At 63.5% G+C, this 115,343-nt stretch carries 107 protein-coding genes (1 of these 107 running past the window's edge); 38 read left to right on the top strand and 69 right to left on the bottom strand.

What is annotated here, in order from left to right; all coding sequences use genetic code 11:
* From JQ627_RS29725 to JQ627_RS29685, 9 genes are all read right to left on the bottom strand, one after another.
* Positions 1-100, bottom strand: partial view of an ABC transporter substrate-binding protein gene (locus JQ627_RS29725; protein WP_212487954.1) — the 5' end (the start) only. It extends 1,643 nt beyond the left edge of the window; only the first 100 of its 1,743 coding nucleotides appear in the window; the start codon lies at positions 98-100; its stop codon lies off the left edge, out of view.
* Positions 101-230: 130 nt separating this feature from the next.
* Entirely contained in the window at positions 231-560 is a 330-nt protein-coding gene (locus JQ627_RS29720) for a DUF2160 domain-containing protein (protein WP_212487926.1), read from the bottom strand.
* Between the two features lie 10 nt (positions 561-570).
* On the bottom strand, positions 571-1,377 hold the full coding sequence (locus JQ627_RS29715; protein WP_212487925.1) for a carbohydrate ABC transporter permease: 807 nt from the start codon (positions 1,375-1,377) through the stop codon (positions 571-573).
* The gene (locus JQ627_RS29710) at positions 1,377-2,351 is read right to left on the bottom strand and encodes a carbohydrate ABC transporter permease (protein WP_212487924.1); all 975 of its coding nucleotides are present in this window, start codon (positions 2,349-2,351) and stop codon (positions 1,377-1,379) included. Before JQ627_RS29710 ends, JQ627_RS29715 begins: the two co-directional genes overlap by 1 nt.
* Positions 2,351-3,436 (bottom strand): ABC transporter ATP-binding protein, encoded by a 1,086-nt coding sequence (locus JQ627_RS29705; RefSeq protein WP_212487923.1) that lies wholly within the window; start codon positions 3,434-3,436, stop codon positions 2,351-2,353. Before JQ627_RS29705 ends, JQ627_RS29710 begins: the two co-directional genes overlap by 1 nt.
* Positions 3,437-3,448: 12 nt before the next feature.
* The gene (locus JQ627_RS29700) at positions 3,449-4,525 is read right to left on the bottom strand and encodes an ABC transporter ATP-binding protein (protein ID WP_212487922.1); all 1,077 of its coding nucleotides are present in this window, start codon (positions 4,523-4,525) and stop codon (positions 3,449-3,451) included.
* Complete coding sequence (gene glpD, locus JQ627_RS29695) at positions 4,522-6,072, bottom strand: glycerol-3-phosphate dehydrogenase (protein WP_212487921.1); 1,551 nt, start codon at positions 6,070-6,072, stop codon at positions 4,522-4,524. The genes JQ627_RS29700 and glpD overlap by 4 nt, the downstream gene beginning before the upstream one ends.
* Positions 6,073-6,426: 354 nt before the next feature.
* Positions 6,427-7,275 (bottom strand): DeoR/GlpR family DNA-binding transcription regulator, encoded by an 849-nt coding sequence (locus tag JQ627_RS29690; RefSeq protein WP_212487920.1) that lies wholly within the window; start codon positions 7,273-7,275, stop codon positions 6,427-6,429.
* Positions 7,276-7,366: 91 nt separating this feature from the next.
* Positions 7,367-8,065 carry an HAD family phosphatase gene (locus JQ627_RS29685; RefSeq protein WP_212487919.1) on the bottom strand — a complete coding sequence of 233 codons (699 nt, stop codon included), beginning with the start codon at positions 8,063-8,065 and terminating at the stop codon, positions 7,367-7,369.
* Between the two features lie 154 nt (positions 8,066-8,219).
* Here JQ627_RS29685 and JQ627_RS29680 point away from each other — a divergent pair, with 154 nt between their 5' ends.
* Both JQ627_RS29680 and JQ627_RS29675 read left to right on the top strand, forming a co-directional pair.
* Positions 8,220-8,672 (top strand): nuclear transport factor 2 family protein, encoded by a 453-nt coding sequence (locus JQ627_RS29680; protein ID WP_212487918.1) that lies wholly within the window; start codon positions 8,220-8,222, stop codon positions 8,670-8,672.
* 455 nt (positions 8,673-9,127) lie between these two features.
* A complete protein-coding gene (locus JQ627_RS29675; RefSeq protein ID WP_212487917.1) occupies positions 9,128-9,520 on the top strand; it encodes a nuclear transport factor 2 family protein in 393 nt (130 codons plus the stop codon).
* Positions 9,521-9,787: 267 nt separating this feature from the next.
* Here the strand turns inward: JQ627_RS29675 and JQ627_RS29670 are convergent, their stop codons facing one another.
* From JQ627_RS29670 to JQ627_RS29625, 10 genes are all read right to left on the bottom strand, one after another.
* On the bottom strand, positions 9,788-9,979 hold the full coding sequence (locus JQ627_RS29670; protein WP_212487916.1) for a hypothetical protein: 192 nt from the start codon (positions 9,977-9,979) through the stop codon (positions 9,788-9,790).
* 221 nt (positions 9,980-10,200) lie between these two features.
* A complete protein-coding gene (locus tag JQ627_RS29665; protein WP_212487915.1) occupies positions 10,201-10,611 on the bottom strand; it encodes an acyl-CoA thioesterase in 411 nt (136 codons plus the stop codon).
* Between the two features lie 7 nt (positions 10,612-10,618).
* Entirely contained in the window at positions 10,619-12,715 is a 2,097-nt protein-coding gene (locus JQ627_RS29660; RefSeq protein WP_212487914.1) for a 3-hydroxyacyl-CoA dehydrogenase NAD-binding domain-containing protein, read from the bottom strand.
* Between the two features lie 2 nt (positions 12,716-12,717).
* Positions 12,718-14,001: an acetyl-CoA C-acetyltransferase gene (locus JQ627_RS29655; RefSeq protein WP_212487913.1), complete on the bottom strand. Its 1,284-nt coding sequence runs from the start codon at positions 13,999-14,001 to the stop codon at positions 12,718-12,720.
* The gene (locus JQ627_RS29650; RefSeq protein ID WP_212487912.1) at positions 14,001-16,268 is read right to left on the bottom strand and encodes an acyl-CoA dehydrogenase; all 2,268 of its coding nucleotides are present in this window, start codon (positions 16,266-16,268) and stop codon (positions 14,001-14,003) included. Before JQ627_RS29650 ends, JQ627_RS29655 begins: the two co-directional genes overlap by 1 nt.
* A 290-nt stretch (positions 16,269-16,558) precedes the next feature.
* The gene (locus JQ627_RS29645; protein ID WP_212487911.1) at positions 16,559-17,182 is read right to left on the bottom strand and encodes a flavin reductase family protein; all 624 of its coding nucleotides are present in this window, start codon (positions 17,180-17,182) and stop codon (positions 16,559-16,561) included.
* Positions 17,183-17,252: 70 nt separating this feature from the next.
* Entirely contained in the window at positions 17,253-17,852 is a 600-nt protein-coding gene (locus JQ627_RS29640) for a TetR/AcrR family transcriptional regulator (protein ID WP_028160320.1), read from the bottom strand.
* A 33-nt stretch (positions 17,853-17,885) separates the two neighbouring features.
* Positions 17,886-21,023 carry an efflux RND transporter permease subunit gene (locus JQ627_RS29635; RefSeq protein WP_212487910.1) on the bottom strand — a complete coding sequence of 1,046 codons (3,138 nt, stop codon included), beginning with the start codon at positions 21,021-21,023 and terminating at the stop codon, positions 17,886-17,888.
* Between the two features lie 168 nt (positions 21,024-21,191).
* The gene (locus JQ627_RS29630) at positions 21,192-22,298 is read right to left on the bottom strand and encodes an efflux RND transporter periplasmic adaptor subunit (protein WP_212487909.1); all 1,107 of its coding nucleotides are present in this window, start codon (positions 22,296-22,298) and stop codon (positions 21,192-21,194) included.
* Positions 22,299-22,537: 239 nt separating this feature from the next.
* Positions 22,538-23,869, bottom strand: a complete 1,332-nt coding sequence (locus JQ627_RS29625) for an MFS transporter (protein WP_212487908.1) — start codon at positions 23,867-23,869, stop codon at positions 22,538-22,540.
* An 81-nt stretch (positions 23,870-23,950) separates the two neighbouring features.
* Between JQ627_RS29625 and JQ627_RS29620 the strand changes: the two genes are divergently transcribed.
* Positions 23,951-24,379, top strand: coding sequence for a DUF2809 domain-containing protein (locus tag JQ627_RS29620; RefSeq protein ID WP_212487953.1), 429 nt, complete (start codon positions 23,951-23,953; stop codon positions 24,377-24,379).
* 90 nt (positions 24,380-24,469) lie between these two features.
* Here the strand turns inward: JQ627_RS29620 and JQ627_RS29615 are convergent, their stop codons facing one another.
* The 4 genes from JQ627_RS29615 to JQ627_RS29600 form a co-directional block, all read right to left on the bottom strand.
* The gene (locus JQ627_RS29615; RefSeq protein WP_212487907.1) at positions 24,470-25,633 is read right to left on the bottom strand and encodes a winged helix-turn-helix domain-containing protein; all 1,164 of its coding nucleotides are present in this window, start codon (positions 25,631-25,633) and stop codon (positions 24,470-24,472) included.
* A 120-nt stretch (positions 25,634-25,753) separates the two neighbouring features.
* A complete protein-coding gene (locus JQ627_RS29610) occupies positions 25,754-26,002 on the bottom strand; it encodes a hypothetical protein (protein ID WP_212487906.1) in 249 nt (82 codons plus the stop codon).
* Between the two features lie 120 nt (positions 26,003-26,122).
* Entirely contained in the window at positions 26,123-26,368 is a 246-nt protein-coding gene (locus JQ627_RS29605; RefSeq protein WP_212487905.1) for a hypothetical protein, read from the bottom strand.
* 251 nt (positions 26,369-26,619) lie between these two features.
* Entirely contained in the window at positions 26,620-28,035 is a 1,416-nt protein-coding gene (locus JQ627_RS29600; RefSeq protein ID WP_212487904.1) for a caspase family protein, read from the bottom strand.
* 495 nt (positions 28,036-28,530) lie between these two features.
* Here JQ627_RS29600 and JQ627_RS29595 point away from each other — a divergent pair, with 495 nt between their 5' ends.
* The gene (locus JQ627_RS29595) at positions 28,531-29,175 is read left to right on the top strand and encodes an OmpA family protein (RefSeq protein WP_212487903.1); all 645 of its coding nucleotides are present in this window, start codon (positions 28,531-28,533) and stop codon (positions 29,173-29,175) included.
* A 57-nt stretch (positions 29,176-29,232) separates the two neighbouring features.
* On the opposite strand, the gene JQ627_RS29590 is transcribed toward JQ627_RS29595, so the two are convergent.
* Positions 29,233-30,663, bottom strand: a complete 1,431-nt coding sequence (locus JQ627_RS29590) for a phospholipid carrier-dependent glycosyltransferase (RefSeq protein ID WP_212487902.1) — start codon at positions 30,661-30,663, stop codon at positions 29,233-29,235.
* Positions 30,664-30,714: 51 nt separating this feature from the next.
* Here JQ627_RS29590 and JQ627_RS29585 point away from each other — a divergent pair, with 51 nt between their 5' ends.
* Together JQ627_RS29585 and JQ627_RS29580 are read left to right on the top strand one after the other, a co-directional pair.
* Positions 30,715-31,416 carry a FecR domain-containing protein gene (locus JQ627_RS29585; protein ID WP_212487901.1) on the top strand — a complete coding sequence of 234 codons (702 nt, stop codon included), beginning with the start codon at positions 30,715-30,717 and terminating at the stop codon, positions 31,414-31,416.
* A 2-nt stretch (positions 31,417-31,418) separates the two neighbouring features.
* Positions 31,419-32,579 (top strand): hypothetical protein, encoded by a 1,161-nt coding sequence (locus tag JQ627_RS29580; RefSeq protein ID WP_212487900.1) that lies wholly within the window; start codon positions 31,419-31,421, stop codon positions 32,577-32,579.
* A gap of 134 nt (positions 32,580-32,713) precedes the next feature.
* On the opposite strand, the gene JQ627_RS29575 is transcribed toward JQ627_RS29580, so the two are convergent.
* The 3 genes from JQ627_RS29575 to JQ627_RS29565 form a co-directional block, all read right to left on the bottom strand.
* The gene (locus JQ627_RS29575) at positions 32,714-33,202 is read right to left on the bottom strand and encodes a VOC family protein (RefSeq protein ID WP_212487899.1); all 489 of its coding nucleotides are present in this window, start codon (positions 33,200-33,202) and stop codon (positions 32,714-32,716) included.
* 41 nt (positions 33,203-33,243) lie between these two features.
* The gene (locus JQ627_RS29570; RefSeq protein WP_212487898.1) at positions 33,244-33,672 is read right to left on the bottom strand and encodes a VOC family protein; all 429 of its coding nucleotides are present in this window, start codon (positions 33,670-33,672) and stop codon (positions 33,244-33,246) included.
* Positions 33,673-33,827: 155 nt separating this feature from the next.
* Positions 33,828-34,340: a cupin domain-containing protein gene (locus JQ627_RS29565; RefSeq protein ID WP_212487897.1), complete on the bottom strand. Its 513-nt coding sequence runs from the start codon at positions 34,338-34,340 to the stop codon at positions 33,828-33,830.
* Between the two features lie 127 nt (positions 34,341-34,467).
* Between JQ627_RS29565 and JQ627_RS29560 the strand changes: the two genes are divergently transcribed.
* Entirely contained in the window at positions 34,468-34,686 is a 219-nt protein-coding gene (locus JQ627_RS29560; protein WP_212487896.1) for a CsbD family protein, read from the top strand.
* Between the two features lie 154 nt (positions 34,687-34,840).
* On the opposite strand, the gene JQ627_RS29555 is transcribed toward JQ627_RS29560, so the two are convergent.
* The 5 genes from JQ627_RS29555 to ggt form a co-directional block, all read right to left on the bottom strand.
* A complete protein-coding gene (locus JQ627_RS29555; protein ID WP_212487895.1) occupies positions 34,841-35,305 on the bottom strand; it encodes an FKBP-type peptidyl-prolyl cis-trans isomerase in 465 nt (154 codons plus the stop codon).
* A gap of 60 nt (positions 35,306-35,365) precedes the next feature.
* The gene (locus tag JQ627_RS29550; protein ID WP_212487894.1) at positions 35,366-37,657 is read right to left on the bottom strand and encodes a xanthine dehydrogenase family protein molybdopterin-binding subunit; all 2,292 of its coding nucleotides are present in this window, start codon (positions 37,655-37,657) and stop codon (positions 35,366-35,368) included.
* Complete coding sequence (locus tag JQ627_RS29545; RefSeq protein WP_212487893.1) at positions 37,654-38,676, bottom strand: xanthine dehydrogenase family protein subunit M; 1,023 nt, start codon at positions 38,674-38,676, stop codon at positions 37,654-37,656. The genes JQ627_RS29550 and JQ627_RS29545 overlap by 4 nt, the downstream gene beginning before the upstream one ends.
* Before the next feature lie 4 nt (positions 38,677-38,680).
* On the bottom strand, positions 38,681-39,295 hold the full coding sequence (locus JQ627_RS29540) for a (2Fe-2S)-binding protein (protein WP_212487892.1): 615 nt from the start codon (positions 39,293-39,295) through the stop codon (positions 38,681-38,683).
* Between the two features lie 173 nt (positions 39,296-39,468).
* The gene (gene ggt / locus JQ627_RS29535) at positions 39,469-41,055 is read right to left on the bottom strand and encodes a gamma-glutamyltransferase (protein WP_028160332.1); all 1,587 of its coding nucleotides are present in this window, start codon (positions 41,053-41,055) and stop codon (positions 39,469-39,471) included.
* A 198-nt stretch (positions 41,056-41,253) separates the two neighbouring features.
* Between ggt and JQ627_RS29530 the strand changes: the two genes are divergently transcribed.
* Together JQ627_RS29530 and JQ627_RS29525 are read left to right on the top strand one after the other, a co-directional pair.
* Positions 41,254-42,021: a rhodanese-related sulfurtransferase gene (locus tag JQ627_RS29530; protein WP_212487891.1), complete on the top strand. Its 768-nt coding sequence runs from the start codon at positions 41,254-41,256 to the stop codon at positions 42,019-42,021.
* Entirely contained in the window at positions 42,011-42,229 is a 219-nt protein-coding gene (locus JQ627_RS29525) for a SlyX family protein (RefSeq protein ID WP_212487890.1), read from the top strand. Before JQ627_RS29530 ends, JQ627_RS29525 begins: the two co-directional genes overlap by 11 nt.
* A gap of 6 nt (positions 42,230-42,235) precedes the next feature.
* On the opposite strand, the gene JQ627_RS29520 is transcribed toward JQ627_RS29525, so the two are convergent.
* A complete protein-coding gene (locus JQ627_RS29520) occupies positions 42,236-44,140 on the bottom strand; it encodes a diguanylate cyclase domain-containing protein (RefSeq protein ID WP_212487889.1) in 1,905 nt (634 codons plus the stop codon).
* A gap of 182 nt (positions 44,141-44,322) precedes the next feature.
* Entirely contained in the window at positions 44,323-44,538 is a 216-nt protein-coding gene (locus JQ627_RS29515; protein ID WP_212487888.1) for a hypothetical protein, read from the bottom strand.
* Between the two features lie 110 nt (positions 44,539-44,648).
* Here JQ627_RS29515 and hemE point away from each other — a divergent pair, with 110 nt between their 5' ends.
* Entirely contained in the window at positions 44,649-45,683 is a 1,035-nt protein-coding gene (gene hemE / locus JQ627_RS29510; RefSeq protein WP_212487887.1) for a uroporphyrinogen decarboxylase, read from the top strand.
* 118 nt (positions 45,684-45,801) lie between these two features.
* Here hemE and hemC read toward each other — a convergent pair whose 3' ends face one another.
* The 3 genes from hemC to JQ627_RS29495 all read right to left on the bottom strand — a co-directional run bounded on the left by hemC (position 45,802) and on the right by JQ627_RS29495 (position 49,134).
* Positions 45,802-46,782: a hydroxymethylbilane synthase gene (gene hemC / locus JQ627_RS29505; protein ID WP_212487886.1), complete on the bottom strand. Its 981-nt coding sequence runs from the start codon at positions 46,780-46,782 to the stop codon at positions 45,802-45,804.
* An 81-nt stretch (positions 46,783-46,863) separates the two neighbouring features.
* A complete protein-coding gene (locus JQ627_RS29500; RefSeq protein ID WP_212487885.1) occupies positions 46,864-48,489 on the bottom strand; it encodes a GMC family oxidoreductase in 1,626 nt (541 codons plus the stop codon).
* A gap of 54 nt (positions 48,490-48,543) precedes the next feature.
* On the bottom strand, positions 48,544-49,134 hold the full coding sequence (locus JQ627_RS29495; protein ID WP_212487884.1) for a TetR/AcrR family transcriptional regulator: 591 nt from the start codon (positions 49,132-49,134) through the stop codon (positions 48,544-48,546).
* A 100-nt stretch (positions 49,135-49,234) separates the two neighbouring features.
* Here JQ627_RS29495 and JQ627_RS29490 point away from each other — a divergent pair, with 100 nt between their 5' ends.
* The 3 genes from JQ627_RS29490 (at position 49,235) to JQ627_RS29480 (ending at position 52,317) form a co-directional block, all read left to right on the top strand.
* Entirely contained in the window at positions 49,235-49,600 is a 366-nt protein-coding gene (locus tag JQ627_RS29490; protein ID WP_212487883.1) for a nuclear transport factor 2 family protein, read from the top strand.
* Positions 49,601-49,915: 315 nt separating this feature from the next.
* Positions 49,916-51,877 (top strand): bifunctional diguanylate cyclase/phosphodiesterase, encoded by a 1,962-nt coding sequence (locus JQ627_RS29485; protein WP_212487882.1) that lies wholly within the window; start codon positions 49,916-49,918, stop codon positions 51,875-51,877.
* A gap of 290 nt (positions 51,878-52,167) precedes the next feature.
* A complete protein-coding gene (locus tag JQ627_RS29480; RefSeq protein ID WP_167541712.1) occupies positions 52,168-52,317 on the top strand; it encodes a hypothetical protein in 150 nt (49 codons plus the stop codon).
* A 6-nt stretch (positions 52,318-52,323) separates the two neighbouring features.
* On the opposite strand, the gene JQ627_RS29475 is transcribed toward JQ627_RS29480, so the two are convergent.
* From JQ627_RS29475 to pgm, 5 genes are all read right to left on the bottom strand, one after another.
* Entirely contained in the window at positions 52,324-52,767 is a 444-nt protein-coding gene (locus JQ627_RS29475) for a DoxX family protein (RefSeq protein WP_014497487.1), read from the bottom strand.
* Between the two features lie 243 nt (positions 52,768-53,010).
* Entirely contained in the window at positions 53,011-53,991 is a 981-nt protein-coding gene (locus tag JQ627_RS29470) for a PDR/VanB family oxidoreductase (protein ID WP_212487881.1), read from the bottom strand.
* 10 nt (positions 53,992-54,001) lie between these two features.
* Positions 54,002-54,763, bottom strand: coding sequence for a GntR family transcriptional regulator (locus JQ627_RS29465; protein WP_212487880.1), 762 nt, complete (start codon positions 54,761-54,763; stop codon positions 54,002-54,004).
* A gap of 5 nt (positions 54,764-54,768) precedes the next feature.
* Positions 54,769-55,818: an aromatic ring-hydroxylating dioxygenase subunit alpha gene (locus JQ627_RS29460; protein ID WP_212487879.1), complete on the bottom strand. Its 1,050-nt coding sequence runs from the start codon at positions 55,816-55,818 to the stop codon at positions 54,769-54,771.
* Between the two features lie 337 nt (positions 55,819-56,155).
* Complete coding sequence (gene pgm, locus JQ627_RS29455) at positions 56,156-57,802, bottom strand: phosphoglucomutase (alpha-D-glucose-1,6-bisphosphate-dependent) (RefSeq protein WP_212487878.1); 1,647 nt, start codon at positions 57,800-57,802, stop codon at positions 56,156-56,158.
* Positions 57,803-57,948: 146 nt separating this feature from the next.
* Between pgm and JQ627_RS29450 the strand changes: the two genes are divergently transcribed.
* Positions 57,949-59,091, top strand: coding sequence for a S9 family peptidase (locus tag JQ627_RS29450; protein WP_212487877.1), 1,143 nt, complete (start codon positions 57,949-57,951; stop codon positions 59,089-59,091).
* 29 nt (positions 59,092-59,120) lie between these two features.
* Here JQ627_RS29450 and JQ627_RS29445 read toward each other — a convergent pair whose 3' ends face one another.
* The gene (locus tag JQ627_RS29445) at positions 59,121-59,936 is read right to left on the bottom strand and encodes a response regulator transcription factor (RefSeq protein ID WP_212487876.1); all 816 of its coding nucleotides are present in this window, start codon (positions 59,934-59,936) and stop codon (positions 59,121-59,123) included.
* Positions 59,937-60,211: 275 nt separating this feature from the next.
* On the opposite strand from JQ627_RS29445, the gene JQ627_RS29440 reads away from it, so the two are divergent.
* Both JQ627_RS29440 and JQ627_RS29435 read left to right on the top strand, forming a co-directional pair.
* The gene (locus JQ627_RS29440) at positions 60,212-61,369 is read left to right on the top strand and encodes an acyltransferase (RefSeq protein ID WP_212487875.1); all 1,158 of its coding nucleotides are present in this window, start codon (positions 60,212-60,214) and stop codon (positions 61,367-61,369) included.
* Positions 61,370-61,446: 77 nt separating this feature from the next.
* On the top strand, positions 61,447-62,295 hold the full coding sequence (locus JQ627_RS29435) for an MBL fold metallo-hydrolase (protein WP_212487874.1): 849 nt from the start codon (positions 61,447-61,449) through the stop codon (positions 62,293-62,295).
* A 26-nt stretch (positions 62,296-62,321) separates the two neighbouring features.
* Here JQ627_RS29435 and JQ627_RS29430 read toward each other — a convergent pair whose 3' ends face one another.
* From JQ627_RS29430 to JQ627_RS29410, 5 genes are all read right to left on the bottom strand, one after another.
* On the bottom strand, positions 62,322-63,203 hold the full coding sequence (locus JQ627_RS29430) for an aldose 1-epimerase family protein (RefSeq protein ID WP_212487873.1): 882 nt from the start codon (positions 63,201-63,203) through the stop codon (positions 62,322-62,324).
* 101 nt (positions 63,204-63,304) lie between these two features.
* Complete coding sequence (locus JQ627_RS29425) at positions 63,305-64,618, bottom strand: UDP-glucose/GDP-mannose dehydrogenase family protein (protein ID WP_212487872.1); 1,314 nt, start codon at positions 64,616-64,618, stop codon at positions 63,305-63,307.
* 176 nt (positions 64,619-64,794) lie between these two features.
* Entirely contained in the window at positions 64,795-65,736 is a 942-nt protein-coding gene (locus JQ627_RS29420; protein WP_312015818.1) for a GDP-L-fucose synthase, read from the bottom strand.
* The gene (gmd, locus tag JQ627_RS29415) at positions 65,717-66,787 is read right to left on the bottom strand and encodes a GDP-mannose 4,6-dehydratase (protein ID WP_212487871.1); all 1,071 of its coding nucleotides are present in this window, start codon (positions 66,785-66,787) and stop codon (positions 65,717-65,719) included. The genes JQ627_RS29420 and gmd overlap by 20 nt, the downstream gene beginning before the upstream one ends.
* A 150-nt stretch (positions 66,788-66,937) precedes the next feature.
* Entirely contained in the window at positions 66,938-67,957 is a 1,020-nt protein-coding gene (locus JQ627_RS29410) for an NAD-dependent epimerase (protein ID WP_212487951.1), read from the bottom strand.
* A gap of 269 nt (positions 67,958-68,226) precedes the next feature.
* Between JQ627_RS29410 and JQ627_RS29405 the strand changes: the two genes are divergently transcribed.
* Both JQ627_RS29405 and JQ627_RS29400 read left to right on the top strand, forming a co-directional pair.
* The gene (locus JQ627_RS29405; RefSeq protein ID WP_212487870.1) at positions 68,227-69,342 is read left to right on the top strand and encodes a glycosyltransferase family 1 protein; all 1,116 of its coding nucleotides are present in this window, start codon (positions 68,227-68,229) and stop codon (positions 69,340-69,342) included.
* Positions 69,343-69,440: 98 nt separating this feature from the next.
* Complete coding sequence (locus JQ627_RS29400) at positions 69,441-70,601, top strand: glycosyltransferase (RefSeq protein ID WP_212487869.1); 1,161 nt, start codon at positions 69,441-69,443, stop codon at positions 70,599-70,601.
* Positions 70,602-70,612: 11 nt separating this feature from the next.
* On the opposite strand, the gene JQ627_RS29395 is transcribed toward JQ627_RS29400, so the two are convergent.
* A complete protein-coding gene (locus tag JQ627_RS29395; RefSeq protein WP_212487868.1) occupies positions 70,613-70,756 on the bottom strand; it encodes a hypothetical protein in 144 nt (47 codons plus the stop codon).
* A gap of 538 nt (positions 70,757-71,294) precedes the next feature.
* On the opposite strand from JQ627_RS29395, the gene JQ627_RS29390 reads away from it, so the two are divergent.
* The 5 genes from JQ627_RS29390 to JQ627_RS29370 all read left to right on the top strand — a co-directional run bounded on the left by JQ627_RS29390 (position 71,295) and on the right by JQ627_RS29370 (position 77,939).
* The gene (locus tag JQ627_RS29390; RefSeq protein WP_212487950.1) at positions 71,295-72,524 is read left to right on the top strand and encodes a polysaccharide biosynthesis/export family protein; all 1,230 of its coding nucleotides are present in this window, start codon (positions 71,295-71,297) and stop codon (positions 72,522-72,524) included.
* A gap of 160 nt (positions 72,525-72,684) precedes the next feature.
* Complete coding sequence (locus JQ627_RS29385) at positions 72,685-73,977, top strand: hypothetical protein (RefSeq protein ID WP_212487949.1); 1,293 nt, start codon at positions 72,685-72,687, stop codon at positions 73,975-73,977.
* A gap of 32 nt (positions 73,978-74,009) precedes the next feature.
* Positions 74,010-75,206 carry a glycosyltransferase family 4 protein gene (locus JQ627_RS29380; RefSeq protein ID WP_212487867.1) on the top strand — a complete coding sequence of 399 codons (1,197 nt, stop codon included), beginning with the start codon at positions 74,010-74,012 and terminating at the stop codon, positions 75,204-75,206.
* Between the two features lie 58 nt (positions 75,207-75,264).
* Positions 75,265-76,476 carry a glycosyltransferase family 4 protein gene (locus tag JQ627_RS29375; protein ID WP_212487866.1) on the top strand — a complete coding sequence of 404 codons (1,212 nt, stop codon included), beginning with the start codon at positions 75,265-75,267 and terminating at the stop codon, positions 76,474-76,476.
* A 71-nt stretch (positions 76,477-76,547) separates the two neighbouring features.
* The gene (locus JQ627_RS29370; protein WP_212487865.1) at positions 76,548-77,939 is read left to right on the top strand and encodes a hypothetical protein; all 1,392 of its coding nucleotides are present in this window, start codon (positions 76,548-76,550) and stop codon (positions 77,937-77,939) included.
* A gap of 2 nt (positions 77,940-77,941) precedes the next feature.
* Here the strand turns inward: JQ627_RS29370 and JQ627_RS29365 are convergent, their stop codons facing one another.
* Positions 77,942-79,165: a glycosyltransferase family 4 protein gene (locus tag JQ627_RS29365; protein WP_212487864.1), complete on the bottom strand. Its 1,224-nt coding sequence runs from the start codon at positions 79,163-79,165 to the stop codon at positions 77,942-77,944.
* A gap of 979 nt (positions 79,166-80,144) precedes the next feature.
* Between JQ627_RS29365 and JQ627_RS29360 the strand changes: the two genes are divergently transcribed.
* A complete protein-coding gene (locus JQ627_RS29360) occupies positions 80,145-84,503 on the top strand; it encodes an RHS repeat protein (RefSeq protein ID WP_212487863.1) in 4,359 nt (1,452 codons plus the stop codon).
* A gap of 58 nt (positions 84,504-84,561) precedes the next feature.
* Here JQ627_RS29360 and JQ627_RS29355 read toward each other — a convergent pair whose 3' ends face one another.
* From JQ627_RS29355 to JQ627_RS29330, 6 genes are all read right to left on the bottom strand, one after another.
* Positions 84,562-85,299 (bottom strand): bifunctional 2-polyprenyl-6-hydroxyphenol methylase/3-demethylubiquinol 3-O-methyltransferase UbiG, encoded by a 738-nt coding sequence (locus JQ627_RS29355; RefSeq protein ID WP_212487862.1) that lies wholly within the window; start codon positions 85,297-85,299, stop codon positions 84,562-84,564.
* A 128-nt stretch (positions 85,300-85,427) separates the two neighbouring features.
* A complete protein-coding gene (locus tag JQ627_RS29350; protein WP_249143478.1) occupies positions 85,428-85,934 on the bottom strand; it encodes a serine O-acetyltransferase in 507 nt (168 codons plus the stop codon).
* Between the two features lie 76 nt (positions 85,935-86,010).
* Entirely contained in the window at positions 86,011-87,465 is a 1,455-nt protein-coding gene (locus tag JQ627_RS29345) for a lipopolysaccharide biosynthesis protein (RefSeq protein WP_212487860.1), read from the bottom strand.
* Positions 87,466-87,513: 48 nt separating this feature from the next.
* Positions 87,514-88,566: an acyltransferase gene (locus JQ627_RS29340; protein WP_212487859.1), complete on the bottom strand. Its 1,053-nt coding sequence runs from the start codon at positions 88,564-88,566 to the stop codon at positions 87,514-87,516.
* Positions 88,567-88,654: 88 nt separating this feature from the next.
* A complete protein-coding gene (locus JQ627_RS29335; protein ID WP_212487858.1) occupies positions 88,655-90,007 on the bottom strand; it encodes a hypothetical protein in 1,353 nt (450 codons plus the stop codon).
* Between the two features lie 5 nt (positions 90,008-90,012).
* Entirely contained in the window at positions 90,013-91,203 is a 1,191-nt protein-coding gene (locus JQ627_RS29330; RefSeq protein ID WP_212487857.1) for an acyltransferase, read from the bottom strand.
* A 365-nt stretch (positions 91,204-91,568) separates the two neighbouring features.
* Here JQ627_RS29330 and JQ627_RS29325 point away from each other — a divergent pair, with 365 nt between their 5' ends.
* From JQ627_RS29325 to JQ627_RS29300, 6 genes are all read left to right on the top strand, one after another.
* Complete coding sequence (locus JQ627_RS29325) at positions 91,569-92,954, top strand: O-antigen ligase (protein WP_212487856.1); 1,386 nt, start codon at positions 91,569-91,571, stop codon at positions 92,952-92,954.
* A 102-nt stretch (positions 92,955-93,056) separates the two neighbouring features.
* A complete protein-coding gene (locus JQ627_RS29320) occupies positions 93,057-93,638 on the top strand; it encodes a hypothetical protein (RefSeq protein ID WP_249143477.1) in 582 nt (193 codons plus the stop codon).
* Between the two features lie 159 nt (positions 93,639-93,797).
* A complete protein-coding gene (locus JQ627_RS29315) occupies positions 93,798-94,439 on the top strand; it encodes a transglutaminase-like cysteine peptidase (RefSeq protein WP_212487855.1) in 642 nt (213 codons plus the stop codon).
* A gap of 321 nt (positions 94,440-94,760) precedes the next feature.
* The gene (locus JQ627_RS29310) at positions 94,761-95,357 is read left to right on the top strand and encodes a hypothetical protein (protein ID WP_212487854.1); all 597 of its coding nucleotides are present in this window, start codon (positions 94,761-94,763) and stop codon (positions 95,355-95,357) included.
* Between the two features lie 18 nt (positions 95,358-95,375).
* Entirely contained in the window at positions 95,376-97,586 is a 2,211-nt protein-coding gene (locus JQ627_RS29305) for a GNVR domain-containing protein (protein WP_212487853.1), read from the top strand.
* Positions 97,570-98,370: a hypothetical protein gene (locus JQ627_RS29300; RefSeq protein ID WP_212487852.1), complete on the top strand. Its 801-nt coding sequence runs from the start codon at positions 97,570-97,572 to the stop codon at positions 98,368-98,370. The genes JQ627_RS29305 and JQ627_RS29300 overlap by 17 nt, the downstream gene beginning before the upstream one ends.
* 1 nt (position 98,371) lies before the next feature.
* Here JQ627_RS29300 and JQ627_RS29295 read toward each other — a convergent pair whose 3' ends face one another.
* The 3 genes from JQ627_RS29295 to JQ627_RS29285 all read right to left on the bottom strand — a co-directional run bounded on the left by JQ627_RS29295 (position 98,372) and on the right by JQ627_RS29285 (position 102,241).
* The gene (locus tag JQ627_RS29295; protein ID WP_212487851.1) at positions 98,372-99,532 is read right to left on the bottom strand and encodes an acyltransferase; all 1,161 of its coding nucleotides are present in this window, start codon (positions 99,530-99,532) and stop codon (positions 98,372-98,374) included.
* Positions 99,533-99,565: 33 nt separating this feature from the next.
* Entirely contained in the window at positions 99,566-100,675 is a 1,110-nt protein-coding gene (locus tag JQ627_RS29290; RefSeq protein WP_212487850.1) for a glycosyl hydrolase 53 family protein, read from the bottom strand.
* Positions 100,676-100,816: 141 nt separating this feature from the next.
* On the bottom strand, positions 100,817-102,241 hold the full coding sequence (locus JQ627_RS29285; protein ID WP_249143476.1) for an undecaprenyl-phosphate glucose phosphotransferase: 1,425 nt from the start codon (positions 102,239-102,241) through the stop codon (positions 100,817-100,819).
* A 347-nt stretch (positions 102,242-102,588) separates the two neighbouring features.
* Here JQ627_RS29285 and JQ627_RS29280 point away from each other — a divergent pair, with 347 nt between their 5' ends.
* Together JQ627_RS29280 and JQ627_RS29275 are read left to right on the top strand one after the other, a co-directional pair.
* Positions 102,589-102,867, top strand: a complete 279-nt coding sequence (locus JQ627_RS29280) for a hypothetical protein (RefSeq protein WP_312015817.1) — start codon at positions 102,589-102,591, stop codon at positions 102,865-102,867.
* Positions 102,868-103,026: 159 nt separating this feature from the next.
* Positions 103,027-103,761, top strand: coding sequence for a metallophosphoesterase family protein (locus JQ627_RS29275; protein WP_212487848.1), 735 nt, complete (start codon positions 103,027-103,029; stop codon positions 103,759-103,761).
* A gap of 28 nt (positions 103,762-103,789) precedes the next feature.
* On the opposite strand, the gene JQ627_RS29270 is transcribed toward JQ627_RS29275, so the two are convergent.
* From JQ627_RS29270 to JQ627_RS29260, 3 genes are all read right to left on the bottom strand, one after another.
* On the bottom strand, positions 103,790-104,212 hold the full coding sequence (locus JQ627_RS29270) for a hypothetical protein (RefSeq protein WP_212487847.1): 423 nt from the start codon (positions 104,210-104,212) through the stop codon (positions 103,790-103,792).
* 51 nt (positions 104,213-104,263) lie between these two features.
* Entirely contained in the window at positions 104,264-104,542 is a 279-nt protein-coding gene (locus JQ627_RS29265; protein ID WP_249143475.1) for a hypothetical protein, read from the bottom strand.
* A gap of 393 nt (positions 104,543-104,935) precedes the next feature.
* The gene (locus JQ627_RS29260) at positions 104,936-105,223 is read right to left on the bottom strand and encodes a hypothetical protein (RefSeq protein WP_212487958.1); all 288 of its coding nucleotides are present in this window, start codon (positions 105,221-105,223) and stop codon (positions 104,936-104,938) included.
* 244 nt (positions 105,224-105,467) lie between these two features.
* Here JQ627_RS29260 and JQ627_RS39815 point away from each other — a divergent pair, with 244 nt between their 5' ends.
* From JQ627_RS39815 to JQ627_RS29230, 6 genes are all read left to right on the top strand, one after another.
* On the top strand, positions 105,468-105,740 hold the full coding sequence (locus JQ627_RS39815) for a hypothetical protein (RefSeq protein WP_409363825.1): 273 nt from the start codon (positions 105,468-105,470) through the stop codon (positions 105,738-105,740).
* A gap of 320 nt (positions 105,741-106,060) precedes the next feature.
* Complete coding sequence (locus tag JQ627_RS29250; RefSeq protein ID WP_212487957.1) at positions 106,061-106,246, top strand: hypothetical protein; 186 nt, start codon at positions 106,061-106,063, stop codon at positions 106,244-106,246.
* A gap of 224 nt (positions 106,247-106,470) precedes the next feature.
* On the top strand, positions 106,471-106,722 hold the full coding sequence (locus JQ627_RS29245; RefSeq protein WP_212487844.1) for a hypothetical protein: 252 nt from the start codon (positions 106,471-106,473) through the stop codon (positions 106,720-106,722).
* Between the two features lie 128 nt (positions 106,723-106,850).
* Positions 106,851-107,015 carry a hypothetical protein gene (locus tag JQ627_RS29240; protein WP_212487843.1) on the top strand — a complete coding sequence of 55 codons (165 nt, stop codon included), beginning with the start codon at positions 106,851-106,853 and terminating at the stop codon, positions 107,013-107,015.
* A gap of 160 nt (positions 107,016-107,175) precedes the next feature.
* Positions 107,176-108,768 (top strand): EAL domain-containing protein, encoded by a 1,593-nt coding sequence (locus tag JQ627_RS29235; RefSeq protein ID WP_212487842.1) that lies wholly within the window; start codon positions 107,176-107,178, stop codon positions 108,766-108,768.
* A gap of 110 nt (positions 108,769-108,878) precedes the next feature.
* Positions 108,879-109,244 (top strand): VanZ family protein, encoded by a 366-nt coding sequence (locus JQ627_RS29230; RefSeq protein ID WP_212487841.1) that lies wholly within the window; start codon positions 108,879-108,881, stop codon positions 109,242-109,244.
* A 58-nt stretch (positions 109,245-109,302) separates the two neighbouring features.
* On the opposite strand, the gene JQ627_RS29225 is transcribed toward JQ627_RS29230, so the two are convergent.
* The 7 genes from JQ627_RS29225 to JQ627_RS29195 form a co-directional block, all read right to left on the bottom strand.
* A complete protein-coding gene (locus tag JQ627_RS29225) occupies positions 109,303-109,731 on the bottom strand; it encodes a CHRD domain-containing protein (RefSeq protein WP_212487840.1) in 429 nt (142 codons plus the stop codon).
* Positions 109,732-109,858: 127 nt separating this feature from the next.
* The gene (locus JQ627_RS29220; RefSeq protein ID WP_249143474.1) at positions 109,859-110,074 is read right to left on the bottom strand and encodes a hypothetical protein; all 216 of its coding nucleotides are present in this window, start codon (positions 110,072-110,074) and stop codon (positions 109,859-109,861) included.
* 194 nt (positions 110,075-110,268) lie between these two features.
* Positions 110,269-110,715 carry a hypothetical protein gene (locus JQ627_RS29215; protein ID WP_212487838.1) on the bottom strand — a complete coding sequence of 149 codons (447 nt, stop codon included), beginning with the start codon at positions 110,713-110,715 and terminating at the stop codon, positions 110,269-110,271.
* 149 nt (positions 110,716-110,864) lie between these two features.
* Positions 110,865-112,592: a chemotaxis protein gene (locus tag JQ627_RS29210; RefSeq protein ID WP_212487837.1), complete on the bottom strand. Its 1,728-nt coding sequence runs from the start codon at positions 112,590-112,592 to the stop codon at positions 110,865-110,867.
* Positions 112,593-112,597: 5 nt separating this feature from the next.
* A complete protein-coding gene (locus JQ627_RS29205; protein WP_212487836.1) occupies positions 112,598-113,689 on the bottom strand; it encodes a chemotaxis response regulator protein-glutamate methylesterase in 1,092 nt (363 codons plus the stop codon).
* A 16-nt stretch (positions 113,690-113,705) separates the two neighbouring features.
* On the bottom strand, positions 113,706-114,560 hold the full coding sequence (locus JQ627_RS29200) for a protein-glutamate O-methyltransferase CheR (protein ID WP_212487835.1): 855 nt from the start codon (positions 114,558-114,560) through the stop codon (positions 113,706-113,708).
* A gap of 138 nt (positions 114,561-114,698) precedes the next feature.
* Positions 114,699-115,343, bottom strand: a 645-nt coding sequence (locus JQ627_RS29195) for a methyl-accepting chemotaxis protein (protein ID WP_249143473.1), incomplete at its 5' end; no start/stop codon positions are given.

Genomic DNA, 115,343 nt, shown 5'->3' with positions numbered 1-115,343 from the left:
GGAATTCAGCAATCCACTTCTGGATCGCGGCGTCGTCGGCGGCGCGGACCGGCGCCGAGACGGCGAACGACACCGCAACGATGGCGGCGGCGCTGGACATGGTCAGAAAGCTATTCTTGGTCAATGGACCTTTCCTTCTCCTAAACTGTCGCATGTTGTTCCTCCGTTGCAGCGACAAAATTTTATACAGGCCCGGGTTGCCCCCGGATCTGGCCGTCCCTTCGCGAGCTTCAGACCGTGCGAAAAATGAGCACGGCCGTGGCCAGCGAAATCCCACTTGCGAGCCACAGGCTCGAAATCTCAAAACCATCCTCGCCGATCGGCAGAGTGGCGAGTGTGTCGGTTCCGGCAAAGGCGATCCACAGAAGGTGAATGACGGCCGCCGTGATCAGGGAGATGAACAGGCGATCGCCCCGCGTCGTCGGAATGCTGAGCACACCGACGCGCTCGGCTTCGGGATAGACCGCGGCGAGGTATGTCATGACCGCGAGGGTGCAGGCGAGCGCCGCGAAGAAGATCGCAGTCGGCAGCGTCCAGGCCATCCATGCAATCGATTCCATTGACGCCTCCCTAGACCCGACCGAGCGCGAAACCGCTCGCGATGTAATTGCGGACGAACCAGATCACCAGCGCGCCCGGAATGATGGTGAGCACGCCGGCCGCAGCCAGCAGCCCCCAGTCCATGCCGGCGGCCGACACCGTGCGCGTCATGATCGCCGCGATCGGCTTGGCGTGCACCGAGGTCAGCGTGCGAGCCAGCAGCAGCTCGACCCAGGAGAACATGAAACAGAAGAAGGCGGCGACGCCGATGCCGCTCGCGATCAGCGGCACCAGGATCCTGATGAAGAAGCGCGGGAAGGAATAGCCGTCGAGGAAGGCGGTCTCGTCGATCTCGCGCGGCACGCCGGAGACGAAACCTTCGAGGATCCACACCGCTAGCGGTACGTTGAAGATGCAATGCGCGAGCGCGACGGCCCAGGGCGTGTCGAACAAGCCGATCGCCGAATAGAGGTTGAAGAACGGCAGCGCATAGACCGCCGCCGGCGCCATGCGGTTCGACAGCAGCCAGAAGAACAAATGCTTGTCGCCCAGGAAGCGGTAGCGCGAGAACGCGTAGGCCGCCGGCAGCGCCACCGAGATCGAGATGATGGTGTTGAGGACGACGTATTCCAGCGAATTGATGTAGCCGGAATACCAGCTCTCGTCGGTGAAGATGCGCTTGTAATGCTGCAGCGTCGGGGAATGCGGCCACAGCGTCATCGTCGAGACGATCTCGGCGTTGGTCTTGAAGCTCATGTTGACGAGCCAGTAGATCGGCAACAGCAGGAAGATCAGGAACAGCGCCATGATGACGCGACGGCCGGGAATCGAATGCATCAGGCCACTCCTTCCTTCGGCTTGAGCGCGGGCGCAGGCTGGAGCGCGCCAGCGAGCTTGGGCTCCACCGCCGGCTCCTTCTCCGCCTGTGCCTTACGCTCGACGCCGGCATTGGTCATGACGGTGTAAAAGATCCAGCAGACGATCAGGATGATCAGATTGTAGACCAGCGACAGCGCTGCCGCCTTGCCGAGATCGAACTGGCCGAGCGCAATCTTGACGAGTTCGATCGACACGAAGGTGGTCGAATTGCCCGGCCCGCCGCCGGTGAGGACGAACGGCTCGGTGTAGATCATGAAACTGTCCATGAAGCGCAGCAGCACCGCGATCAGCAGCACGCGGTTCATCTTGGGCAGCTGGATCGCCTTGAATACGGCCCAGCGCGAGGCGCCGTCGATCTGCGCGGCCTGGTAATAGGCCTCCGGGATCGACTTCAGGCCGGCATAGCAGAGCAGCGCGACGAGGCTGGTCCAGTGCCAGACGTCCATCACGATGACGGTGACCCAGGCATCGACGTCGTTGGAGACGTAATTGTAGTCGAAGCCGATGTGGTTGAGCACATAGCCCATCAGACCGATGTCGGGCCGGCCAAAAATCTGCCAGATCGTGCCGACCACGTTCCACGGAATCAACAACGGCAGCGCGAGGATGACGAGGCAGGCCGCCACCGTCCAGCCCTGGCGCGGCATCGACAGCGCGATGACGATGCCGAGCGGCACCTGGATCGCGAGGATCACCATCGAGAAGAACAGATTGCGGCCGAGCGAGGCCAGGAAGCGCCCGCCGAGATCGGTCGACGGATCGAGCAGTTCCTTGAACCAGCCGACGCCATTCCAGAAGAACTGGTTGTTGCCGAAGGTGTCCTGCATCGAATAGTTCACGACAGTCATCAGCGGCAGCACCGCCGAGAAGGCCACGACCAGGAACACCGGCAGCACCAGGAACCAGGCTTTTTGGTTGACGGTCTTGTCCATCAGGCGGCTCCCTCCACCAGAAGGCTGTCGGCATAGACGTGGACATGCGCCGGATCGAATTTCAGCCCGGCGGTACCGTCCGCGCTGGTGAAGCCCGCCGGTGCACGGGCCGCAAGCTTGGCTTCGCCGACGCGGACGCGCGCGAAGCGGATGCGGCCGAGGTCGTCGATGCGCTCGACCTTCGCGGTGAGCAATCCGGGTGCGGGCGCAACGGCGTCGACGAACTCAGGACGCACGCCGATCTCGATCTTGGCACCAGCAGGCAGGTGGTCGTAGCTGCGGTTGAGCGCGATGAGGTGGCCGCCGATCCGCGCCTCGCGGCCCTTCACCTCCGCCGGCAGGATGTTCATGCCGGGCGAGCCGATGAAATAGCCCACAAACGTGTGCGCCGGCTTGTCGAACAGCTCGGCGGGCGTGCCGCTCTGCACCACGCGGCCGTCATGCATGACGACAACGGTGTCGGCGAAGGTCAGCGCCTCGGTCTGGTCGTGGGTGACGTAGATCATCGTGAGGTCGAGCTCGCGATGCAGCGCCTTCAGCTTGGAGCGGAGCTGCCATTTCAGCTCGGGATCGATCACGGTGAGCGGTTCGTCGAACAGCACGGCGGCGACGTCGGAGCGCACTAGGCCACGGCCGAGCGAGATCTTCTGCTTGGCATCGGCCGTGAGCCGCGTCGCCTTGCGGTTCAGATAGGGTTCGAGATCGAGCAGGCGGCCGATCTCGGCGACGCGCTTGTCGATCTCGGCCTTCGGCACGCCGCGGTTCTTCAGCGGAAACGCCAGGTTCTGCCCCACCGTCATGGTGTCGTAGATCACCGGAAACTGGAACACCTGGGCGATGTTGCGCTTCTGGGTTGACAGCGGTGTGATGTCCTTGCCGTCGAACAGGATTTTCCCCCGCGACGGCGTGATGATGCCGGAGATGACGTTGAGCAACGTGGTCTTGCCGCAGCCGGAAGGGCCGAGCAGCGCGTAGGCGCCGCCCTGCCGCCAGGTCATGGTCACCGGCTTCAGCGCAAAACTTTCCTGCGGCGCATCATTGCCGCCGTAGGAATGGGCGAGATCGACGAGGTCAATGCGGGCCATGTCGCACCTCCCTCACGAGCCTGGTGCCGCGACCAGTCGGTCGGCGGCATCAAAAACAAAGACATCATTGGGATCGAGCACGGCATCGATGGTCTGGCCGGGCTCGAACTCGTGCACGCCGTGCAGCACCGCAACCCAGTTCGATCCGTCGCGGGTCAAATGCACGAAACTCTCCGAACCGGTGATCTCGGTCACCGTCACCGTGGCGTGGAAGGCATGGCGGTCGGCCTCGCCGTTGGCGAGGGCGAGCTGATGGGCGCGAAAGCCGACGCGATAGGCACCGTCGGCGAGCGACGAATAGAGACCCGAGGCCGGCGAGGCCGTGCCGCCGGCATAGGCAACCTGCCCGTTCTTCTTCTCGATGCCGACGAGGTTGAGCGGCGGATCGGAGAACACCTGCGCGACGCGCAAGGTCTGCGGACGGCGGTAGACATTGGCGGTCTCGCCGATCTGGAGCGCCTGCCCCTCCCACATGCAGACGGTGTTGCCGCCGAGCAGCAGCGCCTCGGTCGGCTCGGTGGTGGCATAGACGAAAATCGCGCCCGAGGCCTCGAAGATGCGCGGCAGCTCGGCGCGCAGCTCCTCGCGCAGCTTGTAATCCAGGTTGGCGAGCGGCTCGTCGAGCAGCACGAGATCGGCTCCCTTCACCAGCGCGCGCGCGATCGCGGTGCGCTGCTGCTGGCCGCCGGAGAGCTGGAGCGGCGTGCGCTTGAGGAACGGCTCGAGCCGGAGCAGCTTTGCCGCCTCCGCCACGCGCTTCTCGATCTCCTCACGCGGCTTGCCCTGCACGCGCAAGGGCGAGGCGATGTTCTCGTAGACCGTCAGCGAGGGGTAGTTGATGAACTGCTGATAGACCATCGCGACCGAACGCTTGCGCACGTCGGCGCCGGTGACGTCCTTGCCGTTTACCAGCACCTTGCCCGTCGTCGGCTTGTCGAGGCCGGCGAGCAACCGCATGATCGAGGTCTTGCCTGATAGCGTCGGCCCGAGCAGCACGTTGAGCGTGCCGCTCTCGAGCGTCAGCGAGACGTCGCGGATGTGCGGTATCCCCTCGACGGTCCGGGTCACATGATCGAGCGTCACGGTCATGAGCGTCCTCCCGCTTCCAGCAGGGGACTTTGCGGCACAGTGTGGGTTGCAATCCAGTCGTTCAATGCAGCGATCTCGTCGGCAGATAGTCGCAGGCCGAGCTTGGAGCGGCGCCAGACGATGTCTTCCGCTGTGACCGCCCATTCATTGGCCATGAGGTAGCGGACCTCGCGCTCGGTCAGCGTCGCGCCGAAGGCCTCGCCGAGATCGGCCGCCGATTTCGCATCGCCGAGCAGCTTGATGGCGCGGGTACCGTAAGCGCGGGCGAGACGCCTTGCGTGCTCGTGGCTGAGGAAGGGATAGCCGCGCTGGAGCTCGGCGATCAGGCCGTCGACATCGGACACACCCATGTCGCCGCCGGGCAACGGCCATTTGCCGGTCCAGCCTTCGCGCGCTTTCGCACTGCGAAGATAGGGCGCGAGCCGTTCCAGCGCCTCTTCGGCGAGCCGTCGGTAGGTCGTGATCTTGCCGCCATAGATCGAGAGCAGTGGCGCGCCGCCGGGCGTGTCGAGCTCGAACACGTAGTCACGCGTCGCCGCCTTGGCTTCGCTGGCGCCGTCGTCATAAAGCGGTCGCACACCGGAATAGGTCCAGACCACGTCCTCTGATGTCACCGGCTTGGCCAGGTATTCGCTCGCGGCGGCGCAGAGATACTGAATCTCCTCGGCCGTCGCCTTCACCTTGGAGGGGTCGCCGTCATAGTCGCGATCAGTCGTGCCAATCAGCGTGAAATCGTCCTGGTACGGGATGACGAAGATGATGCGGCCGTCGGCGTTCTGGAACATATAGGCGCGATCGTGGTCGTAGAGTTTTTTGACCACGATGTGCGAGCCCTGCACCAGGCGCACCTTGGCTTTCGCGTTGACGCCGGCGCCGCGGCCGAGCACCTCCTCGACCCAGGGGCCGCCGGCATTGACCAGCGCGCGGGCCTGGACCTGCGAACGCGCGCCGGTCAGCGTGTTGACCATGCTCACGGTCCAGATGCCGTCGGACTGCTTGATATCGGTTGCACGGGTGCGGGTGCGGATCTCGGCGCCCTTGTCGGCGGCATCGCGCGCGTTGAGCACGACGAGGCGGGCGTCGTCGACGAAGCAGTCGGAATATTCGAACGCGCGGCTGTAGCGGTTCGGGATCAGCGGACGGCCGACCTCGTCACGCCCAAGATCGACCGAGCGCGTCGCCGGCAACAGGTGCCGGCCGCCGATATGGTCATAGAGGAAGAGGCCGAGGCGCAGCAGCCAGGCCGGGCGCAGGCCGGCGTGATGCGGCAAAACGAAACGCAGGGGGCGGATGATATGGGGCGCGATGCCCCAGAGAATCTCGCGCTCGATCAGCGCCTCGCGGACCAGGCGAAACTCGTAATATTCGAGATAGCGCAGGCCGCCATGCACCAGCTTGGTCGACCAGGACGAGGTCCCGCTCGCCAAATCGTTCATTTCGCACAGGAAAACCGTGTTGCCGCGGCCCACCGCATCGCGCGCGATGCCGCAGCCGTTAACACCGCCTCCGATAATGGCGAGGTCGAAAATACGCTCCAACAGACGCATCCCCCGGCGACCGCTCGTTCCTTCGAGCGACTACTTTCGCTTTTCATTAGATCACACCGAAAAACGAAAGCAAGATGAAAGAGAGGTCGAAAGAAGTGAAAGTGGAACATTTTTTGTGGGCAGCGAGGGTGAAGGCGTAGGCAGGCAGCCTGTCACCTTCTCCTGGAGGAGGAGGGTCGATCGCGCGCAACGCGAGCGGTGTGGGGTGACGGTCTTGCGGCGTGGAAGCTAATCGATAGAAGGCACGCTCGCGGCGCGGGCTGCCGGTGGGAATTCCCGTGCGGCTTCACCCCACCCGGCGCTTCGCGCCGACCCTCCCCCTCCAGGGCCCCTCCAGGGGAGGGTAAGAAGCCGCTACCTCAGCCGCACCACCGGTGCCGCATCAGGCGCGGCGTCCGGCGTCTCGGCCTGGGAGTCGTCGATATCCCCCGCCTCCTTCGGCATCGCCGCCATCACCTCGATGCCCTTGCCGTGGCAGATGGTGGCGAGGCGCTCCGGGAGTTCCTGATCGGTGACGAAGGTCTGGATCTGGCTGATATGGGCGATGCGCACCGGCGCGCTGCGGCGAAGTTTTGTGGAATCAGCCACCAGCATGACGCTGCGGGCATTGGCGATGATGGCCTGCGCCACCTGCACCTCGCGATAGTCGAAGTCGAGCAGCGCGCCCTCCTCGTCGATCGCGGACGCGCCAATGATGGCGTAGTCAACCTTGAACTGGCCGATCAGCTGCGTCGCGGTCGAGCCGACCACGGCGCCGTCGGCGCGCCGCACCGTGCCGCCGGCGACCACCACCTCGATGCGGGGATGGCGGTAGAGCAGCATCGCGACGTTGAGATTGTTGGTGATGACGAGCAGATCCTCGTGCGAGGTCAGCGCGCTCGCCACCTCCTCGGTCGTGGTGCCGATATTGATGAAGAGCGAGCAGCCATTCGGGATCAGCGATGCGGCCGCCGCGCCAATGGCCTTCTTCTCGTCGGCGGCAACAAAGCGGCGCGCCTCGTAGGCGAGGTTTTCGACGCCGGACGCAATGATCGCGCCACCATGGACGCGGGTCAGCGAGCGGCGCTCGCAGAGATCGTTGAGATCCTTGCGGATCGTCTGCGCCGAGACCTCGAACTTGCGCGCGAGCTCCTCGACCATGACGCGGCCCGAGGCGCGCGCGATGTTGAGGATTTCGGCTTGGCGATGGGTCAATCCGGTCACGGCGATGGCCTCAAATCAAGATGCCGCATGGTGCGGCGGTTCACGCGTTCGGTCAATGCGCGCATCGATCACGGTTAACGGACGAAGCCCCTCACCACGCCATCGCGGCGGCGAGGCGCGCGAGCAGTTCCGGATCGTCGAAGGCACTGGCGGACGCGACCGCGCCGGCTCCAACAAGGTCAGCATGGCTGAGGCTGGTCCGGATGCCGATGGTCGGAATGCCCGCAGCGGCGGCCGACTGCACGCCGGAGCGAGAATCCTCGAACGCAATGGAGGCGGCCGCACTGCCGCCGACGAAGCGCAGCCCTTCCTGATAGGGCAGCGGGTGCGGCTTGCCGTGCGGAAGCTCGTCGCCGATCACGAGCGCCCTGAAGCGGCGCGTCACGCCGAGGCCGGAGAGCAACAGCTCCGCGTTCAGCCGCGGCGCGTTGGTCACGGCGACCATGGGAATGCCGGCGGCGTCCGCCCGATCGAGCAGCGCCATCAGTCCCGGCAGCGGCTCGATCTGTCCGGCGACGAGCGTGCGGAAGATTTCTTCCTTCTCGCCGAGGATCACGGCGCGGCGTTCCACCGTTTCGTCGCCCAGAAAGCGCTCGCCGATCGACGCATTGGCGAAGCCTTGCAGCTCCCTGGAGAAGCGCGCGTGATCGAAAACGTGGCCGCGCGGCCCAAGCACCTGGTTGAACGCCTTGAGATGCAGCGGGTCTGTGTTGGCAAGCGTGCCGTCGATGTCGAACAGCAGCGCCTTGCCCGTCACTTGCCCCTGCGCCTGCCCTTTGGCCTCGATCATTTCCGTACTTTCCCGAATGCACGATGCATCAATGCGAAACACGTATCAATGCAGCCCCGATCGCGCAATGACGCACGTGCATGACCATCACGCGACACTCGACAAAGTCGCACGCGGCTGCAACACTCCGTGCAAGATCAAAAAGGAGGAAACGATGACGATCAACCGACGCGATCTGGCTCTCTCGACCCTTGCTGTCTCCGCGCTCGCTCTCACAGCACCGGCGCTGGCGGCCTCGGCGGATGAGGAAGCCGTGGCGAAAAAGGTCGAGGCCTTCCGCCTTGCCCAGATCGCGGCCGATCCCAAGGCGCTTGGCGCGCTCTGCGCCGACGACGTGAGCTACAGCCATTCCAACGGCCGGGTCGAGGACAAGGCGACCTTCGTCACCAACGCCACCGACGGCAAGTCCAAATTCCTGTCGATCGAATACAAGGATCCGACCATCAAGGTCGTCGGGCCCGCAGCGATCGTGCGCTTCCACTGGTTGGGCGAACAGGAAATGGCGGCCGATGGGAAGAAAGTATCGACCAATCTTCACATCCTGATGAACTGGCAGAAGCAGGGCGACGATTGGAAGCTGCTGTCGCGGGCGGCAACGAAGTTGTGATCGGTGCTCTTACCCTCTCCCCCTTGTGGGAGAGGGTGGCATAGGCGGCCCTCGGCCGCCGTTCTTGAGAACGCCGATGCTTTGCATCGGCTATGGCGCCAGCGGCGAGACGGGTGAGGGGTTTCCCTCCGCGAGCAGACCTCTCACAATTGAATTCGCAGATTCAGGCTCTCCTCATCCGACGCTATAGCCGAAGCTTTGCTTCGGCGTTCTCTTAGCAACGGCCGCCGAAGGCGGCCTATGCACCCTCTCCCACATCCGCCTTCGCCAAGGCTTCGGCGGACATGAGGGGAGAAGAAAGAAGGCCGCAGCATCAGCGGCTGCAAAAATTCCGACCACGCTTTGCGCGTCAGAAATCGCGCCACCTCTCGCAATGCGAGCGTATTGCGACCTGACGCTCGACAAAATCAAGTGCGGCTGCAACAGTGGGCGCAAGATCAAGAACGGAGGACACGATGACACTGAATCGCGATCATGCCGCCATAACGGACCACGAGGCGGTGGCAAGAAACGTCGAGGCATTTCGTCTCGCCCAGATCGCGGCCGACCCGAAAGCGCTCAGCGCGCTATGCGCGGATGATCTCAGCTACAGCCACTCCAACGGCTTCCTCGAGGACAGGGCGGCCTTCGTTGCCAACGCCACCGACGGCAAGACGGAGTTCCTGTCGATTACGTACAAGGACCCGACCATCAAGATCGTCGGCCCCGTCGCGATCGTGCGCTTCCATTGGCTGGCCGAGATGATGACCGGCGGACAGAGAGTGGCAAACAGCCTTCATATCCTGATGAACTGGCTGAAGCAGGGCGACGATTGGAAGCTGTTGTCACGCTCCGCGACGAAGTTGTGATCGACGCTCTTACCCCTCCCCTGTGGGAGAGGGTGGCTCGCCGCGACAGCGGCGCTTCGACTTACAAGGGGTTGCCCCCGCGGGCGACCCTCTCACGATTGGATTCGCGGAAACACCCCCTCATCCGGCGCTTCGCGCCACCTTCTCCCACATCCGCCTTCGCCAAGGCTTCGGCGGACATGAAGGGATAAGGAAAAGGCAGCGGCATCAAGGGCTGCAAAAAATTCCGACCACGCTTTGCCCGCCAGAAATCGCCAGCGGCGGCGACTACGCCGCTTCCTTCACATCGCCATTAACCAGCTTGCGCGCGGCGCGTTCGGCTTCGCGGGCGTTGCGGAAGAGCTGGCCTTCAAGGCGATTGAACTGGTGGGACGAAGCGAAGAAGCAGTAGCCCCCGTGACCGCGAACGACGATGCCCGCGGCCTCTGAATTAACTTCGATGATGTAGCTGTCCGGCATGGCCCGTAGATTCCTCAGTGCGGGCAAATAACTGGATCCCTGCCCGAAAGTTCCTCAGGCAAATCAGCCGGTTTTCACCCCGAATCGACGGGCTATTGAGTACGCCGGGACCTCATCCGTTTTATGACTTGTTGTTGGCGAAGCCGCGACGCCTTGACTCAGTCGTGCCGCGTTTGGCGCTCTGCAAGTTTTCGTGAGATGGGGCAGAGCGTCGCGCGCGATTACGTCGCGATGGGTGTTTCGGTCGAGCGAACTTCCTGCGGGCGGCCATGCTCGTCGATCGAGACATAGGTGAAGTTGCCGTCGGTGACGAGGAAGGGATGCTCCTCCCCGCGTCGCAGCGCCCAGGCTTCCAGATGCACGGTCATCGAGGTGCGGCCCACGCGGACGAGATTGGCATAGACCGAGACGAGATCGCCGACATAGACCGCTTTGCGAAAATTCATCGCCTCGATCGCGACGGTCACGGTGCGCGACTTCGCGATCTTCGATGCGAACACGCCGCCGCCGACGTCCATCTGGCTGAGCAGCCAGCCGCCGAAGATGTCGCCATTGGCGTTGGTGTCGGCGGGCATCGCCAGCGTGCGGATGCAGAGATCGCCGCGCGGCGCGGTGTCGTGCTTCTCGGTCATATGGCTCTCACTTGAAATTGTCCCAGCCCGGATCGGGCGCAAAGCGCCCGCCGAATCGCTCGGCCAGCGCGCGCAAGGTGGATACGACATTTTCCACGCCGCGCGTGCGCGCGTAGTTCAGCGGACCGCCGCGGAACGGTGCATATCCGGTGCCGAAGATCATGGCGCCGTCGACCGCATCGGGATCGTCGACGATGCCTTCGCGCAGCGCCGCGACGCAGACATTGGACATCGGCAGCACCAGGCGGTCGATCATCTGGTCCGTGACGCGCGGGCCGGTCTCGGCGAGCTGTGCCTTCTCCGCCTTGCCGTCCTTCCAGGTGTAAAAACCCTTGCCGGTCTTGCGGCCGAGCTCGCCCTTGGCGACCTTCTCGCGCAGCCAAGCCGGCGTCGGCGGCAGCAGATCTCCGAACTTGGTGCGCAGCATGTCACCGACGTCGAGGCAGATGTCGAGCCCGACCTGGTCCGCGAGCTCGATCGGCCCCATCGGCATGCCGAACTGCTCGGCCGCGGCGTCGATCAGGCGCTGGTCGGTCTTCTCGTCCAGCATCACCATCGCCTCCAGCATGTAGGGCGTCAGCGCGCGGTTGACGAGGAAGCCGGGCGAACTCTTCACGGGGAGTGGCAGACGGTCGATCGCACCGACGAAGGCGAGCGCCTCCTTCAAGACCTGTGCATCGTTGCCGTCATGGCTGACGACCTCGACCAGCTGCAGCCGCGATACCGGGTTGAAGAAATGCAGGCCCACGAGCCGCTCCGGCCGCGCCAGCGTCGCGCGCAGATCCTGAAGCGGAATGCTCGACGTGTTGGTCGCGAGGATCGCGCCCGTCTTCATCTTTGGCTCGAGGCCGGCATAGACCTTCTGCTTCAGCTCGAGCTTTTCCGGCACCGCCTCGATGATGAGATCGGCGTTGCGGACACCCTCGCCGTCCATATCGGGGATCAGGCGATCAAGCGCATCCCGCACCTCGGTGGGTTTTCGGATGATCTTGCCGTAAAGCTCGGCCGCGCGCTTCACCGCGCCTGCGACCGGCTCTGCCTTCATGTCGGCGAGCGAGACGCGCAACCCCTGCCCCGCACACCAGGCCGCGATGTCGCCACCCATGGCGCCGGCGCCGATGACGTGGACATGCCTGATCGCGTTGCCGCTGCCGGTCGCCTTCTTCATCTGCTCGCGCAGGAAGAACACGCGGATCAGGTTTTGCGCGGTGGGCGTCACCATCAATTTGGCGAACGATGCCTGCTCGGCCTTCAGCATCGCGGCCTTGCTGCCGCCATGGGTCTCCCAGAGATCGATCAGCGCATAAGGGGCCGGATAGTGTTCGCGCGATGCAGCCTTCGCCGCTTCCGAGCGCATCCGCTTTGCCAGCAGCCCGCGCACGGGGCCGAAATTGGCTGCATGCGTCAGAAAGCCCGGACGCACCCGCTTCAGGCGGCCGAACAGCGCGTCTTTCACCGCGTTGCGGACGTGCCGCTCCTGCGTCACGGTATCGACGAGACCGAGCGATCTGGCACGGCGCGCATCGATGGTGCGGCCAGTCAGCATCAAGGCCATCGACTGGGTCGGATTGACCAGCGCGGTAAAGCGCGCGGTGCCGCCGAGGCCGGGATGCAGGCCCAGCATCACCTCCGGGAAGCCAAACCGCGCGCCGTCAACGGCAATGCGCGACTGGCAGGCCAACGCCACCTCGAGCCCGCCGCCGAGACAGAAGCCGTGGATCACCGCGACCGTCGGCAGCTTCAAGGCTTCCAGATGGTCGACCACCGCATGCGCGGCGCGGATGCGCGTTTCCACCATCTCGGGATCGGACGCGCCGCGGAATTCGTTGACGTCGGCGCCGGCAATGAAACCGGATGGCTTTGCTGAGCGGACCACGAGGCCTGCGGGACGTTCGGTCTCGATCGCCGCAAGCACGGCATCGAACTCCTCCATCACGTCCGACGACAGCGTGTTGGCGCTGCCATCTGCGCGGTCGAACAGCAGCCAGGCGACGCCGTCGGCATCGCGCGTCAGCTTGAAGTGCTTGTAAGGGCTGTCTGCCGCAGGCTTGGGCCCGAGCTCCAGCACGCGGTCGCCGAGCGCAGTCATGATCCTGGAATCCATGGTCACACCGCCTCGATCAGCATGGCACCACCGAGCCCGCCGCCGATGCATTCGGTCGCAACGCCGCGCCTCGTGCCAAGCCGCTTCATCGCATTGACGAGATGCAGCACGATACGGTTGCCGGAAGTGCCGACGGGATGGCCAAGCGAGATCGCGCCGCCATCGACATTCAACCTGTCACGGTCGATCTCGCCGGCGGCACCGTCGAGATGCAAAATCTCGCGGCAGAATTTGTCGTCGTTCCAGGCAGCAAGGCAGCCAAGCACTTGCGTCGCAAAGGCCTCGTTCAGCTCCCAGGTGTCGACGTCGTTGATGGTGAGGTTGTTGCGCACAAGCATCGGCGTTGCCGACATGACGGGACCTAGCCCCATGATGCCAGGATCGAGCGCCGCCCAGTTGCTGTCGACGATAGCGGCCTTCGGCGTCAACTTGTGCTTGGCGACTGCTTCATCGGACGCAAGGATCACCCAGGAGGCGCCGTCGGTGATCTGCGAGGAATTGCCGGCGGTGACCTGGCCCCAGGGGCGTTCGAACACCGGCCGGAGCTTTGCGAGCGTCTCGGCCGTCGAGTCCGGCCGCACGCCATCGTCATGGTCGAAGAACTTTCCGTCGCGAGAGAACGCGGTCTCGACCTCACCCTTGAGAAAGTCTTCGGCCTGCGCATGGGCGAGCCTGCGGTGACTCTCGGCGGCATAGGCGTCGGACTGTGCGCGCGTGATACCGAAGAGATGGCCGACGACCTCGGCGGTCTGGCCCATGTTCAATTCGGTGATGGGATCGGTCAGGCCGCGCTCCAGGCCTATGATCGGCTTGAGATCGCGCGGCCGCAGCTTGAAGGCGGCGGCCAGCTTCGCGGCCACGCCCTTCGCGGTGGCAAGGCCGGCGAACCAGCGCACGCCGGAATTCGGCCAGACCAGCGGCGCGTGGCTCAGCGCCTCGGTGCCGCCGGCGAGGACCATGTCGGCATGGCCCTCGCGGATGTAGCGGTAGGCGGTGTCGATCGACTGCATGCCGGAGCCGCAATTGATCTGCACGGTGAAGGCGACCATGTCCTCGCCCATGCCGAGCCGGAGCGCTGCGACGCGGGCCGGGTTCATCTCGTCCGCGATCACATTGACGCAGCCGAGGATGACCTGGTCGAAATCGGTTGGCGAAAACGGCTGGCGCGCCAGCAGAGGCCGTCCGCACTGCACGGCGAGATCGACCGGGGTGAACGGCCCCGGCCCCGAGCGCGCTTTGAGAAACGGTGTCCGGCTGCCGTCGACGATGAAAACCGGTCGTGCCATCAGCTCGCCGCCCTCTGTTCACCGAGTTCCTGGAAGAACTGATGCACATCTCCGGTTTTCTTGTAAATCGGCGACAGCGCTTCCGGCGCAAAATCATCGACCTCGATCACTTTTGTGACGGCCTCGCGGGCCGCCGCAAGCTGCTCGCCTTCGGCCTGCGTGATCACGCCCTTGGTGACAGCTGCCTTCCAGTCGCTCATATGCGCCGCGCGCATGCGTTTGGCGATCGCATCCGTGCCCGCAACCAGCTTGAACGCGCGCTCCAGCCGGGCAAAGCCGCCATCATCATCGACATGGGCCAAATCCGGCGTGAGGCGCTCGCGCGCGGCTGACGGCTCCAGTACGAGGCTGGCGCATTGGTGCACGACGCGGTCGGAGGGGCCGAGCACCCGCGCGCCGAAGGGTTGGACGACAAGCTTGAGGAAAACCGCGACAAAGCGGTTGGGCAAATTGGCGAGGATCTCGGCAAGCCGGTTCTCGATAGTCCGGAAGCCGGTCGCCATGCACCATTCCAGCGCTGCAAAATCCTCCTTCTGCCGGCCCTCATCCTGCCAGCGCTTCAGCACGGCCGAGAGCAGATACAGTTCAGAGAGGATGTCGCCGAAGCGCGCGGACAGCATCTCCTTGCGCTTCAGCGCACCGCCGAGCGTGAGCAGCGCCATGTCGGCGCAGAGCGCAAACGCCGCCGAGTAGCGCGAGAGCTGGCGGTAGAATGGCGTGGCGTCGCCCGCATCCGGCGCAAGCGCGAAGGCGCCAAAGGTCCAGCTCCGGCCGAACGCGCGCAACAGCGTCTCGAAGCTATGGCCGACGTGCTTCCAGAACGCCTTGTCGAAGGCGGTGAGCCCGCGCTCGCGATCGGTATCAGCGAGCGCATTCATCTCGTCGAGCAGATAGGGATGGGCGCGGATCGCGCCCTGCCCGAACACGATGAGGTTGCGGGTGAGGATATTGGCGCCCTCGACCGTGATGCCCACAGGCACGGCGCGGTGGAGATTGCCGAGATAGTTCTGCGGACCGTCGATCACGGCCTTGCCGCCATGGATGTCCATGGCGTCGTCGACCGCGGTCCGCATCCGTTCGGTCGCGTGCAGCTTCATGATGCCGGAGATGACGGCGGGATGGACGCCGGCATTCAGCGCGGCGCAGGTCAGCCGGCGCGCCGCGTCGAGCTGATAGGCGGTCGCGACGATGCGCGCGAGCGGCTCCTCGACACCTTCGAACTTGGAGATGGAGATGCCGAACTGCTCGCGGATGCGGGCATAGGCGCCGGTGGTGCGGGCGGCATAGGCGGCGCCTGCCGCGGAGAGCGACGGCAGTGAGATGCCACGGCCGGCGGCAAGCGCAGTCATCAGCATCTTCCAGCCCTGTCCCAGCCGCTCCTGGCCGCCGATGACATAGTCGAGCGGGATGAAGACATCGCGGCCCCGGTTCGGGCCGTTCTGGAAGACCTGCATCGACGGCAGATGGCGATGGCCGATCTCGACGCCGGGCAGATTGGTCGGAATCAGCGCGACGGTGATGCCGAGCTCTTCCTGGCTACCCACGAGATGATCGGGATCGTAGGCCTTGAAGGCGAGCCCGAGCAGCGTCGCGACCGGGCCGAGCGTGATGTAGCGCTTGTGCCAGTTGAGCCTGAGACCCACGACCTCGCGGCCCTCGAAAGTGCCCTTGCAGATGATGCCGGTGTCCACCATCGAGGCAGCGTCGGAGCCGGCTTCGGGGCTGGTGAGACCAAAGCAGGGAATGTCGCGGCCGTCGGCAAGGCGCGGCAGCCAGCGCTCACGCTGCTCCTTGGTGCCGAAGTGCATCAGGAGCTCGCCGGGGCCGAGCGAGTTCGGCACCATCACCGTGACAGCGGCTGCGATCGAGCGCGTCGAGATCTTCCGCACGACTTCCGAATGGGCGTAGGGCGAGAAGCCGAGGCCGCCAAACTCCTTCGGGATGATCATGCCGAAGAACTTTTCGCGCTTGACGAAATGCCAGACGTCCTGCGGCAGGTCGCGCCATTCCCAAAAGATCTTCCACTCGTCGAGCATGGCGCAAAGCGCGTTGACCGGGCCGTTGAGGAAGGCCTGCTCCTCATCGGTCAACCTCGCCTGCGGCACCTTCAAGAGCTTCGACCAGTCGGGATTGCCGGTGAAGAGGTCGGCGTCCCACCAGACGTCACCGGCCTCCAGCGCCTCGCGCTCGGTGTCGGACATCGCCGGCAGCACGCCGCGCGCCCAGGAGAAGATCGGCTTTGTGATGGTGTCGCGGCGGAAGCTCATGGCTGACCTCATGCATCGGCGCGGTTATCGGGTATTTTAGCGGAAAGTGGCCGGCGGAGGTGAACACTTCGCCAGCGAAATGATGCGAATTGACGCGGCCGGGCGGCCGCCCCGGGGACCATAACGGCCGGGGCGTGGGGGCAGTTCCGGGGTAGGAATGGGGCTGATTCCCCCGCCGTCATTCCGGGGCACGCGGAGCGTGAGCCCAGAATCCATCGTGCGGCTGAGGCGGTTGATGAATGGATTCCGGGCTCGCGCCTGACGGCGCGCCCCGGAATGACTGTGGCGGCCTAATCCGGCCGGACCATCTCGAACATGTTTTCCGGCTTGATCTCAAAATAGTCGCCGCGGCGGCCGGCACGGACGATCGGGCGGGCGGCGGCGGTCTGGTAGACGCCGTCCTTGATCATGGCCTTGTCGATGTGGACCGCGACGACTTCGCCCAGCGTCAGCCAGGCATCGGCCTCCTTGCCGTCGGCGCCCTTGAGGCGGACGATGTCGGAGACCTTGCACTCGAAGGCGACCGGGCTCTCGGCCACGCGCGGCACGTTGACGAGCTTGCCGGGCACAGCGGTCAGCCCTGCAAGCTTGAACTCATCGACCTCTGGGCCGACATGCGCGGCGGTCGCGTTCATGTGCTTGGCGAGGTCCATCGTGGTCAGATTCCAGACGAACTCGCCGGTCTGCTTGATGTTCTCGACCGAGTCCTTCCAGTTGGTGGAGGAGAAGCCGATGATCGGCGGGACGTAGCAGAACGCGTTGAAGAAGCTGTAGGGCGCGAGGTTGACGTGGCCCTTGGTGTCGCGGGAGGAGATCCAGCCGATCGGCCGCGGCGCGATGATGGCGTTGAAGGGATCGTGCTTGAGGCCGTGGCCCTTGGAGGGCTCGTAGAAGTAGAGGTCTTTGTCGGTCACGCGCTGCTTCTCCGCTATCCGCCGTTCCGGGCAATGCGGAGCAGCTTATAGGGGGAAACTCCCTGCCCCGTCAGTGGCGCGGCGACAGACCCGCGATGACGAAATCGATCATCTGGTCGATGGTCGGGCCCGGCTTGGTGGCGCACTGGGCGATCATCTGGGGGTGGAAGAAGCGGATCATCGCGGTGCAGGCGCACAGCGAGGCCAGTTGCAGGTCCGGCGCCTCAAACTCGCCGGAAGCGACACCTTGCGCGATCATCTGGCCGATGACGCCGGCGATGCACTCCATATGGGCGACGCAGACGTCCCAGTCCTCCTCCATCGCGATCGCGACCATCTCGTGCAGCTTGTTATCGCCCACATAGCGCTCGGTATTCATGCGGTGGATGGTGGTGAGCAGCTCACGGAAGCGTGGCAGCACCGGACCGGGCCGGGTCACGATCCGCTGCGCCTCCAGCTCGACCTCGCCCATCAGGCCCCGCGCCACCGCCTGGTGGATCGCCTTCTTCGATTCGAAGAAGCGATAGACGTTGGCGGGGCTCATCCTGAGCTCCTTGGCGATGTCCCCGACCGTGGTCTTCTGGTAGCCGATCTGGCGGAACAGCCGTTCGGCCACCTCGAGGATACGATCCCGGGTGTCGCCTTCGATATGTTCCGCTACCAGTGTCATCTGTCAGGACTCGTCAATCAGCACTCTTCTCATCTATTCAGCCGCTTCGGCAAGCGGAATTGCGTGCTGGTCATCGCTCCCATGCTGCGGCGCGGCAGGCTGCTCGGGAGTGCCCGCCTCGTCCAGGCTCTTCCTGAACCACAGGGCGTAGAGGCCCGGCAGGTACAGGAGCGTCAGGAAGGTCGCGACGAACAGGCCGCCCATGATGGTGATCGCCATCGGACCCCAGAACGCCGAGCGCGACAGCGGGATCATGGCCAGGATGGCGGCGAGCGCCGTCAGAACCACCGGACGGGCACGGCGGACGGTTGCCTCCACGATCGCCTCGCGCCGGGTCAGGCCGTGGGAGACGTCGGTCTCGATCTGGTCGACCAGGATGACGGTGTTGCGCATGATCATGCCGGCGAGCGCGATCAGGCCGAGCAGCGCCACGAAGCCGAACGGGGCATTGGCGACGTTGAGGCCGAACGAGGCACCGACGATGCCGAGCGGCGCGGTCAGGAACACCAGGATCAGGCGCGAGAAGCTCTGAAGCTGGAACATCAGCAGCGTCAGCATCACCATGACCATCAGCGGGAAGAGGATGAAGATCGAGGCGTTACCCTTGGCGGATTCCTCGAACGCACCACCCGGCTCGATGCGGTAGGCCGGCTCGAGATGATCCTTGATCGCCTTCAGCTTCGGCGTGATCTGGCCGGTGACGTCGGGCGCCTGCACGCCGTCGACGACGTCGGAGCGCACGGTGATCGCCATGTCGCGGTTACGCCGCCACATGATCGGCTCCTCGTGGGCATACTCGATCTTGGCGATCTGCTGGAGCGGCACGGCGACGCCATTGCGCGAGGTGATGGTGAGATCGCCGACGCCGCCGAGATCGAGACGTTCGGACGGGATCGCACGGGCAACCACGGCGACCTTCTCGATGCCGTCGCGGATGGTCGTGACCTGCGCGCCCGAGATCAGCATCGACAGCGCCTGCGAAACGTCCTGCGGGGTCAGGCCCATGGCACGGGCGCGATCCTGGTCGACGACGAGCTTGAGGTAGGGCGACTGCTCGTTCCAGTCGAGCTGGACGTCCTTGACGTTCTTGTTCTGCCGCATGACGTCGCGGACCTGGTAGGCGATCTCGCGCACCTTGTTGGCGTCGGGGCCGATCACGCGGAACTGGACGGGGAAGCCGACCGGCGGACCGAAGTTGAAGCGGTCGACGCGCACGCGCGCCTCGGTCAGCATGCCCTCCGCGGCCGCGTTCTCGATCTTCGCCTTGATGCGCTCGCGCGCCTCGACACCCTTGGCGACGATGACGATCTCGGCAAAGGCCTCGTTCGGAAGCTGCGGATTGAGGCCGAGCCAGAAGCGCGGCGAGCCCTGGCCGACATAGGACGTATAGGTCTCGATGTCCTTGTCGTCCTTGAGCAGCGTCTCGGCCTTCTTCACCGCTTTCTCGGTCACGTTGAAGGCCGTGCCTTCCGGCAGGCGGAGCTGCAGGAACAGCTCGGGCCGCTCCGACAGCGGGAAGAACTGCTGCTGGACATGGCCGAAGCCGACGATCGAGGCGATGAAGATGCCGACGGTTGCGGCCACCACGGTGATGCGGTGGTTGACGCACCATTGCACGATGGCGCGCAGGCCGCGGTACATGCGGGTCTCGTAGACCGCGTGCGGATCGTGATTGTGGTGCACCTTGATGTTGGGCAGCAGCATGACGCCGATATAGGGCGTGAAGATCACCGCCACGAACCAGGACGCGACCAGCGCGATCGCCACGATCCAGAAGATGCTGCCGGCATATTCGCCGACCGCGGAATTGGCAAAGCCGATGGGGAGGAAGCCAGCGGCCGTGACCAGCGTTCCCGTGAGCATCGGAAACGCAGTGGATTCCCAGGCAAAGGAGGCCGCGCGAAAACGGTCCCAGCCCTGCTCCATCTTCACCACCATCATCTCGACAGCGATGATCGCATCGTCCACCAGCAGGCCGAGCGCGATGATCAGCGCGCCGAGCGTGATGCGGTGCAGATCGAGCGACATCGTGTTCATGACGACGAAGACGATGCCGAGCACCAGCGGCACCGACAGCGCGACCACGATACCGGTGCGCCAGCCGAGCGCCAGGAACGAGACGAACAGCACGATGACGAGCGCTTCCATGAAGGAATGCACGAACTCGCCGACGGCGTGCTCGACCACCTTGGGCTGGTCGGCGATGAGCTTGACGTCGATGCCCTGCGGCACCGCCTTCATGAACTCGGCGGTGGCCTTCTCGACCTCCTTGCCGAGATCGAGGATGTTGGCGCCCTTGGCGGTGACGACACCGATGCCGATCGCGGCCTTGCCTTCCTGGCGCACGACGAAGCTCGGCGGGTCGACATAGCCGTGGGTGACGGTGGCGATGTCACCTAAACGAAACACGCGGCCGTTGCTCTCGACGGGAGTTTCCGCGACGGCCTTGGCGCCATCGAGCGCACCGGTGACGCGCAGCGGCACGCGCTGCGACGAGGTCTCGACCGTACCGGCCGGGGTCACGTTGTTCTGCTTGGCGAGCGAATCGAACAGCGCCTGCGGCGTGATGCCGAGGGTGGCGAGCTTGGCGTGCGAGAATTCGACGAAGATGCGCTCGTCCTGGTTGCCGTAGACGTCGACCTTGGTCACGCCCGGCACCTTCAACAGGCGCTGGCGGAAGCCTTCCGAGACCTTCTTGAGCTGGGCATAGTCGGCGCCGTCGCCGGTCATCATGTAGAGGATGGAATCGACGTCGGAGAACTCGTCGTTGACGACGGGTCCCAGAATGCCCGAAGGCAACTGGCCCTGCACGTCGGCGAGCTTCTTGCGCAGCAGATAAAACAGATACGGCACGTCCTTCGGCGGCGTGGAGTCGCGGAAGGTCACCTGGAGCGCGGTGAAGGCCGGCTTGGAATAGGTCTGCACCTTCTCGAAGTAAGGCAGCTCCTGGATCTTCTTCTCGATGGGATCGGCGACCTGCGTCTGCATCTCCTGCGCGGTCGCGCCCGGCCAGATCACGGAGACGTTGACCACCTTGACCGTGAAGAACGGATCCTCGGCTCGCCCGAGCTTCTGATAGGAGAAGAAGCCGGCGACGCCGAGTATGATCATCAGGAACAGGACCAGCGTCGGATGGCTGACGGCCCAGGCCGAAAGGTTGAAGCGCTTCATCGCACTCTCCAAAGATGATCCAATTGCAAAAAACGACAGCCACTCTGTTCAAACCGTCGTCGCGAGGCAGCGAAGCAATCCAGGGGGCTGGGCAGGTTCTGGATCGCTTCGCCGCTTCAGCCCCAGCATTTGCGCTTGGGCCGAAACTCACCTCACACGACGAAACTCTTAGAAAGAAAGGGACGAAACGATCCGCACCCGCTGGCCCGGATCGAGCTTCTGCACGCCGAGGGCCACGATCTTGGCGCCCTCTTCGACACCGCTGGTGATGATGACGTCGTTGCTCTCGTAGGACTTCACCACGACCGGCTTGAGCGTGACGCCGCCGTTGTCGTCGACGACGTAGAAGGAGGGCTTGCCGCCTTCGTTGAACAGCGCCGACAGCGGCAGCCGCGCGACGCGCTCGGTGGCAGCATCCGACAGCGACAGCGTCGCGGTCATGCCGAGCGAAACCTTGTCGTCGGCCTCGGGCAGCGAGAATTTTGCAAGATAGGTGCGCGTGGCCGGATCGGCCGCCGGCGCGATCTCGCGCAGCCTGGCCACATACTTCTTGTCCGGCTCCGACCAAAGAGTGACGCTGGCGACGCCCGACTTGGCGCGTCCAACCAGCGTCTCAGGGATCGCGACGACCGCTTCCTTCTCGGCAAAGCGGGCGACGCGGATCGAAGCCTGGCCCGCGGCGACCACCTGGCCGGGCTCGATCAGCGTTGCGGTGACGACACCACGGGCATCGGCAACAAGCGTCGCGTAGGAAAGGGAATTCTTGGTCAGCTCGACCGAGCGCTCAGCCCGGTTCAGGCGCGCGCGGGCCTCGTCGGCGGACGCGCGGCTCGAATCCATCTGGGCATCGGTGGTCCAGCCCTTGGCCTTCAAATCCTTGGCGCGCTGCTCGGCCGCGGCGGCCTGGGCCAGCACGCCGGTCGCAGCGGTCTGCTCGGCAACGGACTGCTCGGCCTGGAGCTTCAGATCGACCTCGTCGAGGGTCGCGAGCGGCTGGCCGACCTCGACCGTCTGACCAACCTCGACCAGACGCTTGGCAACCTTGCCGGCGACGCGGAAACCGAGATCGCTCTCGATCCGGGGCCTGATGGTGCCGACGAAGCTGCGCTCTGGCGTTTCGGCATCATAATGCGCCGTTGCGACCAGAACCGGCCGCGGGGGCTCGGCCTTTTCAGCAACGGTGTCATTGCACCCGCCCAGCGCGGCGGCCATCAAGGCCAGCGACACACCCGCCAAGAGCTTGGAATAGCTGGACAAAACTGACCGGACGAACATCGGAGGACACTCCTGCGACTGCAATGAGAGGAATGTCGACTAATCACTGATAAAAGTCAATAATCGTCAATCATCAGGAAAGCGTGATCGTTAAGAGGTGGTAAGGATTGGGATGCCGCCGTTGAGAGGTGCTATCGTAGGGTGGGCAAAGCGAAGCGTGCCCACCACGTATGCCGGCATTGGGAAAATGGCGGGCACGGCGCGAAGCGCGCCTTTGCCCACCCTACGAGGCTAGTGCCCTACCGCCCCTGCCCGGCGAACTCGTGCTTGCTGTCGTGGCCGCCGACGAAGACCAGGATGCCGGCGAGCAGGGGCAGGACGGCGAGCACGAGCAAGCCGGTCGAGGTCTGGCCGGTGGCTTCCTTGACCCAGCCGATCAGATAGGGACCGCCGAATCCCGCGAGGTTGCCGATCGAATTGATCAGCGCGATGGCGCCGGCCGCGGCCGTGCCGGAGAGCCAGGCGGTGGGCAGGGTCCAGAACACGCCGAAGCAGCAGAACACGCCGATCGCCGCGACCGTCAGCGCCACCATCGTCATGGTGGGGTCGGTGAGATAGGAGGAGACGGCAAGCGCGACGGCAGTGAGCAGCAGCGGCGCGCCGACATGCTTCACGCGTTCGCGCGTCGCATCCGAATGCCGCGCCCACAGGATCATCGCGATGGTGCCGAACAGGTATGGGATCGCGGTGACGAAACCGGTCTGCGCGTTGGTGAGGCCGAACGCCTTGACGATCTGCGGCAGCCAGAACTGCATGCCGTAGAGCGCGCCGACGAAGCCGAAATAGATCAGGCTGAGCGCGATCACCTTCGGCGAGGACAGCGCTTCGCCGAGCGACAGATGCTTCACCGCCTGCTTGGCCGCAATTTCCGAATCGAGCCTGGACTTGAGCCAGGCCTTCTGCTCGGCCGAGAGCCAGTCCGCCTTCTCCGGCTTGTCGGTGAGATAGAACCAGGTGACGATGCCCAGCAGCACCGAGGGGATGCCCTCGATGATGAACAACCACTGCCAGCCCTTCAGCCCCAGCGCGCCGTCAAGCCCGAGCAGCAGGCCCGAGATCGGCGCGCCGATCACGGTGGATACCGGGACCGCGATGGCGAAGGCGGCGAGGAAGCGGGCGCGATATTCGGCCGGATACCAATAGGTGAGATAGAGGATGATGCCGGGGAAGAAGCCGGCCTCGGCGACGCCGAGCAGGAAGCGGAGGACGTAAAAGCTCGTCACGCCGCTGACCAGCGCCATCAGCGCCGAGATGATGCCCCAGGTCACCATGATGCGGGCGATCCAGCGGCTCGCACCGAATTTTTCCAGCGCCAGATTGCTCGGCACCTCGAAAATGAAATAGCCGATGAAGAAGATGCCGGCGCCCCAGGAGAAGATCAGCGGCGTGAACTTCAGCTCCGCGTTCATGGTCAGCGCGGCGAAGCCGAGATTGACGCGGTCGAGATAGGAGAAGAAGTAGGCCAGCACCAGGAACGGGATCAGGCGCCAGGAGATGGCGCGGATCGTCGAGGTCTCGATTTCCGACTTGGCTGAGCCGGCGGAACCGGCATAGGTCGTGGTCTGGCTCATGGCTTTCCCCCCGGGGTTGTTGCTTTTTTGGGCTGAGAGGCGGTTTTGAGCATCGCGGACAAAGAGTCAATGGAGCGAGCAATGCACGGGGCGCAACCGGATAAACCTGTTGCGCCGCTACAGACATCGCTGATCCGTGCCGGCCTTGCCCTTGCGGTCATCGTCTGCGGGCTGTCGTTGCGCTGGTACGGCTTTCCACTCGGGCTTCCGGCCTTCGTGGTGAAGTATGGCGGCTCGCTGCTGTGGGCGACCATGGTGTTTTTGCTGGTCGAGGTTTTGCTGCCGCAGCTGTCGCGAAGCCGACTTGCAGCCATCGCCGTGGCGATCGCAATCGGCGTCGAGTTCTCCCGGCTGGTCCATGTGCCCTGGCTCGATGCGTTTCGGCTCACCACTGCGGGCGCGCTGCTGTTTGGACGGATCTTCTCGCTGTGGAATTTAGTGGCGTATGGGGTGGGGATTGCGTTCGGCGTTTGGATTGATGGTCTTGTAGGGTGGGCAAAGGCGCGTTAGCGCCGTGCCCACCATTCTCCTTCGCGGACCACGATGGTGGGCACGCTTCGCTTTGCCCACCTACGAGACCGGCGCCGTGGCGAGCAGCCTTCACTCCGCCAATTGAAACCGCTCGAAACGATCGAGCTCCTCCTCGATCACCCGCTTCAGCTCCTTCCGCCCCGCCGTCTTCTTCCCCTGCCCGACCCAGGTCCATTTCTGCATCAAGAGTTTCTTGCCCTGCCGGTCGGTCTTCATGTCGAGCGCAGCGACGATCTCGTCGCCTACCAGCACGGGCAGCGCGAAATAGCCGAGCTTGCGCTTGGCCTTCGGCACATAGGCTTCGAACAGATGATTGTAGCCGAAGAAGAGATTGGTGCGCTTGCGCTGGATGATCAGGGGATCGAACGGCGAGAGGATGTGAACGAGATCGGGCGCGGCGCCCTCACCCTGCTCCAGCGCCGCAGGCGCGGCCCAATGCTCCTGCTTGCCGGCGCCTTCGATCGCAACGGGCACGAGCTCGCCGCGGCGGACACGCGAGGTGATCAGGCGAGCGACCGCCTTCTTGCTCGGCGCATCGAGGTGGCAGATCGAATCCAGACTGACCACGCCCTGCGACCGCAGCGCGCGGTCGAGCAGATAGGCCGTGATGTCTCTTGCCGACGCCGGCTTCGGCAGCTTGTCCCAGCCGAAATGCCGCGTCATCAGCTCATAGGTCTTGAGCATGCCCTGGCGCTCGCTGATGGTCACGGCGCCGGTATAGAAGGCGAGCTGCAACGCCCGCTTCGACGGTTTGCGGCTCTGCCACAGATGCTCCTTCTCGGTGAGCACATCGTCCTCGATGTCGCGGATCGTCAGCGGCCCGGCGCGCACCAGCCGCATCACCTTGCGCGTGTCGGCCGGTTTCACCGAGGCGAACCATTTGTGCCCCTCGCGCCGGTGCTCGCGCATCGCCGGCAGGAAGAAGCGGAAGTCGCCGGCCGGCACGTAGGACAGCGCATGGGTCCAGTATTCGAACACGCTCCTGTCGACGCTCTGGGCATGGCGCAGATCGGCGCGACGATAGGACGGGATACGGCTGAACAGGATGTGGTGGTGGCTGCGCTCGATCACGTTGATGGTGTCGATCTGCACATAGCCGAGATGGGCGATCGCGTCCGCCACCGCGTGCGCCCCCTCCCCGAACGGCGCGCGCTCGTCCAGCCGCTGGGCATGCAGCCAGATCTGCCGGGCCTGTGTGTTGGGGATCGGAAACGGTTTGGGCGCGCGTGACATTGCGGGAGCAATGTAGCCGGATTCGCGCCAGGGAAAAGAGAGACGCCAAAGCGCCTTCTCAAGAAAAAGGCCGCGCTGCCAACTGCTGACAGCGTGGTCGGACCGTGCGCGCCTCGCGCCTCACTTCATCGACATGGCCTTCTGCGACTTCATGTAGTGCGTGCAGGCGCTCTTCATCTTGCCATTGCTCATGTCGGTGTTGGCCATGGCCATTTCCTTGTTCGCCGCCATCTTGGCCGGCGTGTCGGGCGCGCCACCCATCATGGCGGCGGTCTTCATCATGTTGTCCGTGGTGCACGCCATCATGGCGGCGGATGCGAGTGAAAGAGTGAACGCGACAAGGGCTGCAGTCGTCAGCAAGGTCTTCATCGAAAAGTCTTCTCCGTAAAACGAAACCGGCGTGATGCCGGCTCCGCAATTACGTATTTTCTGACGAAGACGTTTCCTGGAGAGGACGATTTTCTTGCTGCGCTGCGAAGGTGAAGGGCCTCAAGGGCCATCCTTTCGCGCTTTGGTCCGGTCACCGAGACTGCCGGTGGCAACATCAGGCTCGCAGGACGCCCTGCCACGCCCCTCCACCTGGCAGCGATAGACGCTGCCGGTGAGGCGGTCGACCAGCCACATGTTCTCATCGTTCGGACCGTCGACGCCGACATAGCGGCTGGTCAGCCCCGTGATCAGCGTAGACAGCAGGATCGCCACCGCGATCATCGCCGCACCGATATAGATGGGCATTGAGCTCAGGAAGACTGTCCGATCCGGCGGGCCGCCACGATAGAACTGGTAATCACTCGGCCTGGGCACTGGACTGAACTCGGCTCCCTTCCTCGGCGGTTACTGGACGAGGAGTCGTGCTAGGCGCGCAACTGGCCGAATTCTTGTTCGCACGCAGGCCATCACGCGACGGCTTTGCGACGATCGGTGAGCAAGGGTTTCCGGAACAAATTGGCGGCCCGCACCGGGCCGCCTCTTGCTTGCCTGCCGGCTCAGCGGCGGCCGAACAACCCGCCCATCATACCGCCGAACAGACCGCCGGGGCCGCCCACCGGAGCGCCACCACCGCCACCGCCATAATGGCGCCGGCCGCCACCGCCGGAGGAGCGGCGACGCACCGGCTCATCGTCTGCCTGTTCGGAGGAGGCCGAGCGGGTCGAGACAATCTCCGACAGCAGAGCCTTGTGCTGGAGCTTGTTGAGATAACCGGTAGCGGGATAGCCACGTGCAGCCTGCCACCGCTTCATCACAGAACGGGTCTCATCGTCGAACTTGCCCGTCGCCTTGACGTCGAAGCCGAGCCCGGTGAGGCGGCGCTGCACGTCGCGGCGCTGGCTCTTGTCCAGACCGATCTGGTCTTCAGACACCTGGTTGGCTTCGTCCGTGAAGGTCGCGGGATCGATCCCGGCCGTCAGGTTGCGGGTGGTGGTGGATGGACCGTCCTGCAACGCCGCGATGCGGGCGAGTGCGATCGACTTGAACGTGCCGTTCGGATAGTTGGTGAGATAGGCGTTGAGCTCTTCCACCTTGTTGGTGTCCCTGATCGAGCGCCAGAACTCGAGCTCGACGTCGGAGCCTTGCTTGGCCGCGGCCGACACCGATGCGTTCGACGTGTCGGTCGTGGCCGCAGCCGGTGCGCCAACCGGATTGAGATAGACGTTGCCGGTCAGATTGGTGTGCCCCCAGGGCAATTGCCCCTTGCTGGTCTCGTCACTGACCTGGGCGCGAACCTTGGTCATCGCCTGCTGGATCTCGATGCCGGGCTGGGCAATGTTGGCGACGAGGGCGCGGGTGAACGGGCTGTTGGTGCCGGCCTCGCCATCGAGCGCGGTCTGGCCGGGGCCGGTGGCGAAGGCAATCAGCGTGCCCTCGCCCGACTTCATCTCGGCGAGGCCAGTCTGCACATTAACGGAGCGGGTGGCCTTGGCCGAGCGGATCTTTGCCGCGAACGGATTGTCGCGGCAGGCGTCCAGGAACACGAGCTTCACCTTCGCGTCCGACATGGTCTGATCGAGCGAGAGGTCGACATTGATCGCCGCGCCCAGCTTGACGTCCATCTCGGATTTCAGGTCTGCGTCGATCGGCAACAGGTAGTTGACGCCGTTCACGGCGATCCCGTGGCCGGCATAGAAGAACACCGCGACGTCGGCGCCTTCGCTCTTCTTGCCAAACTCCAAGAGCTTCGCAGTCATGGCATCGCGGGTGAGGTTGGAGCCCTCGACGACATCAAAGCCGACGTTGCGCAGCACCCTGGCCATCGTCTTGGAATCGATTGCGGGGTTGGGAAGCTGCGGGACATTCTTGTAGGCGGCGTTTCCGACCACGAAGGCGACGCGCTTGTCCGCGAAGGCCGCGCTGCCGCTGACAATGAATGCTGCGATTGAAATTGCTGCGATCAAGAAGTGCATGATCATTCTCCCCTGATCCAAACTTCTTCGCTGCTCTCGGTTCGGCCTGAGCCGATCCGATGAGAGCAATCTGATCCAGTTCACAAGGACGCACTGTGATCTGGATCACTCGGGGATTTCTGCCGCTCGAACCGAGCTGAGAGTCGCTGCGACGATACCTTTTCGTGCTGACGCAGCGGGCAATACTGGCTGGTGACGAGTAATGACTGAAAGATTGTACCTGCCAGGGCTACGAGTCCAGCCGGGATTGAACACTCTTCCGAAAAGCGGGATGGATCAGCATTCTGCTGTCGATGCCGAATGAGACAGTGTTTCTTCCCGATGGGAGGCACTGCCACCGCCTCGACATGGCATGGATGCCGATTGGCTCCGGCGCTAGAATGCAGAGGTAATTTCGGCCAGCTGGAATGTGACCCGTATCACATCGAGGCCTTTGAACCTTCCCTATACTCGCAACATCAAATCGCCATCAGGTGTAACAGCGAGGACACGACAATGACCCGTTTCGATAAATTTTTTGGACTGAAGGCGATCACCCTCACGGCCGCGCTGTCGATGACGGCGGGCCTTGCTCTGGCCGGCGACAACAACTTCTCGTCCGACCAGATCCTGAACGCGCTGAAGCCGAAGCCGGCGACCCGCGGCCTGTCCGCCGGCCCGCAGGCCGATCCGGCGGCGCAGGCCAAGGAATCGACGTTCCTGAACACCGTGCGCAACCGCTCGACCCGTTCGCTCTCGACTGGCGAGCGCGAGCAGATCGCCGAACTCGCCGCGACCAAGCCGAAGATCGATCTGGAGATTCAGTTCGACTACAACTCGGCCGACATCGCCAAGACCTCGGTGCCGTCGGTGCAGGCGCTCGGCAAGGCCTTGTCCGATCCGTCGCTGAAGGGCTCGACCTTCGTGGTCGCCGGCCACACCGACGCGATCGGCGGCGAAGAGTACAATCAAGGGCTCTCCGAACGGCGCGCCGACACCATCAAGAAGTACCTGGTGCAGAACTATGGTCTCAACGGCACCGATCTCGTCGCCGTCGGCTATGGCAAGAGCAAGCTGAAGGACACCGCCAACGGCGCCGACCCGATCAACCGCCGCGTCCAGGTCGTGAACATGGAAGCCAACACGACGGCGTCGAAGTAATACAGCTTCATCGTCGCGCGACATACGCCGCCTGCCGTACCCCGGCAGGCGGCGATGTCATATCCAGCTCTGGAACAGCATCAACCGGTTGAACATCTGCATGGACGTGCCGACGAACGCTGCCGAGATCGGCAGCATCACCGCAAAGCCGATCGCCGCGACCCCGACATAGGCCCACAGCAGCCAGCGCGGCAGACCGTCTCGTCGCAGCGCATAGACCAGCGCAAGCGACGCCACGGTTGCGGCCGGCAGATAATAGTAGATGAAGCCCAGCGTGCGCGGCAGCAAGGCCCAGGCAAGCCAGCAGCCGAAATAGAACGCCGCGATCAGGAACGCATCCCAGCGGCGCGCGACGATGAAATCGCGCAGCACGATCGCGAGCGCGGGCAGCGCCGCCCACAGCACCAGCGGATTACCGAGGAAGACGATCGCGGAGACATTGTCTTCCGCCGTCTTGTCGAACAGGAACCACACCGGGCGCGCGAGCAGCGGCCAGGATGGCCACGCGCTCATATAGGTGTGGCCGGCGATCGCGGTGGTGGTGTTGTCGGCAAAGATCCGGCGCTGTGCCTCGATCAGATCCGGCAGCGACGCTCCGTAGAGCGGCACGAACGCGGCAAGATATGTCAGCGCCGGCAGCACGGCGAAACAGAGCGCGACATGCTGCACTCGAAAATCGGGCCAGAGATCGGGCCGATACCAGTCGCCCGGCCTCGCGTCCGCAAACAGTGTGTGCCAGCCCTGCATCAGGCGGATCACCGCAACGATGACGATGCAGATGGCGAGCGGAAACAGGCCGCTCCATTTGCAAGCCGCAGCGAGGCCAGACAAAACGCCCGCGAGCGCGAACAGCGCATGCGGTCGCTCTCTTCGAAAGCCGTGCATGAAAGTGGCAATCGCGAGCACGCCCAATCCGAGCGCGAAAATGTCGAGCATGGCGATGCGCGCCTGCACGTAAAGCATCTGGTTGAAGCCGGCGATCGACGCGGCGGCGATCGCGGGCCCTTGCGCGGAGAACAGCGCCAGCCCGCACAGATAGATCGCGACGATCGCGAGCGCGCCGAACAAGGTCGACGGATAGCGCCAGCCCACCGCATTGTCACCGAAGGCTGCGATCGATGCCGCGATCAGCTCCTTGGCCAGCGGCGGATGCATCGGGTTGAGCATCGGTTGCGACATCGAGGGTGCCAGCATCTGCTGCGCCGCGGGCACGTAATGCACCTCGTCGAAGACGAACTTCTCCGGCGCCGTCAGGCCGATCAGCAGCGCAAGATGCGCGACCAGGAAAATCGCGACAGCGATCACTGCGCTCCGCGACACCTTTGGAGTCACCGGCAATTCAAGTGGCTGCTGTGGGGCTATCTTGCGTGGCAAATCTGCTTCACCGCGGAGAAAAACAAAGACGGCACTTTTCATTGAACGCATTCTACCGCAACTGTCACTAAGCATAACGCACGTCCCGCGCCGCTTGTGATAATTTCGCCACATCAGAAGCGCGCGCGATCCGGTACGATCAGGGACATATCGATCGGTTGCGAAATGAATTTGCGTTTCTTGTTTTTCCCCGCACTGCTGTCGGCCGGATTGTGCGCGGCGCCTTGCGCGCAGGCGCAGACGCGCGTCGGTGAAGCCGTCGTGATCCAGAACGACGTGGTGCGCGTGGCCGCGAGCACGACGCCGATCAATGTCGGCGACAGCATGTTGCGCGACGAGACCGTGCGCACCGGGGCCGACAGCGCCGCGCGCTTCGTCATGGCCGACAGCACCAACCTGTCGCTCGGTCCCAGCGCGACGCTGAAGCTCGACCGCACCGTCTTCAACGACGAGCACAGCTATCGCGACGTCGCGATCCGCATGACTACCGGCGCGTTCCGCTTCGTCACCGGACATTCGGAGAAGACCGCCTACAAGATCACGACACCGCTTGCGACCATCGGCGTGCGCGGCACCACGCTCGACATCCTGTCCCAGCGCGGCCGCTCCGTCGTGGTGCTTCAGGACGGCGCGGCCAGCGTCTGCGCGACGAGCTCCCAGTGCGTGCAGCTCACCCAGCCCGGCGACACCGCAATCATCACCTCGGCCAGCGGCAAGGTCAGCATCACCAAGACCAACACGCCGCCCTGGACCTTTGCCGCCAACTGCGCCGCAAGCGCCGGGCTGTGCTCGGTCAACCAATATGCGGACGCCTCGCCGACCATCACGCCTGCCGTCCACGACGACGGCATGCTGTGCGGGCGGTGATGATGGCGAGACTCAACGTCAGGCGTTTCGTCCTCGCCGCCGCGCTGAGTGCAACCGCTGCGTTTGCGTTCTTCGCGTTCAATGCGCGACCGGCGGCAGCGCAGGCGGCTTGCGAGTCCGAATGCGGCGGTGGGCCGACGCCCTCACCGTCACCGACCTATTCACCATCGCCGACGCCGACACCCACACCGGTCCCCTCCCCTTCGCCGAGCCCCTATCCGTCGTCCTCGCCGAGCCCGTATCCACCGCCTCCACCGTCGGGCCCGACCGGCGCGGATTCCAGCGGCAATTCGATCGGCGGCCTCGCCAACCAGCGCTTCAACCAGATGATCACCAACCGGGTGCTCGGCACGGTGCTGCTCGGCGTCAACGAGCAGGTCAATTGCAGCGACTGCATCAGCGCATTCGGCTCGGCCGGCTCGTTCTCGGCCGGCATCCACGGCCGCAAGGAGCTGACCAACAACCTGTCGCTGCTCGCCGGCATCGCCTACACGCAATATAACGAGGGCGGCTACAACATCACCAGCGCGCCGATCGGCGCCTTCGCGCTGCGCTATGACTTCACCGACTGGGGCTCGTCGCGTCCATTCTTCGACGTCGGGACCATCCTGACGCCGTGGGAGAAGGCGCGCTACACCCGCAGCTACAATACCAGCCTCGGGCCGGTGAGCGTCACGGGCTCGACCAACGCGTCGAACTACGCCGTCTATGGCCGCGCCGGCTGGATGAGCCGCGTGTCCCCGCGCGACGAAGTCGCGGCCTCGATCGAAGTCTGGCAGCTCTGGCAGCGCGTCTCCGGCTATTCGGACAGCGCGGTCGCGTTCAATCCGTTCGACGCCACCATTGCGACCGGCACCGACCGTACCAGCCTGGTCAAGATCGGCGGCCAGTGGACGCATCTCTTCGGCAGCAACATCGAGACCAACGTCAATGGCGGCTGGGTGCAGTCGTTCGCAAGTCGCAGCGGCATCGTCGCCACCGTGACCGGCGACGGCGTGGTGGTGCCGACCATGGGCAACCAGGGCTGGTTCGAATATGGCGGCCGCCTCGGCTTCCGCGTGCAAAAAGGCTGGATCGTGGACCTGTTCGCCAACGGCACGCTGGGTCCGCAGCCGGTGGGGAACACCATCCACGGCGGCGTGGGGCTAAGGATCAACTATTAGCCGCGGCGGCGAGGCACGGTCTCGTAGGATGGGCAAAGCGGAGCGTGCCCACCAACTCTCTCGATCGTGGATGGACGGTGGGCACGGCGCTGACGCACCTTTGCCCACCCTACGGCATCACCATCCGCCCCGCATCACGCCGCCGACTTGCCCTCGAACGCGCGCCGCAGCACAGCCACATCCAGCTTCACCATCTTCATCATGGCCTGCATCGCGCGCGCGGCTGCGACCTTGTCGGGGCTCGACAGGAATTCGAACATCACTTTCGGCACGATTTGCCAGGCCACGCCCCAGCGATCCCTGAGCCAGCCGCACTGCTCTTCCTTGCCGCCATGAGCCAGGAACGCGTTCCAGACGCTGTCGACCTGGGCCTGATCGTCGCAATGGATCATCAGCGACAGCGCGTGGGTGTATTCCATCTTCATGCCGCCGTTGAGCGCGACCAGGGGCTGTCCGGCCACCGTGAACTCGACGACGAGCACGGAGCCCTGCTTGCCGGACGGGTTGTCCGAAACGTTGCGCTGAACGTGCGTGATCTCCGAGTTCGGAACGAGCGAGACGTAGAACTTCGCGGCTTCCTCGGCATCGCCGTTGAACCACATGCAGGGCACGAGCTTGGACATCGTGGATGCTCCTCTTCAGTTTCGCAATGTCGGGGCTTCGATCAGGCGCTCGCCATGTCGGACTGCGCGGCGAAGGCCGCGAGATCCATCCAGTTGACGCCCCACATATGACCGTCCGGATCCTCGAAGCTGCGGCCATACATGAAGCTGTATTCGTCCTTCGGGCCGGGATCGGCCACCCCGCCCGCGGCCTCGGCTCTGCCGACGATGTCGTCGACCTCGTTGCGGCTATCCGCGGACAGGCAGAACAACACCTGGTTCGAGGTCCTGGCATCCGAGATCGGCTTCGGCGTGAACTGGCGGAATTTGTCGTGGGTCAGGAGCATGGCGAAGATGGTCTCGGAGAAGACCATGCAGCTCGCCGTATCGTCGCAGAACTGCGGGTTCCTGACCGCACCGACCGCTTCATAAAACGCGGTGGCGCGCTTGAGGTCGGTCACCGGCAGATTGACGAAAATCATCCTGGGCATCGGAAGCTCCTTGGTCGGGTTCTGCCCAAGGACGGATGGCCCGACGGCCATCCGACATCGCTTCCGGATATTTTTTAAGGCTTGCTCTTTAGGCTTCCTCTGAAGGCTTGGCCTGCGTGGTTCTGTCGCACAAAAGCGCGCAGGCTTGCAGAGCCTTACTTCTTCTCGCCGGGATCCCGATGGATCGGATCGACCCACAGCACGGTCTCGGGCTTCTCGACCGGCTCGATGTCGAGATTGATCGCGACCGCCTCCCCGTCGCTGCGCACCAGCACGCATTCCAGCACCTCGTCCGGGCTGGCGTTGATCTCCTGATGCGGCACGTAGGGCGGGACGAAAATGAAATCGCCGGGGCCGGCCTCCGCGGTGAATTGCAGGCTCTCGCCCCAGCGCATCCGCGCCTTGCCCTTCACCACATAGATGACGCTTTCGAGATGGCCGTGGTGATGTGCGCCGGTCTTGGCATCGGGCTTGATGCTGACCGTACCCGCCCACAATTTCTGCGCGCCGACGCGTGCAAAGTTGATCGCGGCCGCGCGATCCATTCCCGCCGTCGACGGCACGTTGGTATCGAGCTGGTTGCCGGGAATGACGCGCACGCCGTCATGTTTCCAGCGATCGTCGTGATCGTGGTCATGGTGGGAATGCGAATGGTCATGGCCGGTCATGGGACTTGCTTTCTGTTGGTTCCGTGCGGGCGAAACTAACCAAAGCCGCGATATCAAGCCATAGCAAAATCGGAACCCTCATAGCCAACAGGCGTTGTTGTTCCGAGCAAGCGAGAAGGAGAGTTTCATGGGTAGCACGGCCGACAAGATCAAGGGCACCGCCAACGAAGCGATGGGCAAGGCCAAGCAGGGCATCGGTGAAGCCACCGGGTCCGATCGACTCCAGGGCGAAGGCGTGGTTCAGGAAGTAAAGGGCAAGGGCCAGAAGGCCATGGGTGACGCCAAGGATGCCGCGCAGGAAGCGGCAGATCGCGCTGCAGCCGCCGCGAAGCGCGCGGCGGAGTAGCGCACGTCGGATTGAAAGAGAAAAGACCGGCCGCGAGGCCGGTCTTTTTGTTTTGCGTCGGCTCGCTCCGTCATGGCCATCCACGTCCTTAGCCACGAAAGAAAGAACGTGGATCCCGGGACAAGCCCAGGCATGACGACGTGAGGGCGCGCGGTCACTTCACCGCGAGCAATTCGACGTCGAACATCAGCGTCGCGTTCGGCGGGATCACGCCACCGGCTCCGCGGGCGCCATAGCCGAGCTGCGGCGGAATGATCAGCGTGCGCTTGCCGCCGACCTTCATGGTGGCAACCCCCTCGTCCCAGCCGGCGATGACGCGGCCCTTGCCGATCGGGAATTCGAACGGCTCGTTGCGATCGACCGACGAGTCGAATTTCTTGCCCTTCTGACCGTTCTCATAGAGCCAGCCGGTGTAGTGCATCACGCAGATCTGGCCGGGCTTGGGCGAAGCGCCGGTGCCGACGACACTGTCGATAGTCTGCAAGCCTGAAGCTGTGGTCATGGTCTTTCCTGCGGTCTGGGCCGAGGCCGTGGTGGAAACGAAATGCGACACGCCGGCGATCACCGTGATCGCGAGTGCCGACATCAGTGTGAGGAGCACGCGCCGTAAACGCTGCATAAGAGACCTTCCGTTTGAGGCGGAAGGTGTCTAGCGCAACGACGACGCCGTTTCCACCCCTCACGCCTCGATATTTTCGAGCCGCACCGGCAGCTTGCGGATACGCTGGCCGGTGGCGTGATAAATCGCATTGCAGATCGCGGCGTTGGTGCCGACATTGGCGAGCTCGCCGAGCCCCTTCGCGCCGGCCGGGTTGATGTGATCGTCCTGCTCGGAGAGCAGGATCACCTCGACGCCTGCTACGTCGGCATTCACGGGCACGAGATAGTCGGCAAGATTGTCGTTGACGTAGCGCGCATTGCGCTGGTCGATCTCGGTGGCCTCCAGCAGCGCCGAGGACATGCCCCAGATCAGGCCGCCCATGAGCTGGCTGCGCGCCGTGCGCGGATTCATGATGCGGCCCGCCGCAAAGGCGCCAACCAGCCGGGGGCAGCGGATTTCATGCGTGAAGCGGTTGATGCGGACTTCGACGAACTCGGCACCGAAAGCGTAGGCGATCTTGTCTTTCATGGCGTGGCCGCCGACGATCCGCGCGTGCCCGCTGTGCATGGCCTTGAAGGAGTCCAGCGGCGCGCCTTCCGGCTTCCACTCGCCATATTCCTCGACGACGCCGGCACCGAGCGCGTCAAAGGCCTTCTCGATATCGAGGGGACGATCGCTCTTCGCCGCCTGCGTGCTCGGCGCCTGGCTGAGTCCGACGGTCTCCTTCGCCTTGTCGGTGAGGCTGTCGCTCGGCATCACCGCCTTGAACAGCCTTTGGCGAATCTGATCGCACACCATCATCACCGCCGAGCACGTGCTGGCGGTCGAGTTCGAGCCGCCGGCAACCGGCGCCGGCGGCAGCTCGCTGTCGCCCAGGAAGACCGCGACTTTGTCGAGCGGCACGCCGAGCCGCTCGGCCGCGGTCTGGGCAATGACCGTATAGGCGCCGGTGCCGATCTCGTGGCCGGCGATCTCGACCCGGGTACGGCCGTCGCGCTGGAGACGCACGCGCGCGGCGGACGGCGCCATCTGCGTCGGATAGCAGGTGGCGGCGCAGCCATAGCCGATCAGCCAGTCGCCATCCGACATCGATTTCGGCTGCGGCGAGCGCTGCGACCAGCCGAACGCCTTGGCGGCCTCGTCGAAGCACGCCATCAATGACCGCGACGTATAGGGCTTGCCGCCGATCGGCTCAACGGTGGTGTCGTTGATGCGACGGAGCTCGACCGGATCCATGTTCAGTTTCACCGCGAGCTCGTCCATCGCGCTCTCCAGCGCGAACAGATACGGCACCTCCGGCGGTGAGCGCATGAAGCCCGGCGTGTTGCGGTCGGCGCGCACGATCGAGACCAGACTGGCGACGTTCGGACAAGCATAGAGCCGCGTCGTGGTCTTGGTGCCGCCGACACAATAGGCATCGGGGCGCGAGGAAACCTCAGCGCCCTCGTGCCTCAAGGCCACCAGCTTGCCGTCGCGGCTTGCGCCAAGCCTGATCTCATGGCGCGTCTCGGCGCGGTGGGTCGTGATGGTGAAACCCTGGTCGCGGGTCGGCACCAGCTTGATCGGCCGGTTCAGGCGTTTGGCAATGCCGGCGATGATGGCTGTGCGGGGCGTCATCGAACCGCGCGAACCAAAGCCGCCACCGACATAGGGATTGACCACGCGAACCTTGTCGGCGTCGATGCCGAGCTGCTCGGCCACGCCGTTCTTCAGGCCATAGACATACTGGCTGCCCTCATAGATGACGAGATTGTCGCCCATCCAGGCGCAGCTCGTCGTGAACAGCTCCATCGGGTTATGGTGCTGGGGCGGCGTGTCATAGGAGGCGGTGAGCTTGACCTCGGCCTCGTCGAACGCCCTGGCGAAGTCGCCAACCTGCGGGTCTTCCTTGAATTGCGCGTTCTGTCCCTTTGCCGCAGCCGTGGTCGTCCCCGGCGAGCCGAAGCTCGCGCTCGGCGCTACGGCCGTGTAGCTGACCTTGACCCGATTGGCGGCCTCGCGCGCGGCCTCGTAGCTCTCCGCGATAACGACGGCGATGATCTGGCCGTCATGGGCGATGTCGGCCGATTTCAGCGGCTGGATCGTGGTTCCGGCATAGCCGCCATTGCTGAACAGTTTCGACTCCTTCAGCTTCGGCGCGTTCTCATGCGTGACGATGTCGATCACGCCGCGGACCGCCCTGGCATCGTCGAGATCGAAGCTGTCGACGCGCCCCTTGGCGATCGCGCTGGTGACCAGGAACGCATGGGCCGGATTGTCCAGCGGCATGTCGGACGCGTAGGTCGCCCGGCCCGTGACCTTTGAGGCCGCGTCATAGCGCGGCACGGGCTGGCCCATATTTGCCTTCGGCTCGGGAGCAGCAGCGGTCATGATCGGATCTCCATCGTTACGGCCTGCTGGAGCGCGCGCATCACCACGCGCTTGCCGAGCGCGATCTTGAAGCCGTTGTGCTGGCGCCCTTTGGCGTCCGCGAAGGCGGCATCGGCGACACGTTGCGCCAGGCCGTCATCGAATTTCTGTCCCTTCAGCAGCGCCTCGGCCTCGCGCGCACGCCAGGGCACGGTGGCGACACCGCCGAGCGCGACGCGCGCGTCCCTGATGGTGCCACCCTGCACATCGAGCGCCACCGCGGCCGACGACAACGCGAATTCGTAGGATTGCCGGTCGCGCGCCTTGAGATATACCGAGCGCGGCCATTGGCCGGGAACGGAGAAGGCGGAGATCAGCTCACCGGGCTGAAGCATGGTCTCGATGTCCGGCGTGTTGCCGGGCGTCTTATGAAGCTGCGCGAACGGCATGCTGCGCGTACCGGCCTTGCCGGTGATCTCAACCATGGCATCGAGCGCGACCAGGGCCTGCGCGAAATCGCCGGGATAGGTCGCAACGCACTGATCGGAAGTGCCGAGCACCGCATGCATGCGATTGACACCGTCCATCGCGGCGCAGCCGGAGCCCGGGTTGCGCTTGTTGCAGTTCTCATAGGAGACATCGCGGAAATAGCTGCAACGCGTCCGCTGCATCACGTTGCCGGCGAGTGTCGCCATGTTGCGGAGCTGGGCGCTGGCGGCAAGCTTCAGGGAATTCGCGATCACCGGATAGTTGCGCTCGATCTCGGCATGCGCAGCTACGTCGGACATCTTCGCGAGTGCGCCGAGCCGCAAGGCTTCGCTGCCGGGCTCGATCGCCGACCAGCCCTGCGCAAGCGAATTGATGTCGACGATCGCGGCAGGCCGCATCACGTCCAGCTTCATCAGGTCGATCAGCGTGGTGCCGCCCGCGAGCGGCTGCGCTGCAGCCTTCGTCAGCGGATTGCTCGCAGCCGCGGCGGCGCTCAGCGCCCGCACGGCCATGTCCGGGTCTGATGCCCTCTGATACGAAAACGGTCGCATGCGCCTAGCCTTTCATGATCTCGGGCGCGGCCTGCTTCACGGCGGCGACGATGTTGGGATAGGCGGCGCAGCGGCAGATGTTGCCGCTCATATATTCACGGATATCGGCATCGCTCCCCGCATGCCCCTCCTTGACGCAGGCCAAGGCGGACATGATCTGGCCCGGCGTGCAGTAGCCGCATTGAAACGCGTCGTTGTCGATGAAGGCCTGCTGCATCGGATGCAGGCGATCGTTGGTGGCGAGCCCCTCGATTGTCGTGATCTCCTGTCCCTCGGCCGCGAGTGCGAGCGTCAGGCAGGAGACCACCCGCCGATCGTCGATCAGCACCGTGCAAGCGCCGCACTGGCCGTGGTCGCAGCCCTTCTTGCTGCCGGTCAGCTTGAGATGTTCGCGCAAGGCGTCGAGGACCGTCGTGCGGGCGTCGAGTTGAAGGCGCTTGTCCTTGCCGTTCACCCGCAGCGTGACGTCGACGGGGAGTGCTGGATCCTGCGCGGCTGGCGCTTTTGCATCCTGCGCGACTGCGCGCGCCGTCAGCGGAACGAGCGCACTGCCGGCGACGCCAGCCACGAAGGCGCGCCGATCGAATCCAGATCGTCGGGAACTTGAATTTTCGGACATGGACGGCCTCCGCCGCTTCAAAACGCAGCGCACGCCTGCACCGCTCACCGCCCACCAACTTGGGGGCATGAGCTCTGTTCCGAACGGGAAAGGGCGGCACAGCCAATGCCGCGCCGCCCTTCGTCAACTTTTCCTGATGTTCGCGCTAGGAACCTTGCGCCCGCGCCGACCGATCAATAACCCAGCGCGCAGCCGTCCTTGCGCGGATCGGAACCGCCGGTAAGCGTGCCCTTGTCCCAATCGATCCAGATCGCCTGGGCGCCGCCGAGCGGGCCGACCACACTGGTGGTCTTGTGGCCAAGCTTCTTCAGCCCTTCGACGATATCGGCGGGCACGCTGTCCTCGAGCTGGTACTGGCCCTCGTAGTGCAGGCCACGCGGCATGTCGATCGCTTCCTGCACGTCGCAGCCATAGTCGAGGATGTTGGTCACCACGTGGGTCTGCCCGACCGGCTGATACTGCCCGCCCATCACCGCGAACGGCATCACGGAGCGGCCGCCCTTGGTGAGAAGGCTCGGCATGATCGTGTGCAGCGGACGCTTGCCGCCGGCGATGCAATTGGGATGGCCGGGCTGGATGCGGAAGCCGCCGGCGCGGTTCTGGAACAGCACGCCGGTCTTGTTCGAGACGATGGCCGAGCCGAAGGAATGCGCGATCGAATTGATGAACGAGCAGACGTTGCGATCCTTGTCCACGACCGTGATGTAGATGGTCGAGGGATTCATCGGCGGCGCGACGTTCGGCAGGTCGAGCATGCCGTCCATGCGGATCTTGCTGATGTATTCGTCGGCAAAGCCCTTCGCGAGCATTTCGGCGACGTCGATCTTCATATGCTCGGGGTCGGCGACATGCATCTCGCGATTCATGTAGGCGATGCGCGCGGCCTCGGCCTCGAGATGGAAGCGCTCGATGCTGAGCGGCGCGTACTTGGTCAGGTCGAACCGCGACAGAATGTTGAGCATCAAGAGCGCGGTGACGCCCGGGCCGTTCGGCGGGCACTGCCAGACGTCGTAACCCTTGTAATTCGTGCCGATCGGCGTTGTCGTCTCGGTGGTGTGGGCGGCGAAATCGTCGAGCGTGTGCAGGCCGCCGATGCCGCGCAGGGTCTCGACCATGTCCTCCGCGATCGCGCCCTTGTAGAAGGCGTCGCGGCCGTCCTTGGCAATCGCGCGCAGCGTCTTGCCGAGCTCTGCCTGGCGGATGACGTCGCCGGCGACAGGCGGCTTGCCGCCCGGCAGCAGGTAACGCACGGTGTTGGTGCCGCCCTTCAGCTTCTCGAACTGGTTCTTCCAGTCAAAGGCGATGCGGGGCGCGACGACGTAGCCTTCCTCAGCCGCCTTGATCGCGGGCTGGAGCAGCCGGTCGAAGCCGAACTTGCCGTGATCGCGCAGCACGGTTGCGAAGGCATCGATCACGCCCGGGATCGAGACCGCATGCGCCGAGGTCAGCGGCACGGAATTGATCTTGCGCTCGAGATACCAGTCGGCGTTCGCCGCCTTCGGGGCCCGGCCGGAGCCGTTATAGGCGATGATCTTGCCCTCGCCCCGCGGCTGGATCAGCGCAAAGCAGTCGCCGCCGATGCCGGTCGATTGCGGCTCGATCACGCCGAGCAGCGCCGAACCCGCCACCGCCGCGTCCACCGCCGTGCCGCCTTCGCGCAGCACCTCGATCGCGGCGAGCGACGCCTGCGGATGCGAGGTCGCCACCATCGCGTTGGTGGCGTGGACCGTGGACCTGCCGGGGAAATGGAAGTTTCTCATCGAATTCTTGCTCTCTTGGGCCTCTGGCGCGGATGGCGCGCCGTCGCGGAAAAACCGGGCCTACATGACACATTCCGGCCCACCGGGGCAATGCTGGCATACCAGCGAAATGGCTGCCATCCGCTGGGCGTATAGGGCTTTTGCCGTCCGGGGCCATGCGGGTTTTCTGGGCGGCGGCCGCCTGCTAAACGAGCCGCCATGATCCACAAGGTCGCCGCCTTCTACCAATTCGCCGCCCTGCCCGATTACCGCGAGCTGTGCGAGCCGCTGCGCGCGTTCTGCGCAGGCCTCGCGCTCAAGGGCAGCGTGCTGCTCGCCCGGGAAGGTATCAACGGCACGATTGCGGGTGCGCCCGAGGCAATCGACGCCCTCGTCCACGAGCTCGCCCACGGCGCCCTCTTCGGCGGCCGGCTGAACAATCTCGAATTGAAGTTCTCGACCGCGGAGGCAATGCCGTTCGGCCGGCTCAAGGTGCGGCTGAAGAAGGAGATCGTCACGCTCGGCGACGAGGCCGCCGATCCGACGCGGCAGGTCGGCACTTACGTCGAAGCCGCCGAATGGAACGCGCTGATCACCGCGTCTGACACGCTGGTGCTCGACACCCGCAACGCCTTCGAGGTGGCGATGGGCACGTTCGAGGGCGCGGTCGATCCCGGCATCAGGAGCTTTGGCCAGTTCAAGGATTTTGCCGCCGAGCAACTCGATCCTGCGAAGCACCGCAGGATCGCGATGTTCTGCACCGGCGGCATCCGCTGCGAGAAGGCGAGCGCGCATCTGCTCGCGCGCGGCTTTGCCGAGGTCTATCACCTCAAGGGCGGTATTCTCAAATATCTGGAAGAGGTGCCGGAGGCGCAGAGCCGCTGGCGCGGCGAGTGCTTCGTGTTCGACGAGCGCGTCGCGCTCGGCCACGGCTTGCGCGAACGGGGCCTACGCGAACAAGAATTGGGGCACGACCGTGACGAATGAGGTCAAGACATTGGGCGAGCGTATCGACACGCTGGAGATGCGCATCGCATATCAGGACGATACGATCGAGACGCTGAACCAGACCATCACCGCGCAGTGGAAGCAGATCGACGCGCTGACGCGGAAGATCGCAGAGCTCGGCGAGCGGCTGCAGGAAGCCGAAACGAATGCGCCGGGCGCGACCAATGAGCGCCCGCCGCATTATTGAGCGATACTACTCGCCAACCGCCTTGGGCAGCAGGCTCGCCACCTCGACCGACATCATCAGGCGGTCCCGCCCACCTTCCTTCGCCGCATAGAGCGCCTGATCGGCAGCCTCGACGAGCGAGCCCACCCCGGCGCTGCGTTCCAGCGCCGGCCGGCAGACCGCGCCGCCGAGCGAAGCGGTGACGCGGCCCGACGCGTGATTGCTGCTGTGGACGAGGCTCGCCTCGCGGATTGCGCGGCGGATTCGCTCGCCGATCCGGGCGCAGCCGGTGGCATCGGTGTTCGGCAGCAGCATGGCGAACTCCTCGCCGCCGTAGCGTGCAGCCAGATCACCGGCGCGCTGCATCTCGGCCGCGATGACCTTCGCCACCACGCGCAGACAGGCATCGCCTGCTGGGTGGCCATATTCGTCGTTGTAGGCCTTGAAGTGGTCGACGTCGATCATCAGCAAAGCGAGGCTGGAGCGGTCGCGATAGGCGCGCGCCCATTCCTCCTTCAATCGTTCGTCGAAGCGGCGGCGGTTGGCGAGCCCGGTGAGGCTGTCCTCGATCGCGAGCGTCTCGAGCCTGGTCTCCAGCTTCTTCTGCTCGGTGATGTCGCGCGAGATCGCAACCACCCCGTCGACGTTGCCGTTTTCCTGACGCGTCACCCGCATGGTCGATTCGAGCCAGACTTCGGTATTCGTGCGGTGCGTGTTACGATAGGTGATGCGCGCTTCATCCTTCTCGCCGCGCTTCAGGGCATCGACGATGGCCTGAACCTGCGGGCGATCCTCCGCATGAATGCCTGCGAGCGCGGGGGTTCCGATCAGTTGATTGGCGCGCCAGCCGACGACGCGGACCGACGACGGAGAAACATAGCGCAGCTTCTCATCCAGCCCGATACGCGTGACCATGTCGCTGGAGCCTTCGGCGAGCAGGCGGAAATGCGCTTCCTTCTCGACCAGGGCTGCAGCCATGCGCTGGCCGCGCTGCAACTGCCGCACCAGCACCGCGCCGATCACCCCGATCAGCATGACCAGCGCGAGGACGTAGAGCATGCGGGAAATCGCGGCTGCGCGCCAGGGTGCCAGCAGCTCGGCCCTGTCGACGGTGGCGAGCAAGACCAGCGGATAGCGGCTGCTGCGCTTGAAGAAACTGACGCGTTCGGCGCCATCCAGCGGCGATTTGAAGTGATAGGCGCCGGCCGATTTTTGCAGGTTGGCGTCGCGGAACATCGGGGTGTCAGCGACGCTGCGGCCGACGAATTTGTCGTTGCCGGGGTTGCGCGCGATGATCAGGCCGTCGGCATACATCAGCGCAACGGAGCTGTTACGGCCGATCTCGAATTGCTCGTAGAAGTGTGAAAGATATTTCGAGCTGATGGCCGCGAGCACGACGCCGCCAAAGCTGCCGTCCGGCTTGTTGAAGCGGCGCGACAAAGTGACCACCCATTCGCCGTCGAGCAGGCTCTTAACGGGGCGGCCGACATAGGGCTCGCGCTTCGGTGAAAGCTGGTGATGACGGAAGAACGCGTCGTCGCTGAGCGTCGAACTGATGGTGCCGGGCGAGGTCAGCCAATTGCCCTGGTCGTCGATGATGGCAAGGCTGTGCACGCGCTCCATCGCCTTCTTGCGCGCCTCCAGGAGCGTGCGCAGCTTGGCGATCGTGGCGGGATCGGTGCCGTCCATCTCCAGCCGGCTGACGACGCCGACGACGCCGGAATCCAGCAGGTCGAGGCTGTCCTCCGCGTGCTGGGTCAGCGAGCGGGCGACGTTCGCCATCTCGGTCTCGGCGCCCTTGAGCACGGCATCGCGGGCGGCCCATTCACGCCAGCCGCTGACGCCGAGGATGGTCGCACAAGTGAGCACGACGAACGCCGCCGCCCGCAACGACAGGCGGCTCCATCCGGCTCTTTGTGAGGCGAGGTTCATGCGGCAGAAATCTCCGATCGCCGGAAATTCCACCGCTTCTGTTATTGAACCCTGAAACGCTTGCCGACATTCGCAGCGTTATGCGGGTTTTCCCGTACTCCTACGGACTGGAGCGTCGCTGGATCGCTAACAATGCGTTAGCGACCCTATCGGAAACCGGCGACCGGGCCTTGAAGATCGCGCTAGCTGAAGATCGCCTTAACCTTGTCCCACAGCGAGGGATTATCGGCATCCGCATCGGCCTTCGACGGCGTTGGCTGCGCGGCGCTCACGGGATCTGAGGCCGGGAAGGTGTCTTTCAGACCGGCGTCGAGCTTGCTGTGGCGATCGGCGGCGAGCGCTTCGCGCGGATCGGCGGCGTGCTTGTCATGCGGCGCGGGATTGAATGTCTCAGCCATGGATATCTCCTCCATTGGCGGGTCAACGCGGCGCATTTGCGCTGGTTCCCCTGTTCCGCTCAGGCCTTGGGCGGTGTATCAGGAACCTCAATTCTGCATCAGGATGTTTCGTGCCCCAGTCTGCGACAAAACCCTTCATCGACGTACTCTCCGGCCAGCGGCAGGCCATCCCACCAGTGTGGATGATGCGGCAGGCCGGCCGCTACCTGCCGGAATATCGCGAGGTGCGCGCCAAGGCGGGTGGCTTCCTCGATCTCTGCTTCAACCCGGAGCTGGCCGCCGAAGTCACGCTGCAACCGATCCGCAGGTTCGGCTTCGATGCGGCGATCATCTTCTCCGACATTCTGGTGATCCCCTACGCGCTCGGCCGCTCGGTGCGCTTCGAGGTCGGTGAGGGTCCGCGGCTCGAACCGCTGGATGATCCCGCGAAGGTCGCGACGCTGGCGCCGCGCGCCGACTTCGACAAGCTCGAGCCGGTGTTCGAGGCGCTGAAGATCGTGCGCGGCGCGCTCGATCCCAAAGTCGCGCTGATCGGCTTCTGCGGCGCGCCGTGGACGGTCGCAACCTACATGGTCGCAGGCCAGGGCACGCCCGACCAGGCGCCGGCGCGGATGATGGCCTACCGGCATCCGGAGGCCTTTGCGAAAATCATCGACGTGCTCGTGGAGAACTCGATCGAATATCTGCTGGCGCAACTCGCGGCCGGCGCCAATGCGTTGCAGATCTTCGACACCTGGGCCGGCGTCCTGCCGCCAGTGGAGTTCGCGCGCTGGTCGGTCGAGCCGACGCGACGCATCGTCGAGGGCGTGCGCGCCAAGGTGCCCGATGCGAAGATCATCGGTTTTCCGCGCGGCGCCGGTGCGCAGCTGCCCGGTTATGTCGAGGCGACCGGCGTCAACGCGGTCAGCATCGACTGGACCGCGGAGCCGGCGTTCATCCGCGAGCGCGTGCAGAGTAAGGTCGCAGTGCAGGGCAATCTCGATCCGCTGGCGCTGATCACGGGCGGTGCCGCGCTCGACCGCGCGGTGGACAACGTGCTGGCGAACTTTGCGCAAGGCCGCTTCATCTTCAATCTCGGCCACGGCATCCAGCCGGAAACGCCGATCGCCCATGTCGAGCAGATGCTGAAGCGCGTGCGGGGGTAAGGCTCCGCGTCGTCATTGCGAGCGCAGCGAAGCAATCCAGAATCTCTCCGCGGTGACAGCCTGGATTGCTTCGCTGCGCTCGCAATGACGGGTGCTGCACGTACTGCGCTCTCAAAATTTAGCGCGGCCGGCTGCGCTCGATGATCTCGGCGGCGCCCTTCGTCAGCAGATCCAGTCCCACCGCACGGCCGAGCTCACGCGGGCGGTTGGCGGGGCCTGCGCGCGAGGCTTCGATGATGGTGTTGCCGGAGAGATCGAGCACGGATGCCGTCAGCGACATCTCATTGCCTGCGATGGTCGAGAAGCCCGCCACCGGCGAATTGCAGTGGCCGTTGAGCACCCACAACACTTCGCGCTCGGCATCGGCACAGGCGTGCGCAGAGGGATCGTCGATCGATGCCAGGATGCGCCTTGTCTGCCAGTCCTGCGCGGCGCATTCGACCGCGACGATGCCCTGCCCTGCCGCAGGCAGCATCTCCGCAGCGGTGAATTCGTAGGCGATGCGGCTGGAGAGACCCACGCGATCGAGGCCCGAGCGGGCCATGATCAGCGCATCGGCGGGCCCCACCGCGCCGCCATCCGGCAACTTCTGCATCTCGCCATTGTCGAGTTTTCGCACGCGCGTGTCGGCGGCGCCGCGGAAGTGAATGACCTCGATCTCCGGAAACAACCGCCGCGCATAGGCTGCGCGGCGCACGGCGTTGGTGCCAATTTTAAAACCCTTGCCGCGGGAGTGGCGCAGCGCCTCCAACGTCACACCGTCGCGCAGCACCAGCGCATCGCCGGGCGGATCGCGCGACAGCGTGGCGCCGATGACGAGGCCGGGCGTGTCCTCGTTGCCCGGCATGTCCTTCAGCGAATGCATCGCGGCCTGCAATTCGCCCGACAGCACGGCAGCGCGGATCTGTGCCACGAAGGCGCCACCCTTGCCGCCATGGGGCAACAGCTTGCTGGTTTGGTCGAGATCGCCGGTGGTGTCGAACTTGACGATCTCGACATCGAGGTCGGGCATGGCGGCGGTCAGGCGGCGCGCGATCTCTTCCGTCTGGGCCAGCGCCATCGCGCTCTTGCGTGTGCCGATCTTGAATCGCGTAACCAAGTCCAAACCCTCTCAAGACGCGTAGTTTTGTTTGAGCATGATCTTGTCGGAAAACCGGTCCCCACTTTTCCGGATCATGCTTTAGCGCGCATCCTCCAATATCATGTCGGAGGCCTTTTCGGCGATCATGATGATCGGCGCGTTGGTATTCCCCGACACGAGGTCCGGCATGATCGAACCGTCGACGATGCGAAGGCCTTCGAGCCCCCTCACCTTCAGCCGCTGGTCCACCACCGCGAGCGCGTCATTGCCCATACGACAGGTCGAGGTCGGATGGTAGATGGTGCTGCCGCGCTCGCGGCAATAATCGAGCAATTCGGCATCCGTGGATACCTTCGCCCCGGGATCGTACTCGTTGACCACGAACGGCTTCAGCGCCGGCGCATTCAATATCCTGCGCAGGATCTTCAGACCTTCGACGTTGGTGGTGCGGTCGGTCTCGGTCGACATGTAGTTGATGCGGATCTCCGGCGGCACGGTCGGGTCCGCGCTCCTGATGCGCAAGGTGCCGCGGCTTTCAGGGCGGAGCTGGCACACCGACGCCGTGAAACCGGAAAAATCATGCAGCCTCTCGCCCATCTTGTCGGTCGAGAACGGCAGGAAATGCACCTGGATGTCGGGCGACGCGAGCCGCGGACTGGTCTTGAAGAACGCGCCCGCCGTGCCGGCCGCGATCGTCAGCCAGCCTTTCCGGAACAGCGCATAACGCGCGCCGGCGAGCGTACGGCGGAGCGGATGATTGACGGTGTCGTTGAGCGTGATCTTCTGCGAGCAGCACATCACGATGCGGACCTGCATGTGGTCCTGAAGATCGTGCCCGACGCCTTGCGCATCCAGCACGACATCGATGCCGTGCTTGCGCAGCAGATCGGCGGGTCCGACGCCCGAGAGCTGGAGCAACTGCGGCGAGTTGTAGGCACCGCTCGACAGCACGATCTCTCTGCGTGCCCGCGCGCGGCGCAACTGCGCGCCTTGCCGGTATTCGACGCCAACGGCGCGGCGGCCCTCGAACAGCACGCGCTGGCCGAGCGCCTCGGTCTCGACCTTGAGATTGCCGCGCGTCTTCGCGGGGCCGAGATAGGCCACCGACGTCGAGGCGCGGCGGCCGTTGCGCGTCGTCGTCTGGAACAGGCCGACGCCTTCCTGCGTGGCGCCGTTGAAATCGGGGTTGTAGGGCAGACCGGTCTCGACCGCGGCGTCGATGAACGCCTTCGACAGCGGATCGGTCACGACCATGTTGGACACCGGCAGCGGGCCGCCGCTGCCGTGATATTGATCGGCGCCGCGCGCCTGGTTCTCGGCCTTCTTGAAATAGGGCAGCACGTCGTCATAGCCCCAGCCGGCGTTGCCGTGCTGACGCCAGCGATCATAGTCCTCGTGCTGGCCGCGAACATAGAGCAGGCCGTTGATCGAACTCGATCCGCCCAGCGTCTTGCCGCGCGGCTGGAAAACCTGGCGCCCCTTCAGTTCGGGCTCCGGCTCGGTCTGGTACATCCAGTTGACGGTCTTCTCCTTGAACAGCTTTCCGTAGCCGAGCGGCACGTGGATCCAGATGTTGGAATCCTTCGGACCGGCCTCGAGCAGCAGCACGCTGTGCTTGCCATTCGCCGACAACCTGTTGGCGAGCACGCAGCCGGCGGAGCCGGCGCCGACGATGATGTAGTCGAACTCGGGATCGGACGGCGTGAGGGAGGAAGTTGCGTTCATGCGCTACTGTTCTTCTTGTTGGTGTGGGCGTTTCCAGTTGCGTGATTAGCATAATCATGCCCGCAGACGCAGCGCCTCGACCAGCGACTTGAACGCACGGGCATATTCCGCGCCCGCCCTTGCGATATCCGCGCGCCCGGCGCAGGCGACCGCGGCCTCCGTGACCGCACCGAGCAGCAGCCGCGCCAGCGGCTCGACCGGTTGCCGCGCGATCAGGCCGGCCTCCATCGCCGCCGCGATCGCGCGCGGCAGCTTGCCGCCGAAGTGCTTCGCGTCGATCTCGCGCCAGCGTTCCCAGCCGAGCACGGCCGGGCCGTCGCGCAAAATGATCTGGCCGGTAGGGCCGTTGGCGGTTGCCGCGAAGTAATGCTGCGTGCCGGCAACCATCGCGGCGAGCACATCCTTCTCGGCGCGCGCGGCGCTGTCGATCTCCACGACGAGGTCGCGCGAGACGAGGTCGAACACCGCTTCGAACACCGCCTCCTTGGTCTTGAAGTGATGATAGACCGCGCCCTTGGCGATGCCGGCGCCCTCCGCGATCTCGTCCATGGTGGTGGCGGCAAAGCCCTGCGTCCCGAAGAGGCGGCGCGCCGCGGTCAGGATCGCTTCCGTCGTCGCCGCCCGCCGCTCCGCCTGCTTCGCCATGGGTCTCGTCTAGTCCAATTCGTCGCAGGCTACCAGTTGACTTTTCGACTGTCGGTCGGTATTTACCGACTATCAGTCGGTTTTAATCGCGAGGTGATCCATGCCAAGCCGTGATGTCGTTGAAGCCTTTGCCAAGCGGCTGGAGAACGGGGAGTTTGTCGAAGCGATCGAGCAGTACTACACGCCCGACGCCGCGACCTATGAGAACAACGCCGCCCCGACGGTCGGCCGCGACAAGCTCGTCGCCAAGGAGCGCGGCGTGCTGGCGGCCTCCAGGGAGGTCAAGGCGATGCGCGTCGGGCCGAGCCTGATCGAGGGCGATCACGTCGCGACCCGCTGGAGCTTCAGCTTCACCAATGCCGAAGGGGTCATCCGAACGCTGGATGAGATCGCGTGGCAGACCTGGCGGGGCGATCAGCTGATTGAGGAGCGGTTCTATTATGATCCGAAGCAACTCGGGCGGTGACCGCGCCGAACACCGGTGTCATCGCCCGTCTTGCCGTCTTCGCTAAAGCTTCGCCGGCCGCGTCCCCTTGCGGGCCCGGCGAAGCCTTGGCGGAGCCGGGTCGCGGCGCATGACAGCGGGAACATTTCTTCCTTCCGTTACAACCGTAACGCGGGGCGCCGCATTTGTATCGATTTGTTATCGATACCCTCGCTTGAACACGCAGAAGTGGCCACGGCGATCGTGGGCTGCGGAGATAATTCATATTTCGTCAAAGGTTTGCAGCGAATCCTCCTGATCGAGGCGGACAAACGCCCCATGCTGCTAGGCCCTGGAATGCGGACTCAAATGACCAGCTATTTCGCGCGGCTGTTCGCCGGCGATCTGTCGGCCTTTGGCGGTCCTGCAACCGACGAAGCCGTCGCCGGACATATCCGCGCCGATCAGATGTCACTGGTGCTCGGCTATTCCGTCGGCATCATGCTTGCCAATGCCTGCAACGCAGCCGTGCTCGCCATCGCACTCTGGCATTCGCCGGACTGGAAGTTTGCACTGGCCTGGGCCGCGATCGTGGCCGGCGCCGCGATTGCATTCGGCCTGCAATCCCACGCCTCGCGCCGGATCACAAAGCCGCAATTCGTTTCGCGCCGGGCGATGCATCGGCTGGTGCGCAACGCCTTCGTGCTCGGCGTTGCCTGGGGCATCGTCCCGGTTGCCTTCTTCGCCAATGCCGCGACCGGCGGCCAGCTCGTCATCACCTGCCTTTGCTCGGGAATGCTGGCCGGCGGCGCGCTGGCCTTCGCCACGATCCCGATTGCGGCCATCGCCTTCACGAGCCCCATCTTCGTCGGCATCGCCATCTGCCTCGGTCGCGACGGCGATCCCGCCTATGTGCTGATGGCCATCCTGGTGGTGGTTTACGGCAGCGTGCTGCTGCGCGCGGTGTTCGTCAATTCATTCGCGTTCGCGCGGCGCGTGATCCGGCAGATCGAGGCCGAGCGCACGGTGCGGCAGGATCCCCTCACGCTGTTGCCCAACCGCTTCGCCTTCAACGAGACGCTCGAAGCCGCGCTGCGGCGGATGGCCCTGTCCGGCGAGGAATTCGCGGTGCTCCTGCTCGACCTCGACCGCTTCAAGGAGGTCAACGACAAGTTCGGCCACCCCGCCGGCGACGAATTCCTGGTCCAGATCGCAAGCCGGCTGCAACGCTGCACGCGCGCCGCCGAGCACGCCGCGCGAATTGGCGGCGACGAGTTCGCGCTGGTGATGGCCAATCTGGCGCGGCCGGAGGATGCGCTCGAGATCGCCGAGCGCTTCGTCGCGGCCTTCGACGAACCGTTCCAGATCGAGGGCCGCCAGATCGTCGGCGCGACCAGCGTCGGCATCGTGCTGGCGCCGCGCGACGGCACCACGCAGCTCGACATCATGAAGAACGCCGACGCCGCGCTGTATCGCGCCAAGAAGGCTGGCCCCGGCACGGTCTGCTTCTTCGAGGAAGCCGACGACAGGGTGTCACGCGATCGCAAGGCGCTGCAAGCGGACCTCGAAGGCGCCATCGCCAGGGACGAGCTGTTCCTGGTGTTCCAGCCGTTCCTCGATCTCGGCGAGAACCGCATCACCGGCTTCGAGGCGCTGCTGCGCTGGCAGCATCCCCGGCGCGGACTGGTGCCGCCGAGCGAATTCATCCCGATCGCCGAGGAGACCGGGCTGATCCACGAGATCGGCGAATGGGTGATCCGGCGCGCCTGCACGACGCTTTCGGACTGGCCGGAGGACATCAGGGTCGCCGTGAACTTCTCCGCCGCGCAGTTTCACAGCACCGGCATCCTCCAGACCATCGTGCAGGCGCTCGCGGACGCGAAGGTCGCCCCGCACCGGCTCGAGATCGAGATCACGGAATCGATGCTGCTGTCGAAATACGGCTCCGCGGCGTCAATCCTGAACGCGCTGCTCGAGCTCGGCATTACGGTGGCGCTGGACGATTTCGGCACCGGCTTTTCCTCGCTGACCTATCTGCGCAAGCTGCCGTTCAGCCGTATCAAGATCGACCAGTCCTTCATCCGCGACATGCTGGTGCAGCCCGACTGCGCCGCAATCGTGAAATCTGTGATCTCGCTGGCGCGCGACCTGCGCATCGGCGTGGTTGCCGAAGGCGTCGAAACCGTCGACCAGCTCGAATTTCTGCGCCAGTTCGGTTGCGACGAAGCGCAGGGCTATCTGATCAGCCGGCCGGTGTCGGCCGATGGCGTTCTGGCACTGCTGAACACGAAGAAGCTGCGGGCGACCTACGCGGCGTAAGGCAATACTCGCAAATGTGAGGGGGTCCGCTTCCAGCGGTGAAGCAGACTCGCGCAAGGCAGGATTTCCTCAAGCCGCCCTTTGCAAATGATCATTGCCGGGCAGGTTCTGCGTCCCGCGCCAGTCTTCGCGGCCATGGGTCTGCCTCCCTGACCTAAGGCTGCCCGCCTTTTTGAGAGCGCTTTTCCGAGTGTTTCGGCGCGCTACCACTCTAAGGACGGCTTGCCGTGTCGGCCCCATTAAGCAACACTTGCCGCATTTCAGAGTAGATATTTTCAAGGGGCATCATCATGCCTGAGATATTGGAAGTCGTATTGTGGTGTGCCGCGCTTGCGACATGGTTGATGCTTCTCTTCGCCCTCGTGAGCAAGACCCTGAAACAGCACTCGAAGAGCATCCGCCGCGCGATAGAGGAAGCTTTCAAGCCCGACTTGAAGTGATGCCGGCTACGATGCTCGATCGAAACTGAACCGGCCCGCCCCGGTGACGAAGATCAACATCGCGCCTCCCATGATCGAGACATTCTTCAAGAAGTGGTTGTATTGACCGATCTGCTGCGCACCCGCGGGATACTCCCAATAGCGGTGCGCAATGGCCGTTGCCGCCAATACGAACATAAACGTCAGGATTGCGCAGTAGCGCGTACCGACGCCCAATATCAAACCAACGGATATCAATACTTCCAGCACGATGGTCGTCATCGTGAACAGCTCAGGTGCTGGAAGGTTCAGGGACCTGAAATAACCCACAGAGCCGCTGAAGTTGGATATTGCTCCATACGCACTTCCGACGAATACCCACGCGAGGAGAATGCGGCCGATCAAAATCAGCGCGTCAGCTCGCCCTGTGGCGAACGCATCGACTGCCAGCGAGACAGAATTGGATTTCATGGCAGAATCTCCACCCTTGCTGTCAAAGACCGGCTGAACACTTTTATTGCGAGAGCAATCCTATCATGATTGGTGGACCGCACGAAGCGCTCTTGCCGGCCCATTGACGCAGCAACGAAGCCCGCGTGTCACCGCCCTTAGCTGCCTCGCCAGGACGACTGCACCTATCCGCTCCCTAGAGGAGAGCGGATGCGCATGCGCTCAGGCTGATCGCGTTTTTCCGAGTACGCCTTCCAGGCCCGGTCAGACCGCATCCGCCCGCAGCAGCGTGTCCACGGTGATGGTGCCGCGGGCGCGGGAGACGCAGGCGCAGATCTTCTGGTTGCTTTGCTTCTGGTGATCGCTGAAGAAGACATCGCGATGATCGATCTCGCCGTCGACCTCGACCACGTCGATGGCGCACAGGCCGCATTCGCCGCGCTTGCAGTCGTACATCACGTCGTGCCCGCTGGCGTTGAGCACATCAAGCATCGAGCGCTCACGCGGGATTTCAAGCTCGACATCGGTCCCCTTCAGGCGCACGTGAAACGTCTCGGTCGGCAGCGTACCGCTGGAGCCGAAGGTCTCATAGCGGAGATCGGGAAGCGGATGGCCGGCGCCGATCCAGGCGTGGCGCGCGGCATCCAGCATCCGCATCGGGCCGCAGAACAGCGCCAGCGCACCTCGCGGCAATGATTCGAACAGCGCATCGAGGTCGAGCCGCCGGCCCTCGTCGCTCGCGTGAACGACCAGGCGCTCACCGAGCATTCTGGCGAGATCGTCGAGATAGGCGGCATCGGTGCGCGAGCGCACGGCATAATGCAGCGTGACATCAGCGCCGCGACGCGCCAGCGCCTGTGCGGCGCCAAGGATCGGCGTGATACCGATGCCGCCGGCGATCAGGCAATAGTTTTCGCGGGCCCAGTCGACCGCGAGCAGCGAAGCCGGCCGGGTGATGTCGAGCCGGGCGCCCGGCGCGAGCTGCCACATATAGCGCGAGCCGCCGCGGGAATCATCGGCGCGGCGCACCGCGATCCTGAAACCGCGCGAGGACGCCTCGCCGACCAGCGAATAGGATCGCGTCTCCGGCAGGCCGTCGATGGTCACGCTGACATTGATGTGACTACCGACCGGATAGGCTGTGCCGTCGAACTGATCCGGCAGGATCAGGAATTCGCGGATGCCCGGCGCAAGATCGCGCATCGCGACGAGCGTTGCCGGAATCCAGGTTTCGATGAAGCGCATGGCAATTGCCCTAATCGGTTGCGGCCTTGATCAGCGCGAGCGCCGGCAAGAGGTCGAGATGGGTGCGGTTGCGCAACGCAAGCCGCAAGTTTCGCACCGCGAGGCGCGCGTGCTCGCGCATGATCGCTTCGGCGCGGGCGCCTTCGCGGTTCTCGATGGCGTCGATCACGACGCGATGGTGCTCCTGCCCGATGATCAGAATCTGCTGCGCCTCGGGCAGCGCCGATTGCGCCATCACGAAGCCGCTTGGCGAGGCGAACGGCAGCGCCGAAGCGCGGTCGATCTGCCGGATCAGCGGCGGGCTGCGCGACAATTCGGTGAGCAGTGCGTGGAAGCGTGCGTTCAGCGTGACATAGGAGGAGAAGGCATCGACCGAGATCGGCACCTGGCGCAAGAGCTCGTCGATCGCAGCGAGACATTCCTTGAGCGGCTCGAGCTCGCGCGCGGAAACACCGCGCTCGGCGGCGAAGCGCGCGGCGAGCCCTTCGAGCGTGCCGCGCAGCTCGATGGAATCGGAGATGTCGCGTTCGGAAAACGCCTTCACCATGAAGCCGCCGGAGGGAATCGCCTCCAGCAGGCCCTCCTCCTCCAGCCGCACCAGCGCCATGCGCACCGGGGTGCGCGAGGCGCCGGTCGTCTCCACCGCCTGGAGCTCGGAGATGCGCTCGCCGGGCCGTAAGCTACCCGACAGGATCTGGTCGCGCAGCGCGAGCTGCGCCTTCACGGTCTGCGAGACGGAGCGGTCGACCTCTCGCTCGGGCGCTGCTTTCACCTGGCCTACTCCGCGGCCTGAAGCTGCTGCGGCGCGCTTTCCTTCGCCACCATCCTGTCGATCAGCTTGCGCGTCCACATCGCACCGGCGTCGATGTTGAGGTTGTAGAAGATACGATCGGGGTTCTCGTCCATCGCGCGCTGCTGCGCCTCGAGGATCAGCTCGTCCTCGTGGAAGATGCCGGAGACGCCCTCGCGGATCTCGGTGGTGATGCGCTGCTCGCCGATCTGATAATTGCGGACGAACGCCCAGAAATAGTGGCAGGTCTTCTCGGTCTCCGGCGTGATGGTGTTGAGCACGAAACCGTTGACGCCCTGCGAGCGGTCGCCTTCCGGCGCGCCGGTGCCTGCCGGCGCCACGCCGACATCGATCGCGATCGTGCACGGGGCTTCGAAGCGGATGATCTGCCAGCGGTCGACGAGCCCGGACTTGCCGAGCTGCTTGGCCCAGAACGGCGGTGCCTCGATGCCGCGCATCCAGCGCGTCACCGTCACCGTCTTCTCGCCATGGGTGACGTCGAACGGCGCCTCGGCGACCGCATCGTTGCCGATGGAGGAGCCGTGCACGAAGGTCTCGTGGGTGAGGTCCATGAGATTGTCGAGCACGAGGCGGTAGTCGCAATTGACGTGGATGGTCTTGCCATCGCCGGCCCAGGCCGGGTCGTGATTCCAGTGCATGTCAGGGACGAGTGCGGGATCGGCGAGCGCAGGATCGCCCATCCAGAGCCAGATGTAGCGATGACGCTCGACCACGGGATAGGAACGGACGCAGGCCGACGGATTGATGGTCTCCTGCGACGGCATGAACGTGCAGCGGCCCTGCGAATTGTATTTCAGGCCGTGATAGCCGCAGACGACGGTGTCGCCTTCGAGCCGGCCCTTCGACAGCGGCACCAGACGGTGCCAGCAGGCATCCTCCAGCGCAGCCACCGAACCGTCGGCCTTGCGGTACATCACGACATGCTTGCCGCAGATCGTCCGCGGCAACAGCGCCGGCTTGACGTCGGCGTCCCAGGCGGCCGCGTACCAGGCGTTCATGGGGAAGGGTTTTGTCACCGGTCTCACTCCCAAGGCTTATGAATACGTTATGTATACAATAGCGGAGGGATAGAATCGTTCAAGCCCATAAAATGGCCTACTATAATACCTACTTGCGTGATGATGTATACAAAAATGCCAAATCTGATTTCTGCGATGACTGCATCGGCGCCCTCGTACCCTCCCCTGGAGAGGGAGGGTCGCTACGCATGAAGCGCAGCGCAATGCGTAGCGGGGTGGGGTGACCTCTCTACACGGGCAGTGCCCGAGAGGAGAGATAACCCCACCCCGCTCACGCTTCGCGCGATCGATCCTCCCCCTCCAGGGGAGGGTAAGAGCGCCGCCGCGTTGGCAGCTAGGCCCCAAACACCTTCGAAAGCCCCGCCTGGGCTTCCTGCTGAATCCGCTTCAGGTGCTCGGTGCTGCGGAAGCTTTCCGCGTAGATCTTGTAGACGTCCTCGGTGCCGGACGGCCTTGCCGCGAACCAGCCGAAATCGGTCTCGACCTTGATGCCGCCGAAAGGCTGGCCATTGCCGGGCGCCTTGCTCAGGGTGGCGCGGACGGGATCGCCGGCGAGATCCTTCAGGCCGAGCTGCTCGGGCGTGACGGATTTCAGAATGTTCTTCTGCGGCGTCGTGGCGGCGACGTCGATGCGCGCATAGTGGGGCACGCCGAGCTCGGCGGTGAGATCGCCAAACAGCTGGCTGGGATCGCGGCCGGTCTTGGCCATGATCTCGGCTGCGAGCAGGCCGAGGATGATGCCGTCCTTGTCGGTGGTCCACACCGTGCCGTCGCGGCGCAGGAACGAGGCCCCTGCACTCTCCTCGCCGCCGAAGCCGAAGCTGCCGCCGACAAGCCCGTCGACGAACCATTTGAAGCCGACCGGCGTCTCGACCAGCCTGCGGCCGAGCTTCTTGGCGACGCGGTCGATGATCGAGCTCGACACCACGGTCTTGCCGATCGCGGCATCCTTGCCCCAGTTCGGGCGGTGCGCGAACAGATAGGCGATCGCGGTCGCCAGGTAGTGGTTCGGATTCATCAGGCCGCCGGTGCGCGTCACGATGCCGTGGCGATCGGCGTCGGTATCGTTGGCAAACGCAACGTCGAAGCGGTCGCGCATCGCGATCAGGCTCGCCATCGCGTAAGGCGAGGAACAATCCATGCGGATCTTGCCGTCCCAGTCGACGGTCATGAAGCGGAAGGTCGGGTCGATCGCCTCGTTCACGACGGTGGCCTTCAGGCCGTAGCGCTCGATGATCGGATGCCAGTAATGCACGGCGGCGCCGCCGAGCGGATCGATCCCGATATTGATGCCGGCGGATTTGACGAGATCGAGATCGACGACATTGCCGAGATCGGCGACGTAGGGCGAGATGAAGTCGTAGGCGTGTACGTTCGCGGATTTGCGCGCCTTGGCATAGTCGATGCGCTTCACGCCCTTCAGGCCGTCGGCGAGATAGGCATTGGCGCGCTTCTCGACCACGGAGGTCGCGTCGGTGTCGGCCGGCCCGCCATGCGGCGGATTGTATTTGTAGCCGCCGTCCTCGGGGGGATTGTGCGAGGGCGTGACGACGACGCCGTCGGCAAGGCCGCTCGTGCGGCCCTTGTTGTAGGTCAGGATCGCGTGCGAGATGACAGGCGTCGGCGTGTAGCCGCCGTCCTTGTCGATCATGATGTCGACGCCGTTGGCGGCGAACACCTCGACGGCGCTGACCAGCGCCGGTTCGGCCAGCGCATGGGTGTCGATGCCGATGAAGAGCGGGCCGGTCAGGCCCTTTTCTCTCCTGTAGTCACAAATGGCCTGCGTGGTCGCGAGGATATGGCCCTCGTTGAAGCTGTTCTTGAACGACGTGCCGCGATGGCCGGAGGTTCCGAACGCCACCCGCTGCGCGGGATCGCCGACATCGGGCTTGCCGGCGAAATAGGCCGTCACCAGCCGCGGAACGTTGGTGAGCGCGTCCGGCGAGGCCAGCTTGCCCGCCGCGGGATGAACATCAGCCACTGAAATATCCTCGTCCTGTCGTGCAGAGTTTGTGGAATACCATAGCATCGGCCGGCCCCGCGCCAAGGGCACAACACGCGCGGTGGGCTGGCCGTTCCTGAGATCATGCTATGGTCCTTCAGATCGGGGCTTTTTCGAGTCGGGGCATGACGCGGTTTCACAGGCTCTTGGTTCTTCTGATGGCCTGGCTTGCAACGGCTGGCATCGTGCCCGATGCGATGGCCGCGGAGTTCTACACGGAAGACCTGCGCATTCCGATGACGGAGGCCGGGCCGCAGGGGCTGGAGGCCTTTCTGGTCCGGCCGGACGGTACGAAGCGCTATCCGCTCGCGCTACTCAGCCACGGTTCGCCGCGCAAGTTCGACGACCGCGCGACCATGTCCGCGCATAAATATTACGGCATCGCACTCGAATACGCCCGGCGCGGTTTTGCCGCCCTGATCGTGATGCGGCGCGGCTACGGCACCTCGCCCGGCGGACGCGTCGACAGCGTCGGCGGTTGCGCGAATGCCGCCTATCTGCCGGCGGCGGCGGTTGCTGTCGCGGATTTGCGCGCGGCGATCGACGCGATGGGGCGCAGGGCCGACGTCACGACATCGGGCATGATCGCGGCCGGCCATTCGGCCGGCGGGCTCGCCACCGTCGCGCTGACCGCGCAGGCGCCGGCCGGTCTCGTTGCCGCGATCAGCTTTGCCGGCGGCCGCGGCTCGCGGGATGACGACGACGTCTGCAACGAGGATGGGCTGGTGCAGGCCTTCGCCACGTTCGGCAAGACCTCGCGCGTGCCGATGCTGTGGGTCTATGCGAGCAACGATTCCTTCTTCGGTCCCGATCTTGCGCGCCGCCTCCATGACGGGTTTCGCAAAAATGGCGGTAACGCGAAGTTCATCGCGGCGCCGCCCTATGGCGACGATGGCCATTATCTCCATTCGGTGGTGGGCCGTCCGCAATGGACGCCGTATCTCGACGCCTTCCTGCGCGAGCGCGGGCTCGGCCACGACATCCTCGGCCCACCGGATCCGCTGCCGCCGCCGGGCCAGCTCAACGAGGCCGCGCGCGCCGAATTCTCGCGCTATCTCGCCAGCACGATGCCGCACAAGGCTTTTGCGGTGTCGCCGAACGGCGGCTACGGCTGGCGCTCGGGCCGCACGACGGCCGACGACGCCCAACGCGATTCGCTTAGCGCCTGCATGAAATGGTCGCCGACCTGCACGCTCTATGCTATCGACGACAAGCTCGCCGGGGCGACGCGACAGACCTCCACGGACCAGAGCTCTCGCGCGCGATAGGCGCGAGCGCGATCTTTCAGTGGATAGAGCTAGAGCCGCTCGCTGAGCGCCAGCTTGTAGCCGACGCCGGTGACGGTCGCGATCACCGGCGTGCCGCTGCCGACGAGCTTGCGGCGCAGCCGGGCCACCAGCGCATCGACGGTGCGGATATCGACCTCGGCCTGGCGGTTGCTGACGACCTCGATCAGATAGTCGCGGCTGAGCGGCCTGCCGTCGGCGCCGACCAGCGCCGCGAGCAGGTCGAACTCGGCGCGCGTCAATGCCACCGGCTTGCCGTCGCTGCCGAGCAGCTCGCGCCGGGTCAGATCGATGATCCAGTCGCCGAACGCGATCGAATTGTGGCTGCGCGCCGCCTTGCGGTCGATCGAGCGCCGCCGCAGCACGCTGCGCGCGCGCGCGAGCAGGTCGCGCAGATTGATCGGCTTGGTCACGTAATGGTCGCCGGCGATCTCGAGGCCGAGGATGCGATCGACGTCGGTGTCGCGGCGCGTCACGAAGATGATGCCCGCGTTGCTGGTCGCCTGGATCTCCTTGGCGAGCTCGAAGCCGTCGCCGTCAGGCAACTGCACGTCGAGGAAGACGAGATCGGTGCGCGAGCGCAGCGCCTGGCGGCATTCCGCACAGGAGCCGGCGCCGACCACGTCGAAATTGTTCTCGTTGAAATAGCCGACCAGCATCGTTCGCGTTACGGGATCGTCTTCGACGACGATCAGCCGCTCGCGTCCGGCAGGCCTTAATTCCTGTCGTGCGGAATCAACCACGTTGTTGGATGTCCTGTGTGCTGGCGGCCCGGCCTGAAAATTCAAGTCGTCGCGCAGCGCACTGTCCTGTGAACGAACATTCACGACTTATTCGAGCCCCCGAGATTGCCTGCCGGAATACTAGGCGTGTTGTGATGCCCGAACAATATTGGTCATGGTATTGGCGCATTAAGTATGAATTGGCCCACAATTCTCATCGCGCGCATCATCGTGCCCTTAGGCCACCTCGCCGCCGCCAATCCCGCACATTCGACACCGGACTCAACCGCCGGGTAACGTAAAGAATGCGTTCGGCTTCGGAAAAGCCGGCCGCGCCCCTATGGTCCCCGCTTGCAGATGCGTAACACGGAGCAGGCGTGATGCAGGGGCAGGCCCGGTTGGCTGCCGGACGAACCGGCGAGGGCGTAACGCCTCTCAGTCGCTCGCATACGCTCGACTTGCTGCGCGGCCTCGCCATCGTCGGCGTGATGGCGATCCACGTTTCACAGTCTTTTCCTTCAAATATCCGCGCCGTCGACTTCGCCTTCATGTGCGGCTGGGCCGGCGTCAATGTGTTCTACTTCGTCAGCGCCATGACGATGTGCCTGATGTGGACGCAGCGCACCGAAACCGACCCGACGCGCAAATTCTACATCCGGCGTTTCCTGCGCATCGCGCCGCTGTTCTGGCTCGCGATCCCGATTTACCTCGTCGTCAACGGCACGGGTCCCAGCTACAACGCACCCAACGGCATCGGGCCGCTCCAGGTGATCCTGACCGCGACGTTCCTGCACGGCTTCTGGCCGGACAGCGTCAACAGCGTCGTGCCGGGCGACTGGTCGATCGCGGCGGAGATGATTTTCTATCTCGTCTTTCCGCTTCTGATCACGACATTCGGATCGCGCCGCCGTCTTTATCTCGCACTCGCGATCGTGCTGCATCTCGTCAATGTCTGCCTGTTCAAGCCGTGGGCCTTCGCGCTGTTCTCGGCCTATTACGGACCCGGCCACGAGGCCTTCGTCTGGAATGCGCTGCACATCAGCTTCCTGAACCAGTTGCCGGTCTTCCTCGTGGGATGCGCGCTGTTCTTCTCGCTGCGCGACGGCTTTACGAAGTCGGACGCAGCGATCTTCGCCGTCTTCATCGCGCTGTCCTTCATCGCCGATCGCGCGACCGGCTCGCACGAGTTCAACTATCTGATGATCAACCTTGTGCTCGGCGCGCTGGTTGCAGGCTGCATCCGGCTCGCGATCCGTTGCTGGCCGATCGAGGCGCTCGGCCGCAATTCCTATTCGATGTACCTGTCGCATTTCGCGGTGATCTACGGCCTGCGCCAGATCTGGCCGCTTACGGACGGATTGCTCTCGCTGCTGATCGCCTATGCCGTCACTGCCGCGCTCAGCTATCTCGTCGCGCGCGCGACCTGGCATCTGGTCGAGCGGCGCGCGCAGGATCTCGCGCATCGCCTGACCTCCCCGGCCTCTAGCCGCTCGACGATCCGGCCGAACATCGCAGCTACTGCGACCGGCATGCGCTGACCGCAGGTCTGACGCGTCTTGCCTCGCCGCCAGCATCGAATCTAGTCTTCGACCGGCTTCACACCGGAGTAGGCGCCATGGAGGTCATACTGCTCGGCACCGGCGGCCCGCGCCCGGATCCGCGCCGCATGGCGACGACCACGCTGATCAGGCTCGGCGAGGAGAATATCCTGTTCGACGCCGGCCGCGGCGTCATGGTGCAGCTCCACAAGGCCGGCGTGCCGCTCGGCGCCATCAACATGGTGTTTCTCACCCATCACCACTTCGACCACATCGGCGACCTCTACGACGTGATGCTGAATTCGTGGATGCATGGGCGCAAGGATGATCTGCGCATCTACGGTCCGCCCGATACCGAACGGCTCGTCAACACGCTGATCACACAGGTCTACGACAAGGATATCGCCTGGCGCGATCAGGGTGAGCCGACTTTCGGCGGCTGGACGCCGGTCGTCGCAACCGACATCATTCCCGGCCCCGTCCTCGACAACGGTCGCTGGAAGATCAGCGCCGAGCTCGTCTCGCATGGCGACGGCCTCGACATGTCGCCGGCGTTTCTCGCGCGGTGGATGTGTCTCGGCTTCCGCTTCGAAGCCGAAGGCAAGGTCGTTGCGATCTCCGGCGACACGGTCCCCTGCCCCGGTCTCGAGCGGCTGGCACAGGGAGCCGACCTGCTGGTCCAGTGCTGCTTTCTCGCAACGCCGGAGATCAACAACGACCACTTCCGCCGGCTCGCGAAATACACGCTCGCCTGCGGCGATACGGTCGGCAAGATCGCGGCCAAGGCCGGTGTCAAGAAGCTCGCGCTGACCCATCACCGGCCGCGCACCGACGATACCATGCTGAATGCACTTCTCGCGGACGTCCGCCGAGACTACGCAGGTCCTGTCGTGCTCGGTGAGGACCTCACGCGGATCGAGGTCTGAGAGCTCCAGTTACGCGAAGGCCGGCTTCAGGACAATCCGACCTCGATCCGATACGACAATCGCTCTTCTGCTCCAGGTGCGATGTGCATCAGGCCCGGCTTGTCGCTGAACTCGCCGTCGAAGCCGGCGGGACTGGCATAGCCGCGCCACGGTTCGATGCAGAGGAACGGCGCGCCCGACGGCTTCGACCAGACGCCGAGCTCGCGAAAGCCGCGCCAGGACATTTCCAACCAGGGCCCGCCCTGCCCCGCGGCATAGCGCAAGGAATTGCTCTCGACCCGGTCGAAGATGATGGCGTCGTCGGCGAACAAGGATTCGGACAAGGACAGCGCCGCGCCCTTGACCGGACTTGGCTCGGCTGCCGCGCGCAGCAAGCCGCCGTCGAGACGGCGGACCGGAGATGGCTCTGCGCCGGCGAAGGTGAGCGCATAGCTCTCCTTCGCTGTTTCCGGTTCAAGCGGCCAGTTGAAAGCGGGATGGCCGCCGAGCGAGGCCGGCAATATCTCGTTGCCGGTGTTGGCGATCGTGAGCGAGAGATCGAGGCCAACGTCATCGAGCGCATAGGCTGCCGTCAGGCGGAACGCGAAAGGATAGAGCGCGCGCGTCGCCGCGCTGTCTTCGAGCACCAGCGTGCAACGGTTCTCCTCACGCGCACGCCACGCAAAGCGGCTGTCGCGCGCAAAGCCGTGCTGGGTCATCCGGTACGTCCTGCCCCGATGCCGCAACTCGTCATTGGCGAGACGCCCGACGATCGGAAACAGCAGCGGCGCGTGGCGCGGCCAGGCCGGCCCCGCCTGCCAAAGGAATTCGGTGCCGCTGCCGTCCTTCAGCGAGCACAGCTCGGCGCCATGCGCCTTGATGGTCGCGGCGAGCCCGCCGCTCCGGATCGTGTGCGTGTCGTCGGTCATGACAATCTCCATGGCGGCAGCCGCGACCGGATCATATCGCAACAGAAACTATTTCGCCCGCCCCGGAATGAGGCGGGCGAAAATCAGTTCCGCAGAGGCTATCAGGCCTGAGACGACCGTCCGATGCTCTCGTAGGTGAAGCCGGCGGCTTGCATCTCTTCGGGGCGGTAGACGTTGCGGAGATCGACGACGACGGGCTGCGTCATGGTCGCCTTCAGCCGGTCGAGATCGAGCGCGCGGAACTGCACCCATTCGGTGACGATGACGAGCGCATCGGCGCCTTGCGCGCAGGAATAGGCGTCCTCGCAATAGGTGATGTTCGGCAGCTCACTCTTGGCCTGCTCCATGCCGACGGGATCGAAGGCCTTGACCGTCGCGCCCATGTCGATCAGGCCAGTGACGAGCGGGATCGACGGCGCATCACGCATGTCGTCGGTATCGGGCTTGAAGGTGAGGCCGAGCACGGCGATGGTCTTGCCGCGCAAGCTACCGCCGAGCGCCTGGCTGACCTTGCGTGCCATCGCGCGCTTGCGGTTCTCGTTGACGGCCAGCACGGATTCGACGATGCGCAAGCTCACGTCATAATCCTGCGCGATCTTGATCAGCGCCTTGGTGTCCTTCGGGAAGCAGGAGCCGCCGAAGCCCGGACCCGCGTGCAGGAACTTGGTGCCGATGCGGTTGTCGAGGCCGATGCCGCGCGCGACCTCCTGCACGTTGGCGCCGGCCTTTTCCGAGAGATCCGCGATCTCGTTGATGAAGGTGATCTTGGTCGCGAGGAACGCGTTCGCGGCGTATTTGATCATCTCGGCGGTGCGGCGCGCCGTGAACATCAGCGGTGCCTGGTTCAGCGACAGCGGGCGATAGATGTCGCCCATCACCTTGCGGCCGCGCTCGTCGGAGGTACCGACGACGACGCGGTCGGGGTACTTGAAGTCGCGGATCGCCGCGCCCTCGCGCAGGAATTCGGGGTTGGAGGCGACGACGACGTCGGCCGCGGGGTTGGTCTCGCGGATGATGCGCTCGACCTCGTCGCCGGTGCCGACCGGGACGGTCGACTTGGTCACGACGACGGTGAAGCCCGACAGCGACTGCGCGATCTCGCGCGCGGCGGCGTAGACATAGGACAGATCAGCGTGACCGTCGCCGCGGCGCGAGGGCGTGCCGACCGCGATGAAGACGGCATCGGCGTCCGCGACCGGCTTCGACAGGTCGGTGGTGAAGTCGAGCCGCTTGGCCTTCACATTGGTCGCGACCAGCTCGTCGAGGCCGGGCTCGTAGATCGGGATCTCGCCGCGATGAAGCGCCGCGATCTTCTTCTCGTCCTTGTCGACGCAGGTGACGTCGTGACCGAAATCCGCAAAGCAGGCCCCGGACACCAGCCCCACATAGCCCGTTCCGATCATCGCGATTCGCATGAAAAACTCTTTCCGTTGAAGACGGATGTTCCACTCGAACACCCTAGACCATTTCTCTATCCGGTCGCACGCCCAACATTAGGGCAGGCTGCTTCGCGAACGAATTAACCTTAGCCGCCGCGCGTGACAGGCGTTGCTGACAACTCCTGAAATACGCGACATGCAATCGTTGCATTCTACGTATGCGACAGATAGGCCGCGTATGCACGCCTCAAGCCGTCCTCGAGCGAGGTCGTGGCGTGCCAGCCGAGCCTGGCGAGACGGCTGACGTCGAGCAGCTTGCGCGGTGTTCCATCGGGACGCGAGGCGTCGAAATCGATTTTGCCGCCGTAACCGACGACGTCTGCCACGACCCGGGCGAACTCGGCGATGGTGATGTCCTCGCCGGTGCCGATGTTGACCAGCTCCGCGCTCGAATAGGTCTTCATCAGATGCACGCAGGCATCCGCCATGTCGTCGACATAGAGGAACTCGCGCCGCGGCGTGCCGCTGCCCCACACCGCGACACTCCTTGCGCCCGAAACCTTCGCCTCGTGGAAGCGGCGGATCAGGGCGGCGACCACGTGGCTCAATTCGGGGTGATAATTGTCGCCGGGACCGTAGAGATTGGTCGGCATCACGCTGATGAAGTCGCTGCCATACTGGCTGCGATAGGCCTCCGCCATCTTGATGCCGGCGATCTTGGCAATCGCATAGGGCTCGTTGGTCGGCTCCAGCGGACCTGTCAGCACCGAATCCTCGCGCAGCGGCTGCGGTGCCAGCTTCGGATAGATGCAGGACGAGCCCAGAAACATCAGCTTTTCGGCGCCGTTGAGATGCGCGGCCTGGATCACGTTCGCGGCGATCGCGATGTTGTCGTAGATGAACTCGGCGCGCAGCGTATCGTTGGCGACGATGCCGCCGACCTTGGCGGCGGCGAGGAAGATCACTTGCGGTCGCGCTTTCGCAAACCAGTCGAACACAGCGGCCTGGTTGCAGAGATCGACCTCGCGCCGGTCGACCGTGACGAGCTGCACGTCCTCCCGCGCCAGCCGGCGCGCAATCGCGCTGCCGACCATGCCGCGGTGGCCGGCGACATAGACGCTCTTGCCCTTCAGCTCAAACGGTGCGTTTGCCACTGCCAGCGTCCCGCTTTGCCTCGGCCAGATCGCTCGCCATCATCTCCTCGACGAGCTGGGCAAAGCTGCGCTTCGGCGTCCAGCCGAGCACCTTTCGCGCCTTGCTGGCGTCGCCGACCAGGAGATCGACCTCGGTCGGACGGAAATAGGTCGGATCGACCCGTACCACGGTCTTGCCGCTCGTCTCGTCAACGCCGGTCTCATCGACGCCCTTGCCGCGCCAGGCGATGCGGCGGCCGACATGGGCGAAGGAGAGCTCGACCATCTCGCGCACCGAGCGCGTCTCGCCGGTGGCGAGCACGAAGTCATCGGGCTTGTCGGCCTGGAGGATCATGTGCATGCCCTCGACATAGTCCTTGGCATGGCCCCAGTCGCGCTTGGCTTCGAGATTGCCGAGATAGAGCGTGTATTCCAGCCCGACCTCGATACGCGACACGCCGCGAGTGATCTTGCGGGTGACAAAGGTCTCGCCGCGGATCGGGCTCTCATGGTTGAACAGGATGCCGTTACTCGCGAACATGCCGTAGGCTTCGCGGTAGTTCACCGTGATCCAGTAGCCGTAGAGCTTTGCAACGCCGTAAGGCGAGCGCGGATAGAACGGCGTGGTCTCCTTCTGCGGGATCTCCTGCACCAGCCCATAGAGCTCGGAGGTCGAGGCCTGGTAGAACCGCGTCTCCTTCTCCATGCCGAGGATGCGGATCGCTTCCAGGAGGCGCAGCACGCCGATGGCGTCGGCATTGGCGGTGTATTCCGGGCTCTCGAAGCTGACGGCGACGTGGCTCTGGGCGGCGAGATTGTAGATCTCGGTCGGCCGGATCTGCTGCACCAGGCGGATCAGGTTGGTCGAATCCGTCATGTCGCCGTAATGCATCAGGAACGGCACGTTGCCGACATGCGGGTCCTGGTAGAGATGATCGACGCGCGCGGTGTTGAACGAGGACGAGCGCCGCTTGATGCCGTGCACGACATAGCCGAGCGACAGCAGATATTCGGCGAGATAGGCGCCGTCCTGGCCGGTCACGCCGGTGATAAGAGCGATCCGCTCAGCCATGGGCCTGCGCCTGGTTCCGGGTCAAAGAGGTTCAGAGGACGGGATACCCACCGTCGCGCCCGCTGACAAGGTCACCGGCGACCAAAAGCGCAAAACCCAGCACAAAAACAGGCGTTCCCGGGCGGGACGCAGGTGCCGCCGCTCGCGGAATCAGACGCCGTGGTACGTCCGATACCAGTCGACGAAGCGGCCGAGGCCATCCGCAATCGAGGTCGAAGGCGAGAAACCGACGTCGCGCTGGAGGGCGGAAATGTCGGCGCGCGTTTCCAGGACGTCGCCGGCCTGCATCGGCAGCAGCTGGCGGATCGCCGGCTTGCCGATGATCTTCTCCAGCGTCTCGACGAACTCCATCAGGTTGACCGACCTGTTGTTGCCGATGTTGTAGACGCGATACGGCGCATAGCTCGACGAATTCTCCGGCTGCTCGGCATTCCACGCGGGATTCGGCGTCGCGGGCCGATCGAGGGTGCGGATCACGCCCTCGACGATGTCGTCGACATAGGTGAAGTCACGCCACATGTCACCATTATTGAAAATCCTGATCGGCTCATTTGCAAAGATCGCGCGCGTGAACAGATAGGCGGCCATGTCGGGCCGGCCCCACGGGCCGTAGACGGTGAAGAAGCGAAGCCCGGTCACCGGCAGCTTGTGAACATGGGCAAACGTATGCGCCATCAGTTCGTTGGCTTTCTTGCTTGCGGCGTAGAGGCTGACCGGATGGTTCACCGAATGCTCGGTCGAATACGGCAAGGTGCGGTTGGCGCCATACACCGAACTCGACGAGGCGTAGACGAGATGCGCCAGACCCCGGCGCCGGCCGGCTTCGAGCATGGTGACAAAGCCGTCACAATTGGCGCGGATGCTGGTGATGGGATCGTCGATCGACGCGCGCACGCCGGGCTGCGCCGCCAGATGCACGACGCGATCGGGCGAGACCTCGTCGAAGACGCGCGTCACGGCGGCGAAATCGGCGAGATCGATCTCGTAGAATTTGAACCCTGGACGGTGCTCGAGCGTTGCGAGACGCGCACGCTTCAGCGCGGGATCGTAATACGGAGTGAATGAATCGATGCCAACGACCTGCTCGCCACGCGCCAACAGCCGTTCACAAACATGCATTCCGATAAAGCCGGCAGCACCGGTAACGATCACTGGCCGCAAAGTTTTCATCTCGTTCATTCCGCGAATGCATTGCCAGACCAGGACATGAGAGGCAAGGTTTGGACAGTCACGACAAACATCAAATCAGTCGGTCCATGTAAGCGCATCGAAATGTGTAGGAAACATGATGGCGTCATGCATCCTCGCATGCTATCCGCCTGCGAGGATGCTCGGACGATAGCGCCACATGTGCTAGACGTCATAGAACGAATATTCGGCGCGAATGCCCAGTCTTGGAGCATTGTTCGCGCAAGAACCCGCAAAGAAAAAGATCGGCTTTGAAACTCTCCATCAACGGCAGGTTCCTGTCACAATCGCTAACGGGCGTGCAGCGCTATGCCGCCGAAATCGTCAAGGCGATGGACCGGTTGCTCGCGAGCGGAGAAGCTCCGCGGCAACTGCTGGATGCAGAGTGGCAAATACTTGCGCCGCCGAATGCGCAGACGCTTCCCGGTCTTCGCCGCATCACCATCAAGCAGATTGGATCATTGCAGGGCCACGCGTGGGACCAGATCGATCTGGCGCGCGCCGCGGCGGGCACCCGTCTCGTCAGCCTTGCCAATTCCGGCCCGGTGCTCCACCGCGAACACCTTGTCGTGATTCATGACGCGCAGGTTTTCCGGCGACCGGACTTCTTCAGCTGGCGCTACCTCGCCTTGCATCGGACGCTCGGCCATCTGCTGGCACGCACGGCAACGATCGCAACAGTTTCAGCGTTTTCACGCAACGAACTTGCCGAGGTGCTGTCGGTGGATCCTGCGTCGATTCCCGTCATTGCGAACAGCGCAGAACATTTCGCGACCGTCGCCCCCGACTTCTCGATCATCGACAGACTGCGTCTTGCGCCCCATCAGTTCTTCCTCTTCGTCGGCTCGATGACGAAGAACAAGAATGTCGATACTGCCATTCGTGCCGCCGAGCGGCTTGGCCGCGCCGACTTTCCGCTGGTCGTGGTCGGAGGCGACAACAGCAAGGTGTTCGGAGGCGCGGCCACGGAATCGAGGGCCGGCGTCGTCATCGCCGGGCGCCTGAAGGACGAGGAGATTGCCGCGCTGTTCTCCCGGGCCGCGGCGTTCGTGTTCCCGAGCCTTTATGAGGGATTCGGCGTGCCTCCCCTGGAGGCGATGTTCTTCGCCTGTCCGGTCATCGCGAGTTCCGCCGATGCCGTGCGCGAGACCTGCGCCGATGCCGCCGTCTATTTCGATCCGCTCAACGCGGACGATCTTTCGACACGGATGCGTGAAAGAATTGAACTCGGCAGGATTTCGCCGGCGGAACAGGAGAAGCAGCGGCAGCGGCTCATGACATATTCCTGGGCCAAGTCCGCCGCAGCGATGCTCGAATTCCTCGCCAAACCGGCATCCCAATCCACATCCGGCCGTGCGAAACAATGACGCGGCCCAATTATTGCTGCTTGGAGGCGTTAGACGTGCGTCTGCAAGATCTGGCGTCTCCAAGATCTGGCGTCTTCAAGACAAGGAAGGAATGACCGTTGTCCAGCGGCCTGAAGATTCTGCATGTCGCCGAAACGGTCCGTGGCGGCATCGCGACCTACCTCAACGAGCTGCATCCGCACCAGAGCGCGAGCTTCGGCCGCGGCAACGTCAACTATGTCGTTCCTTCCGACCATCGCAGCGACCTGGTGAACATCGAGGACGACGCGGTCACCACGTTTCCGCGCGACGGACGCAACGCGCTCGGTCTGTTTCGCATGCTGTTTGCAACCATGCGCGCGGTCCGGCAGCTTCGTCCTGACGTCATCCATCTGCACTCGTCCTTCGCCGGCCTCGTGGTGCGCCCGGTGCTCTGGCTCACCTATCGGCGATCGCGCATCGTCTATTGCCCGCACGGCTGGGCCTTCGGCCGCGAGACCGGCCGCCTCAGCCGCGAGGTCACGAAATTCACCGAGCTCGTGCTGTCGAAATTCACCCATCGCATCGTCTGCATCTCGGAGAGCGAGCAGGCCGACGCCAAGCAGGTCGGAATCGCGGCTAGTCGCCTGGTTCTTGTGCACAACGGGATTTCCAAGCAGCGTCCCGCGCTCGACAAGGGCGCAGCGCCGTGGCGGTCGGAGAAGATCAAGGTCCTCTTCATCGGGCGCCTCGACCGTCAGAAGGGCTACGATCTCCTGATCGAGGCGGCGCGTGCACTCGGAGACAAGCTCGACGTACGCCTCATCGGCGCCTCGGTCGTCAGCAAATTCCGCACAAGCGATCTGCCCGCCAACGTCTCGTTTCTGGGCTGGATGAACCGCAACCAGATCGAGGCCGAGCTCGACCATGCCGACATGGTCGCGATTCCCTCACGCTGGGAGGCGTTTGGCCTTGTCGCCATCGAGGCGATGCGGGCGGCCAAGCCGATCATTGCCTTCCGCATCGGCGCCCTGCCGGAAATCGTCGAAGACAATGCGACCGGCGTGCTGTGCGACGAAGTCTCGGCCGAAAAGCTGGCTGAAGGTTTTCAACGCGCAGTCAGGCTCGATCTGGCTGCGGTCGGCCGTGCCGGATATGAGCGTTTCACCCGCCTCTACGACATCGAGCAGACCCACCGCACCCTCAGTCAGGTCTATGCCGACGTCCTGCATGTGCGGATGAGCGAATCCGGGCAGCAGGCGAAGCTGCAGTCCGATTTCCCGAACAATGTGCGATCGTAGCGACCGGCCGATCAGGCGATCCGGCGGGCATCGTCCTGCGCGAATTCGCCGTCGGTCACGCGGTTGTCGGAGAACGACCACGCAATGGCCGATGCGACGACCAGCGCGCAGGTGAGAAAGCCGGCCGCGAACAGCAATGATCCAGTGTGCAACATCGTCTTCGCCTTCCCTCTTGTTTGACCGACCACTAGCCGGATCAGGATTAGGAAGACCTTACGGACGCCAGCGTGACGCCAGCTTCCAAATCTAAGCGTTAACGGAGGGGGAATCCCGTCGCAGAAACATTGGTCCGATGACCCGGCGAGAACGTCCGCTCGGGCGCATTGCCCGCCGCAGGATGACGAAAACACAACGCAGGATCGCTCACGATCAGATCCCACACCTGAAGTTTATGTCGATATCATCGCGCGACCACGCTGTCGCATCTGCGGTCCATCGCCGCGCGCAGCTCACTGGTTCGATCGCGACCTCAATCGTGACATCGGTCTGACACGTATATGTTCAGTTTGCGAACTGCTCACTAAAGAGGATGTTCCGCACAAACTTTGGACAGCGATTTCGACGTGTATCCACGTTCACAAGTGGCAATAAGGTCACAGCCACAAGTGCTTTACCATAAAGTCGAAGACGTAGCAGTGACTCCGCAGCACGGGATTTGTACGGTGATTCAGATTTTAGATGAGTACGAAGGGAATGGCGGTGGCTAAGACCGAACGTTTGAATTTTGATTTCGGGATTAGCCGAATCCTGGCCGTTGCTGCGATCAGCGTCTCCTTGACGGGTTGCGGTAGCTTCATTCCGTTAGACTCTCCTGATGCCGCCTCAACGCAAACAAATGCAGCGCTGATCACCGAGCCGAGTGCGCCGCTCGCCTATGCCCTGATGCCGGTCAATCCGGCGATCCTCCAGGCGACCAACGCGTTCACGGACTCCGCCGGAATGGTGTTCTCCCGCCTCCCCGGCGGCAATTATCGCGACGTCACGATCGGCATCGGCGACATCGTCACCGTGACCGTGTACGAAGCGCAGGCAGGTGGCCTGTTCATTCCGCGCGAGGCGGGCGTGCGACCGGGCAACTTCGTGGACATTCCGCGACAGCAGGTCGACCAGTCCGGCAACATCAACATCCCCTACGCCGGATCGATCAAGGTCGCTGGGCTGACGCCGCGCGCCGTCTCGAACATCATCCGCGAGCGCCTCAAGGACCGCGCCATCGACCCGCAGGCCGTCGTGAGCGTGGCGGAACAGCGCGGCAACCAGATCAGCGTGCTTGGCGAAGTCAACTCGCCGCTCCGCTTCCCGATCGATCCGGGCGGGATTCGTCTGATGGGCGCGATCGCACGCGCCGGCGGCCCGAAATATCCGTCCTACGAGAGCACGATCACGATCAAGCGCGACGGCCGCACCTACAGCGAGACGATGTCCTCGGTCGTGCACAACCCCAACGAGGACGCGCTGCTCGCTCCGGGCGATGTCGTCTTCCTGACCCGCATTCCGCGCGTCTATATGGTGTTCGGTTCGACGCCGTCTCCGGGATCGATCGGCGGCACCAACAACCGTCGTTTCTCGTTTGAGAACGACAACATGTCGCTGGCTGAAGCCATCGCGAAGGCAGGCGGTCTCGACGGCGCCCGTGCGGACTCCAAGTCGATCTACGTCTACCGTTTCGAGCCCAAGCCGCTGCTGGAGAGGATCGGCATCGCCGTATCCCAGTTCCCGACCAAGTCGGTCCCTGCCGTCTACAAGTTCGACATGAGCAAGCCGGACGGCTGGTTCCAGGCGGATACTTTCAGGATGCGCGATCACGACGTGATCTCGGTAGCGGAATCGCCGTCGATCGAATTCATCAAGCTCATGAACCCGCTGAACGCGGCAACCACCAACGCGGACAACATCAGCTCGGTGGTCGTGAACTCCAAATAGCCCAACTCAGCGCGCTCAATGACGAGCGCGCAGACAAGGCGGCCCCACCCCATTGGGGCCACAGAAGAGTATTAGCCTTGTCGGGTTGACGCGAGCAGGAGTGGACACGAGCGTGACCGAGCAAAACAGGAAACGCGCACTGCGTCGTTTCCGGATGCTGATGAGCGGGCTCTGCGTCGCTGCCGGCCTCTCATATCCTGCCAACGCACAGAACGCGCAGCCGCTCGATCAGCGCTTCCTGCTGGGCGTCGGCACGCACCAGGGCCTCGGCGGCGTCACCAGCGCCCGCGGCTATGTGCCCGCGACCGCTATCAAGCAGATGAAGGAGCTGGGGGTCACCTCGTTCCGCGACGACTTCCCCTGGTCGGATTTCGAGCTGCCCGGCAAGCGACTGGGCTTCAATGCCCTGAACGGCCGCCTCGAGACCCAGATCAGGACCGGCGGCGGAATCCCGCTGCTCATTCTCGGGGCCGGCCATCACCTCGTCCCGAACTCCGATCCGCCGACGACCGACGAAGCGCGCCAGAGATTCGTCACCTATGCCGCGGCAGCCGCGCAAGCGGTCGCATCACGGCAACCGATCTTCGAGTTGTGGAATGAGTACAATCTCAGGGCGCGCGCAGAGCCGCTCTTCACCGTTGACAATTATGTGACGCTCGCCCGAGCGGTGCAGCCCGCAGTCAAGCAGGCGGTGCCGTCCGCGCCCTTCGTGGTGGGAGCGCTGGGCGACGATCCGGGCTGGAAATGGACCGACGCGCTGCTGAAGACCGACCTGCTTCGTATTGCGGACGGGATGTCCATCCACATCTACAACCATTGCTTATCGCCGGCCGGGCGCACCGCGGCTGAGGCGATCGAGCGGCTGCAGAATCTTCATCAACGCGTCGCACAGGCGACCGGCAATCCCGACTATCCGATCTATCTGACCGAAACGGGCTGGCCGACGCCGAGTGCGAAATGCGGCGTGACCGAGCAGCTTGCCGCCGACAACATGGCGCAGATCATCCTCTGGGCCTCGACCGCCGGCCCCTGGCTCAAGGGGATATGGCTTTACGAGCTGAAGGACAGTGGAACGAAGCCTGGCGAACTGGAGGACAATTTCGGCATTTATCATTTCGACAATTCGCCGAAGCCCGCGGTGTGTTCCATTCGCGAGAGCTGGGCCTTCATCCGCACCAGCCTGAAGGCAACGCGAACCACGCCGGCGCCCGGCGTCGTGCAGATCCGCAGTGACAGCGGATCGGAAACGAAACTGGCGCTTTGGTCGGAGACTGCGTCGAAGCGCTTCGAAGTTCGATTAAAAAATGCGGAACCCAATGCCGAGATCAGCTATGTATGTCAGAAAGCGCCGGGCCCTGTCGCCGGCGCCTGGACGGCGTTATCGACAACGCCGTTGCTTGTCAGCGTCAAGGGCACGGCCGTGCCGGATGTCGAGATCCGGCCATCGAACTGACGCTGCGGCGGGCTGCTAATCCGAGGCTATCCTTGAAAATACTGATCGTTAACACGCTCTATCCGCCCGAGATCATCGGCGGCGCCGAAGTATCTGTGTCGCTGCTCGCGGAGGCGTTCGTCCAGCGCGGCCACCAGGTCTCGGTGGTGTGCCTTCAGAACAAGCAGGATCGCACGATCGACGAACTCAAGGGCGTGCGCGTATACCGTGTACCGATGGACAACGACTACTGGCCGTTCGGCAACGATAGGAAGCCCTCCTCGGTCCAGCGCCTGAAGTGGCATCTCAAGGACACCTGGAATCGCAAGTCCGCGGCGCGGTTCGCCGAAATCCTCGACGTCGAGAAGCCCGACGTCGTCCACACCAACAACCTCACGGGATTCTCGGTCTCGCTGTGGTCGGAAGCCAAGCGGCGCAAGATCAGGATCGTGCACACGCTGCGCGACTATTCCCTGCTCTGCAAACGCTCGACGCTGTTTCGGGGCGATGCCACATGCGCGCAGCGCTGTACCGTCTGTGCGGCCATGACATCGCCCTATTTGCTGGCATCGCGCATGGTCGATGCAGTGGTCTCGAACAGCCAGTTCGTGCTCGACCAGCACACCAAGCTGAAGTACTTCCCGGGCACGGACAGCCGCGTCATCTTCAACATCGCCGATCCAAGCTCCGTGGCGCCCTCACCAGCATCGAGTTCGGATGATCTGATATTCGGGTTCATCGGCAGGCTCGAGGCTGAAAAAGGTATCGAAGTAGTTTTAAAAGCCACCGAGCAGCTTCCCAACGAGGGCTGGCAACTGAAAATTGCCGGAAAGGGACTTGAAGATTACGTGCGGGGGCTAAAAAGCCGCACCGGAAGGAATGTCGAATGGCTTGGCTTTGCCAAGGCAGCTGAATTCTATGCCAGCATCGACATCTGCCTGGTGAGCTCGGTCTGGCCGGAGCCGCTGCCGCGCACCCTGATCGAAAGTATCAACGCGGGCCGGGCGACTATTTGTTCGACAGCGGGAGGGATTCCCGAGATCGCGGGGTTTTCCAACATGGTTGGGTCCTACGAACCCAGCGATCACAGGCGACTGGGAGAATTGATGCTGGAGGCCGTCAACGAGAGGTCGCGCTGGAAAATCGCCCGGCCTCCGCAGCCAGGATTTGCCGAGAGGTTTTCAGCGGATTCAGTCACAGGACAATATTTGGACGTGTATTTGAACAACAATCGAACCAACCGGCAATAGGCCGAAACGGAGATTTCAGCAAAGCCATTTGGCAAGGATAGCTGGACAGACCTTTTCGATGAAAATCCTTATCACGTCATCCCTCTATCCGACGCCGTTGGCACCGAAGGTGGTCGGGGGCGCGGAAACGTTCGTCCGCCGCCTCGCCGAGACCCTGGTCGGGCAGAACGACAGCGTGGAAGTGATACGTGCTGCGTCCGCATCGAACCAGCAGATGGAGACCTGCAACGGCATCGACGTGCATTCGGCGCCCGTACACAACATCTATTTTCCTTTCGCCAAGCAGCACAGCTCGCCAGTGCGCGGCATCTGGCACGCGATCGAGGACTGGCAGACAATGTCGGAACTCGTTGCGGCGCGCATCAAGGCCTTCAAGCCTGATATCCTGCACTCCAACAATCTCTCCGGCCTGACGACGGCGGTATGGCGAACCGCGGCGGAACTGGGCGTGCCCGTCCTGCACACGCTTCACGACTATTATCTCACCTGCCCGCGCTGCTCGCGCTTCTCGGACGGGCATGCCTGCGAGTCGAGCTGCATGAGCTGTCAGGTCCTGACCTTCCGCCGTCGCGGGGCGACGCGGCATCTGAACGCCGTCGTCGGCGTCAGCCAGCGCATTCTCGACATCCATACCCAGCTCGGCCTGTTCACGCAGACGCCGTTGAAGATCGTCATTCGAAACGCCTCGACCGCCGACGTCGGCAACGCCGAGACCGCGATGGTTGATGGCACCGTCACGTTCGGCTTCATCGGACGCTTGACCGAAGAAAAGGGCGTCTACAATCTCGTTCGCGCCATCGCGACGATCCCGCCCGAACGGATTCGGCTCGTCATCGCAGGCCACACAACCGAGAGCCAGCAGAAGCAGCTCAAGGCGCTCGCTCCGAATGCACGGATCGAATTTCTCGGCTTCGTACAGCCGAAGCAGTTTTACGAACAGGTGAACGTCGTGGTCGTTCCGTCGGTCTGGGAAGATCCCTGCCCGCTCGTCGTCGCCGACGCACAGGCCGCCTGCAAGCCCCTGCTCGGCACGCCGTTCGGCGGCATCCAGGAGGCGATCAAGCCCGGCGTGACCGGCTGGCTGACGTCGCCCGATCCCGCCTCGATCGCCAAGAGCATTTCGGCGATCATCGAAGCGCCGCAGCAGATCGTGGAGATGAGCGAGCGATTGAAGTCCGGCATCGACAAATGGGTTTTTGACGACGTCGTCGCCGGCTATCGCAACGTCTACGACGAGCTCACGCGCGGCCGCGGCACGCCTCGCACATAGCCGAATCTGACGCAGATGCCGCCAATGGCCCTCAACCATCCCGCCATGTTCTTTCTCACGCATTGCCAGACATGATCAGCCTGCTCGCATTCGGCAGCTATATCTACCAGAGTGCGTCCGCGATCATTCTGATCTTCGCCGTCAGCCATATCCTCTCGCCGGCCCAATACACCTCGTTCTCGCTGGCGCTGGCGACGAGCCAGTTGTTCTGCGTCTTCGTGTTCGAATGGCTGCAGCTGGCCGGCGTTCGTTTCCTTGCCGCAGCTTCCGGAGAAGAGGCCGCGCGCCTGCGGTTCTCGCTGTTCAGCGCCGGGCTGCTGAGCGCGCTGGTGCTGCTGCTCGTCGGCAGCGTGGCGGGACTGCTGGGCACGCTCGAGACGAGCGTCGTCGCCCTCGCGCTGGCGATGGCCGTGCTGCAAGGCGCCACCGACCTCTATTTCATGATCGTCCGCGTGTCCGACCGGCTGGGGACCGCGTCCGCCCTCCTGATCCTGCGCGCCAGCGTGCTTCTGGCCGGGGCCGTCGCGGGTGCGCTGTTCCACGGCACGGCTGCAGCGACGCTGTGCGGCATGGCTGCGGGCTACGGTGCGGTGCTTCTCCTGAGCCTGGTCGTGCATCGCACCTCGTTACGGCGCGCGTCGCGACAAGCCATGCTGACCGACTGGGGCAATTTCTGCCGCTACGGCATCATGGCCGCGGCCGCCTCCGTCATTCATCTCGCCGTGCCCGTCACGCTGCGCCTGATCGTGATCGCCACGCTCGGCCGGGCGTCGACGGGAGCTGCCGGCTTCTCGATGGCGATCGACCTTTTGCAACGCCCGTTCTCGGTCCTGGTGGCCGCCATTCACACCGTCTGCTATCCCAATGTCGTGGTCCAGTTCGAGCGCGGCGTCGACGGCGAAGCCCGCAGGGCGACCGCCCGCATGCTCGAGTTCATCCTCTGCGCGACGATCGTGATGCTGGGCGGACTGATCGGCCTCCTGCCAGACGCGGCGCATCTTTTCGTGCCCGGCGATCTGCTGGTCGATTTCCTCGCCGCGGCGCCGGTCGCGGCGATCTTCTACTTCCTCCACACCCATCTTCAGGCCACGCTCGCGATCGTGCCGCATCTGACCAAATCGGCCACACGGCTGGTGGTCATCGCGGCGTGCCAGCTGCTGCTGGTGTCGGCGGCGTCCTCGATCGGAGCGATGCTGCACATATCGGTCGCCGGGCAGATCGCGAGCGCGGCATTGGCCACCGCACTCATCATCCTCTTCGCCAGCGGTCCGCTGATCCGGTTCAGGGCGGCGCCAAAAGCGCTGCTGATCCTGGAAGCGACCGTCGCGGCCGCCGCGATCGCGATGCTCGCGGCAGCTCCGTCGGATTCCCTGCCCTGGCTCGCGGGAAAGATCGTCTTCGCCGGCCTCGCCGTCGTTCTGGTAACGTGGCGAGGCGATCTGCTGGCCTCGGCGCGTAGTTAAAATTAGGCCTTCACCGCGTGAGCCAGCGGGTTGCCGCTGGTATCGCCGGTCAAACCGTAGATCCTGAGGGTCTCGTCGACCATCGGCCCGACACCGAAATATTGCTGGGCGCGCGCAAGCGCATTGCGCGACAGCGCGGCGCGCATCGCGGGGTCGGCCACCTTCTCGAGCGCACCGGCGAGCGCATCGACGTCCTCGAACGGCACGATGAAGCCGGTCTGTCCCTGGATGATCTGGTCTGAAGCACCGCCCGCCGGGGTCCGGACCGGAACGAGCCCCGTCGCCATGGCTTCGGCAACGCCGAGCGGGAATCCCTCGAACCGGCTCGGCAGCGCGAACACGTCGGCGGCCCAGAGGATTTCGCGGACGTCGCCCATGAACCCGAGGAACTTGAAGGTGTCCTTGTCCTTCTCGCCGGCGAAGGCGAACGACTTGATTTCATTCTCCCGCTCGGCTCCGCCGCTGCCGACGAAGTAGCACTTGATGTCGATCGGCGACGGACTGGCGCTGTCGCGGATCTTGCGCGCCGCCTTGATGAGCAGGTCGTGGCCCTTCACCCAGGCGAGACGGGCCGCCAGCAGGCACATGAACTCACCGTCGGCGACGCCGAACTTCGCGCGCGCATCGCGGCGCTCGGCATCCGAGGGCGGACGGAAATGAACCGTGTCGACGCCGCCATAGACTTTGGCGATCCGGTTCTTGCCGAACAGCACGTAGCGCCTGAGATGCCGGAGCGATTCCTCCGACATCAGAATGAGGGTATGGGGAAAGAAGAGGTTGAAGAACAGGACCTGAACCGGGCTGAAGGTCGATTGCGGCGCATTCTGCACTTTCTCGATGTTCCCGAGCACCGAGGGATGATAGGTCGCGACGCAGCGCGCGCCGGTGAGCAGCGCGAGCAGCCTGCCCCACATCAGCATGCCCAGCCCGTGGACGTTGATCACGGTGATGTTGTTCTTCCGGATCAGCTTCAACAGCCGCATGAAGATCGACAGCGAGGGCAGCTTCCGAAGCCCGGGAACGACGTGCCATTCCCTGACGGCAGCCGCCAGCTTCTGACGCTTGTATTCGGATTTCTCGTCCGAGCGCACGGCACCGGAGACCAGGTGGATCTGCACGCCCCGGCCATGCAATCCCGTGGCCAGGGTCTCGCAATAGGATGCAATCCCATCATTGCAATTCACGACCTCAACCAGAAACATGACATTCGGGGCGGGATCTTGCATGGGAATGGCCTTACTCCGTTCAATCAACGACATTTCGGTCAGTGCTTAGCGGCAAATTCCATGCCGTGCCAGCGGTTTGCCCGCAACAGCGTTGCGCGCCTAACATATTGACGTTGCGGATCTGCGACACTCCATGCCGGCACCGGGCGACGTCCGAAGTCCGCGTCTCGCGTTCGGCTCCTTCCGCCGGAAGTCGGCGTTCCCATCGAATTCCGCAAGCAACGCCCGGTTGAAACGTCCCCCGGCCCATTGCCCGCCGGACCCGCGACCGATTGTCCCGCCGTCAACGCGCCGCTCGTCGCCCCACGTGCACACAGATTGGACCTTTAATCCGGTCGGTGTCGCTCGTTCGACTGACCCTACACCACAACGAGGCGCGTCTTCATCGGACGAAAGACAGACTCATATCCTTGTGCATTGACATCGACACGAGCGTCGCAGCGACCAGGAGAGAAAACAAAACTCTGGTATCGAGTTCCATAGATTTACTTTCTCGCTTCCGACTGCACGCGGGAAAATTCGGAAGCGCGCTGCAAGCCTTCAGCGCCCGAGCAACTGTCACATTCGAAATTCGATCGACATTTTTTTGCGGCCGTGACTCTCAGGCAACTCAATCCGCCCACGCCACAGGCTTAACGGCGCCTAACACAATAGATTCGAAGCAAGAGATTCGAAGCAAGACTGCTCGCGCGACAAGCAAATGCGTTTCGATTAGGCACCAGCACAACATCGATCGAACATCGTCGTTGCATCGCCATTCGAACGTCACGCTGCAAGCACATTGCCGTGGTCTTCATCGATCTATCTCAGTCCACGCAGATTCGTGCGCTGTGGGCGTCGCGCAGGAAGCGTCGGTGAGAAAATCTCCGGGTGCTTCCATTTTTACCGATCTCACCAACTCGAAAAACAGAGATTGGCCGATACGACAGACGCAGGCGGCACCGAACTCTCGCGTTTCAGAAAAGGCTCCGAAATACCGATGACTACCGCATCACCAGATCAGACGATCCTGTCGGCGAGCACCTTTGTCAGTTCCATCGGCGTCAATGTTCACGTTGGATATTCATGGGGCGCCTACGACAACCTCGCCCTCGTCGAGGACAATCTCAAATATCTTGGGGTGACGAAACTGCGGGGCGGACTCGCCACGAGCCCGGAAGCGCAACCGATCGTCGAGGGACTTGCGAAAGACGGTTACAAATTCGACCTGGTGGTTCCGTCGGGCGTTCCCGCCGGCGGCGCGGATGCGCTCCAGTCCTATTTGGATTCCGTAAAGGAGTTCGCGGCCAGCCACCCCGGCAGCGTTATCGCGCTGGAAGGCCTCAACGAGGTCAACATCCAGGGGTTCAGCTACAATGGGAGTTCGAGCATCGCGGCCGCGGCGCAGTTCCAGGCTGTCTATTACAGCGCCATCAAGGCGGACGCCGCGCTCAAGGACATCCCCGTCTACAACCTTTCGATCGGCTACAACGACCTGGCCGATTACGACAATCTCGGAAACATGTCGGGGTCGACCGACTACGCCAACTCTCACGCCTATGTCAGCACCGGACTGACACCCGAAACCGCCCTCGAACAATTGCTCGGTAACGCCACCTCGGTCACCGGCGGCAAGCCGGTCGTGATCACGGAGACGGGCTATACCACGAAGAGCGACACGCCCTATGTCGGCGCCAGCGAGAACGTGCAGGCGAAATCGATCCTGAACACGCTGGTCGACGCCTACAAGGACGGCGTCAGCTCCACCTATCTCTATCAGCTGCTCGACGCTTCGGGGAGCAACGACCCCACAGACTCCGAATCGCACTGGGGTCTGTTCAACAGCGACGGAACTCCGAAGCTCGCCGCGACCGCAGTCCACAATCTGACGACGATCCTGGCCGACGACGGCAAGGGTGGCAATACGCCGACCGCGTCACTGAACTATACGCTCGACGGCCTGCCTGCGAGCGGGAACAGCATGGTTCTCGGCAAGAGCAACGGCGCCTATGAGCTGGTGGTCTGGGCGGAACCCAAGGTCTGGAACGACGCGACCGACACCGAGATCTCCAACCCGACGACGTCGGTTACCGTCAACCTGGGCAGCGTCCACCACCTGATCAACGTCTACGACCCGTTAAAGGGCAGCTCGCCGATCGCCACCTACACCGATGTCAGCCAGATCGTGGTTCCGATCACGGATCATCCCCTGATCATCGAGATCGACGCTCCGGCAGGAGACGGCGCGACACCGCCCGCCGTGACCGATGTCAGCGGAACCGCTGAGGACATCGTGTCGCAGATGTCCGACCTGAACGCCTCGGATTCGCTTCAGACCATCACGCTCACCGACACGCACGTGCTTCCGGTCGCCTCGATCGCGACCATGGAGTACATGATCTCGCACTACACCAACGCACTGGGGGCAATCCAGGGCGGCTACCAGTTCTCCGTCACCAATTCGACCGATACCTGGAGCGTGACCAGGGTCTACGACTCCTCAGCAAGGCTTGTATCGACCAGCACGTCCAACTTCACGGACGGCGTCATCACCAGCAAGGTCACGCTCAATACCGACGGCTCGTCGGAGAACATCGCCTACACCGACGGCAAAATGGTGCGCGACGTCACGGTCTCGTCGATCGGCGACAAGGACACCAAGACCTACGACGCGAGCGGCACTTTGATCGCGGACCTCGTCCAGAACAAGGACGGATCGTCCTCGAACACGCTCTACTCGGCCGGCGTCAAGACCAAGATGTATGTCACCAATGCCGACCGCACGCATGACAACTACTATTACAACATCACCGGCCAGTCCTACACGACCGAGCACGACCAGCTCGATGCGGGCGGAAAGCTGCTGTCCGTCGTCCGCACACATGCCGACGGCTCCATGGCCTACAGCCAGGTCTTCAACAGCGACGGCAGCAAGGTCACGACCCAGTACGACGCCACGGGCCACAAGACCTCGGTGATCACCGTCACGTCGACGGCGACCACGACCGACTTCTACACCACGGCCGGCGCGCTCAAGCAGACGGTCGTTCAGACGACCTCCGGCAACGTGACCACGACGAATTACAATGGTTCGCTGCTGGTGTCCGTCTACGTGGTCAATGCCGACGGGTCCAAGGAGTCGAAGCTGTACGACGCCAAGGGCATCATCGCGAGCGACCTGCTCCAGAACGCCGACGGCTCGTCGTCGAACACGGTCTATACGGCGGGCGTCAAGACCAAGACCTATGTCACCAACGCCGACGGCAGCCGCGACAACTATTATTTCAACATCACCGGCCAGTCCTACACCAGCGAGCACGATCATCTCGATGCAAGCGGCAAGCTGCTGTCCGTGAGCCGAACCCACGCCGACGGCACCATGGCCTACAGCCAGGTGTTCAACAGCGACGGCAGCAAGGTCACGACCCAGTACGACTCCACGGGTCACAAGACCTCGGTCGTCACCGCGACGTCGACGGCTACCACGACCGATTTCTACACCACCGCCGGCGTACTCAAGCAGACGGTCGTCCAGACGACCTCCGGCAACGTGACGACGACCAACTACAACGGCGCGCTGCTGGTGTCGGTCTACGTGGTGAACGCCGACGGCTCGAAGGACTCGAAACTCTACGACTCCAACGGCGTCATCGCGAGCGACCTCGCTCAGAACAAGGACGGCTCGTCCTCGAACACGCTGTACACGGCCGGCGTCAAGACCAAGGTCTATGGCACCAACGCTGACGGCAGCCACGACAACTACTACTACAACATCACCGGTCAGTCCTACACGACCGAGCACGACCACATCGACCCCAGCGGGAAGCTGCTGCTGGTCAGCCGCACCCATGCCGACGGCTCGATGGCCTACAGCCAGGTGCTGAACAGCGACGGCAGCAAGGTCACGACCCAGTACGACTCCACCGGTCACAAGACCTCGGTCGTCTCCGTCACGTCGTCGAGCACGACGACCGACACCTACGATCCATCATCCGGAGTACTGAAGCAGGAGATCGTCAAGACGAGCTCCGGCACCACCACGACGAACTACAATGGCACGCTGCTGGCGTCGGTCTACGTGGTCAACGCCGACGGGTCGAAAGATAGCAAGCTGTACGATTCCAGTGGCAAGCTCGCCAGCGATCTGGTCCAGAACAAGGACGGTTCGTCCTCGAACACGGTCTATTCGGCCGGCGTCAAGACGAAGCTCTATGTCACCAATGCCGACGGCAGCCATGACAACTCCTTCTACAACATCACGGGCCAGAGCTATACGACCGAGATCCAGCACCTCACCGCGGCCGGCACGCTGACGACCCTGACCCGACTTCATGCCGACGACACGCTTGCCTACAAGCAGGTGATCAACAGCGACGGCAGTAAGGTCACCGACCTCTACGACAGCACCGGTCACAAGACGAGCGAGGTGCACAACGGCACCGACGGATCGACCACGACGGACAACTACAATTCGTCCGGTGACGTCACCCAGCATGTCGTCAAGACCGCCGGCGGCGATGTGACGACGACGAACTACGCGAACGGCTTGAACGCGTCGATCTACGTCGTCAATGCCGACGGCACCAAGGAGACGAAGCTGTTCGACAGCAGCGGGAGCCTCACCAGCGACTACGTGCTGAACAAGGACGGCTCCAACTCGACCACCGTGTTCACGTCGGGCGTCAAGACCGCGGTCTACGCCAATAACGCCGACGGCTCGCACGACAACACGATCTACAACATCACCGGCAAGAGCTACGTCACGGAGCAGCAGCACATCGACGCTGCGGGCAACATGACCTCGATCACCCGTTCGCACGCGGACGGCACGCTCGACTACACGCAAGTCGTCAAGTCGGACGGCAGCAAGGTCAGCGACGTCTACGACAGCACCGGGGTCAAGACGACCGAAACCATCAACAACGCCGATGGAACATCTGACGTCTTCAAGTTCAAGGTCTCCGGCCTGCCGGGCGCCGTCGAGCACGACAGCTACAATAGCAGCGGCTCGCTGCTCTCGATCGACGTCCTCAACACCGACGGCACCCACGCCGTCACGGCGGTGACTGCGGGACTGACACTGGCCGGCGGAAGCGGAAACGACATCTTCTCCGCGGCACCGGGCGCGACCACCGTCATGTTCGACGGCGGCAACGACCAGATCAAGAGCTTCCACGCCGGAACCGCATCCAACCACGACACGATCGAAATCCTGAAATCACTGGTGGCGGACTACAGCCACCTGCAGATTTCGCAGTCAGGCTCCGACACGCTGATCCAGCTCACTTCGGCAGATTCCATCCTGTTGAAGAATGTGAATTCGACCACCCTGGATCACGGCAACTTCCTGTTCGTCTGATGCCGAACCAGCTGGCAGGTTCCCCCTGCCAGCTGAACAGGACGACGGGAGAAGCAGCTCAGTGCGGCCGCGCCGGTGTGGCCGCACCGACGAAGATGATATCCTCGGCCAGCAGCGGCAGCCGCCGCAGCAGCATCGACTTCAGCGTTCCGGCGCGCATGAAGGTGGCCATCTTCACCTCGACTGGCGCATAGCCGGCGTCGATTGCGACCTTGGCGATCGTATAAGGCGTGAAGAAGAACCGGTGATCGCTGTTGATCGTCTCGACGTTCTTCAGGATGCCCTTGATGTTGCCACCCCTGAAGGCATTCGGAACGGTGATCACGATCTGATCGACGACGTCGCCGTAATTCTCCCTGAAGCGCGACAGGAACGAGACCGGATTCGGAATGTGCTCGACGACTTCGCCAAACACGGCGATGTCGAACTTCCGGCCGGATATTGCCTCGATCTTCTGGCCGGACGTCACGTCGCCCGCGACCATGTTGTCGAGCCCGGAAATCCGCGACGCCTCCCGCACCGCACCCGCATCGATGTCGACGCCGATGGTGTATTCGGAACATTCGGTGATCAGGCCGTGCAGCCAATCCCGGTTGTCGATCTTTCGTTTGATGAGCGGCAGATGGTCACAGCATCCGACATGCAGGACTCGCTTGCCCCGACAGAGGTCCACGAGGACGTCACATCTGTATCTGACGTCGCCGTCGCCCCGATACTGCACGACGATGGTGTCTTTGAACTTCGAGCCGTCGAGATAGGGATAGACCTGCGAAAAATCCGTGATGATCGACGACATTGGCTTGCTTCCTGTGTCTGATACGTTTCCAGACACAACTTTACATGGCAAGCAATCAGAATTGTGACCGGGTTGCGCCCGCGGAATAAACGGATCAACGGGAACCCGCGCCGTCGGTTCGCGTTCCGTCAGGCGCGCAGGCGACCTGGTGCTTCCGAGCGCACGACCCGCGCTGGTGCTCCCGCGGCGACGGAATGCGGCGGGACGTCACGCGTCACGACCGCGTTGGCGGCAATGTTTGCTCCTGCACCAATCGAAATCGGGCCAACGAGCACGGCACCGGTGTAGATGACGGCACCGTCGCCGATGGTCGGGCAACCCGGTTCATCCCAGGCACGGCGGCCGAGCGTGACGTTGTGATACAGCATCACGGAACGACCGATCCGCGCCCCCTCGCCGATCACGACGCCGGTCGGATGCGGCAAGATCAGCCCTGGACCGATCTCCGCGAGAACCGAGATGTAGCAGCCGCGCCGCATCAGCGCCCGCACGAGCAGCCAGGTGATCTGATGTCCCCAGCGTGTCTGGAATCGCAGCATCTTGGCGATGCGCCAGGTCGTGATCACGGCAAAGCCCGGGCTCGTCAGCAAGGCGACGAAAGCGGCTCCGACACCGGACCTGCCGGTGTTTGCCATCAGGTCCTCGCGCCACGGAATTCCCGCTTGGGACTTGCTGCTCATTTCCTCAACTGATGACATCAAACGATCTCTACTAACCTGCCGAGGAAACATTCGCCGGTATCGACGGAACCGACCCGCCGAGCAGCGACTGCATGCTGTTCCAGATACGACGCCTGAATATCACGTAGCTGCCGAGCACGATCAGCCCGTAGACGGCCGTCGCCATCAGCCAATGTGACAGGTTTGCGACGTCTCCCTTCGTGGCGACGAGCGCGCACAATGCGCCGAGCGCGGTGGCGACGGTGGCCGGCATCAGGGCGCCGAACAACGATGCATAGGGGATCGCGCAGTTGCGGGCACCAATCATCAACATGAGGGCGCAAACCAGGATCGATACCATCAGGTACACGACGGCCACGGCCGTGAGCCCGAACGGCAACGCGACGACAAAGGCGAGGATCATGCTGGCACTGTTGGCGGTGCTCACCCAGAACTGGAGCCGGGCCTTGTCGTGAGCCAGCAGGATCGGCCCGGCATAGGCCGCAATCGACTGTGCCGCGCCTGCGGGCGCGAGGATGGCTATCAGCGGCAGGACCTCCTGCCAATGCGGCGAGAGGAACGTCGCAACGGGATATTTCAACCCGAATGTCAGATAGATCATCGCCGGAAATGTGATCATCGCGGTCATGCCGAGCACCGCGCAGATCGCCGCCCTGCGCCGTTCCTGCTCCCGCTCGCCGTTCATCCGGCTCAGGGTGGCCATCAGAACTCCGCCGCCCGGCCATGACAGGATCATCAGCGGAAGCGTCATGAACTGGAAGGCGAGACCGAACAGGCCGACCGCCGCCGCGCCCAGCTTGGCTCCGATCATGAGATTGCCGACGTTTCTCGCAGTGAAGTTGAGGACGTTTGAGGCCAGCACCCAGCCGCCGAACGACAGCATCAGGGCGACGCCGCGCCATTTGAAGCACAGATGGATGTGGCGCCTGGTGTTCACATAGAAGGCGACGGCGCGCACCACCTGCATCAGGACATAGTATGCGATCAGCGCCCAGATCCCCCATCCGAGCAGGGCTCCGGCCACGCCCACCGTCGCGGAAGCCAGAGCCGCGCCGGCTTCGATCAGGGCGATGGTCCGATATTGCAGGGAACGCTCCAGGACCGCGCGCGGCCCCATCGCAGAAATGGACAAGACGACCGAACCGGAGAGAGCAGCCAGCACGGCCGGGAGCCCCTGCATGTCGACGGCAGCCCCCAGCGGTTTCGAGGCGGCGGCCAGCACCAGGGCACAACCAATCCCGATCGCGACCATCAGAGTCGTCGCCGCGCCGGCTTCCTCGCGGGTGAGCGACGTCCGCTGGATCATCGCGCTCGACAGCCCGAGATCGGTCAGCATGGAGATGAAGGCGATGAACGGCAGCGAAAACGCCACGAGCCCGAATTCCGTGGGCGTCACGAAATAGGTGATCAGCAGCGTGATGAGGAACTGAACGGCCGACTTCACCACGTTCACGCTCGACATCGAGAGCAGATTCTTGATGATCATGACGTCTCTCGTACGTGATCCGGCTGAAACGATTGCGAAGGGATGGGCTCAGGCGACATAGCGAGCTTCACGGCGAACTCCGAACAACAGGCCCCGCAGCGCCGGATCGAGCAAACGGCGGAGTCTCACTTCGATCAGCTCGTAACTGACGGTTCCCGCGATCAGTGCGGCAATCAGGCCAAGGCCCGCAAACCCGACCCAGAGGAGCCAGAGGTTGACGCCATGCGCGGCCAGCTTCATTCCGATGACCTGCAACGGAAATAGCGCGAAAGGATGGACCAAATAGAGGCTATAGCTGATCTTTCCAAGGAACTGCAGGAATTTGCCGCTCAAAGCGACGGCAATACCGGAGTCCGGAGCAAGGACCATTCCAAACAGCACCGCGCCCGGCAGCAGCCCGACCAGCGGATGCACATATTCGATCGACACGTACATCGCGATCCCGCAAAGCACTCCCGCCAGCAATCCGGGCCAGCCGACGACGCGGATCCGCAAATCGATCAGGCTGAACAACAGCCCGACCAGAAAGAACGCGGCGATCGGCCGAAAGGCAATGCCCGCGAGACCGAGCAGGATGAACGGCGCCGCCAGCAGCCAGTTCCTCCGTCGCACCAACATCACGAAGATCACGGCGAACAGAATGTAGAACGCCCATTCGTAGCTCAGGGTCCACGCATTCTGCTGGCCGATCGGCAATCCCAGGGCGTCCGGCAGGAATGCGAGATTGACGAAGAACAGCTTGAGATAGGTCGGCAGATCAATCCCCTTGAAGAACTTGTAGCCAACTAGCGGGCCTGCCGTGAACAGGATCAGGTGCAGGATCACGAACACGGGAAGGATTCGCAGAGCGCGATCGAGAAAGAACTTCCCGACGCTGCGGTGACGCATCAGGCTCGCCGGAATCAGGAAGCCGCTGATCATGAAGAACAGCTCGACCCCGTGCCCGCCCAAGTTGACCGTCGATTCCAGCCACGGCCAGATCGGAGGCAGGAAGCCCGCCAGAAGCGGCATGTCCTGGAGATGCACGATCAACACGGTGAGCGCTGCGACGCCGCGCAGCCCCTGGATCGCCTCCACGAAATTCTTGCTGTCTGCGCTCACCGCCGCGATCCGATATCAAGATGAAGGAAAGTTGCGGACCAGAGCCCGTGCTGCGCATTGCAGCTCATTGCATGCAGCAACATCGCGATCATGCCGGCCGCGAAACCAGGTCGTCGACGTCAGGCGCGAGCGGCGCCGCGTCCGCGACGGACTCGTCACGTCTCTCTCGGGCGAAGACCTCGCTGAAGGCGACGCCGAGCATGATCAAGCCGCTTGCCGGACCATAGGCCAGCACTGTGATGGTGAAGAGATTCATGGCCACCGCGAAAGACAGCTTGTAGATGTCCCTGGTCCTTGCGACCGCGAGGATGACCATGACCATGAACAACACGAAGATCGGCCCGAACATCAGGTAGGTGCCGAGGTAGAAATTATCCACCGGAACGTAATAGCTGAGCTTGTTCGAGAACAGCAGCTGCGGATAGTTGAAGCAACCGAGGCCGCAGCCGACGAAGAAGCCGACCGGCATGAGATCGGCCATGTAGACGAACGGCAACTGCCAGCTGTTGTTGACGCGGTCCTGCAGGCTGAACAGACCGCGCGACATGCTGACAAGCCCGTTGCCGGAGAACAGCGCGATCAGCACCGCAGGCACGAGGATCGACAGGAACGAAAGCAGCGCCATGCGTCGGAGCATGGGAAACTTCTCACGCTCGGGAACGAGGCGAACGATGATCAGGCAAGCGATGTAGATCACCATCACGCCGAGCGACGTCTTGTTCGTGGTCAATTTGATGGCGTAGAGACCGATCGGGGCCCAGAACAGGCACCACAGCAGGCTCCGGCGCACCGAGCTGATCGTGAACGATATGAACACGAAGAATGCGGCCATCGTGCTGTCGGCGGCCAGCCCCGCCAGGCGCGTCTCGGACGCCGACCACCACAGCCGCGTCGCCTGCCGCGTCGTGCCGAAAGTCTCGTAGGCATATCCCACCCAGGGCAACTGCATGCGGGACGACAATATGATCCCGACGATCGTCAGGTAGAAGATCGGGTGAAGCCACCGCAGCAGGCGATCGTAGTCGCCGAAATTGCGCCCGCAGAAGCAGAAGCCGACGAACACCGGCGCGATCATCTTGAACGACGACATCATGCCGCTGAAATAGCCGAGGAACACGTATCCGAGGTAAAGCGCAAAGCAGATGTAGAACAGCGTGAGGATCGCGACGAGGTTACGTCCCATCAGGACGTAGCGCTGCACGAAGGCAAAAATGCAGACCAGCGCGAAAATGTCGGGCAGGAACCACAACGGGCTGATCTTGAGAACGGCCAGATAATAGCGCAGCGCGCCTGCGAGCGCGTCGCGGTAGAAATAAAGCAAGAGCGCGATTGCCTCGAGACTGAAGAATGCACTGCCCTCCTGCTGGTGATGCCGGGGCAAGGCCACCGGATCGACGATGCGCCAGTCCGAGCTCGGTAGAGCCGAAGAATTGCCGGACATGCCCGTCACTCCGCCGCGACCACAGCGGGAACGGCGCGGCGATTGAAGAGCCGAAGCACGAACCGCGACCCCGGCATCTCGACCCAGAGATAGGTGAAGTTGGAGAGCACGAGCACGGCGGCCACGAAGGTGGCGAGCAGCAACGAGGCCGCCAGTCCGGGAAGAATGTTGTCCACGATTTGCAGGCGCCCGGTGCCCACGCCACGCGCGAAGTACTGGATGAGGACAAGTATCAGCGCATGCGTCATGTAGATCGAATAGGAGCGCTTGCCCAGCCAGACCAGCGGACGAACGGACAGCAGCTTCGGCAGGAGCCGCTCCGGAAACGCCATCAGCGAGCCCAGCAGGACGCCGAAAACGATCGGCGCCACGAAGCTGAGCCGTTCATCGAAGCCGACGACGGAAACCAGCACGATGGCGACGAAGGCCGCGCCGATCTGGCAGGCCGACTGAACCAAGGGGCTCACCGAACGACCTTTTCCCGAGACGAAACGAAGCGTGAGCACGCCGACGAAGAAGCCCAGAAAGCATCGGGTGAAGGCGTTGGTCTGGAAATCGAGCGTTTCATTCTTGAGTACAAAGATAATGAGAGCCGCGCCCATCACGGCCAGCACGGCGCTGAAAACATAGACGAGCTTGATGTAGCCAAGGCGCTGCGACACGACGACGACGGCGCCAAATACGAGATAGGTGTAGAACTCCGCGCTGATGCTCCAGCTCGGGCCGTTCCAGCTCAGATAGTCGAGCACGCCCATAGCATGGAGCAGGAACACATTCGCGACAAACGAGTACACATTGTTAACCTGGAGATCCGCCGCCTCGTTGGTCGAGAAGTGCAGCAGATCCAGTTCGGTGAGCGTGAGCCGCATCAGGCGAAACGCCAGAAACGCAAACAGCATGACGATGTGCAGCGGATAGATGCGCGCGATACGGCGCAAGGTGAACGTTCGGAAGTCGAACTCTCTGAACTCCGACTGCACGTAGCTCATCGAGATCACGATGCCGCTCAACACGAAGAACAAGTCGACGAAGAGCCAGGAATTGTGAAAAAACGCGACGTCGATCCAGGCGCGATGAGGCAGCGCAGCGGCGAGCGGATCCGATCCGACGAAGTGATGGACGACCACGCAGAGGGCGGCGAGGCCACGTACGCTGTCCAGCGGAACGTAGTGCGCCTTTGTTTGATGAGCTAGCACTTGATAGAGGCTCTACGATTCGACCAAAGCGAAATGCTGCGGTGCAATATAATGCCTCCACCGGGTGGTTTATTCAACTGAAAAGAGCCGCGAAGCGCCGATCTCGACCAGGACAGTGCACGACAGATGCGGCAGCAAGACGCCGGCCGATATCTTTGCTCCGACGACATGCTCATAAACTTCAATTCAGCTTTCGTGAGGCAACGGGCCTTGCGTCTGGAACAGATCAGGGCTGCACGCGCGAGCCGCTGCGCTCTTGTTTGCGATGTTGCGAATGGCCATCAACGACTCAGCCTCGCATTAACTTGATCTCGCGCGAGGTTCTGGTAGCTCCATCGCGGCTGAGCTGAACGACAGAGGGGCCTTTGGGCGCGATATCGCGATTTTTCGCCGCAGCGGTGTTTGTGCTGGCGCCACTTCCGCTCGGATCCCTCGACCTCGCGTGGATTTGCTTCTGGAATTTTCTGCTCGTTTGCAGCCTGCTGACCGCCGATCTTTCCGCCGTGAGCCGTCGCAATGCCATGTTGCTGATTCCATTGGCAGTGGCGGTAGCAGCAGTCTGTGTCATCGCGGTGTTGCAAACGTGGAGCGATCCTTCCATTGAATCCGCAGCGATCTGGGAACTGCCGCGGCGTTTTTTCGGGCTCGCACTGCCCGACCGTCTCTCGGTAACCGCGCGCGGACCGTGGCTGGCATTCGGATCGGTCCTGCTGCTGTCGCTCGCCTTCACGCGCGCCGTTATTCTTGCAAGTGATGCGGGAGCCGCACGTTCGCTGCTACGCATACTGGCATGGGCGGGGTGCCTGTACGCATTGTACGGAATTCTGGCGGAGCTGATCGCACCGGACATGGTGCTGTTCAGGCAGAAAGAAGCGTATCTCGGCTTTGCCACGGGGACCTTCGTCAATCGAAACACGGCGGCGACATTCTGGGGCACCTGCGCCCTGCTGTTTCTGGTGCCGCTTCTGCGCACCATGCACCGCCAGGAAGGCGGCCCGCCGGAGCAACCCGATTGGCGATCGCGGCTAGAGCAAATCCTCTCCGCGCCGGTGCCACTTGGAGCCGGCTTCGCGATCTGCACGATCGCGCTTGCCATGACCGGATCGCGGGCGGGCCTTCTGCTGTCGGTCGGCGCGTTCGTGCTGGCCATCATCCTTTATCTTATGCCGCTAGAGCTTGGCAGATCGCGGAAGTGGCTGGTCCTCGGGGGCTCAGCGGCAGCAGGGCTCGTGCTCTTGCAGCTCGTAGGCGGCCTCGTGGCGGGGCGAATCGTCGAACACGGGCTGATCGATCCTCAGCGGCTTGCTGCCTACCGGACCTCATTGGGGATCATCGTCGATCATCGGCTACTCGGTGTCGGGCTAGGCAACTTCGAAGCTGTTTTTCCCGCCATCAGGCCCGCAGAGCTCGGTAGTCTCGGCATCTGGGACCGCGCTCACAGCACGCCGCTGGAAATTGCCGTCGAATTGGGCATTCCCGCCTTCACTGTGATCGCGCTGGCCAGCCTCTGGTATTTTTACCATCTGTTTACCGGAAGCTTGCGCCGAAAGCGCGACCGCTACATGCCCGTGATCGGCGCCAGCGTCGCTGTATTGGGAGTTGCACATAGCTGCATCGATTTCTCGTTGCAGATACCCGGTTACGGCGTGTTTTTCGCAGCCATCGTCGGATGCGGCCTCGCGCAATCGCTATCGTCACAGATGCGAAAAGAACGTGGCAAATCAGTGCAAGTCGAGCTAAAGTCAAATTAATTGAAGTTTAAAGCCAAATTGATTGAAATGGGCAGGGCAATGAGCTGGAATTCTGGTAGGCGCTTCACTGTGATCGTTGGAGCGCTGGCGCTTTTCGCCGGAATGCCGGCAGCATTCGGCGCAACAGGCGTCAGCTCGGGCTGCGTTGCCAACACCGGCGCTGTTTCAGCCGAGCGCGCCACCGACTTTCTAGCCAATCCAGGCGGCCTGCTCGATCAGTTCAAGGACGGACAAGGCGGTCTCGCCTCGGCTGTCCGCGATCTTTTGACCGCGCGTCCCGAGACCGTCGACGGCATTGCCTCGTTGGCGAAGGCCAGCAGCGCCGATCAAAGCCGCGCCATTGGCGCCGGCCTCGGCACCGCCGCTTCGGTCTGCGTCCTGTCGCAGCCCGGCGTTGCCCAGCTGATCCAGGAGGCAGTTCTCAAGACCGAGAATCCCGACCTGATCCAATCGTTCACCAGCATCACCGGCGATATCCCGACCGAAGCGACCAACGGCGCCGATCCGACAGGCGAGACCACAGCCGGCGGCGGACCTGGTTCGACCGCGGCGGAGGCACGCGGTGGCGCAGCAACCTCGACCCAACCCACGGTCGTGAATCAGAGCGGACCCGGTCCGGCGTCACAGACGCTGTTTGCGGCGACCTCGACCGCCGTTCTGACCTCCGTAAGCCCGTCGCGCTGACGGCTGGAACCACTGCATTGGCAGTGAATTAACCACCCCGCTGAGGCCGGTTCCGCGACCGGCCTATTTAGCTACAATTGTAAATTTCCGCGGAACCAAAGCTCAAATCGTTTGTGAGATACCCGTAGCGTCAAAAAGAAAACGCGAGACGGGGATGTCATGAGCTGGATTATCAAATCGCTGGTCGCGATCGGGATCGCGTCGACCGGCACCGCCGCCAAGGCCGAGATGTTGAACGACAGTTCGCCCAATCAGGCGAAGGGTGCGTTCATCCGCGAGTACGACAATGCGCTCGCGCCGCTGCAATTCGTCAAGTTCTGCATGAACAACGACGCCGAATGCGCGGGCGACGCCGCCGACCGGACCCTGCCTTCGGGCGACCGGGCGATGAGCATGCTGCGCGAGGTCAACAGCTCGGTCAACGCGTCGATCACGCCGATGCAGAAATCGACCAATCCGATGGTGGCGCGCTGGAGCGTTTCGCCGTCCGCCGGCGATTGCAACGACTACGCGGTGACCAAGCGTCATCAATTGATCGAGATGGGTTGGCCCAAGTCGGCGCTGCGCCTCGCGGTTGTCCTGACCAATGGCGGCCAGGGCCATCTCGTGCTGGTCGCGCGACTTGCCGACGGCGACTTCGTTCTGGACAATCTTTCCGCTTCGGTGCGCCCCTGGAACACCGCGGATTACGAGTGGATCTCGATGCAGTCCGGCGGAAATCCGCGCTTCTGGGTCGCGATCGGCGAGCATGGCGAGCGGCTGCGCGCCACGCGTCTCGCGATGCTGCGCACCGTCGAATAGATCACGCGAAGTTTCGCACGAACCTCAATCAAGAGTTGCCGCAGGCGCGAGGAGATGGTCTCGAGACCGTTCCTCGCGCCTTTGCGTTGGCGCCTGCCTAAGAATCGTGCTTAACGCATGCAGATGTGAGCAATGTTTCGTTGAATCTGTGCCTGATCGCGGCACGAGCATCGTTCATGTTGAATCAGGATGCGCCGGCAAGGATAGCAATTTGGTCCGCTCTGGTTTATATTTTGCGCCGCACAAGAATTTGACATAGTTTTGGGCCATCAAGGACCTACCGGCCTAATCCCATACAGCATCAATAATTCGCAACGAGATATGAGCGCGATCCTCCTCAAACTCGATAACTTGTTGCGTGGTCCTCTCGGGGCCGCACGGACCGTCATGGTCGTCGCCATTGCGCTGTCCGCAATGCTTGCGATGCCGGCGCGGGCTCAATGCGTCGATCGCTCCGAGCGCGCACCTTCGAGCGCAGTCAGCGCCTTCATCGCGGACCCCTCGGTCCTCCTTCGGCTGTCGAAAAACGACAGAGACAAGCTGACGGGTCGGGTGACCGGCGTGCTAGTCACCGATATCGCGGCGCTCGATGCGGTTCGCGACATGCTGCGTGAAGCCAGCCAGGCCGATCGCATCGCAATCGGCGCCGGGCTCCATCGTGCCGAAGACCGTTGCGTGTCAACCAAGCCGGACGTCGCGCACAGGATCAGCGAATTCGTCAACAAGCTGCACGACGGCGCCGTGCTCAAGGGATATTTCGCGGACCAGGACGCAGCGAAGGCGCCTGCTCCGGGGAGCCCCACTCCACCTGCGGCCAATAATCTGCCGGCAGGCTCGAGCGCGAGCGCCGGCCTGATGTCGGGTGAATGGAAGACCGACGTCGCCGATCCGTTCAAACCCGTCCCCCTTCCCGAGTGACAATCAAGATTCCCAGAAATGTTTCAGCCACGAGATCAGTTTCCGCAACGTCCGAGATATGCCATCGAGGTCGGTGGCACGACGCTCAGCGCCGAGCGCGCTCTGGACATCGTGCGCCGCCAGTGGCCGCTGATCGTCGCCATCGTGGCCGCCACACTCGCACTCGTTCTCGTCTACCTGATCAGCGCAACGCCGATGTACACGGCGAATGCGCGCATCCTGATGGACACGCGTCAAACCCAGGTGCTGGACAAGGACAGCGGAACCGCCAACGCACTGATCGACCCGGGCTTCGTCGACAGCCAGGTCGAGATTCTCCAGTCTGACGACCTCCTCCTGTCGATCGTCCGTCGCCTGAAGCTCACCGAGGATCCGGAGTTCAACGGCTCGGATCCCGGGTTGATTCCGCTGGTCATCGGCAAGGTCATCTCGATGTTCGGGTCGGACGGCCCTGCGAGCAAGGAGCGGGTCGAGCGCGGCGCAGTCGAACTCATGCAGAAGAACCTGAAGGTCGAGCGCGTGCTGACGACCTATGTCCTCTCCATGAACTTCCGTTCGATCGATCCGAACAAGGCTGCGCAGATCGCCAACGCGATTGCGGACGCCTACATCGTGGGCGCGCTGGAAGCGAAATATCAGTCGACCAAGCGCGCCGGCGAGTGGCTCCAGCAGCGCAGCGCCGAGTTGCGTGAACAGGCGACGGCGAGCGACCGCGCCGTACAGACGTTCAAGGCGCAGAACAACATCGTGGGCACCAGCCGGGGCCTGATGAGCGAGCAACAGCTTGCGGACGTCAACTCCCAGCTCATTGCCGCTCATGCCGCGACCGCCGAGGCCAAGGCGCGCCTCGACCGAATCGAGGCGCTGCTCGACAAGGATCTCGTCCAGCCGACCGTGACGGACGCACTCAACAACACGGTGATCACGCGCCTGCGCGCCCAGTATCTCGACCTGGCGGCGCAATATGCCGACTGGTCGAGCCGTTACGGCAAGACCCACCAGGCGGCCGTGAACCTCGCCAACCGCATGGAAGAGCTGCGCAAGGCGATCGCGGACGAGGTCCGTCGTATCGCGGACGCATATCGCAGCGAGTACGAGATCGCCAAGAGTCGCGAGACGTCGCTCGAGGACAATCTCAAGAATCTCGTATCCCAGGCCGGCAGCACGAGTCAGGCGCAGGTCAAGCTGCGCGACCTCGAGAGCGCGGCGGATACTTATCGTAACCTCTACAACAACTTCCTCGAGAAGCTGCAGAACGCGACGCAGAACCAGAGCTTCCCGATCAGCGAAGCGCGCATCATCGGCACGGCGGTCAAGCCCGACAAGAAGAGCTCGCCCAAGACGCTGCTGGCGCTGGTCGGCGGCCTGCTGGGCGGTCTCTGTTTCGGCTTCGGGGCGGCCTTCACGAAGGAACTGATGAGCGACGTGCTGCGATCTCCGAGCGACGTCGAGGATCAGCTCGGGGTGAAATGCCTCGGTGTTCTTCCCGACATCCGCGCGGCGAGGACTTCGGCAGATCATCCGGAAGGATACATATCCAGCTACGTCGTCGAGCACCCGTTCTCGCGGTTCGCGGAGACGCTGCGGAACATCAAGGTGTCGATCGACGTCGCGCGCCTCTCGCGCGAGGTCAAGGTCATTGGAATCCTGTCGTCCTTGCCGAAAGAGGGAAAAACGACGGTCGCCGCCAATTTCGGTCATCTGACCGCGTTGACCGGACATCGCACGCTCCTGATCGACGGCGACCTCCATACCCGCTCGCTGACGAGGGCGCTGGCGCCCCATTCCAAGACCGGTCTGGTCGAAGCCCTCAAGGATCCGCGTTCGTTCGGCTATCACATCCAGCGCAGCAAGGAGAGCGGGCTCGACTTCCTGCCCTCCGTCGTCGCATCGCGCATGGTAAACTCGGCAGACGTTATCGCCTCCAAGTCGATGGCCGACCTGCTTGCGGTGGTGCGCGAGGAATACGAATACATCGTGATCGATCTGGCGCCGGTGATGCCAGTCGCCGACGCCAAGGCTGTCAGCCATCTCGTCGATGCGATGGTTTACGTCATCGAGTGGGGCCGCACGACCCGCAACGCGCTCCAGGAGTCGATGGCGAGCTCCGAAGGCATTCAGAAGAAGCTTCTGGGCGCCGTGCTCAATCGCGCCAATCCGAAGATGCTCAAGAGGATCGAGGCGTATAAGGGCTCGCACTACAACAGCTACTATGTCGAGGGAGCCTAGCGCCACCGAGCCGGCGACGCAGGCCGAGGGATCGGGGTTTCGCTGGCTTCTGCGCGGCTCGACCGTCGCACTCGCTGCGGTCACGCTGGCCTGGATCGCGTCCATTGCTCCTGATGTGACCAATCCCGCGGTTCCGCAGATTGCCGGCCGCGTCGCCCGCGGCGAACGCTATGATCTCGATCGGTTGAGATGGATCGTCGCGGACAATCTGCCGTCCGCTCGCCGGTTATGCAGCGCCAAGACGCTGCGCGAGCTGCTGCTGCTCCAGCTCGCGATCGCCGACGAATCGACGCGCGCAGGCGACCTGAAGCAGATCGACATCGACGCCGAGGCCGTCGCATCCACGAGCCGGGCCTTGCTGGCGTGCGCGCCGACCGAAGGGCTGGGCTGGTTCGGCAGCTACTGGGCCGAAATTCGCCAGGCCGGCTTCGGGCCGCGGACGGCTGAACTGCTCGGTCTTTCCTATCGCTTCGCGCCGCATGAGGCCTGGCTCCAGCTCATCCGCGCGCCGCTGGCGCTTCGCGTCTTCAATGCGGCCTCGTCCGAGCTCAGGGATTACGCCACTCAGGACTTCGCCGATATCTTCCAGGCCCGCCTGTTCCCCAGCGCTGCCACGCTCTATCAGGCGGCAGGCACGGAGGCGCGCCTCGTGCTGCTCGATCGCACCTGCACGGCGCCTGAAGCCGATCGGGACCTGTTCTCGCATTTCGTCGCGGAGAAGGGCCTGCGGATTCGCCATCGCTGTTATCCAGCCGATGGCGATGGCTTTCGTGTGAGCCGCTAAGCTATTTCAGCTCGGTCCGCGGCACGCCCTGCGGGGGACTTTCGGGCAGGTATTGCAGGAAGAACCTGGTCAGGCCGCGGCGGCTGCGCAGGATCGGCGATTCGAAGTACTTCCAGGACACATGCGCGACAGCGTAGGAGATCACGAAGCCGATGGCTGCGCCCGCTGTGATCTTCACGCTATCGGGCACCGACATCCCGCCATAGAGCGTAAGCGCCTTGCCGAGCGGGTTCGGGATGAAGTTATGAACGAGATAGAAGCCGTAGCTGATCTTCCCGAGATGCTCGAGCGGCTTCCACTCCAGGGCCTGAACAAAGACACTGTCCTGGTTGGCGCGAACCCACCAGATTAGCGCGACCAGGCAAAGCCCGATCGCAATGTCGATCGCGGGGGCGAGAGATGAAGGCGCGTCATAAATCACGCCGTTCGAGCACAGCATGAACCCGATGACGAGAAGGCAGACGAACGTGCCGTTGCCATTCGGAGCCCATTCCCGTCTCTGGAGATGCAAGATCGTCAGCGCGCCTCCGAACGCGATGAGGCTGAAATTCCACGGCGACAGGGTATGGATGGCCGTGTGATTGAAGCCCGAGGAATACATCAGGAAATGGCTGATCACGCCGAGAACGACGACGCTCATGCAGATGGCGAAGTGACGCTCCAGCGGCAGCAGAATGAAAAGGAAGGGTGCGAGCACGTAAAACTGCTGCTCGACCGAGAGCGTCCAGAGCACGCCGAACGGACCCGCGGTGCCGCCGATGACACTGCCGATCCAGTAGTTGGACAGGTACACGACGTGATAGCGGAAGCCGAGGTCGGGCCCCGCGTGCTGAAAATAGGACCGGGCCAGGAACAGGATGGCGAGCAGCGCATAATATGCGGGAAAGATGCGCGTCGCCCGCTTGACCCAGAAGGTGACGATTTCCGCCGCGGGCCGGGACGCGGCCGTCTCGGCCTTGCCTCGCTGCCTGTTGAGCTCGCCGATGATCAGGAAGCCGCTCAGGATGAAGAATATCCAGACGCCGACGCTGCCCGAGTAGAACTGCAGTCCGCACTTGTGATTGAGATAGACCAGGACGACCGAAAGACCGCGCAGCCCGTTGAAGCCCAAAATGCTGCCCGACTTCTCGGCGCTGGGGCGGTCGGATCCAGGTAGAGACATCACTGCTACTTCTCTTTGCACGGAGACCGAAAGCTACAGTCCCCTGGTTCTCAACTCGTTCGATTCTTCAGCCGACAGACGGCCGCCGGCAAATTCCGAAAGAAGGAAGAGCGCAACCTTGGGCCTGTCGATCTCGTACATCAGCCCGAACCTGTTCTCCGGCGGCTTCTTCTGCGGCTCGTCGAACAGCTCGTAGACCATCACGCTCTCGATCTCGACGTCCTTCTGGTTCTTCAGATATTGGAAGGTGTCCCGCAGTGACCGCAGGCATTGCTCCGTCAGCGCGTCACCAGGCCGATTTCCATAGGCCGGCTTGTAGATCTCGGCGCAATTGACTTCATTGAACGTCACCGGGCGGTGATAGGTCGCCAGCTTCTTGAAGAGATCGAAGGGCGGATTGCGTCCATTCCAGTGCCGATGCGGATTCTGCCCCGCCACCTCGTAGTAGTGGTAGGAGATCACGTCGTATTTCACGCCCCGGGACTCCATGAAGTCGAGGAAGCCCAGCATTGTCGACGTTGTGTTCAGCACCTTGCGCAGATGGCTTCCGGTCTCCCGGTTGATCTGGTCGATGGCATCGGACGCGCCGTGCAACACCTGCGCCCAGTCTTCCATCACTGGCATTTCGAAGTCTGCCGCGGTCATCCCGCGCCCGAACAGCTTTTTCCCGTCGGAATCGAGCGCGAGCAGGTTGATCTCGTTCTCAAGCTCCCAGTCGAACACATCGTCCTTGAACTGCCGGACGAACGCGTAGGTGCGGTCGTAGCCCTGCCTGTAGAGCGCGTCCCGGTCTCCCTTGGGGTACCGCCCCTTATCGGTGCGGTCACCGTAGCGGAAGGGGAAGTTGATCAGGGGATGAAGCGTGATCGAATATTTTCTGGCGAGCGCAATGGTTTGCCGAAACATCGGTGCTTCGACCGGCTCGGCATCCTGGGTGAGGTTGAGACCAGTCCTGTATTGCGTCAGGCCTCGCGACTTCATCAGCTGGAAGATCGGCTCGAGGTCCCTGCGCTTTTGCGGCGGCCCGCCGACGCCCCACTCCAACGCCATCGCATCGGAACAGGACACAACGATCGCCAAGGCGAGCAGCAACGGCAAGACGGCGAACTTGAAGACGGCGAACTTGGCGAGGGGATGGTTCAATCTGCAAAGCTCAGCGTTTGGGTGGCCCAAATGGCCAGATGGGCAGCAACGAATCGTGTGCTGCAAAATGCAGGCCGTTCCCCCTCTGCACGGACTGCGCGCGGGTCCGGCGCGACAGCGCGCGCCCGACGTCGGCCTGCCTCAGTAGGCTTCCTGATGGATCAACGCCAGCGCGGTCTTCAGGATGATCCTGATATCGAGCCAGATGCTCCAATTGCTGACGTACCAGATGTCGTACTCGACCCGCTTTTCCATCAGATCGATAGTCGGCGTCTCGCCGCGGAAGCCGTTGACCTGGGCCCAACCGGTCAGGCCCGGCTTCATGTGATGCCGGTACACGTAGTTGCTGATGATCGGGTCGTAGTAATTGTCGTGCGCGAGCGCATGCGGGCGCGGCCCGACCAGCGACATCTCGCCGCGCAGAACGTTCCAGAGCTGCGGCAGTTCGTCGATGCTGGTCCGCCGCAGCACGCGGCCGACACGGGTCACGCGCGCGTCGCTCTTCGTCGCCTGCGTGACGACATGACCGTTCTCCGCCACCGTCATTGAGCGGAACTTCCAGATATCGAATTGCTTGCCGTTGAAGCCGCGCCGGGATTGCTTGAAGATCACTTTGCCCTTGGAATCGAGCTTGATCATGATCGCGGCCGTGATCAGCAGCGGCGCCAGCAACAGAAGCGCGAATGAGGCAAGGCCGATGTCGAGGCAGCGCTTCTGCGCCTGCTCGAACACGCTGAGCGGCGCACGCTGGATCTCGATCGCGACCGTGCCGCTGACGGGCTGGAACGGACGCGAAACCAGATCGGCGATCGGGAAATCCGGCAGAAGGCGGATCGGCTGGGGAACAACGCGCAGGTGCTGGCTCAGCTTCTGGAGAAGCGGCATCTCATCCCAGTCGATGACCAGGAGATATTCTTCTACATCCGCCGTGCGTGCCTGACGGGTGATGTCGCGAATCTCGCGATCCCAGCCCGCGCCCTCTTCAGACGGATCGAGCACGAAATGCCGCACGACGTTGAAGCCGTGCTTGCGCAGATCCTTGAAGCGGGTCGAGGTGAAATCGAGAGGCTTGAGGCTGAGCAGCACGACCTTGCGGTCCACCAGACGGCCCTTGGCGTAGCCCGAGGTCAGCGCCAGACGCCACAACACGCGCAGCCCGCCCAGGGCAACACCGCCGGTCGCGGCGAACAGCAGCGTGGTTCCGCGCGACAGGTCCGCGGACGATTTGAGCAGGAACGCCTCGACGGCGAGAATGGTCAGCGAGATCAGCCAGACCGCCACGGCCTTGCGCAGCTGCCAGACCGTGTGCAGCAGACGATGGTGATCGTAGACGCCCTGGAAATAGGCGATCGTCACGAACACCGCGCCGACGACCAGACCTGCTCCGACCGATGAGTCCTGCTCGATCACGAGCACGCGATACAGACCGCTTGCCGCGAAATAGCTGAGCAGCACGGCGACGAAGTCTCCGGCGATCAAAGCCACTTGCAGGGGTCTTTGGAGGGCACCGCGTCGGTTCGATATAACCGAATAATAGTTTTCCGAACCGTAAGTTGCTACAGCCATCCGAACCTCGCTGCCTCGTCACGCCATTCGCAATCAGAATTGCGAGCAATCGATCTAAATTTTTCGATGTGCGCCGAAGTATATCTTAACTAAACAAAGCGACATTGCGGCAGTGCACCGAAAAAATCAAATCGATTTTTTATGCAATGCAGCGTCACAGCAAGAGAATGCTCAAACTGCTGTCACACACGTGACAATTAAGCGGGCATCACGCCGCGTTTCGTACCAAATCGCGTCATTTTCGCACAGCATTGTCGCGCGCATTTGAACGGCTGTTCAACCATGCCGCTTAAGCCGTTATTAGGCCGCGGCCATTAACACTCGTGACCAATTCGGGGAGTTGCGTCGTGAGTACGGTTGCCATTTTCAGTCTGCTGATCGGATCATTGCTGGGAGGCCGATTCCGAATCTTCATCTTGCCACCTGCCATCGTTCTCGGTGCGACGATCCTTGGTGCGGGCTCCGCCTGGCAGGGACATGATTCAGCTCACATCGTCGTGACGATCCTCGTCTTTGCATCGGTGCTCCAGCTTGGCTACTTCTGCGGCGCCGTTCTGGTCCGTGCGCGAACGGCAGCCTATCGCGGCAAGGCCGCACCATCGTTCGACAGCCGCAGCTTCGGCTAGCCTCGCGCAAGCTTGGGGACGGGTGATTCGCAGAGCTGGTGAATGATCGGCTAGGCGCACGCTTGCCCGCAGGGGTAGAAAAAAGAGCTGTCCGGGCACCCAAATTCGCCGATAGCATATTGACATCTCGGGCGAAGCTCTTTGAAAGAGTTGCACCCCATGTCCACGATTGCGCCCCGAAATTCGCCCCGGCCGAAGCTACCGAACGGCGTGCGCATCTATGCGATCAGCGACATCCATGGCTGCGCACATCTGCTCGAGCAGATGTTCGCCGTGATCGATGCGGACATGGCGAACAGCCGGCCGTATCGCGCGATCGAGGTCTTCCTCGGCGACTACATCGATCGCGGACCGGACTCGCGCCATACCCTCGACCTCCTGATCAACCGCAGCCGCCGCCGCAACACCGTCTTTCTCAAGGGCAATCACGAGGCCTACTTCACCTCGGTGCTGGAAGATCCCTCTCGCGCCGCCGAATGGTTTCAGTTCGGCGGGCTCCAGACCCTGATGTCGTACGGCGTGTCGGCCGCGCCCGGCCTTGGCAAGGACGAGTTGCCCGATCTGGTGCGCGAGCTCACATCCGTGATGCCGCCGGAGCACATCGCGTTCCTGCGCCAGTTGCGGCCGACCTTCACATGCGGCGATTTCTTCTTCGTCCATGCAGGGGTGCGTCCCGGAATTCCGCTCTCCGAGCAGCGCGAGCAGGACCTGTTGTGGATCAGGGACGAGTTCCTCCAGAGCAACAGGCGCTTCGGCAAATACGTCGTGCACGGGCATACGCCGGTGAAGCAGGCCGAGCTGCTCGAGAACCGGGCCAACATCGATACCGGGGCCTATGCCACCGGAAACCTGACGCTGCTGTCCATTCAGGGCAACAGCATGCTCGCGATCTAGCTGCCTCGCTCGCGCGCCGTACCAAGCGTCAGTTGGTGGGACTTGCCGCAGGCCGGTATTCCGGAAAGCGGCTCAGCATCGCTGCCTTCAGGAACTTGAAATGGGCGATCGAGGCGCCGAGCTCCTTGAGCCGCCGCTGGCCGTTCAGGATCTCCTTGTCGAACAGATCCTGGTGGTGATTGTCGAGCGCCTCGCGCTCGAGATATTCGTCGTCGCCGTTGCCGATCGTCACCGCAGCGCGCGCCAGCACATCCTCCACCCGGCGGTTGAGACCCGACTGTTCGCGCTCCGCTGCATGCAGCGCGTCGTCGATCGCAATCATGATGGCTTCAATGCGCGTGCGATCGGTTTCGGCATCGCGCTCCGGCGAGCGCGCGCGAAAGGTCTGTTCTCCCCCGAAACGATCTTTCAGGAAGTTATGGGTGCGGGCCCGCAGGAAGAGCTGAAACATGGGTGCATTTTCCGGTTCGAGGCGCCAGACCAGAAAATGGGCCCGGGATGGTTAACAAAGGTTGAATCCCTCCCGCCGCTCGGTGCGGCTTTGCGCCATCCAGGCCCGCCAGGCCCCCTCGTGCTTCTCATAGAGCTCAAGCCTGCGCCGCTCCCCGGCATCCGGCCACACATTGCGGCCGTCGGGTGCAGCCTGTACCTCGCCGGGCACCTGCTCGCTGTCGAGCCGCTCGAACTCGAACGTCTCCTCCGGCGTCAGGCCGATCAGGACGCGGCGACCTCCGCCGTCGACGAAATACCGGCGTGGCGCGTTGTTCGTCGGGCTCGTCATGGCGTCTCCCCGAAATCCCGTCATGATCCACCTCCCTCCGCCGCCATGCGAGCCGCAATACGAGAACGGCACGCCGGTTGTAAATCCTCAGAATGCACGCCCCGCCCTCGCCAATGAACTATTCTGCCGTAACGCGGTGGGGCTGTAGGGACGATGGAACGGATGACGCTCCGCGAGCTCGCGAGGCCGTACCGCGCACGTCGCGTAGCCTGCGCCAAAGCCAACGAGGAGCGAGACCAGGATCGCAAGCAGCATCATTCGCAATTCGTTCCAGTGACACAGGCAGTCTCATCTTCGAGTTGTGTCGACATCATGATCACCGCCGCTGATTTTCTCGTCATGCCAGGGATTTTTTGGGCAGCACCCTGCATGCGAGGTGATCCGACTCGTGCGTCAACCGAAGAACCAGAGGAACAATCGCACCAGCAACAGCGTGATGAAATATACCCATCCCGCCATCGCGATCAGCGCAACGCTGAAAAAGGCGCCTTCAAACGCCCGCTCTCTGAGCTTCGTGAGAGGAAGTGCCGCTCGCGCTTTTTGAAGCATCTCGGTCTTCTTGATTGTTGATTTTGATTTGTTCGTGTTCGTGCGCGCGCACCATAGCCGAACGAATTCGACGATCTCGTGACGACTCAACCGAGAAGAGTGCAATGCTGCTCGTCGGGATTGCTGCCGCATGCATCGCGATCGGATTCATTCTCGTTCGAAGCCGTTACGACCAACCGCGCCGATTCAATTCAAGTTGATCGTTCGAATCTATGTCGTGATCCCGAAGCAAATAGTTCCCAATCGCGCACAAGTGTTGACGCCAGCAACGCCCGCGCCATCCACTCTCAAGAGGAGAGTGCCGGCCTAAGCTCAAGAACATTGAAGGACATCATCCTGGCAGCGAACGGGTTCCCTGCTCTCCTCCATCACCGACGTGGTGTCCAAGCAGCCCCTGCCCGTCTTCGGCAAGCCGATGATCCAGTGCCTGCGATCCATCCTGACGTTCGCCGTTAGCAGGAATATCCTCATCACCACCACGCCGCAGGACCAGTCGCTGTTTCGGCCGCTGCTCGGCGACGGCTTCGGGATCGGCCCGCGCTTCTCCTGTACTCATCAGAACAGTCCGCGGATTGGCGGAGATGCCGAGCCTTGCCGCAGCCCGAGACGCGGAGTCGTGGTCTTCGGATATCGGCTGGCACCCTCCTGAGGATTTCGAGCGCGAGCTTGCGAAGTCCGCGCACCGGCTCTGCGACAACCGGACGTGGGTGGCAGGACAGCCTCGATGCCACCATCAAAGCGCGCAGATCGATCTTGGTTAGCGAAACTCCGTGGTTATACGGAGCGCTGCGCACCGATTTCATCCCGGTAAGGTTGAGCAGTTAGCTTAATCCGCGGTGTTTGTTGCGAATGCCAGCGGATCGCATATCCATCTTCGCACCGGGCTCCCCCAGGCCCGGCCCCACCCAAGCAAAGCCGTCGAGCGAACATGGGTCCGCTTGGCGGCTTTGTCGTTGTGTCGACGAGAGGATGAATTCGGTTATGGCGCGCAGGCCCTGGTCGTTCAAGGAAGACCGCCGGCTGATGGAATTGGCCAAGTCTTCGACTTCGCTGGAAGAGGCAGCAAAACTTCTCGGGCGCTCGCCCGATGCGATCAAGCGCATGGCCTTGCGCCTCGGCCTGTCGCTGAAATCCAAGGGCTCCAAGAAGGGCTAGCGTCCGCCGCGCGGACACTTCACGGACGGGCGCGTCTGCCTCATCAATCGATGAATGGCAGATGCCAATCGACACAGGTCGATCGCATTCAGCGCTCTCGATCTCGCCGCGCCCGGATGTTAGACTATCCAACGATGAAGATTGAACATCGTCCCTTTTCGGCGCAGAACGGTCGCCGGACCGGCTTCGGTCTCAGTTTGATAGATTGTTGGAGGAAGTACACCATGTTGTCCCGCGCACTCGCCGTAGCTTTGCTCCTGGCTCTACCTTCAGTGGCGTCGGCGCAAGTCCCCGTGCGGTTCGGATTTCCGAACGGCGCGCCGTGGTGCGCTTTTGGCTTCGACTGCCGATTCCTGAACTTCCGGGAATGCGCCGACTGGATCTACGATCCCGCGCGAAACTGCCTCAAGAATCCGTACTTCGCGGCCCATTACCCGACCAATGTCGACAAGGGCTGGTCCTACAATCGGCGTTGAACATCGGTCCCTGCTCACGGCTTGGTCACGCCGTCGGGCACGTTGCTGCAGGCCTGCCCGTTGCCGAAAGCGGAACTCTCGGCCGCCCTCCGCATTGTTTCCGAAACAAACGCGGGAGGCGGGCCGGCATGGCAAACTCTTTCCTTATCGGGATGTCGACCTGGCTCGGCATCAACATCCTGTTCATGGTGGCGCGGCTGTGGGTGACCCAGCCGAAGGACTGGCAGATCAATGCCAGCCCCCGCCAACTCAGCACCGTCCGCGTGAAATCGCGACTGTACCGCCACGTTTGACGTTGCCGGGACAATCGCCGGAAAGACCTTCAGGAACCGATCCGCATCGGGGCCGCCTGTGAACTCCGGTTCATGGGACGGGGAGCAGTGGTTCTAAACCTTATCTTAGCGCCTCGGCGGTTAGGATTCGGGTCATCTTCTCCTAAGCCCGCAGGCCGGGATGGCATCGGCACGGCCGAAATTCACATTGGCGGCGCTCGTGCTTGCGAGCATGGCGGCGTTCGCCCTCGCCGGTCACTTCGCCGCGACCCGCTTCATCCACAACCAGCAGGCGCACCACCTCGACGAACTGACCGAGGTCGTGCTGCGCCGGTCCGAATTCGCGGTCGATTTCGCAGCCGCAAGCCTCGACAAGCTCGCGGGCCGCGGGCTTGCCACATGCGATCCGGGCTCGCTTCAGGCCATCCGCCTGCACGTCTATCAGCGCTCCGCCGTGAAGGACGTCCGTCTCGTCAATTCGGATGGCTCGGTGATCTGCTCGGCCTATTCGGAGACGCTCGAATTCGACAAGGGCTGGGTCGAGCGCGGCGACATGCTCGCCTCGCGCGATTCCAGGCTGATGCTGTTCCGGGTCGAGCAGTTCGGCGGTGACGCGCTCGGCGTGCTCAGGGACATCGGCAACAGGAAAGCGCTGGTTGCGATCCTTGGCGTCAATGCCAGCCTGTTCGACATCATGCCGGCCGAGCTTCGCGCGCATGGCGAGGTGCTGCTGGCGCTCAACAACGGTGCACAGCTCGGCAAATTCATCCTCGACCCCGACAAGGCGCTGTCGCATCCGGTGGAGTTCGCAAAGAGCTCGACGCGCTATCCCCTGCGCACGGTCATCCGCATCAACAGGACCGTGCTCTCGACCTGGAACACCGAGGCCTACTGGCCGGCGATGGCCGTTGCACTTGCACTCGGCGTGCTGTTCGGGGTCCTGTTGTCGCGGACCCGGCGCGTCGAGGGTCCTGTCGCCGATCTCGATCGCGCTCTCGCACGCGGCGAATTCAGGCCGTATTTCCAGCCGATCTTCGATCTCAGAACAGGCCGCATCAACGGCTGCGAGATCCTGGCGCGCTGGCTGCGCGAGGACGGCACCATCGTCCCGCCGATGAACTTCATTCCGCTGGCGGAATCCAGCGGACGCATCGAAGCCATGACCTGGCAGATTCTCTGCCGCGCGCTGGCCGACCTCCAGCCGCATCTCAAGGCCGACAAGGAGTTCAAGCTGTCGTTCAACGTCGTGCCAAAGCACCTCTTGAGTACCGGCTTCGTCGAGACCCTGCGCAGCAACGTCGCCGCGGCAAAAGTCTCCGCGCGGCAGATCGTGATCGAAGTGACGGAGCGCGACGAGCTCGATGATCTCGCACGCGCCGCCGCGGTGGTGCGCGAGCTGCGCGATTACGGCTTCCGCGTCGCCATCGACGACGTCGGCGTCGGCCACAGCGGCCTGTCGCGGCTGAAGGGGCTCGGTGCCAACACCATCAAGATCGACAAGTTCTTCGTCGACACGGTCACGGCGGACGCCTCGACGACGACGATCGTGGAGATGCTGGTGGCGCTCGCCAGGGATTTCCACATGACAGTCGTCGCCGAAGGCGTCGAAACCGAGGAGCAGGTCTGCGCGCTGATCTCGTGCGGGGTCGAGGAAGGCCAAGGCTATCTCGTCGCCGCGCCCCTGCCCTTCACGAAGTTCAGCGAACTGGTCGCCTCCCGACGCGCCGCGATTGCCGCCGCAGCTCCGATCGACGGCGCGGCTCTGGTGGCCTGACCGCGCCCGCTGGCCCGGATTCGGACAAGCTGCCCTCCGGAGTGTACAGACCTTAACGATGTTCTCCGCTTTCGAAAGCGGCCGGCCGGCCGAACGGCTATGCTGGTGCCATGCGCCGCAACCATCTCACTGCAGCCGCTGCAATCTGCCTCGCGCTCATCATTTATGCGACGCTCGCCAAGCTCGCGGGCAGGCCGGCGCTCGCCGGTCACGCGGAGGCTTACTGGGTCGTCGTCATCGAGCGCTTCAGCGCCTACGGGCTGTTGGGCCTCCTGCTATCGTTCCTGCTGCCGGGGCGCGTCAAACTGGCCTGCACTTTCGTGGTCGCAGTTGCGGTCGGGCTCGAAGTCTTGCAGGCGGTGACGCCGGATCGCGATCCCCGGTTCATAGATGTGTTGCAGAAGGCGGCCGGCGGCACCGTCGGCGTCCTGCTGGCCCAGACGATCCTGGCTTTCCTGCCCAGATCGCCGTCCTAGGACTGCCGCGCGCAGCGGTCCGCCAACGTCCACGCAATGCACGAACGAAACGAAGTCCCTACTTCGCCATCTGCCCACGCAGCTCGCCGCCAGGATTGGCGGCCGTGTGGATGTTCGCGTACCACTTGCCGGCGAGGAGATCCGCGGCCTGGGTCTCGGTGAGGGTCGCCGTGCCCTCGATCGGGCTTTGCGCCGACTTGAACGGAAGCGCGATGCCGGCATTCTTGCCGGGCTCGCTGGGTCCATGGAAATGCGCGCCCAGCGCAGGCCCGCTGAGACCTGCATAGCTGACTGTGTAGGTCAGAACCTTCGTGTCCGTATCGTACGTCGCTTCCGCCTTGCCGGAACCAGAACTGGTGTTGGGCGGCACTTCGCTGCTGCCCTTGAGCTCCGCCTGCAATTTGACCATCTCGGCGCTGGCGACCGTCGCAAAGCCGAGCGGGAGCGCAAAAACGATCGCACCCGCCAGGTACAGAGCTCTCTTCATGGCATCCTCCCAGCCGTGACCATATTGGCCTTCCCGGTCCGGTGTGAAACACCGGCGGTCGCGCCAAATTCCGGCTGGACGATTATGCCTGATTCGAAGCGGCCCGACTGCTGCCGGCGCCGCGAACTCAAGCCACTCCGCGCCGCAAGCCCGGCTGGCCGGCCGAAAGAACCCCGGACATCTGCCGATGGGCATCACGCAACGCCGCGATCGCGTCATCGAGGTCGAATTCGGCGTCGCGGATGGTTTCGAAGAACCGTGCCATCAAGGCGAGGTTCAGCTTGACGCGGGTGTTCCCGTCGCGGCTCTTACGGCGATCGAGCGACAGATGCATCGCCTGCATCCTAGCCTCGGCCGCGCTACAACCGCCGAGTGTCGCGAGTTCGTCATATGTCATCCAGATCTGAGGCATGTCCCTGTCCGTCTTTTGTTGTGGGCGCCAACCTAGATTTCACCTCTAAAGGCACGGTTGCCGCGATGCGGCCGGGCGGTGTTTTCGCGACAACAGCGTCAATGCAAACCTAAGACGCCAGCGCTTCAGGACACTGGCGCTTTGGGCGGCGTGAACGGATGACGTGGCCGGGACCGGCCGTCGAGGCCCTTGGGCAGCTTGTCCGCATTGAGCTTCACGACCGCGCATTTGGCGTCGGCTGCCGGCGCATCTTCCTGGCTGTAGATCAGCGTCGCCTCGAACTTCACGTCGGGCGCTTCCTTGGCCGTTCCCGAACAGGTCGCCACCAGGCCGTTGCACACACCCGAGAGTTCGACCTCGACCTCATCAGGCCCAAACACGCTCAGCGGGCCGTCAGAATGCCGGTTCACGGTCAGGACGGCCGAGAAGTGGCGCTCATCGACGCGGTAGGAACCACCATAGGTAAAGAAGCTGTCGCGGCCCGAGATCCGGCCCTCGGCCAGATCCACGATGCCGGTGCCCTGACCACGGGGGGTCCTGAACCAGGCAGCGTATTTACCGTCTCTCAGCATGGGGAATTTCCCGACGTGAAAATTGACCTGTATTTGCGACCAACTCTGGGGCGCGACAATGACCTAACGGCCGGCCCTTCGGGCAAGGTTAATGCCCCGAAAACCCAATCCATCGAATTGCCGCCGACGCGCGACGCCGGCGGCGAACGTCAAAATAACTCTATGCCGTCATCCGCGGTCTCGACCGCTTCGACGCGACGCGTGGCGGCGATCGACGCAAGGCCAAGCGTTTGCAAGAATTCGCGGTGAACGTCCCGCTCGCGCTCCATCGTGTAGCGCGCGAAGAGATCGTCGAGCATCGCCTGATCCTGCGCCTCCGGCTGCGGCCGCTGCGCGCCAGCGCTCGCGGTCTCGAGGCGCGCAGCAACCGCTGGCAAGGCCGCGGAGCTCTCGCCTAGCGAATTCATCAGACCATGCGCCGAATTCATCAGGCCTTCGAATTCCGCGCCTTCATCGATGAGCCGGCCCATCAGCTTGCCGAGCCGCTCGTTGCCGACCTCGACCTCGCGCAGCGCCTGGAGGATCTGCGGCTCGAATTTGGCGAGCTGCGTGGGATCGCCCTGCACGCGGAGCTCCTTCAGCTCGTTCGCCGAGCGCTCGATGCCGTCGAGCACAGGCCGCAAGCGCCCCGCGCCCACAGAGACCTGGTCGGCGGTCGCCTTGAGCTCGTTGGCGATCACGACGAAAGCGCTGCCGCGGCTGCCGAGATGGCTTGCCTTGAGGCCGGCATTCATTCCGATCAGGGTGATATCGACGGTCGCCTCGGCGAGCCCGGCGATCGCCTGGCGAAACTTTGCCAGCGTGTCCTCGACGATGGCGAGCGCCTCGTCGACCGAACGGCCGGCGCTCTCGCAGGTGGCGATCAGGGTCGAGGCATGTGCCAGCGCCTGCTTGATGCGCGCCAGGAACGATGATGAGCCGCCATCCTCGTCGCCGAACAGCGTGCGGCCATGGCCGACGACATTGCCCGCATCGTGCAGGATGGCGGTGAGTGCGCGAACGATCTGGCCGATGTCGCCGCCGAATTCACGCTGGGCATCCCGCAGCAGGGCCGCCTGCAACTGGCAGATCGCGCGCGCGCCGTCGTCGCTCATGACTGGTTCAGGAACGAGGCTCGGGGACGATCCCGAGGCAAGTCCGAGACCGTGACAGACATGCTCGAGGCGCTGACGCGTGCTGTCGCCGGCCTGCAAGGAGATGATCGCGCCACCGACCGCCTCGGCGATCTTCTTCGTGCTGGTGCTGGCGAGATCGGCAAGCTGGCTGCTGTTACGCCGCTGGTCACGCAGGCCCGAATAGGCTTCACCAAGCGCGGAGCTCTCCGAGACCAATTGCTTGCCGTAGCGGCTCTCGAACTCCTTCTGCCGGGCGGACGCGGCAGCGACGGCTTCCGACAGTCTCTGCTGATCCTTCGCGCAGCCTTCGATCGATTGCTGCACGGCCTTGCCGAGGTCGTAAGCCTCCTGCGTGAAGGCGAGAAAGCCCTCGCGATCGCCGTCGAGCGAAGCCGCCTCGATCCGCGCGCTGCGTGCGATGATGGTGATCATCTGGATGTGCTTGAACAGCGGCTTGAGCAGCGAGGACGCCTCCGTCGTGCTCGTGCCGATCGTCGCAAGCAGGGCGCTCTCGGCCGGCAGCGCCTCTGCGAGCTCGCCGAGCCGCGCGGCGATCTCCTTCAACGCGGTGGCCGCACCCTCGATCTCGGCGCCGGAGAGTTCCTCCGAGAGCGTCGCGAGGCCCTGGTTCAGCTCCTTGAAGATGAGGTGGCCGCGACCGAGCTCGTGGCCGACCTGCGCGAAGACGTCCTCGATCCGCGACGAGACATCCTCGATCGCAGCGGTCGCTTCAGCGAGCGTGTTGGCCGGAATGGCGGACATCGCAATCAACCTGCCACCGCAACGTGTCCGGCCTGATACCAGAGCAAGATCTCGCGCGGGATATGATGCAGCGAGACCACCTTCTCGACACCGCCATGCGCGATGGCTTCCTTGGGCATGCCGAACACCACGCAGCTCTCCTCGTCCTGCGCGCGCGTCGAGGCGCCGAGCTTGCGCATCTCCAGCATGCCGCGCGCGCCGTCGTCGCCCATACCCGTCATGATCACGCCGAGCGCATTGGCGCCGGCATGCTGGGCCGCGGAGCGAAACAGCACGTCGACCGAGGGCCGATGCCGCGACACCGGCGGGCCGTCCTTGATCGCGATCTGGTAACGCAGGCCGATGCGCTGGAGCAGCATGTGACGGGCGCCCGGCGCGATATAGGCGCAGCCCGGCAGCACCGGCTCGCCGTCCTCGGCTTCCTTGACGCGGACCTGGCAGACGCTGTCGAGGCGCCTGGCGAAGGCTGCGGTGAACCCTGCCGGCATGTGCTGGACGATGACAATGGGAGGGCAGTGCGGCGGCAGCATCTCGAGGACGTCGTTGAGCGCTTCGGTCCCGCCGGTCGATGCACCGATGCATACGATGCGCTCCGTCGTCGGCCGGACCCTGCCCTGCACCGGCGGCGGGATGATGGCGTCGGCCGTGAGCTTCTTCTCGATCCCCCGACGCTCCGAGCGCGGCCGCACCCGCGCGCGCGCTGCCGATTTCACGGCCTCGCGCAGCCGCGTCGAGCATTCGAGTAGCGCCTGCCGCGTGTCGATCTTCGGCTTCGGCACGATGTCGACCGCGCCCGCCTCGAACGCCTCGAACATCACGTTCGAACCTTCCTCGGTGAGCGAGGAGCAGATGATCACCGGGATCGGACGCTGCGCCATGATCTTGCGCAGGAACGTCATGCCGTCCATGCGCGGCATTTCCAGGTCGAGGATCATGACATCCGGGATTTCGTTCTGGAGGCGGCGCGCCGCCGCGAACGGATCCGAGGCCGTCCCCATCACCTCGATGTCAGGATCGTCGTTGAGGATCGTTTGCAGGATTTGGCGCACCGACGCCGAATCGTCCACGATCAGTACGCGAACTTTCTCCCTCGGCATTTTGGTTGCGCTCCGGCTAGACCTTGAAAATGGTTGGCTGAACTTGCTTCAAACCCGGCACGGCACTGTGAATCATCGATTCCGAATGGCCGACCAGAAGATAACCGCCTGGCCGCAAATGGCTGCACAATTGCTCGATCACCTTGCGCTGCGTCTCGCGCTCGAAATAGATCAGGACGTTGCGGCAGAAGATGATGTCCACGTCGCGATCGACGGGATAGGACGCATCCATGAGGTTCATCCGCATGAAATGCGTCATGCGCCGTAATTCCGGCACCACACGCACCTCGCCGCGCGACTTGTCCCGCGACGACAAAAAATACCGTTTCACGAAGGGCTCCGGCACCGGAGCAAGCACGTCGCGGGTGTAGATCGCGGTCTTGGCAAGGCGCAGCACCGCGGTCGAAATGTCCGTCCCGAGGATGCGGTACTGAAACCGCGAGCCGTTCCGCGTCATGTCGTCCAGCACCATGGCGGTGGTGTAGGCTTCCATGCCGGTGGAGCTTGCCGAGCTCCAGATCTTCAGGTTCGCATTCCTGCGGCCATGCGATTTCAGCAGAGCGGGGATTGCGACCTCTCGCATAAAGGTGAAGTGCTGCGGCTCACGGAAGAAGTCGGTCTTGTTGGTCGTCACCACGTCGATGAGATGGGTGAGCTCGGTGTCGAAATGTTCGGCCTCGAACAGGTTGTCGACATATTCGTTGAGGTCGGAAAAGTTCAGCGCGCGTACGCGCTTGTGCAGCCTCCCCTCCAGCATCAGCCGCTTGCCCTGCGGCAGCTTGATGCCGACCTGGCCCTCGATCAATTCGGCAATGGTCCGGAAGTGACGGTCCGACAGATGGACGGCCGTATCCTGCACGGCGGGCATCATGGCTGAATGCCCCGATCCGCGATGGCCGCCTGCAATGAATGTCGGGCCAAACGGGCCATCCTGAATCCTACACGTCTACGCAGTTACTGAGGGCGGATCGGCCCACCCGTGACGGGCAGGCCGATCCCTTAAATCGTCTCAGCGCTGGAAATCAGCGTCCCGATCGTCCTCGCCATCGTTCATGTCGAAAGCGAAGCCGCCGCCACCGGCCGCCCTCACGGCGCGCGCCGGCCTGGCCTGCGGCTTCTTGGCCGGACGCTCGACGGCCGCCATGGTCGCCGCCTTGGCGCGGAGCTGATTGACCGCGCGGTCGATCGGTGCAGCCGCCTGGCTGCGTCCCTGCTCGATACGGAAATAGGCGATGGTCGACTGAAGCTGTTCGGCCTGCGAGGCCAGCTCTTCCGAGGTCGAGGACACCTGCTCGGACGCGCTGGCATTCTGCTGGCCGACCTTGTCGAGCTGCTGGATTGCCTGGTTGATCTGGGCCGAACCGACGTCCTGCTCGCGGCAGGCGGCGGTGATTTCCTCGACGAGCTCCGCCGTCCTCTTGATGTCGGGGACGAGCTTGGAAAGCATATTGCCGGCTTCCTGCGCAACCTTGACGGTTTCAGTCGACAGCGTGCCGATCTCGGCCGCGGCCGCCTGGCTGCGTTCGGCAAGCTTGCGTACTTCGGAGGCGACCACCGCAAAGCCCTTGCCATGCTCCCCGGCGCGCGCGGCCTCGACCGCGGCGTTGAGCGCGAGCAGATCGGTCTGGCGCGCGATCTCCTGCACGATCGTGAT

This window comes from Bradyrhizobium liaoningense (assembly GCF_018130785.1).
Taxonomy (GTDB): Bacteria; Pseudomonadota; Alphaproteobacteria; order Rhizobiales; family Xanthobacteraceae; genus Bradyrhizobium; species Bradyrhizobium liaoningense_A.
This window is presented reverse-complemented; position numbering and strand designations above follow the sequence as displayed.

Bases quoted from the DNA above. Each gene is read 5' to 3' on its own strand.
- JQ627_RS29720 (WP_212487926.1), bottom strand. From the start codon at position 560: ATGGAATCGATTGCATGGATGGCCTGGACGCTGCCGACTGCGATCTTC.
- JQ627_RS29715 (WP_212487925.1), bottom strand. From the start codon at position 1,377: ATGCATTCGATTCCCGGCCGTCGCGTCATCATGGCGCTGTTCCTGATC.
- JQ627_RS29710 (WP_212487924.1), bottom strand. From the start codon at position 2,351: ATGGACAAGACCGTCAACCAAAAAGCCTGGTTCCTGGTGCTGCCGGTG.
- JQ627_RS29705 (WP_212487923.1), bottom strand. From the start codon at position 3,436: ATGGCCCGCATTGACCTCGTCGATCTCGCCCATTCCTACGGCGGCAAT.
- JQ627_RS29700 (WP_212487922.1), bottom strand. From the start codon at position 4,525: ATGACCGTGACGCTCGATCATGTGACCCGGACCGTCGAGGGGATACCG.
- glpD (WP_212487921.1), bottom strand. From the start codon at position 6,072: ATGCGTCTGTTGGAGCGTATTTTCGACCTCGCCATTATCGGAGGCGGT.
- JQ627_RS29685 (WP_212487919.1), bottom strand. From the start codon at position 8,065: ATGATCGAGGCCAAAGGGCAGGCGCAGGGGCAAGTGACGGGCAAGGCG.
- JQ627_RS29680 (WP_212487918.1), top strand. From the start codon at position 8,220: ATGACGATCAACCGACGCGATCTGGCTCTCTCGACCCTTGCTGTCTCC.
- JQ627_RS29675 (WP_212487917.1), top strand. From the start codon at position 9,128: ATGACACTGAATCGCGATCATGCCGCCATAACGGACCACGAGGCGGTG.
- JQ627_RS29670 (WP_212487916.1), bottom strand. From the start codon at position 9,979: ATGCCGGACAGCTACATCATCGAAGTTAATTCAGAGGCCGCGGGCATC.
- JQ627_RS29665 (WP_212487915.1), bottom strand. From the start codon at position 10,611: ATGACCGAGAAGCACGACACCGCGCCGCGCGGCGATCTCTGCATCCGC.
- JQ627_RS29660 (WP_212487914.1), bottom strand. From the start codon at position 12,715: ATGGATTCCAGGATCATGACTGCGCTCGGCGACCGCGTGCTGGAGCTC.
- JQ627_RS29655 (WP_212487913.1), bottom strand. From the start codon at position 14,001: ATGGCACGACCGGTTTTCATCGTCGACGGCAGCCGGACACCGTTTCTC.
- JQ627_RS29650 (WP_212487912.1), bottom strand. From the start codon at position 16,268: ATGAGCTTCCGCCGCGACACCATCACAAAGCCGATCTTCTCCTGGGCG.
- JQ627_RS29640 (WP_028160320.1), bottom strand. From the start codon at position 17,852: ATGACACTGGTAGCGGAACATATCGAAGGCGACACCCGGGATCGTATC.
- JQ627_RS29635 (WP_212487910.1), bottom strand. From the start codon at position 21,023: ATGAAGCGCTTCAACCTTTCGGCCTGGGCCGTCAGCCATCCGACGCTG.
- JQ627_RS29630 (WP_212487909.1), bottom strand. From the start codon at position 22,298: ATGTTCGTCCGGTCAGTTTTGTCCAGCTATTCCAAGCTCTTGGCGGGT.
- JQ627_RS29625 (WP_212487908.1), bottom strand. From the start codon at position 23,869: ATGAGCCAGACCACGACCTATGCCGGTTCCGCCGGCTCAGCCAAGTCG.
- JQ627_RS29620 (WP_212487953.1), top strand. From the start codon at position 23,951: ATGCACGGGGCGCAACCGGATAAACCTGTTGCGCCGCTACAGACATCG.
- JQ627_RS29615 (WP_212487907.1), bottom strand. From the start codon at position 25,633: ATGTCACGCGCGCCCAAACCGTTTCCGATCCCCAACACACAGGCCCGG.
- JQ627_RS29610 (WP_212487906.1), bottom strand. From the start codon at position 26,002: ATGAAGACCTTGCTGACGACTGCAGCCCTTGTCGCGTTCACTCTTTCA.
- JQ627_RS29605 (WP_212487905.1), bottom strand. From the start codon at position 26,368: ATGCCCATCTATATCGGTGCGGCGATGATCGCGGTGGCGATCCTGCTG.
- JQ627_RS29600 (WP_212487904.1), bottom strand. From the start codon at position 28,035: ATGCACTTCTTGATCGCAGCAATTTCAATCGCAGCATTCATTGTCAGC.
- JQ627_RS29595 (WP_212487903.1), top strand. From the start codon at position 28,531: ATGACCCGTTTCGATAAATTTTTTGGACTGAAGGCGATCACCCTCACG.
- JQ627_RS29590 (WP_212487902.1), bottom strand. From the start codon at position 30,663: ATGTGGCGAAATTATCACAAGCGGCGCGGGACGTGCGTTATGCTTAGT.
- JQ627_RS29585 (WP_212487901.1), top strand. From the start codon at position 30,715: ATGAATTTGCGTTTCTTGTTTTTCCCCGCACTGCTGTCGGCCGGATTG.
- JQ627_RS29580 (WP_212487900.1), top strand. From the start codon at position 31,419: ATGGCGAGACTCAACGTCAGGCGTTTCGTCCTCGCCGCCGCGCTGAGT.
- JQ627_RS29575 (WP_212487899.1), bottom strand. From the start codon at position 33,202: ATGTCCAAGCTCGTGCCCTGCATGTGGTTCAACGGCGATGCCGAGGAA.
- JQ627_RS29570 (WP_212487898.1), bottom strand. From the start codon at position 33,672: ATGCCCAGGATGATTTTCGTCAATCTGCCGGTGACCGACCTCAAGCGC.
- JQ627_RS29565 (WP_212487897.1), bottom strand. From the start codon at position 34,340: ATGACCGGCCATGACCATTCGCATTCCCACCATGACCACGATCACGAC.
- JQ627_RS29560 (WP_212487896.1), top strand. From the start codon at position 34,468: ATGGGTAGCACGGCCGACAAGATCAAGGGCACCGCCAACGAAGCGATG.
- JQ627_RS29555 (WP_212487895.1), bottom strand. From the start codon at position 35,305: ATGCAGCGTTTACGGCGCGTGCTCCTCACACTGATGTCGGCACTCGCG.
- JQ627_RS29550 (WP_212487894.1), bottom strand. From the start codon at position 37,657: ATGACCGCTGCTGCTCCCGAGCCGAAGGCAAATATGGGCCAGCCCGTG.
- JQ627_RS29545 (WP_212487893.1), bottom strand. From the start codon at position 38,676: ATGCGACCGTTTTCGTATCAGAGGGCATCAGACCCGGACATGGCCGTG.
- JQ627_RS29540 (WP_212487892.1), bottom strand. From the start codon at position 39,295: ATGTCCGAAAATTCAAGTTCCCGACGATCTGGATTCGATCGGCGCGCC.
- ggt (WP_028160332.1), bottom strand. From the start codon at position 41,055: ATGAGAAACTTCCATTTCCCCGGCAGGTCCACGGTCCACGCCACCAAC.
- JQ627_RS29530 (WP_212487891.1), top strand. From the start codon at position 41,254: ATGATCCACAAGGTCGCCGCCTTCTACCAATTCGCCGCCCTGCCCGAT.
- JQ627_RS29520 (WP_212487889.1), bottom strand. From the start codon at position 44,140: ATGAACCTCGCCTCACAAAGAGCCGGATGGAGCCGCCTGTCGTTGCGG.
- JQ627_RS29515 (WP_212487888.1), bottom strand. From the start codon at position 44,538: ATGGCTGAGACATTCAATCCCGCGCCGCATGACAAGCACGCCGCCGAT.
- JQ627_RS29500 (WP_212487885.1), bottom strand. From the start codon at position 48,489: ATGAACGCAACTTCCTCCCTCACGCCGTCCGATCCCGAGTTCGACTAC.
- JQ627_RS29495 (WP_212487884.1), bottom strand. From the start codon at position 49,134: ATGGCGAAGCAGGCGGAGCGGCGGGCGGCGACGACGGAAGCGATCCTG.
- JQ627_RS29490 (WP_212487883.1), top strand. From the start codon at position 49,235: ATGCCAAGCCGTGATGTCGTTGAAGCCTTTGCCAAGCGGCTGGAGAAC.
- JQ627_RS29485 (WP_212487882.1), top strand. From the start codon at position 49,916: ATGCGGACTCAAATGACCAGCTATTTCGCGCGGCTGTTCGCCGGCGAT.
- JQ627_RS29480 (WP_167541712.1), top strand. From the start codon at position 52,168: ATGCCTGAGATATTGGAAGTCGTATTGTGGTGTGCCGCGCTTGCGACA.
- JQ627_RS29475 (WP_014497487.1), bottom strand. From the start codon at position 52,767: ATGAAATCCAATTCTGTCTCGCTGGCAGTCGATGCGTTCGCCACAGGG.
- JQ627_RS29470 (WP_212487881.1), bottom strand. From the start codon at position 53,991: ATGCGCTTCATCGAAACCTGGATTCCGGCAACGCTCGTCGCGATGCGC.
- JQ627_RS29450 (WP_212487877.1), top strand. From the start codon at position 57,949: ATGACGCGGTTTCACAGGCTCTTGGTTCTTCTGATGGCCTGGCTTGCA.
- JQ627_RS29440 (WP_212487875.1), top strand. From the start codon at position 60,212: ATGCAGGGGCAGGCCCGGTTGGCTGCCGGACGAACCGGCGAGGGCGTA.
- JQ627_RS29435 (WP_212487874.1), top strand. From the start codon at position 61,447: ATGGAGGTCATACTGCTCGGCACCGGCGGCCCGCGCCCGGATCCGCGC.
- JQ627_RS29430 (WP_212487873.1), bottom strand. From the start codon at position 63,203: ATGACCGACGACACGCACACGATCCGGAGCGGCGGGCTCGCCGCGACC.
- JQ627_RS29425 (WP_212487872.1), bottom strand. From the start codon at position 64,618: ATGCGAATCGCGATGATCGGAACGGGCTATGTGGGGCTGGTGTCCGGG.
- gmd (WP_212487871.1), bottom strand. From the start codon at position 66,787: ATGGCTGAGCGGATCGCTCTTATCACCGGCGTGACCGGCCAGGACGGC.
- JQ627_RS29410 (WP_212487951.1), bottom strand. From the start codon at position 67,957: ATGAAAACTTTGCGGCCAGTGATCGTTACCGGTGCTGCCGGCTTTATC.
- JQ627_RS29395 (WP_212487868.1), bottom strand. From the start codon at position 70,756: ATGTTGCACACTGGATCATTGCTGTTCGCGGCCGGCTTTCTCACCTGC.
- JQ627_RS29390 (WP_212487950.1), top strand. From the start codon at position 71,295: ATGGCGGTGGCTAAGACCGAACGTTTGAATTTTGATTTCGGGATTAGC.
- JQ627_RS29385 (WP_212487949.1), top strand. From the start codon at position 72,685: ATGAGCGGGCTCTGCGTCGCTGCCGGCCTCTCATATCCTGCCAACGCA.
- JQ627_RS29375 (WP_212487866.1), top strand. From the start codon at position 75,265: ATGAAAATCCTTATCACGTCATCCCTCTATCCGACGCCGTTGGCACCG.
- JQ627_RS29370 (WP_212487865.1), top strand. From the start codon at position 76,548: ATGATCAGCCTGCTCGCATTCGGCAGCTATATCTACCAGAGTGCGTCC.
- JQ627_RS29365 (WP_212487864.1), bottom strand. From the start codon at position 79,165: ATGCAAGATCCCGCCCCGAATGTCATGTTTCTGGTTGAGGTCGTGAAT.
- JQ627_RS29360 (WP_212487863.1), top strand. From the start codon at position 80,145: ATGACTACCGCATCACCAGATCAGACGATCCTGTCGGCGAGCACCTTT.
- JQ627_RS29355 (WP_212487862.1), bottom strand. From the start codon at position 85,299: ATGTCGTCGATCATCACGGATTTTTCGCAGGTCTATCCCTATCTCGAC.
- JQ627_RS29350 (WP_249143478.1), bottom strand. From the start codon at position 85,934: ATGGCAAACACCGGCAGGTCCGGTGTCGGAGCCGCTTTCGTCGCCTTG.
- JQ627_RS29345 (WP_212487860.1), bottom strand. From the start codon at position 87,465: ATGATCATCAAGAATCTGCTCTCGATGTCGAGCGTGAACGTGGTGAAG.
- JQ627_RS29335 (WP_212487858.1), bottom strand. From the start codon at position 90,007: ATGTCCGGCAATTCTTCGGCTCTACCGAGCTCGGACTGGCGCATCGTC.
- JQ627_RS29320 (WP_249143477.1), top strand. From the start codon at position 93,057: ATGCCGGCAGCATTCGGCGCAACAGGCGTCAGCTCGGGCTGCGTTGCC.
- JQ627_RS29315 (WP_212487855.1), top strand. From the start codon at position 93,798: ATGAGCTGGATTATCAAATCGCTGGTCGCGATCGGGATCGCGTCGACC.
- JQ627_RS29310 (WP_212487854.1), top strand. From the start codon at position 94,761: ATGAGCGCGATCCTCCTCAAACTCGATAACTTGTTGCGTGGTCCTCTC.
- JQ627_RS29305 (WP_212487853.1), top strand. From the start codon at position 95,376: ATGTTTCAGCCACGAGATCAGTTTCCGCAACGTCCGAGATATGCCATC.
- JQ627_RS29300 (WP_212487852.1), top strand. From the start codon at position 97,570: ATGTCGAGGGAGCCTAGCGCCACCGAGCCGGCGACGCAGGCCGAGGGA.
- JQ627_RS29295 (WP_212487851.1), bottom strand. From the start codon at position 99,532: ATGTCTCTACCTGGATCCGACCGCCCCAGCGCCGAGAAGTCGGGCAGC.
- JQ627_RS29285 (WP_249143476.1), bottom strand. From the start codon at position 102,241: ATGGCTGTAGCAACTTACGGTTCGGAAAACTATTATTCGGTTATATCG.
- JQ627_RS29275 (WP_212487848.1), top strand. From the start codon at position 103,027: ATGTCCACGATTGCGCCCCGAAATTCGCCCCGGCCGAAGCTACCGAAC.
- JQ627_RS29270 (WP_212487847.1), bottom strand. From the start codon at position 104,212: ATGTTTCAGCTCTTCCTGCGGGCCCGCACCCATAACTTCCTGAAAGAT.
- JQ627_RS29265 (WP_249143475.1), bottom strand. From the start codon at position 104,542: ATGACGAGCCCGACGAACAACGCGCCACGCCGGTATTTCGTCGACGGC.
- JQ627_RS29260 (WP_212487958.1), bottom strand. From the start codon at position 105,223: ATGCGGCAGCAATCCCGACGAGCAGCATTGCACTCTTCTCGGTTGAGT.
- JQ627_RS29250 (WP_212487957.1), top strand. From the start codon at position 106,061: ATGAATTCGGTTATGGCGCGCAGGCCCTGGTCGTTCAAGGAAGACCGC.
- JQ627_RS29245 (WP_212487844.1), top strand. From the start codon at position 106,471: ATGTTGTCCCGCGCACTCGCCGTAGCTTTGCTCCTGGCTCTACCTTCA.
- JQ627_RS29240 (WP_212487843.1), top strand. From the start codon at position 106,851: ATGGCAAACTCTTTCCTTATCGGGATGTCGACCTGGCTCGGCATCAAC.
- JQ627_RS29235 (WP_212487842.1), top strand. From the start codon at position 107,176: ATGGCATCGGCACGGCCGAAATTCACATTGGCGGCGCTCGTGCTTGCG.
- JQ627_RS29230 (WP_212487841.1), top strand. From the start codon at position 108,879: ATGCGCCGCAACCATCTCACTGCAGCCGCTGCAATCTGCCTCGCGCTC.
- JQ627_RS29225 (WP_212487840.1), bottom strand. From the start codon at position 109,731: ATGAAGAGAGCTCTGTACCTGGCGGGTGCGATCGTTTTTGCGCTCCCG.
- JQ627_RS29220 (WP_249143474.1), bottom strand. From the start codon at position 110,074: ATGCAGGCGATGCATCTGTCGCTCGATCGCCGTAAGAGCCGCGACGGG.
- JQ627_RS29215 (WP_212487838.1), bottom strand. From the start codon at position 110,715: ATGCTGAGAGACGGTAAATACGCTGCCTGGTTCAGGACCCCCCGTGGT.
- JQ627_RS29210 (WP_212487837.1), bottom strand. From the start codon at position 112,592: ATGTCCGCCATTCCGGCCAACACGCTCGCTGAAGCGACCGCTGCGATC.
- JQ627_RS29205 (WP_212487836.1), bottom strand. From the start codon at position 113,689: ATGCCGAGGGAGAAAGTTCGCGTACTGATCGTGGACGATTCGGCGTCG.
- JQ627_RS29200 (WP_212487835.1), bottom strand. From the start codon at position 114,560: ATGATGCCCGCCGTGCAGGATACGGCCGTCCATCTGTCGGACCGTCAC.